The organism is Geobacillus thermocatenulatus (genome assembly GCF_002217655.1).
Taxonomy (GTDB): Bacteria; Bacillota; Bacilli; order Bacillales; family Anoxybacillaceae; genus Geobacillus; species Geobacillus thermocatenulatus.
In genome coordinates, this window is sequence record NZ_NEWK01000001.1 from 814,928 (window position 1) to 930,270 (window position 115,343).

Consider the following 115,343-nt stretch of genomic DNA (forward strand, 5'->3'; position numbering starts at 1 on the left):
CGGTGAGAGGTCCGATTTGACGCTGCCGTCAGCGGCGAACGGGGTGTAGACGAACGGGTTTTGCGGCAGCCCGGCCAAAAACGCCGCTTGAGCGAGATTCAACTCTTTGGCGTTGACGCCAAAGACGCCTTGGGCCGCGGCTTGGATGCCGGCGATGTTGCGCCCTGAAGAATTGCGGCCGAACGGAACGACGTTTAAATACGCCTCTAAAATGTCTTCTTTGGAAAAAAATTTCTCCAGACGAAGCGAAAGCAGCATTTCTTTCGCCTTTCGCTCAAACGACACCTCGTTCGTCAACATCTGGTTTTTGACAAGCTGTTGCGTAAGCGTGCTCCCGCCGCTTTTGACCGGCGAGTTGGTCAGCTCTTGAAACATGGCGCGGATGACGGCCTTCGGAACGACGCCGTGATGTTCATAAAAATGTTCGTCTTCCGTCGCGATGATGGCTTGCACGACGTGCGGAGACACGTCGGACAGGCGCACCGCCTCGCGGTCGAGGTCAGACCGGAACCGGCCTAAATACACCCCGTTGGCAAAGTACATATGGCTCGTTTCGCCGTAATGGTAAATCTCCTTTTTCATCTCGTCGGGCGAGGGAACGGGCATATCTTTGACCAAAAAGGCAAAATAGCCGGCGCCGGCGCCGATGGAAAAGCAAATGAGGCAGAGCGCGGCGATGAGCAAAATGAAGATGACGTTCCAAACCACATCGTATGTAAGGGAAAAATAATGCCACGCTTTTTCAAGAGAAATGGAAAATTGGTTTCGCTTCATGCCAGCCCCCCTATGCGGCAAGTCATTATGTATAAGTATACCATAGGAAGGGGAGGCATTGTGGAATTTTGCCGATTTTTCGCCGTTTATGCGAAAAACGTTAAGGTTGACAGCGAGTGCATCGCTATGGTAATAAGAATGTATATATTTCATATGAGAAAGCGATGATGGGAACAAGTAGCGGCTGTCTCCCTGGTGCAGAGAGCTGGCGGACGGTGCGAGCCAGTCCACAGGCAGGCGCGAATTACCTCCCTGAGCAGCGATGGCGAACGGTTTTCCTAGTAGCCATCAGCCGGCTGACGCCGTTACCGAAATGAGCGGGAAAGCGCGAAGCTTTCCAAGTAGGGTGGTACCGCGACGAACACTCGCCCCTTCATCACGGGCGGGTGTTTTCTTTTTCATGACATTCATAGAGAGGTGAGGAACATGGATTTGCTTGCGGAATTGCAATGGCGCGGGCTCGTCAACCAAACGACGGATGAAGACGGGTTGCGCAAGCTGTTGAATGAGGAGCGGGTGACGCTCTACTGCGGGTTTGACCCGACGGCGGACAGTTTGCATATCGGCAACTTGGCCGCCATTTTGACGCTGCGCCGCTTCCAGCAGGCCGGGCACCGGCCGATCGCCTTAGTCGGCGGAGCGACGGGGTTGATCGGCGACCCGAGCGGAAAAAAAAGCGAGCGCACGCTCAATGCCAAAGAAACCGTCGAGGCATGGAGCGCCCGCATTAAAGAACAGCTCGGCCGCTTTTTAGATTTTGAAGCGGATGAAAACGCGGCTAAAATCAAAAACAACTACGACTGGATCGGACCGCTCGATGTCATTGCGTTTTTGCGCGACGTCGGCAAGCATTTCAGCGTCAACTACATGCTGGCGAAAGAATCGGTGCAGTCGCGCATCGAAACGGGCATTTCGTTCACCGAGTTCAGCTACATGATGTTGCAGGCGTACGACTTTCTTCACCTGTACGAGACGGAAGGATGCCGCCTGCAAATCGGCGGGAGCGACCAATGGGGCAACATCACGGCAGGGCTTGAGCTTATTCGCAAAACGAAAGGCGAGGCGCGGGCGTTTGGCTTGACGATCCCGCTTGTGACGAAAGCGGACGGCACGAAATTCGGGAAAACGGAAAGCGGCACGATTTGGCTCGATAAAGAGAAAACATCGCCGTACGAGTTTTACCAGTTTTGGATCAACACCGATGACCGCGATGTCATCCGCTACTTGAAGTACTTTACGTTCCTGTCGAAAGAGGAAATCGAAGCGCTTGAACAAGAGCTTCGTGAGGCCCCAGAGAAGCGGGCGGCCCAAAAGGCGCTTGCTGAGGAAGTGACCAAACTCGTGCACGGCGAGGAGGCGCTCAAGCAGGCGATCCGTATCTCGGAAGCGCTCTTTAGCGGCGACATTGCCAATTTGACCGCGGCGGAAATTGAGCAAGGATTCAAAGACGTGCCGTCATTCATTCATGAAGGAGGCGACGTTCCGCTTGTCGAGCTGCTCGTTTCTGCCGGCATTTCGCCATCGAAGCGCCAAGCGCGCGAAGACATCCAAAACGGCGCCATTTACGTCAACGGCGAGCGCCTTCAAGACGCCGGAGCCATATTAACGGCTGAACACCGCCTTGAGGGGCGGTTTACGGTCATCCGCCGCGGGAAGAAAAAGTATTATTTGATTCGCTACGCCTAAGAAAAAAGATCCGAAATGCCGATGCATTTCGGATCTTTTTTGCGCCTTAACGCGAGTAGAACTCGACGATGAGCGCTTCGTTGATTTCCGCCGGCAGTTCGGAACGCTCCGGCAAGCGGGTGTACGTCCCTTCCATTTTTTCCGGATTGAACGTCAAGTAATCTGGAATGTAGTTGTTCGCTTCGATCGCTTCTTTAATCACTTGCAAGTTGCGCGATTTTTCGCGAACAGCGATCGTTTGTCCCGGTTTGACGCGGTACGACGGGATGTTGACGCGGCTGCCGTCGACCAAAATGTGGCCGTGCGTCACGAGCTGGCGGGCTTGACGGCGCGTGCGGGCCAACCCTAAGCGATAGACGAGGTTGTCTAGGCGCGATTCCAACAAAATCATGAAGTTTTCGCCGTGTTTGCCCGGCATTTTGCCTGCTTCTTCAAACGTTTTGCGGAATTGGCGTTCGTTCACGCCGTACATATGGCGCAGCTTTTGTTTTTCTTGCAGCTGCAAGCCATATTCCGACAATTTCCGCCGTTGCCCCGGACCGTGTTGGCCAGGCGGATACGGACGTTTTTGCAGTTCTTTCCCCGTGCCGCTCAACGAGATGCCGAGGCGGCGGGAAATTTTCCACATTGGGCCAGTATAACGAGCCATTCGTTGCTCCTCCTTACGCTTTTATTCCCGTAAAATAAAAGCAGATGTGCGCCAACAATTACGGCCATTTTGTTTTCATGCATCCTCGCTCTCGCAGCTAAGAGTTACACGATGCACCTCGGCGGGCCGAGGAACAAAATGGACCATAAAGGTGGGCACAAAGGCTGCTATATTTTACACAAAGGCTATTATATGATTTTTAGAGGATAAAGTCAACATTTTGTTTCCCTTCGAGTCAGTCAAGACTTTGTGGAGAACATTTTTTCGGTTCACTACGGGTGTTGTCAATCACTAGTTAGCGAACCATTTTCAGGAATTGATATCGTAAGCGCTTTCGGACTCTCATCCCTCATCTTGAGTTGCATGACATTTGCTTTTTTCTACCGCGCTTCGCTTGGTGGCCCCGACGAGTGTCGCGAACAAAAGTTCGCAACCCTCGTCGGGGATCATTTCGGAATGTCACCCACAAATATTTTACTCACACTTTCCCTTCTTCTCGATTTGTATGATATAATAAAAGATGCAATTTTTAGAAAAAATTTGTCATCCCATTCTCTCGTTTGGAATGATGATGCCGGTTTGGGTGGAAAAGGCGATGAACAAGGAAGAAATGAAACGGTATGAATCATTTAAACAAAAATTTTTCCACTGGTTTTTAGCGTTTCAGGACGATGGATCGTTTTCGGCGGCGGCGGGCGAGCTGCTCGCGCTGCTGAAAGAAGAGCTGGCGCTCGAGCAAGCCGTTTTTTATTTGTACGACCCGGTGCGGGCTGCCTTTTATCCGGAAGCGGCCGCGGTTGAAGCGTCGAGTGCTTTGCCGATCGCGGCTGATGGAAGGCGGAAAGTGGCTGTTGTCGATGCCGGTGGGCCGCATATGGCGGCCCGGCTCTTTTTCATGCTTTCCGATGAGGCGCCGGCGATGGTCGAGCTCGTGTATCGAAAAGATGGCGGTTTTGACGAGCAGTTGTTGTGGGAGATCCGAACGGATTTGGCGCGATTGTTCCGGAAGCTTAGCGCGGTGCTGCAAGGAGCGGGCGAAGAGAAACGGTATGGACAGCTGCATCGCTTCGCCGCCAAAATTCATTCCTCCATGCATATCGATGTTGTGCTTGAAGAAATTATCTGCACGTTGCAAAACGTCTATCCATCGTTCACCTACCACCTTCTGTTGTCACATGACAACCATCTGCGCGGAAATTTGCCGATTAAAACGCTTGTGTTGGATGAAAGGGAACAACAGACAGCGGCGTTGCGGGCGTTTTTGACTGGACAAGTGCAATGCGAGGAGATGGAGGCGCCGCCGCGCTCGGTGCTGTACGCCCCGATTAAAGGAGTGCAGGCGGTGTATGGGGTGATTGAAATTATCGCCCCATACGCTGCACCATTTCCAAAACGAGAGATTCATTTTATTTCGCTGCTGGCGAGCACGGCTGGAAGCGCGCTGGAGAACGCCAAGTTGTATGAACAGTCGCGCCGGCTTGTCGCCGATTTGCAGCTGATCAATGACACAATGCGCCAATTGAACGCCCGGCCGCGGCTTCATGAAGCCATTGAGTACATGGTATCGCAAATCCAACAATCGTTCGGCGCGGATGAAGTCGGTTTTTTCCTGTTTGCCGACGGCAAGCGGGAGCTTTTGCCAGGCAGCACGCCGTTTTTTTTCGACCATCGGTCCGAGCCCTATATCGAATGGGTGGAAAAGCGGCGCCAAAGCGGAAATGACATTTTATTTGCCGGCGATGTATGCGCCCCCGCTTTCGGTCCATTTCGCTCCATCATGGCGGCGCCGATGCAGCAAAACAAAGAAACGAAGGGACTGTGCATTGCGCTCGCCAACGAGCCGTACCGCTTTACGTTTGAGATGTTCAAGCTCTTGGAATCGCTCATTCAGCATTCGACGCTGGCGTTTATGAACGCGATGCTGCGCGAAGAGCTCGAGAAGATGGTGGTCACCGATTATTTGACAAAGCTGCATACGCGCCGCTACTTGGATGAGCGGATCCAACAGTCGATGGGAACCGATGCGTCAGGAGCGTTCATGTTGCTTGACATTGATAACTTTAAGCAAATCAACGATGTGTATGGCCATCAAACAGGCGATGAAGTGCTCGTTCAAGTGGCAGAGACGATGCGCGCCAACATTCGCGACAGCGACGTGGCGGCGCGTTGGGGAGGGGAAGAGCTGGCGGTGTATTTGCCGAACGTGCCGCTGTCCGATGCTGTTGCCGTCGCCCGTCGCATCATGGAAAAAGTCAGGGAGCAAACGATCCCGGCGGTGACCGTGTCATGTGGCATATCATGGTGGGGGCATGCCGGCTTTCAAGATGCAGAGCAGCTGTTCAAACGGGCTGACGCCGCGCTTTATATGGCGAAAGAAAAGGGAAAAAACTGCATTTTTGTGCACGATGACGGTCATGTGTATAAGGTGTGAAAAAGAGGAATCCGGAAAAGCGGATTCCTTCTTCGCGCTTAGTGTGCTTTTTTCGTCAGGCGGACATGAGCACGCTGGCAAACTGCTCCAAAAAGCGGCGGTCGATGTCATCAAAGCGGTTTTTCACCGGGCTGTCGATGTCCAGAACGCCGATGACGCGTCCGTCTTTGATGAGCGGCACGACGATTTCCGATTGAGACGCCGCATCGCAGGCGATATGGCCCGGGAATTGGTGAACGTCCGGAACGACCACCGTCCGCCGCTCGGCGGCTGCCGTGCCGCACACCCCCTTGCCGAACGGAATGCGCACGCATGCCGGCAAGCCTTGGAACGGGCCAAGCACAAGCTCCTCGCCGTCTGCGAGATAAAACCCAACCCAATTGATGTCGGTGAAAAACTGGTTGAGCAAGGCGGCTGCGTTCGCCAAGTTGGCGATGAAGTTGGGTTCCCCGGAAATGAGCGATTTCAGCTGTTCGATAACGAGCGCGTAATTTTCTTCGCGTGTTCCGCTGTAAGCGGTCCGATGGAACATGAAACCATCCCCCTTTTTCATGTTTTTTGAATAAGCGCCGATCCCGTATCCTGAAAAAGCTGGTGATGCAGCGAAAGCCAATTCAAAATGCGTTGTTCTCAAGTTGAGAAACCCATCGAAATCCAGTTGCTCTTCTCGCGGTGAACAACAACAGCAGGAGAAAATAGCTATTTTTCACCAGCTTTCTAGACAGGAAACGAATGGAAGTAGGCGATTGGCAGCCTGCGGCTGTCAATCCGAAAGCGCCTCGCGGTCCATTCTGTCCCGTCCTTGGTGCAAATCGGCGGCGCGATGGGCGTCGGATCCGTAGACAATCGGAATGCCCCGCCGCCGCGCCTCGACGATCACGCCGCCCGGCGGATACGGCTCGAGGCAGAGCGGTTTGGCGGCGCCGGCGCCGTTGTAGTCCAATTCATAGTCGAACTGCTTGATGTCATCAAGAATGGCAACAATCCACTCATCCATTGGCTCCGAGCATGGGAAGCGGCGTTGGAATTTGCGCACAAGCGTCATATGGCCGATGCGTTTCGGCTTGTAGCGGCCAAGCTCCGCGTGGATCGATTGCCGCACCGTTTCGTAGTAGGCGCGGTGGACGCGTTCGACCGCTCCGAACAAGCGGACGATGTCGGCAAACATATCTTCACTGTAATCAAGGCATACATATTGCCCTTTGTGGACTAAAAAGTGAACCGATAAAATGCTGTCGTCAAGCAGCGGGCCGACTTCGTCGAGCAGGCGGGTTGTTTCTTCCTCAAAGCCAGGAATAAAATCGACTTCGAGCCCGACGCGGATGGCGATGTCGTTTCGGTAGCGGGCTTTCACCTCAGCGACGGCGTGCAAATAGCGTTCAAGCTGGCCAAGCTTCATCGAACAGTCCTGGTTGGGCGTTGGATCAATAAACCGCTCAGGAAGCGGGGCATGCTCCGTGAAGGAAATGTCGGTATAACCCAGCTCGATCGCGCGCTCTACATAGGCTTCAAGCGGATCTTGGCTTCCGTGCGGACAAAACGGCGTATGAATGTGGCCGTCGCGCATGATGGATTTTTCCCCCTTTCTCCTTACCATGTATCATAGCAAAAATGGGCTATTCACCAAAAGTGATACTTGATTTTTATTTTTGTGAGGGAAAATCAGTGAATTCGTGATGTTTGCCTATCCTTGTGCAGGAACCGATGTTGCTTGTCAAGCACATGTTGTGGTGAAGAGCCCAAAAATCCTGTAAAAAAAATAAAAATTTTGGTCAAAAAATGCCGTTAACATGGTATCATAAAAACATTGAAAAACATATATTTTTTGCCTTCTCCGCTATTTTCGTTTGTTCGATAGAAGTAGCTTGAATGCAAGGAGGGCATCATGCGGATGGGAATGGCATGGATCGTTCTGCTCCTCGGTGCGGGGGCAATCATATATAATCATGTGTACCGGAAGCGGATGTACCGGGAAATTGATCGGCTTGAGGAATGGAAAATCAACGTGATGAACCGGCCGGTGCCGGATGAGCTGGCGAAAGTGAAACAGTTGAATATGACAGGGGAGACGGAGCAGCTGTTTGAACGATGGCGCCAGCAATGGGACGACATTGTGGCCGTGAAGCTGCCGAATGTGGAAGAACAGCTGTTTGACGCGGAGCGGCTGCTCGACCAATACCGCTACCGGCAGGCACGCCGGCTGCTTGAGCAAATCGCCGACGGATTGCGCCGTCTTGAGGAAGAAGTGCATGAAATCATCCATGAAGTGAATGAGTTGATCGGCAGCGAGGAACAAAGCAGGGCGGAGATCGAAAAGCTGCGTGCGGTTCACCGAGAAGCGAAAAAGACGCTGCTTGCTTACCGTTATACGTTCGGTTCGGCTGCTGACTTGCTTGACGTCCGTTTAACGGAAGCGGAAAAGCAATTTCAGCGGTTTGCCGAATTGACGGAAGCCGGCAATTATTTGGCGGCGCGCGATGTGGTTCTGACGCTGAAGGAAGAGCTCAGCCGGCTCACGACGATGATGGAGGAAATTCCGAAACTGCTTGGCGAATGCCAAACGTCGCTCCCTGCCCAGCTCGCCGAGCTGGCCGATGGCTATCGAGAGATGGAAGAGCGCGGATACGTCCTTGACCATTTGCACATGGAGCACACGCTTCAGGAAAAACGGGAAAAAATCGAGCAATGTCTGGCCATGATCCATGAGCTGCGCATCGAAGAAGCGAAGCAAACCGCCGCTGAGCTGAAGGAAGAGATCGACGCGCTCTACGATTTGCTCGAAAACGAAGTGCTCGCCCATCAATATGTGCAAACGGAAATGCCGCGCATCGGCGGCATGCTTCAAGAATTTGCCGCTGAAGCGAAGGAGACCGAGGCGGAGGCGTTGTTCGTCCAGCAAAGCTACCATTTGCCGCCAAGCGATCTTGAAAAATATCGAAGCATCGAAAAGCAGCTGCACCAGTTGCAAAAGCGGTTTTTTCTCATTCAAGACCGCGTCGCTGAGGCAAAAACAGCGTATTCGCTCCTGAAAGAGGAGCTTGAGCAGCTTGTGTCCCAAATCGACCTTATGAAGGAAGAGCATGAACAGTTTCGAACGATGCTGCAGACGCTGCGCAAAGACGAACTGATCGCCCGCGAAAAGCTTGATGCGATGCGAAAAACATTGGCCGAGGCGCTCCGCCTTGTGCAAAAGAGCCGGCTGCCGGGGCTGCCTGAACCGTATTCGCTCGAACTGGCAGAAGCGAGACGCAGCTTGCAGGCCGTCGCCGAGCGCCTTGAAGAAAAGCCGCTTGACATGCCGGCGGTCGACCAAGCGTTGGAGGAGGCGAAAACGGCTGTGGAACGGTTGTATGAGCGGACGGTGGAAATGATCGAACAGGCGACGCTGGCGGAGCGGACGATTCAATACGGCAACCGCTACCGCCGCCGCTATCCAGCGGTCCGCAAAGGGCTGGAAGAAGCCGAATTTTTATTTCGCCATTATGATTATGAAGAGGCGCTCCGGCAGGCGGTGGCGGCCGTTGAAGAAGTCGAGCCGGGCGCGTTTGACCGTGTGCAGAAATTATGGCAGGAGGATAACAGCCGGGAACAGTGATCAACCACCTGATCACGAGTATTGATTATCCATTATTTTACTAAAAAAACACAGCACAAGCTTTTCTGCCTCTTCTCTCGAACAGGAACGAAGCCCGGAATATTTTGAATGAGGGGCTTCGTTTGCTGTCTTCGTAAGGCAGCCAAACCGTGGGGCGCACGGGGATGGCTTGGCTGACAGCCTGCCGTAGAGCGGGTGACCCCAACAATCTCCCACCTCTAAGCGCAGGTGGGAGATTGTTCAATGGGTTTTTGGTGAATAATGTAAATGACTGTGTGTTTTCGTTGCCGATTGTCGTCTGTTTTGGGTAAGATGGACGATGGAAAGCGATATTTTGCCGACAATGAGCGGAGGATGGAAGCGATGATTTATCTCGACAACAGTGCGACGACCAAACCATTTCCCGAGGTGGTCGATTCGTTCGTCGCCGTCGCAACGAACTATTTTGCCAATCCGTCGTCGCTCCATGGGCTGGGCATGAAATCGGAGCGGCTTTTGGCGCAGGCGCGTGAACAAATCGCCGCCATGCTGCGCGTGAAGCCGAACGAAATCGTTTTTACCTCCGGCGGAACGGAGGCGAACAATTTCGCCATCAAAGGGGTCGCCTGGCAATACGAGCGGCGCGGCCGGCATATCATTACGACGAAAATCGAGCATCCGTCTGTCGCTGAACCGTGCCGCCAGCTTGAGAAGCTTGGGTTTGAGGTGACGTACTTGCCGGTCGACCGCGAAGGAAGGGTATCGGTTGAGCAAGTGGAACGCGCGCTGCGCGACGATACGATTCTCGTGTCGGTCATGCACGTCAATAACGAAGTTGGCACGGTGCAGCCGATCGAAGAAATCGGTGCGCTTTTAGCCCGCTATCCGAAAACATTGTTTCACGTCGATCGGGTGCAAGGGATCAGCAAAGTGCCGCTCGACTTGAAGCAAGCCGGTGTCGATTTATGCACGATATCGGCGCATAAATTTCACGGATTGCGCGGCGCCGGCTTGCTTTACGTCCGTGAAGGCGTCCGCTTGGCGCCGTTGATTGCCGGCGGCGGGCAGGAGTGGCAGCTTCGGTCCGGAACGGAAAATGTCGCCGCCATCGTCGCGATGGCGAAGGCGCTTCGCTTGGCCATGGAGCGCTACGAGCGGGACATCGGCCGGCTTCAAGCATTGAAAGACGAGTGGCTTGAAGCGCTCTCTGCGATTCCAGACATCGAGATCAACACGCCGCGCGATGGCGCCGCTCCTCATATCATCAACTTTTCGTTAAAGCGCGGCGTGAAGCCGGAAGTGTTTGTTCACGAACTGGAGAAAAGCGGAATCTACGTTTCGACGACGTCGGCCTGTTCATCGAAAAAAAGGGCGCCGAGCAAGACGCTTTTGGCTATGGGGCTTGGTGAAGACCGAGCCGAGCGCGGCATTCGCATCAGCTTGTCGTTTGACAACAGCCGGGAAGAAATCGCGCCGGCGGTGGCAGCGATCAAGCAGGCGATCAAAACATTAAGCGAGGTAACGGAATAAGATGATGAACTATGACCGCATTTTGATTCGCTACGGAGAAATGACGACGAAAGGAAAAAACAGGAACATCTTCGTCCGGCGCCTGAAAAACAACATTGCCCGCAAACTGCAGGCGTTCGAGCGGATTCAGATTGAATATATGCGCGACCGAATGTACATTTTATTAAACGGCGAGCCGCATGAACCGATCATCGAAAAGCTGAAAACCGTTTTTGGCATTCATTCATTCAGCCTGGCGATGAAGTGCGAAAACGATCTGGACGCCATTAAGGAAACGGCGCTCGCCGCCGTCCGCCAGCTTCCATACAAAGGAAAAACGTTTAAAGTGAGCGCCCGCCGCGTCGACAAGCAGTTTCCGTATCGAAGCGACGAGCTGAACTACGAGGTGGGGGCGCACATTTTGCGGCAGACGGACGGGCTTAGGGTCAACGTGCGCGAGCCGGATATTGACGTACGTATTGAAGTGCGCCAAGATGGGACGTATATCACGTGCCGCGACATTTTCGGCGCCGGCGGCCTGCCGGTCGGGACGAGCGGCAAGGCGATGCTCATGCTCTCCGGCGGCATTGACAGCCCGGTTGCGGGTTATTTGGCGATGAAGCGCGGGTTGGAAATTGAAGCCATTCACTTTTTCAGTCCGCCGTTTACAAGCGAACGGGCGAAGCAAAAAGTGATTGACCTCGTGCGCAAGTTGACGACATACGGCGGGAGAATCAAGCTTCACATCGTGCCGTTTACGGAAGTGCAACAAGCCATTTATCAAGGAGTTCCAAACGAGTACTCGCTCATTTCCACTCGGCGGGCGATGCTTCGGATCACCGACGCGCTGCGCCGCCGCCAGCGGGCGTTGGCGATTGTCACAGGCGAAAGCCTCGGCCAAGTCGCGAGCCAGACGCTAGAGAGCATGTACGTGATCAATGAGGTGACCAATACCCCGATTTTGCGCCCGCTTGTTTCGATGGATAAACTTGAAATTATCGAGCTGGCGAAACAAATCGGCACACATGATATTTCCATTCTTCCGTATGAAGACTGTTGCACCATTTTTACGCCAAGAGCGCCGAAAACGAAGCCAAAAAAAGAAAAAGTGTTCCATTATGAGAGCCAGCTCGACCTCGCTCCGCTTCTGGAAAAGGCAGTCAATGACACAGAAACGCTCGTCATTGATGAAGAAACAGGGCAGGGCGATGAGTTTGCCGAGTTGTTTTGAATCTCAAAATTTACCAAAAAGCATCGCTGCATATCGTCATCTGTTTTCACACATTCTATAGGTACAAGGAGGTGAAAACAGATGGCACGCAACAACACGAATCAATTGCTCGTTCCAGGTGCGCAACAAGCGCTGGAGCAAATGAAATATGAGATCGCTCAAGAATTTGGCGTGAACTTAGGCGCTGACACGACTTCGCGCGCCAACGGTTCGGTCGGCGGCGAGATCACGAAACGTCTCGTAGCCATGGCGCAGCAACAATTGGGCGGCGCACGCCAATTCTAATTTCATCATGATGGCTTACGCGGCGGGGGGCATTCCCCGCCGCTTTTAACATCTTTTCGAAAGAAGTCTCCCACCTCAAGGAACGCGAAGGGTGTAACCCAGTGAGTAGGTGGGAGATGAATGTCGGTTGGCGTTAGCCAACGAATAGGATAGAATATGGTTAGAACGGACACCTTCGGAACGAAGGGAAGCGTAAAGGGTTCTTGTGTGTGGCTTACCGTTCGGCAAACGCACACAAGTCGCTTGAAGCCCCACCTCTCAGCGAAGCGTAGGTGGTGGGTAGTTCACGATGGGAAAAACGGTATTCAAAATAGAACGACTATTTTGTATAATAGAGATGCCGACCGCGGCGAAACAAGACAGAGGGGGAGAGGAACGATGAGACGGGAAGACTTGATTGCTCCCGAGCGCTACAATTTGACATCGGAAATAGAGCGGCATGCGGCCGCCGACCTGGATCGGATCGCGTTGAAATGGGAGAGCGAGCAAGGCGAAACGAAAGAGATTACATACGGCCGTTTGATGGCGCGCGCCAACCAAATTGGAAACGCTTTCTTGTCACGTGGGCTCGAAAAAGGCGATAAAGTGCTCGTCATGATGCCGCGCCTCATGGAAACATACGAAGTGTATATAGGAGCGCTCAAAGCTGGGCTTGTCGTCATCCCAAGCTCGGAGATGCTGCGGACAAAGGATTTGCAATATCGGCTCGCCCATAGCGAAGCGAAAGCGGTTGTCGCGTATGCGCCGTATACGGACGAATTTGCGCCGATTGACGGCATCGAACGTTTGATGAAGTTCGTCATCGGAGAACCCCGGGACGGATGGATTCCGCTTGAAGATGCTATGGCGAACGAAAGCGAAACGCTTGAGGCGGCGGACACCTCGCGCGATGATATGGCGTTTTTGTCGTACACATCCGGCACGACCGGCAATCCGAAAGGGGTTGTGCATTGCCATGGTTGGGCGTACGCCCACTTGCGCACGGCGGCAAAAAACTGGCTGTGCATTGAAGAAGGCGACCTCGTTTGGGCGACGGCCGGGCCGGGGTGGCAAAAATGGATTTGGAGCCCGTTTTTATCGGTGCTCGGCTCGGGGGCGACCGGTTTCGTCTACTACGGCCGCTTTGAGCCGGAAAAATATTTGCAGCTGCTCGAAAAATATCAAATCAATGTGCTTTGCTGCACGCCGACCGAGTATCGTTTGATGGCGAAAGTGCCGGACATCGGCCGTTATCATCTATCTCATTTGCACAGCGCCGTGTCCGCCGGCGAGCCGCTCAACCGCGAAGTGATCGACACGTTTGCCAAGCATTTCGGCGTCGACGTGCGCGACGGCTACGGCCAGACAGAAAACACGCTGCTTGTCGGCGTCATGAAAGGAATGCCCATCAAGCCGGGTTCGATGGGGAAACCGACGCCGGGCAACCGCGTCGAAATTATCGATGAAAACGGCGAGCCATGCCCGCCCGGACAAGTCGGCGACATCGCCGTCCATATCGAGACGCCGGCGCTGTTTAAGTATTATTACAAAGATCCGGAGCGGACAGCGATGCAGTTCCGCGGCGACTACTACATTACGGGAGACAAAGCGCGCAAAGACGAAGACGGCTATTTCTGGTTTGAAGGCCGCGGGGATGACATCATCATCAGCGCCGGCTATACGATCGGCCCGTTTGAAGTCGAAGACGCGCTTGTTAAGCACCCAGCCGTAAAAGAGTGCGCCGTCGTCGCCAGTCCGGATGAAGTGCGCGGCCATGTTGTCAAAGCGTTTGTCGTGTTGCGCGACGGGGTCGACAAAGACGATCCGTCACTGATTCCGGCTCTGCAAGAACATGTGAAACAGTTGACGGCGCCGTACAAATACCCGCGCAAAATCGAGTTTGTCGACGATTTGCCGAAAACGGCGTCCGGAAAAATCCGCCGCGTCGAGCTGCGCGAGCGGGAAGCCCGCCTTGCCGGCCGGTCGTTGTAAGCAGAAAGGGCCGGTTGAGCTGGCCGTTGCCAGAAGCGAGCGATGTCCGCGCGGCGACCAAACAAGAGGGTGTCTCGTTGCGAGACACCCTCTTGCCGCATGCGCGCTGCACGGATTCGCCCTTTTCGATCCGGTGTTTTGCTCGAAAACAGACGTGCGCTTCACAAAAAGACGCGTTTCACTTTATCCCAGAACGAATTGTCTTTTAGGCGCACCGTTTTGACCACCCGGTCGCTTAAACGAATGTCAATCCGCTCAATATGCTGGATGCTGAGCGCTTCATTGTCGAGGCCGATGATCGGAAAATGGCTCGTTTCCTCTGACATTTTCAGCGTCAACGTCCGCGAGCCGCTCAAAATGAACGGCGAGCCGAGCGTCCGGTAGCGGTTGCTGTTGAGCGAGGCGAGTTCGCTCACTTGAAAGCACGGCAAGAGCGGATCGACGACCGCTCCGTGCACCGATTTATTGTAGCCGGTGCTGCCGGTCGGCGTCGAAACGATGATGCCGTCGCCGCGGAACGTCTCGAAATGCAAGTCGTCGATGAAAACGTCGATCGCCATCGTTTTAATGATTTGGGAGCGTATCGAACATTCGTTTAAGCAGAAAAACGAAGCCGCGCCGTCGATCGTCACTTCGATGATGGGGTAGCGCCGCACTTCGAGTTTCCAATTTTTCGCCGCTTCCACCATATGATCGATGTCGTCAATATGGAAATCGCAGTAAAACCCGCGCGCCGGCAAGACGGACACGCCGACGTACAAACGGTCAGGAAGAAATCCCGTCTGCCGCACCGCCTGCAAAAACGCGCCGTCATCCCCGATGCTGACGATGATGTTTGCTTCCCGATAGTCGTCGACGACCACAAACGGACCGCGCTCTGCCAGCTCCATGAGCGGCTTCACCCGTTCGATGAGCTTGTCGTCGAGCTTATAAAAAAAATAAAGACGGTTGCGTTCCATATCCATGTTTTGCCCTCCTGCTGGCATCATTCCGTGTTTCTGTGTACAATAAACATTGTACCACATTTTCCATCCATTCTAAAAATATGGGAACGGATTCAGGGGGAGAACGATGAATCGAAAACGATGGACAGCGTTGGCCATCGCCGCGGCCTTGTTTGTCATTTCGGTGCTTGTTCATGCGGTTGGCGTTCTTTTGTCCGACAAGGCCGGCGGCTGGTCGGAAAGCTGGCTGGCGCTCATGGAGTCGCCATTTAGCGAAGAAGTCATCGCCGAGGGCGACCCGTTGAAAAAAATCGCGGTGTTGGAAGTGAACGGAGTTATTCAAGATGCGGGGGAAGCGGAGTCGCTTCTTTCCTCATCGACGTACAACCACCAAACGTTTTTGCAAATGATCAAACAGGCGAAGGAAGATCGAGACGTCAAAGCGATCATTTTGTGCATCAATTCGCCGGGCGGCGGTGTCGCGGAAAGCGCGGAAATTTACGATCAGCTGATGAAGCTGAAAAAGAAGACGAACAAGCCGATTTACGTATCGATGGGGGCCATGGCCGCCTCGGGCGGTTACTATATCGCTGCGGCCGGCGATAAAATTTTCGCCAGCCCGGAGACGATCACCGGCTCCATCGGTGTCATCATGCAAAGCGTCAACTATGAAGGGCTGGCAAAGAAGTACGGCGTGGAGCTTGTCACGATCAAAAGCGGGCCGTACAAAGACATCATGAATCCGGCGCGCAAAATGACCGAGGCGGAACGGGAGATTTTGCAGCAGCTGATCAATGATTCGTATGATGCGTTTGTGGATGTGGTGGCCAAAGGGAGAAAGCTGCCGGAAGACACGGTGCGCAAGCTGGCGGATGGCCGCATTTATGACGGGCGACAGGCGAAGGCGCTCCGCCTTGTCGACGAGTTCGGCTACTTGGATGACGCGATCGCTGCGCTCAAAAAAGAGCATCATTTAACCGGCGCTCAAGTCGTAAAATACGTGAACGATGCGCCGTGGAGCTCTCTTTTTGAGATGGTGTCGAACCGGATGAAGCCGGACAGCGAGGCGGCCGGGCTCATCCGCCTGTTGTCGCGCCCATCCTCGCCGCGGCTGATGTATTTATACGCCGAATAAAGGAGTGGAAACATGACGGACATGCAAATAACGGCGCCGCTTTCGGATCATCATCTCCCGCCGGCAGAGCGCCCTCTCTGCTACGGCGGCTTTTGGCTCCGCTTTTGGGCGTATTGCCTTGATGTCATTGTTGTCTCGAGCCTCAACCGGCTTGTCGTCTGGCCGCTTTTCCGCCTGTTCGATTGGCCGCTTGAGCGGGACGGTTTGTTTGCGCCGGCAGCGATCGCGTCAGCGGTCGTCTTTTACGCCTATTTCGTGTTGATGACGAAACGGTTTGGGCAGACGCTTGGCAAAATGGTGTTCGGCTTAAAAGTGGTCGATGAGCGCGGTGAGCCGCTCACCTGGCTGACCGTGTTGTTTCGCGAAGTCGTCGGCAAGTTCATTTCCAAGACGCTGTTGTTTATCGGCTTTTTGTTCGTAGCGTTTTCCGAAAAGAAAAAAGGGATGCATGACCAGTTCGCGGATACGATCGTCGTCCGCGAGTAACCCATCCGCCCTCATCAAGAACGGACCGTCAACCAATGTCCGCCTGCCGAAACGGCAGGTTTATTTTTTTTCCAGATGGCGACAATGGATGATGAAAGGGAGGGCGGACATTGAAAGCAATCATCGCGGTCATCGCAACAGTTGTTCTTTTGCTTCTTCTCGTCGCCTGGATGAAAGTATCGGTGACGCTCGTGTTTCGCCATATGAAAGACGATGATGAATGCAAAATTGTGGTGCGCACGTTGTTTGGCCTCATCCGCTACACCGTCCGCATTCCGCTCATCAAAGTGGACATGGATTCGGATGCGCCGGGGGTGGCGTTTCTCCATAAAAAAGGAATGGGGGGGACGCACGGAAAAGAGGAAAAGAGAGGAAAAGTGACGCCACAAAACATCGCCGACCTGTTTCGGCAGTTGAAACGGTTTCTCCAGCAGGTCGTCGACTTGCATGAAATTATGAAACAATTTTACCGCCACGTGACGATTACGAAATGGGAGTGGAAAACGAGAATCGGCACCGGCGACGCCGCGTCAACTGGCTTGCTCGTGGGGCTTGGCTGGTCATTGAAATACATGATCATCAGCACGGCGAGCCGCTATATGAACATGAAAACCACTCCGGTTGTCGCCATCGTTCCGGCCTATGATCGGGCCGCTTCGGAAACCATGTTTTTATGTATGATTCAGTTTCGAATCGGGCATGCTATGGTAGCAGGATTGCGAGTGGTCAAACATTGGCGCGGACAGCGGCCGCCAAAGCGGGACCCATTGGCGGCCAAGCAGGCAAATGAAGGCTACTAGGAGGAATGACGATGACGAACCATCCGATTCAAGGGCTGATGACAACAGCGATGGAAAACTTAAAACAAATGATCGACGTCAATACCATTATCGGCGACCCGGTCGAGACGCCTGACGGGAGTGTCATTTTGACCGTCTCGAAAGTTGGGTTTGGCTTTGCCGCCGGGGGCAGCGAGTTTATGCTTGACGGCCAACAAAACGGCCACCAAGGGGTGCAAGCCGGCGGGAACGGGCAGGCTCAAGGGAACGGACATCCGTTTGGCGGCGGCAGCGGCGGCGGTGTGTCGATTACGCCGATTGCGTTTCTCGTCGTCAACGCGTCCGGGGTGAAGCTGCTCCATTTGGATGAAAGCACGCACTTATACGAAAAAATTCTCGATGTCGCGCCGCAGGCGTTTGAGAAGATTCAGGCGATGCTGAGGAAAAACAAGAAAGACGGTGTCGCACACGAAAAAGCGAACGACTTTGACATTTAGCCGGACCGCTGGCGTCCGGCGTTTTTCCGTTTGGCGGCGCCGCCGGACAAAATCGTTGAAAAATTCTGCTTTGCGTTTTAGTATGGAAGTAGTACATATTTTTTCTAAAGGGGGAGAGAACCCATGGCCTATGTGACGTTTAAAGGGCAGCCGGTGACGCTTGTCGGCAACGAAGTGAAAGTCGGCGACAAAGCGCCGGATTTCACCGTGCTTGATCAAAACTTGCAGGAAGTGACGCTCGCGGATACGAAAGGACATGTTCGCCTCATCAGCGTTGTTCCGTCGCTCGACACCGGGGTTTGCGACGCGCAAACGCGCCGGTTTAACGAGGAAGCGGCAAAGCTCGACAATGTGAAAGTGTTGACGATCAGCGTCGATTTGCCGTTTGCGCAAAAGCGATGGTGCGGCGCCGCCGGCATTGAGAACGTGCAAGTGTTGTCCGACCATCGCGATGTTTCGTTTGGACAAGCATACGGCGTCTTGATCAAAGAACTGCGCCTGCTTGCCCGCGCCGTGTTTGTCATCGACAGCCATGACACAGTGACGTATGTCGAATACGTGCCGGAAGTAACGAACCATCCGAACTACGAAGCGGCGATTGAAGCGGCGAAAGCGGCGAAATAATGAAAAGGCCCCGACCCGTTCGGGGCCTTTTCGTTCCTATCGGTGCGTTTCTTGCGGCGCGAGGCGGACGGTCGTACAATATACAGAAGGGACGTTGGCAGAAAGGTGGGGACGTACAGATGATGACGCCAGTCGAACGGTTGTTCATGGTATTCGATGAAACGGCTCAACTTTTGCAAGAAGAATTGCAATGCACGTATTTAGAAGCCGTCGCGGAGACGGGGGAGAATTTGTTCCATGGTGACGTGCTGCAAGATGAGGTGAGCGAGCTGAACGCGAAACGGCTGAAAAAGCAGTATCACGAACTGACGCTGGAACAGTTTCAAAACGAAGAAATCCGCAAGGCGTTTCAGCTTGCGGTGTTAAAAGGGATGCGCCAGCATGTCCAGCCGCACCACCAAATGACTCCGGATGCGGTCAGTTTGTTTTTGGCGTATTTGGTCCGCGAGTTTACGCGCTCGCATTTGGCGCTGAAGATCCTCGATCCGGCCGTCGGCACGGCGAATTTATTGACGGCCGTGTTAAACGGCCTTCGGGGCAAACAGGCGGCGAGCTACGGCAGCGATGTCGATGATCTGCTTGTCAAATTGGCGTATATCAACGCAAACTTGCAACAGCACCCGGTGCAGCTGTTCAATCAGGACAGCCTGAAGCCGTTGTTCGTTGAGCCGGTTGACGTCGTCGTCTGCGATCTGCCGGTCGGCTATTACCCGGATGACGACAATGCCGTCCGCTTTGCCTTAAAAGCGAAAGAAGGAAAGTCGTATGCCCATCATTTGTTCATCGAGCAAAGCTTGCGCTATACGAAAGAGGGGGGGTACTTGTTTTTCCTGATCCCGAATACGTTGTTCTCGAGCCCGCAGGCGGGGCAGCTGAACGAGTTTTTAAGAGAGGCGGCCATTGTCCAAGGAGTCTTGCAGCTGCCGCTGTCGATGTTTAAACACGATCAGGCGGCGAAAAGCGTGTTCATTTTGCAAAAAAAAGGGCCGAACGTCAAAAAGCCAAAACACGTGCTGCTTGTCGAGCTGCCGCGGTTTTCCAACAAATCGGCAATGCAGGCGATGATGGCGAAAATCGACGCCTGGATCACCGAGGAAAAAGGACAGTGACAAGAGGGTGCCCCAATTGCAGGGGACACCCTTTTGGATCGCTGGCCCGCCAAGTTCCTTCACAAAACGAGAGGTTGCCTCTTCCCCCCTTGCGCTCACGCGTGGAAGTGAGGGCTTCTCGATGATCAAGGCTGCTCTTTCACCGCCCTTTTTGATCAGCGTCGTTTTCATTTTTCACAACATAAAAACTTTTTCTTGCAACCGGTTGCGAAACAAAGCCGCGCTTGAAACGTGAAAATGGGAGGCATACAATGAAAAAGGCATAGTGAAACGGCGCCCAATCGCGCACACTAACGATAAGCGCGAGCGGATTTTGGCAAAAAAGGAGCTGTGTTTTCGATGGCGAAAGTGCTAGCCATTAATGCGGGAAGTTCCTCGTTGAAATTCCAGCTGTTTGAGATGCCGGCAGAAACGGTGTTGACCAAAGGGGTCGTCGAACGGATCGGCTTTGACGATGCGATGTTCACCATTGTTGTAAACGGTGAAAAACATCAAGAAGTGACGGCGATTCCGGATCATGCTGCGGCGGTGAAAATGCTGCTCGACAAACTCATTCGTTACGGCATTATTCGTTCGTTTGACGAAATTGACGGCATCGGGCACCGCGTCGTCCACGGCGGGGAGAAGTTCAGTGACTCGGTGCTCATCACCGAGGACGTTATTAAGCAAATTGAAGAAGTGTCCGAGCTCGCTCCCCTTCATAACCCGGCCAACCTTGTCGGCATTCGGGCGTTTCAGGAAGTGCTGCCAAACGTGCCAGCGGTGGCAGTGTTTGATACGGCGTTTCACCAAACGATGCCGGAACAGTCGTTTTTATACAGCTTGCCGTATGAGTATTACACGAAATTCGGCATTCGCAAATACGGCTTCCACGGCACGTCGCACAAATACGTCACCCAGCGGGCGGCGGAGCTTCTCGGCCGGCCGATCGAACAGCTGCGCCTCATCTCGTGCCATTTAGGCAACGGGGCGAGCATCGCGGCGGTTGAAGGCGGCAAGTCGATCGACACGTCGATGGGCTTTACGCCATTAGCCGGCGTGGCAATGGGAACGCGCTCCGGCAACATCGACCCGGCGCTCATCCCGTACATTATGGAAAAAACGGGAATGACTGCGGATGAAGTGATTGACGTGCTGAACAAAAAGAGCGGCATGCTCGGCATATCCGGCATCTCGAGCGATTTGCGCGATTTGGAAAAAGCGGCCGCCGAAGGAAATGAGCGCGCGGAACTGGCGCTGGAAGTGTTTGCGAACCGCATTCATAAATACATCGGCTCGTATGCGGCGCGCATGTGCGGGATCGATGCCATCATCTTCACCGCCGGCATCGGCGAGAACAGCGAAGTCGTGCGGGCGAAAGTGCTGCGCGGCCTCGAGTTTATGGGAGTTTATTGGGATCCTATTCTAAACAAAGTGCGCGGCAAGGAAGCGTTCATCAGCTATCCGCATTCGCCGGTTAAAGTGCTCGTCATTCCCACCAATGAAGAGTTGATGATCGCTCGCGATGTGATGCGGTTGGCGGATTTGTAAGCGCGGAATAGCCCAAAACCAAAACGTTGCATAACGGCTGCCCGAACCAAAAGGGGCGGCCGTTTTTTTTTTTTTTTTTGGGGCCAGCTGCACTGATGAGTTTGGGCGAGGGGGCGTGATGTCCCGCGTGTTTTTTGCGTTCCCCCGGCAATTGTCGGAATTGCCGCCGGCGCTGTTTCGCGCCAAAATGGGGATAACGAACGGCAAAGGGGGGAGGATCCGTGGGGGTGTTCCACGATGACAACCATGTATACCGGGTGATCGGCGAATTTATGCAAATCCCAGCACGGCTGCGGACGGCAGAGGAGCTGCGGCAACGGTGGGGGCGGCATCCAGCGTATAAAGAATACGGCGATGAGGTGGAGCAAATCAACCGGATCGGCGAGCAAATCCGCCGTTCCCGAGCCGCGTTCGTCTTTTATTTGACTGACCCGGAGGCGATCATCAGCATTGATGCGAGGCGGCCGGAACCCGGTGAAAACTACTCGATTTATTTCGGGCAGGCACTCGATGCGCCCGATGCCGCCATTCAGACGACCGGCGATATCGCCCACCAATTTTGGGGCGGCAACATCAATGTTCCATTGGCGTTCATGACTGGGAAAATGAAAGCGAAGGGATCAAAGAAGAAAGCGTTGCAGCTTCTGCCGCGCATCGCGCCGGCGTTTCCGCTGTATCGGCGCTATTTGGAGCTGCTGGGTGAAGATGATCTTCTTTACGCCTTGCGAACACGGGGCTGAACGGCCGACGACGCCCCGTGCATCATTGAAATATTGCACGCTTTTATGACGGACAAATGTCGGGGAAAGCACAAAAAACGAACTGGAAAAATCCGAGCATCATCGGGATAGATGAAGGATTGAAAGCGGTTTATAGTAAAAGTGGGGCTGAAAATTTCTGATAGTTCAAAATATTAAGGAGGTACTGACATGCCCAGTGTGAAAGAAGTGTTTCAGATGATTGATCAACAATTGAAAGAAGACGTTTCACGAGCGGAAGGAATTGTCGCCGTGTATCAGTTCAATTTAAGCGGCGATGAAGCCGGCGTCTACCAAGTCGTGCTTCGGCCGGATGCAGGATTTGTCGTCGAAGGGGAACAAGAGCCGTCCGATTGCACGCTAAGCATGGATAGTGAAGACTTTAAAAAAATGGCGGAAGGGGAATTGAACGGAACGGAGGCGTTTATGAGCGGGAGGCTTCGCATCGACGGAGATATGGGGCTGGCGCTTCGCCTTCAAGAAGTGCTCGCCGCCTACAACAGTGCCAAGCAAGCTTAGTGGAGGAAAAGGGGGTGGCCGACAAATCGGCTGTCCTCTGACAAACGGATAGGGGAGAAGCGGACGATGCGTTTGACGGACATTTGGAAACGAAACATAGAGGAATATGGACCATATCCGCTGCTGGTATTTCAAGGAAAAGAGTATACGAACATCGAATGCGACGCCCGTTCGTCCGAATTGGCTCATGCGCTGGTAGAGCTTGGGGTCAAGCGGGGCGACCGCGTCGTCGTCACGATGCCGAACAGCCCGGAAGTGATCATCGCCTTCAGCGCCGTTCTGAAGGCTGGGGCCATCATCGTGCCGGTGCTGCCGCTGTTGCAGACGCAGGAGCTCCACTACATTTTTCAAGATTGCAAGCCGAAAGTGGTGCTCACAGTGGAAATGCTGTGGACGAAAGTGAAAGAGGCCGCCAATGGCTTGCCGGCGCCTCCGATGATCGTTACGCTGGACGATCCGGATTCGCTTCGCTCTTTGCGAACGAGAATGGAGCAAGCCCCCGCCAGCCTGCCGACTTCGGAAGTCGCCGAAAATGATCCTGCCGCCTTGCTTTACACGTCGGGAACAACCGGCCGGCCGAAAGGGGTCGTATTGACGCACCGCAATTTATCCATGAATGCGGAAGCAGCCGCTGAAATGGCGAAGCGGCTGCCGACCGAATTTGAACGCGTCGGCCTCGGGGTATTGCCGATCTCCCATGCGTTCGGTTTTACGATGATGAACGTGGCGCTCCTTTTGGGGGATAAAGTCGTCCTTCTGCCGTATTTTGAGCCGAAAAAAGCGCTCGAAGCGATTGAGCGGCATCGGGTGACGCATACGGCGATGGTGCCGGCGATGTTTCATGCTTTATGCCATTATGCCGAGGCCGATCGGTATGACACTTCCAGCTTGGTGGCTTGCATATCCGGTTCTGCGGCGCTGCCGCCCGAACTGGCTGAGCAGTTTCAACGCAAGTTCAACTGTCTCATTTTGGAGGGATATGGGCTGTCGGAAGCCGCTCCGATCGTGACGGCGACCGACCCGACGAAACCGATCAAGCTCGGGTCGGTCGGCTTGCCGCTTCCCGGGGTGCGGGTGGCGGTCGTCGATGAACACGGCAATCCCTTGCCGCCAAACGAAGTCGGAGAACTGATTGTGTCCGGTCCGAACATTTTTCAAGGCTACTATGGAAAAGACGAGGAGACCCGTCAGGCGCTGCGCGACGGCTGGCTGTATACCGGCGACATGGCGCGCATCGATGAAGACGGGTATGTGTTTATCGTTGACCGGAAAAAAGACGTCATCATCCGTGGCGGATTCAACATTTACCCGCGCGATATCGAGGAGCTGCTGATGTCCCATCCGGACGTGCTGGAAGCCGGCGTCGTCGGCGTCCCTTCGCCGAAAATGGGGGAAGAAATCGCCGCGTATGTCGTCGTCCGGCGCGGAGCGCAAGTGACGGAAGTGGAACTGATCGAGTTTTGCCAAAAGCGGTTGGCGAAATACAAAACCCCGCGCTTTTTGAAGAAGGTCGGCTACTTGCCGAAAAATATGATCGGCAAAATCGACAAAAAGAAGCTGCGTGAATGGGCGAGCGAGTTCATTCCCGCTGTCCAATCGTAATGGAAAAGGAGAGGGACAAAGTGATTTCGTTTCAACCGACTGAAGAAGAACAGGCATTTTTTCAAGTCGCCCGCAGCCTTGCCGTCGAGAAAATCCGCCCAGCCGCGAGAGAGTGTGAGAAACGCCGAACCGTTTCGGCTGATTTGAGCGACCGGGTGGATGAGCTTGGTTTATCGGCACTCGAGCTGCCAGAATCGTGGGGAGGCTTGGAACTGCCGCTTCTGTCGCAAGCGATCATTTGGCAAGCGCTCAGCTATGGCGATTTAGGCGTCATTCAAGGGCTTCCGGGAGCGGGGGAGGCGGCTTCCCTCTTTCGTCTGTCTCCCGAGCACCGCGTGTGGCACCGGTACCGGGAGATGGCAAAAGGCGGATGGCCGACTGTCGCCTGGATTGACGAAGCGGAACAAAAAGAACCGCTGAAGGAAGCGATTCGCGTGCGCCGGCGCGGCAGCGGATATATTGTGGACGGGGTGTCGTCTCCAGTCCGCTTGGCGTCGAAAGCCGACTGGGCGGTCATCGCCGCTAGGGATGAAGAAGAGGAAACGGTGTTGCTCGCTTTGGATGAGCGAGTATGGGAGATCGAAGAAGGAGACATCAGGCTTGGGCTGCTGGCTGCCGGCATCGCCCGCCTTCGGTTTGCGGAAGTGTACGCCGGTCCGGAACAGCTCGTTGCCTGTGGATCGGAAGCGGATGCATTGCTCAGCCGCGTGCGCGCCCGAAACCAAGTCATCGAAGCGGCGAAGGAAGTCGGCTTGATGGAGGCGGCGCTTGATTACACCATTGAATACACCGCCGGAAGAAAGGCGTTCGGACAAGAGATCGCCAAGTTCCAAGGGGTGTCCTTTACGATCGCTGAGATGGCGTTTGAATGCCGCGGGGCGAAATGGCTTGCATGGCAAGCGGCCGCTGCGGTCGACAGCGGAGAGGAACAGGCCGATGGATTGGCATTGCGGGCGCTGGCGCGCGCGCATCGTTCGCTGCGCTATGTCACCGATCAAGCGGTGCAAATGCTCGGTGGGCACGGGTACGTGCAAGAATACCCGGCTGAAAAATGGATGCGCGACGCCGAGGCACAAGTGATGCTGTACGGCCGGGAAACGGATTGGCTCATCCGCCGCGGCGAGCAGCTGCTGGGTGGACAGAAAGAGAGGGTGGCGCGATGATTTCGTTTGCTTTATCACCGCAGCAAAAACAAATCAAAGAACTCGTCCATTGGTTCGCCAAACATGAAGTGAGGCCAATCGCGCTGGAGGCCGACCGGCTCGGGCGCGTGCCGGATGAGTGGCTTAAGAAAGTAAACAAAATGGGCATTCAGCTCAACACGTCCTCGTTTGGCGGCGGGCGGTCTTCATCGTCAATCGATCAGAAAAAGGAAAAGAAAGAGCGCGAAGGCAACCGTGTGGCCGTCATCGCCGCCGAGGAGCTAGCGTGGGGCTGCCCCGCCATCGCCCTGTCTCTTCCCGGACCAGGCTTGGGCGGTCCGCCGATTCAGTCAAGCGGCACGCTTGAGCAAAAGCAGCGGTTTTTGTCCATTTTCACAAAAGACGAGCCGCGCTGGGGAGCTTACGCCTTGACGGAACCAGAAGCCGGTTCGGACGCGTCCGGCATCCGCACGACGGCCCGAAAAGTCGACGGCGGTTATCTGTTAAACGGGCAAAAAATTTTCATCACGAACGGTGCCCGCGCTTCATGGGTCGTGGTGTTCGCCACCGTGGATCCATCGCTTGGCCGCGCTGGGCATCGGGCGTTTGTCGTCGAAAAAGGGACGCCGGGCTTTGTCGCGACTCGCACCGTCCATAAAATGGGGCTGCGCGCCAACGAAACGGCGGAGCTGGTGTTCGAAGACTGTTTCGTCCCGGATAACAACTTGCTTGGGGGCGAAGAGTTGTACAGCGCAAACGCCAATCGACCGTCCGGTTTCCAAGTGGCGATGAAAACGTTTGACAGCACCCGCCCCATCGTCGCTGCCATGGCGGTCGGCATCGCCCGCGCGGCGTACGAATATACGCTTGACATCGTCCGGAGCGACTATCCGAAACAAGGGCGGCTGTATTACGAAGCGGCTGCGTTGCTCGCCGAAGCGGAGCAAGAGATCGAGGCGGCGCGCCTGCTTACGTGGGAGGCGGCGTGGAAAGCGGATATCGGCGAACCGAATGCGCTGGAAGCAGCCATCTGCAAGGCGGTGGCGGGGAAAATGGCCCTTCGTGTATGCGCCGCGTGCCTGGAACTGCTCGGTCCAGTCGGCCTTGACGGGCACTTAGTCGAAAAGCTGTACCGCGATGTCAAAGTGTTCGATATTTTCGAAGGCACGCAGCAAATCCAGCGGCTTGTCACAGCGAGGCGGCTGTATGCGCCATACGGCGTGCACGTCTAGAGAACCGTCATTCCCAAACGCCCTTTTTGCAAGTGGAACACCAGCTTTTTTCTCACCATAGAAGGCGTCAACTGCGCAAACACCGTGGTTGTTCACCGACTTTCCAGACGGACGGTGAACCGGAACGAATGAAAGGGGGAATTCCGATGGCTTACGAAACGCTTCGCCTTGAACGGCGGACGAAAGGAGTCGCGTGGATTGTCATCGACCATCCGCCGGCCAATGCCATTAGCGAGAGGCTGATGGAAGAATTGGAACAGGCATCTAACGAACTAGAAGCCGACCGCGGGGTGCGCGTCATCGTCATTGCATCGGCCCATCCGAAAACGTTTCTCGCTGGCGCCGATTTGAAGGATATGATTCAGCGGGGAAGCCAGTTTGCCGGCAATGAAGCGGGCATCGCCGAACAAAGCGCCCGCATGCAACGCTGTTTCGACCGGTTTGCGACGATGCCGAAACCGGTCATTGCCGCCATCAACGGCTACGCGCTTGGCGGCGGCTGCGAGCTTGCCTTGGCGTGCGATTTCCGCATCATGGGCGGAGGGAAAATCGGCTTGACGGAAGTCTCGCTCGGCCTCATTCCCGGTGCGGGCGGCACGCAGCGGCTGACGCGCCTCATCGGCCGGGCGAAGGCGACGGAGCTCATCTTTCTCGCCAGACAGCTTACCCCGCAAGAAGCGCTCCAATTCGGCCTTATTCATCGCGTCACAGCTCCGGAGCGGTTGGAAGAAGAGGCGGCGGCGTTTGCTGAGCAGCTGTCCGAAGGAGCCGTGCGGGCGATGGGGCTCGCCAAGCGGGCCATCTATGCGGCTGAGGGGCTTCCAGAGGATGGATTTGGCATCGAAGCGGCGTCATTTGCGGCCACGTTTAAGACAGGAGAGCCGGCGATTGGGCTGGCAGCATTTTTCCAAAAGAAACAACCGCAATTTTTGCGATAAACGGAGGGATCTTGATGTCGTCATGGGCGGAGTTGTTGAAAGGGAAAGTGGCGGTCGTCACCGGCGCCTCGCGGGGGCTTGGGCGCGCGGATGCCTTGGCGCTTGCCGAAGCGGGGGCGGATGTCGTCATCACTGATATTTTGCTTGAATCGGATGACGAAAGCAAACAGACGGCGCAAAAGTATGGGCCGCTTTCGCAAGTCATGCAAAGCACGAAAGTCATCTATGCCGAAAAAACGGCGGACGAAATTCGCGCCATGGGGCGGCGGGCGATGGCCATTAAAATGGATGTCACCGATCGCGAGCAGGTGAAGGAGGTGTTCGCCCGCGTCAAAGAAGAGTTCGGCTCGATCGACATTTTGGTCAACAACGCCGGCACGCTTGACCACGTGTCGCAAATCGAAAAGCAAAACGACGAGTTTTGGGAGCGCGATTTGCGGGTGAACTTGACGGGCACGTACAACTGCACGAAAGCGGTGTGGCCGTACATGAAAGAGCAAGGGTGGGGGCGGATCATCAACATGTCGTCCGTCGCCGGGACGCTCGGCGGCTTTGGGCAGGCGAGCTATTCGGCGACGAAAGGGGCGGTGTTGAGCTTTACGAAAAGCATGGCGCTCGAAGGGGCGCGCTACGGCATTACGGTGAACGCCATCGTGCCGGGCATCATCAACACGGAAGCGTTTCGCATGGGCAACCCGAAAATGAATGAACGCATGATCCAGCGCACCGCGTTCCGCCGTCCGGGCGAGCCGGAAGATGTGGCCAACGCCATTGTGTTTCTTTGCTCGGATAAGGCGAAATACATTACAGGCATCGGGTTGAATGTGTCCGGCGGCATCGAACTGTTTACGTTTTAAAGAAGCTGTCCGTCTGCCGTGCCTTGCTTCAGAGACGGGCGAGAAAGCCGCATTCCATTATGATGCAGAACAGGAGGGGGCCGCATGAGGGAAGTGGTGATCGTCGACGCCGTGCGCACGGCGATCGGCAAGAAAAAAGGCGCGCTCGCCAACGTCCATCCGGTCGATTTGCTTGTTCCGGTGCTGCGGGCGCTTGTCGACCGGAACGGGATCGATGCCAATCTAGTTGAAGATGTTGTTGTGGGCTGTGTGACGATGACCGGAGAGCAAGGCGGCAACATCGCCCGCCAGGCGGTGCTCGCCGCCGGATTTCCGGTCAGCGTGCCGGCGTTTTCCTTAAACCGGATGTGCGGTTCGAGCCAGCAGGCGATCCATAACGCCGCGCAGGCGATTTTGGCCGGCGACATCGACATTGCCATCGCCGCCGGGGTTGAAAGCATGACGCGCGTGCCGATGGGAAGCGACATGGGGCGGTTCAGCCGTCAGCTGACGAGCCGGTACAACATCGTGCCGCAAGGAATTTCCGCGGAGATGATCGCGAAAAAATGGGGATTGTCACGCGAGGAGCTTGACATGTTTTCCTTGCAAAGCCATGAAAAAGCGGCCGCGGCGACCGACAGGGGGCTGTTTGAGCGCGAGATCGCCCCGATCGAGGCGCCGGGAGAGAATGGGCCGGTTGTCTTTGCCCGCGACGAGGGGATTCGGCGCGACACGTCGCTTGAGAAGCTGGCGGCGCTCACGCCGTCGTTCCAACCGAAAGATGGCGTCATCACGGCCGGCAACTCCAGTCAAGTGAGCGACGGCGCGGCCGGCGTGCTGCTCATGTCGGCGGAAAAAGCCCGACAGCTCGGTTTGCGGCCTCGAGCCCGCATCGTCGCCCGCACGGTCGTCGGCGAAGATCCGATTTTGATGTTGACCGGCGTCATTCCCGCGACGCGCCGCGTGCTCGACAAAGCCGGGCTGCGTTTGGATGACATCGATGTGATCGAAATCAATGAAGCGTTCGCTTCCGTCGTCAAAGCGTGGGAGCGGGAACTCGAACCGAACATGGCGAAAGTAAACCCGCGCGGCGGGGCCATCGCCCTCGGCCATCCGCTCGGTGCGAGCGGAGCCCGGCTGATGACAACGCTGCTTCATGAGCTTGAGGACATGGACGGGAAATACGGATTGCAAGTGATGTGCATCGGCTTTGGCATGGCGACCGCCACCATCATCGAGCGGTTGTAAGCGGAAAGGGGGGAGCGGGGTGCACGCATCGTTGGAAGCGGCCCAAGCAAAGCCGAAACCCGATTTCGCGGCGATTGGCGCGGCCATTGAAGAGGAACTGGCCGCCATTACATCGGGAAAACGGCGGCGGAAAATCATGGCGGTGCTTGTCAAAAACGGACTCGGCATGATGCTTGGCGACGCTGTCGCCCATAAGCTGTGGGGAAAGAGGGGGAACAACGATTATTGGCGCCATGTCGGCCGCCGGCTGCGCCTGGCGTTTGAGGAGCTCGGCCCGACGTTCATCAAGCTCGGGCAAGTGCTCGTCACTAGGCAAGATTTATTGCCGGAGCCGGTGACACTCGAGCTTGAGAAGCTGCTCGACCGCGTGCCGCCGATCGAGTTTGCCAAAATTCAATACATTCTCGAGCACGAGCTGTCCGACGGCCTTGAGACGTTTGAGTGGATCGACGAAACGCCGCTCGGTTCAGCGTCTCTCGCACAAGTATACAAAGCGAAACTGAGAGACGGGCCTGTTGTAGCGGTCAAAGTTGTGCGCCCGACGGTCGAAAAGCTGTTTCAAACCGATATCGCCATTATCAAAAAAATGGCCGCCCGCCTGCAGAAGCGGCTGCCGTCCGAGCTGCAGGCCGCCCTCGATCTCGGGGGACTCGTGCAAGATTATTACAGCAGCGCCATGGATGAACTCGACATGACGGAAGAAGCAAGAAAAATGCGAGAAATGAAGCAAAAGTATGAGAGGAGGGCTGAACATGTCACGGTTCCGCACGTGTACGACGCGACGAAAAGCGTCTTGATCATGGAGTACATCGACGGCTGGCTCATCAAAGATTTCCCTGTTGACTTTCTCACCTTCGAAGAGCGGGTCAACATCATGATCGATCTTGTCCATCATTACGTGCAGACAATGCTTGACGGTCATTACCACGCCGATGCCCACGGCTCGAACATTATGATCGACAAACGGACGAAAAAGGCGGTCATCATCGACTGGGGGATGACCGGGCGGATGGACAGCGTGATGGCGCAAATTTTAATGCGCGTCATTTTGCACATCCAGCTCAATCAGGCGGAAGACGCCGCCGAGGTGTTCATGGAGCTCATGTCGCCGACTATTTACACCGATATCGTCAAGTTGAAAGACGAGCTGCGGACGCTGACGCTCAATTACGTCAACGCCCACCAAGGAAGCAGCCGCTACAACTACGGCCGCCTCGTTCTCGAAGCGACAGCGATCGGGCTTCGCAACTACTGCAAAGTGCCAAACGGCTTGGCGCTTTGGGCGAAAGGATTTTCCGCCACCGAAGGAACGGCGCGCTGGATTTGCCCGGAAATTTCGTACGGCGAAGTCGTCGAGGCGTACGAAATCCCGATTTTGAAGAGCATTCTTGGAAAGCGCTTTAATTTCCGCGCCAATGCGAGCCTTGTCGCGGAAACAGCGGAGATGATCGCCACCTTCCCGCGCCGGTTCAACAAGGTGCTCGAGACCATGGCCGAAAACAAATGGCGCATGACCGTGCAAGTACAGACCGACCCAGTGACGCGCAACACGCTCAATCAAATCGCCAACCGGCTGGCGCTTTCCCTCATCGCGTTTGCCGTTATTATGGCCACCGGGTTGATTGTCGCCAGCATTCCGGGCGGAACGTTTCTCGGCATGGAGAAAACGACGATCGCCAACATCGGGTTGGGTGTCTCGTTCGTTTTGATTTTGTTCCTTTGCTGGCGGCTGTTCCGCACCCGGAAGCAGCGGTCGTGGTTTTAACGGGAAAGGCTTCCGTCGAGCGCTGACGGCGGCATTCGATTCGATGCGCCCTCATGCCGCTCGTGCTGCATTCATGCGTTTCCGCTATGTCATCCCCCGCTGCAGGATACTCCGAGAACCGGGTGCGGCCTTTCCCAGCCAAGGAGAGCAAGGATAAACAAGAAGCGGAGGGGAGCCGATGCACGACGAACAAGAGCAACTGACGATGTCCAAACGCATTGAAGCGTTTTACCGGCAAAGCGGCGGACCGGGGAGCCCGACGATTCGAAGGCTTCTCGAACGACATTTGCTGTATGGGAAAGACCATGGGCTGCCGGGGAAAAAGGAAGAATTTGAGGATGTCATCCGCGATGTGTTTTTGCAAGATCATTCGACGCGCCCGCTGGTGATGGGGTTTTTCAAGCTGAAAACAGCGCTTAGAAAGGAATGGGATGCCTATTTGAAGGCGCTTGGCGCCCGCCCGGCTTCCGCCGAGGAACCGGACATTGCACGCAAAAGGGTGTAAACCGGGCAGATACATTTCGCATGAAAAGCTCCGCACCAACGGGGCGCTTAGGCATAGGCGGCCCTTGCCTATGTGAGATCCGCCTTGGACAACGGGCGCAAAAAAAGGGGGGAACGAACATGGCAAAAGCCGCAGTATTGCACCGCTACGGGGGGCCGCTTTCCATCGAGGAAGTGGACGTGGCGGCCCCGAAGCGCGGGGAAGTGAAAGTGAAATTGAAAGCGGCCGGCCTGTGCCATAGCGATTGGCACGTCATCGACGGAACGCTCCCGCTGCCGTTGCCGATCGTGCTTGGCCATGAAGGGGCGGGCATCGTCGAAGAAGTGGGGGAAGGCGTGACGAGCGTAAAACGCGGCGACCACGTCGTCTTGAATTGGGTGCCGGCCTGCTCCCGTTGCCGTTATTGCCGCATCGGGCGGCCGGATTTGTGCGAGCAGGCAGCCAGGCTCACGTCATCAGGGACCATGCCCGACGGGACGACGCGCTTTTCTTGGCAAGGGAAGCCGGTGCACCAATTTTTAACCGCCGGCGCATTCAGTGAATACACCGTCGTTCCGGAGCAGGCGGCCATCCCGATTCGCCGCGACGTGCCGTTTGAACTTGCCGCCTTGATCGGCTGCAGCGTCATCACCGGCGTTGGCGCCGCCATTCACACCGCCCAGGTGCGCCCCGGCAGCACGGTCGCCGTCATCGGCGCCGGCGGTGTCGGATTCAACATCATTCAAGGCGCTGCCTTGGCTGGGGCAAAACAAATCATTGCCGTCGATATGATCGAGGAAAAGCTGGCGATGACGAAAACGTTCGGGGCGACGCACACCGTCAACGTCGAAAAGGACGATGCCGTGGATGCCGTGCTCGATTTGACCGATGGGCTTGGCGTCGACTACGCGTTTGAGGCGATCGGCCGGCCAGAGACGATGGCTGATGCGTACAACATGACGAGAAAAGGAGGAATGACGGTCATCGTCGGCATTGCCGCCCCGCATGAGACGGTGGAGATCAACGCGTTTTCCTTGCCGTCGCAATCGAAAATGTTGACCGGCTCCTGGCTCGGTCAAGGCAATCCGCCGGTTGATTACCCGAAGCTGCTCGATTTGTATGCGGCGGGCAAGCTGAAGCTTGAGCCGCTCATCAGCGCCGTCTATTCGCTCGAGCAAATCAACGACGGATTCGCTGCCCTAAAAAGCGGGCAAACCATCCGTGGCATCATCCGGTTTGACGATTGATCAGAACAAAGAAAAAGGGGGATTGCCATGCCTGTCTTTCAAAACGAACAAGAATTATACGACGTGCTCGGCCGCTTTTTTGAACGGGTGGCTGAAACGGAAGAATCGAAAGAACTGATCGCCTCGACGGAGCTCGGGCCTGGTTATGACGCGTTTGTTCAATATATTTTTCATAAGCCGGAAGCGAAAATTACGTGGACGGCGGAAAACGGGGCGTTGAAAATCGTCTGCGGCGAAACGGACTTGCGGCCGGAGCTCGTGTTTGAGCAGACGGCCGATGTCGGGCATAAGTTTTGGCTCGGGAAGCTCGATTTGCAGCAGGCGCTCGCCCGCCAGCAAATCAAAGTGCAAGGGCCGCTTGTGAACGCCTTGAAAGTGCTGCCGCAGCTTGACGCCATTTACCCGGCGTACCGCGACTATTTGCAGGAAATCGGCCGCGATGATTTGCTGCGGTAGCGCCGGGCGGGGGAAGCCGTTCGAAGTCCGGCGGCTGAAAAACGCCGCTTTCCCGCGATGGGAAAGGGGAACAGTCAGAAAGGAGAGAGGAAGATGATTTCTTCCACCACCACCGAAGCGATGTTATGGATCGGCGGCGAATGGCAGCCGGCGGCAGACGGCGCCGTGTTTGACGTCATCGATCCAGCGACCGGAAACGTGACGGCCTGCGTCGCGAACGCCGGGGAAGCGGATGTCGACAAAGCGGTCGCTATCGCCCAAGAAGCGTTTAACGATCAACGATGGTTGTCCGTTCCGCCGCTTGAGCGCGGGCGCATCTTGCGGCGCATCGCCGAACTGATCCGCCAGCACCACTATGAACTGGCGCAGCTCATGACGCGGGAAAACGGCATGCCGCTCAACCAAGCGCTGTTTATCGAAATTCCGCTCGCCGCCGACTGCTTCGACTTTTTCGCGTCGCTCGTTGTCAAGCCGCACGGGGATGTGCTGCCGTTTGCCGTCGCCGGAGGGGCGCCGGATTACATGGCCTGGACGGTGAAAGAGCCGATCGGGGTGGCGGGGCTCATCACCCCGTGGAATTTTCCGCTTTTGATGCCGTCATGGAAAATCGCCCCGGCGCTTGCCGCCGGCTGCACGATGGTGGTAAAACCGGCGCCCGAAACGCCGCTGACCGCGCTGAAGCTCGCCGAGCTTTGCCATGAGGCCGGCGTGCCGGAAGGGGTCGTCAACGTCCTGCCTGGGCTCGACGAAGCGGGAAAAGCGCTCGTCCGTCATCCGGGCGTGCCGAAAATTGCGTTTACCGGCGAGACGGCAACCGGCCGCCACATTTTGCAAGCGGCCGCGCCGCACATCAAACGGGTGACGCTCGAGCTCGGCGGGAAGTCGCCGAACGTCATCTTCGCCGACGCCGATCTGGAACAGGCGGCGAAAAGCGCCTTGTTTGGCGTGTTCTACAACTCCGGGCAAGTGTGTCAAGCGGGAAGCCGCATTTTAGTGGAGCGCACGGTGTACGAACCGTTTGTCGAGCGGTTGGCTGAGCGGGCGAAAAAGCTGAAAGTCGGCCCCGGGACGAACGCGCGCAGCGACCTCGGCCCCGTCATCAGCCAGGAGCAATACGAGAAAGTGTTGCGCTACATTGAGATCGGCAAGCAGGAAGGAGCGCGGCTTGCGGCGGGAGGAAGAGCTTTGGATGGGCTTGGGGGCGGCTATTTCATCGAACCGACTGTGTTTGCCGATGTATCGCCATCAATGCGCATCGCCTGTGAAGAAATTTTCGGCCCGGTGGCGGCGGTCATTCCGTTTGACGATGAGGAAGAAGCGGTCCGCATCGCCAACGGGACGATGTACGGTTTGGCGGCCGCGGTGTGGACGAACGACATTAAGCGGGCGCTCCGTCTCGCCCAGCGGGTGAAAAGCGGAACGGTGTGGATCAACACATACCAAGTGCTGTCGCCGACTGCGCCGTTTGGCGGGTACAAGCAAAGCGGCCTCGGGAGAGAGCTTGGCATGCAGGCGCTCGACGCCTATCTGGAGACGAAAACAGTCATTTGCGACCTCAATGACCGGCCGATGACGTTGTTTTAACAGCTGGGGAAGGCGCTTTTTTGTGGAGGGAACACGTTCTTGCTTTCGAAGGGCATTCGGTGAAAGACAGACCGATTCCATCAAAGCTGAACGATAGAAGGAGGGGGATATGATGGTTCATCATGACAGTTTTCAAACGGTGAAAGCCACGATCGATTGGGAACATCCGATGTATAAGTTGTATGAAAAAGCGAAGCGAAACGGGAAATGGAACCCGGCCGACATTGACTTCAGCCAAGATCAGAAAGATTTTGCCAGCCTGACGAGCGAAGAAAAAATTTCCGCGCTGCCGCTTGTCGCCGGCTTCTCGGCCGGGGAAGAAGCGGTGACGCTTGACATTTTGCCGATGGCCCACGCCCTCGCGCGCCAAGGGCGGCTGGAGGATGTCTTGTTTTTGACGACGTTTATGCACGATGAAGCGAAACATGTCGAAATGTTTTCCCGCTGGCAGCAAGCCGTCGGCATCGGGCAGATGGATTTGTCCGTCTTTCACAACGACCATTACAAACGCATCTTTTACGAAGCGCTGCCGGAAGCGATGAACCGGCTGTATGCCGACGACTCCCCGGAAGCGGTCATCCGCGCCGCCACCGTCTACAACATGATCGTCGAAGGAACGCTCGCCGAATCGGGCTATTACACGTTCCGGCAAATTTACAAAAAAGCCGGGCTGTTTCCGGGTCTGTTGCAAGGAATCGATTACTTGAACATGGACGAAGGGCGGCACATCCAGTTCGGCATCTACACGATCCAGCGGATCGTCAACGAAGATGAACGGTATTACGAACTGTTTATCCGATACATGGATGAATTATGGCCGCACGTCATCGGCTACGTCGACTACTTGACCGAGCTCGGCAAGCGCCAGCAGCAGCTCGCCCGCACGTATGCGCTTGAGATCGACTATGATTTGTTGAATCGCTATGTGGTGAAACAATTCAACCTCCGCAAAAAGCAAATCAGCCGCACGAAGCGCGTTGACGTCGTTGAGGAACTTGAAAAAACGGCTGCTGAGTCATGAACGAACGGGCGGGCTCTGCCCGCCTGCATCTAAAAAGTATTTTCGCAAACATTCTGCTGGCTGAACGTGAAAGGAGGTGCAAGGGGTACGGCGATGCGTGCAGCATGACGGCAAGATCCGCTGCTGCCTTCAAGGGAAGCAAGGTATTTATTTTGGGGGGAATAGGGATGAATCAAAGCTTGTCGGATGAAGGAACACAAAGGGGGCATGAAAAAATGGGGAGCTTGTTTGCGGTCAATCCAAAACGATTTGCGATTGCGGGGGGAGCTGGGTTCCTCGCCGTCATCGCCTTGGTTGCCATGCTTCTTCTGTCGGGGACGGCGTTTGCGGCGTTTCCGCTTTCAGGAGTCGGGGGATTTACGATCAGCGCTGATAAAATTACCGGAACCGGGTTTAAACTGTATCCCGCCATCGGTGAAACTGAACAAAGAGGGGCTTGGGGACAGGCCGCCGTCGATTTGGCGTCGGCGAACATCACCAATTTGGTGCTGACGAAAAACATCAACACCGAATCGGCGCTTGGCGCTTACGGCATTAAAAGCATTGACGTCGTCGTCACTGGCGGCAATGTAAGCGGACAAAATCTCAAGCTGCGCGTCACCGGCATTCAAGCGGACAGCACGTCATTTGCCGGCTTGGAGACGCAAGAGCATAAAACCGACAATCCGCTCAATGTCATCGACTTGAGCGCGCCGAGCTTGACTCTTGACAAACCGAGCTTGAACACGCATTACATGTCGGCTGGGTCGATCACGATTCCAAACATGAAGCTCAAAGTGATCGCCAATATGAAAGACGGAAGCCGCGTCGGTGATTTTTAATCCGGTCTGATCATCATTTAGATGGGAGAGGTTCATCTCCTATTCCTCCCAAAATGAATCAGATGATCTGTCCATCTTGTTTCCTTGTCTAGGAGGCTGGTGAAAAACGACTGATTTTGCCGAACCCATTGTTTTCGGCCGACAGAGAAACGTTGATTTTGCAAAACTTCTCTATTTGAGAAAAAAGTCCATTTTCCGAGATTTTTCACTAAATCACCGGCCTTCTAGGGTTGCATCAGCCGTTGAGTCAAGGGGGACGAAAAGAGGGATGGCAGAGTGTTCAGCTTGCTCACCGCCGTCACTCGCCAAGTGGGAAGATGAAAACGGACAAAGGGAGGCAAGGCCATGAGAAAGACGTTCGAGATGGTGCAAGTCGCAGTCATTGGTGCGCTGACGGGGGCGTTTATCGGCGGAATCGTGCTCCAAGGGGGAATGGACGGAGCGCTGTGGGGGGGATCGGCGTTGGCGGCTGTTCTCGCGGCGGTCGTTTGGCCGCTTCTCGAACGCCCAACTGCTTTGATGCGAATGAAATATGGAGCAGCGGCTTTTTTGCCCGGCATGCTTGTGGGTGGGAGTCAATGGCTGTCGATGGGGGGGATCGGCGCAGCGGTGGGAGGGGTGGCGAGCAGCGCGCTGGCTGCTTTTTGTGTCTCGCGTCTCATCGGGAGCCACGAAGAGCGGGGTCGTTATATTCGCACGCGTTTTCATTATGTTTGGCTGTTTTTGGGCGGATCTCTCGCGACGTTCTTCTCTTTAAACGCCCTGTTTGCCGTTGAGAGAGCGGCGTCGTGGCAAACATGGGCGCGATCGATTCCCATGGCCGTCCAGTCCTCCATCGTTCTTGCCTTCGTGTTGCTTGGATATATGATTTGCATCGGCTGGAAAAAGAGAAAGACCGAGACATGGCGGCAAGCGCGGGCGTCTGCCCGCCGGGCGGGGGGAGCGCTGCTTATTGGGGGGATGTTGCTCATTGCTGCCGCTTCGATGTTCCATTACGGCCTTTGGTATGTTCACGATGCAGCCCGCTTTGTGGGGCCGCTGTTGTCGTATGCCTTAGGTTGGATGCTGCCGTGTACCGTCGGGTTTTTGCTTGCCGCCAACCGCCATCGTCCTGTATTAGGATCGGTGCTCGTGATGATTGGCGCGATATTCGTCTTGATCGTCGGCATCAGTGTGTTTCCGATGTTGCTGCTTCCCGGAAGCGGACTGATGTGGGCTGGGCTGGTGACAGGGCTGGTGATGATCGTTTTGGCCATTTTAAGCATCATTAAACCGCAAAGCCATGTCACCATCGGAAGCTTTCTCATTCTCGCTTCCATTCTGTCTTTCGTCGGTGCGGCAGGAGGCCTGATCATCGGAGGAATCATCGGGCTTTTAGGAGGAGCTCTTGTAGTCGGATGGAGCGGGAAGCAGACAGAAAAACAAGACGGCCATTCTTCACACCCCGCCTCGCCGCTCCCACCGCATTCGCCAACGATGACAGGATAAAGGAGGAACCCAATGAAATCCTTCAAATGGCTGAAACCGTCGCTTCTTGCATCGATGCTTCTCCTCTGCCTGCCGCTTGGCGGTTCGCGTTCGCTCGCCGCAGGGGAGGAACAAGGATTTGTCATTCATGCTGATAAAGTCGTCGGCATCTTCGATTTGGGGGGCATCATCCTTGGATCGCCGAAAGTGATCGTCGGCAAGCTTCCGATTGCTTTCATTCAAGCGGATATCAGCGGATTGTCAATGGAACGAGCCATCGACACGCCGCAAGGAACAATCGTGCTGTCGATTCGATCGGAAGGAACGGCGAGCGCCACTTGGATGAAGCTCGATGTGACGAAATTGAAGTTCGGGGGCCTTTGCTTGGATGGATTTCCGCTTAAGCAGTGTTTGAGGGACGTCACATTGGTGGCGACGAAGATGACGGCCTCCCGTCTCTCCATCCCTGGCATGTCGCTGTCGGCCTCATCTTCTGGCGCCGCTTTGGCACAAGCGGAACAAAGCGCGCTCGAACAAACCGATCTCGCGGAAGAAGCCGAACGGCTCATCTGGCAGCTGGATGAGCAAAAGCAAGGTGACAACAGCGCTGCCCGCATGGTCGAGACGCTGCAAGCAGACGTTCCAGCGTTGGAAAAGCGCGTCAAGGCTAGAATGGATGAATGGGGGGCGGTTGCCCAAAGGCTGGACGCTGCGTCGGCTTCCCTCCAACAGCTTGAACGAGCTATGGCGGGCGGACAAACAGCTGGAGGAGACGAGAGAGCGCAATATGAAGAAATGACGGTTCGATTGCAGGAGTGGAACGAAATGATCGGCCAACAAACGGCCGCCCTCCGTGAAGACATCAAGAAATGGAAGGAACTAGATGCTCTATGGAAGAACGCAGTCTCTTATGCAACAGAAACGCTGAAGCTTGGAGAACAATCAAAAGCGATGAATCTTCTTTCGGCTTTGCGCTCGTCGCTTGATACCGTCAACCAACAGCTTGATAAACTAGAAACGGATGGAACAGTTTGGCACAAAACGGCGAACGAGCTTGAACAGCGGCTAAACGCAGTGGCTGAATGGTTGAAGTCCAAACCGGCTGCCGAAGCGAACAGAACGGACGGACGTTCTCAGCCCCCGCTTCCTTCGCCGGGAGCAGATGAGGAAGGAAAACGATAAAGACATAGAAGGTTGGTAATGATAGAAAAGAAATGCTCTTCTTGAACTGCAAAACTCTACAACGCTTTTTTCACTTGAAAGCGACAAGTTCGCGCAATGGTGGTTTTTTCACCAACCTTATAGAAAACGAGAGGGCAAGGAGAGTTGGCATCCTTGCCCTGTTGGTGTGGACCGATTTCAGCAAGAAACGAGCATGCCGCCGCTGTGTTAAATGATTCCGTCGCGAATCGCTTTGACGATGGCTTCTGTCCTGTTTTTGGCGTTCATTTTTTGCAAAATGGCGGACACGTAATCACGCACCGTGTATTCACTCAAATGCAGCCGCCTCGCCGCCTCGTACGTCGACGCTCCTTCGGCGACGAGCTTCAGCACCTCGATTTCCCGCGGCGATAAATGCGGCGTCGGCTGAACGAGATCAGAACGCCCTCCGCTGCATTTGGCTAAAATCTCCCCTGCGCTTTGTCCGAACTTCATCACCGCCATGTAGAGGTCATTGGACAATTGAAAGAACGTCTTCGGACCGCAATCCAAAATGGCGGCCCCGATAAGCCGATTTTCCGATGGCGCGTAAATGGGGGCGATGACGATCGATTCCAGTTGAAACTGTTTGACGTATTTCATCGGCAATCCTTGCGCGGCATGGCGGACATAAATGGGCGGCACGTTCGTCATCTGGCGTCCGAGCAGCTGCAGTCGCTGGATGTATTGCTTAATGAACGGAAGGCTGTCGATGTGTTCGTGAATGCTTTTGATGTCATGATTGTCCAGCTGATAGCCGTACAGACCGAATCCGCTTTCATGAGTGCTTGAATAGGCGAACAGGGCACATCGTTCAAACGGCAAGTAAGCGACAAATCCGGTTGAAATGTACTCGATCGCTTGGTTCAGCGATTTAGCCCGCATAATCCATTGGTCAAACAACAAGACAGCGTCTTTCCAAAGATGCTGCTCTTTTGTGCGGATGGCAGCCTTCTGGGCGGCATGAAACTGTTCGAGGGCGTGAAGAAGAAACGGAGTGACGAGCCGATCTTCCCCTTCCGTGCAAACGAGCAGCAGATCGCCCCCCCATGGGAGCGGAATCAATCGCGTTCCGCTCGCATCGATGCAGGAAAGAATCCGTTCGCATAAAGCGAAAATCGTTTCTCCATACATCGGCTCTTCTGTGAGCGCATCGGCTGCGCTTCCATGCCATTTGGCGACGATGAATCCGCCGTCCGCTGTCCTTGCCAGCTGGGCGATCCATGCGATTGGCAGCTGCTTGGATGAAACGATTTGCGAAAGAAACCGCTCCAAATCGAATTCCGTGCTGACAGAAGCATTGACGAACTCATGAAGCTTGGAAAAAACGTACTGAACGGCTTGATGAGCGCGAAATTCCACAACACCGTCCGATTGGATGGCTTCGTGAACTGCGTTTTCCATCATCGATAAAATGGCGGTGGACTGGTTGGGTGACAGCTCTCCGTTTCGCTTTTCCCACTCGCGGTGAAATGACGCCAGCCATTGATCGATATCATTCACGGGATCAAGCCATTGCGAAGAGAACGACTCAACGGCAAGCCGCAAAGGATGAGCGGCAGCGTGCTGTTTGTCCTCCAGTTCACGGCATTTGTCCAGCCAAGCGGATAAAATGTCGTCGCGATGTTTCCGAATCATCTCCCATCCTTCTTTCAAAATGGCGTCCAATCGGATTGACAAGTGCAAGTCCATTCGTTTTCCCTCCTTAAGTTTTTTTGCCTTGTTTTTTGTCCAAACGATATCATCGCTTCCGTTTCGTGTATCGATCGTTCCATACAATTGGGCGTCATGGGCGTCGGATGTTGATTGATGTCTGGAGAGAAAAACAAGTGCAACGATTTCGAAAACAAGAGAAACGGGATGTGGAAAGTCCTGTGATCATCGTGGCAATCTATATTAATAATATTATAACAATTCTGTCTATTATGGCACAAATGGTTTGCCAACTGTATTTCCGTTGTGTACGATAGAGATAAAGAAACGAAAGGGGATCATAAACGGATGAGCACGACCGAACATAAACAAGAAGCCCCCAAAACCGTCCGCTGCAAAATCATCACGATCAGCGACACACGGACGGAAGAAACCGACCGAAGCGGCCGGCTGATGATCGAGCTGCTCACCGAAGCCGGACATGAGGTCGTCGGCTATGAGATCGTCAAAGACGATGCGGACGCCATTCGCGCGGCGGTGCTTGACGGCTGCCGCCGCCCTGACGTCGATGCGGTGCTTACAAACGGCGGCACCGGCATTGCCAAGCGCGATGTGACGGTCGAAACGGTCGGTGCGCTGCTCGAGAAAGAGCTCGTCGGCTTTGGCGAGCTGTTCCGCTTCTTAAGCTATACGGCAGACATCGGCCCAGCCGCCATGCTGTCGCGCGCTGTCGCCGGCGTGGCGATGGACACCGCCGTCTTTTGCACCCCCGGCTCCACCGGCGCCGTGCGCCTCGCGATGACGAAGCTTATTTTGCCGGAGCTTGGGCATGTGGTGCGGGAGATTCGGAAGGATAGGGCGCCTCGTTGACGAAAAGAGAACATAAGCGAAAAAGGGGCTGACCCAAAACGCATTCGCGTTTTCGGATCAGCCCCCTTTCATTCATCAAGCCCTGATGCATTTTTCCCTTTCTTGATTGCGCAAGATGAAGCGCTGGATTTTGCCGCTCGGCGTTTTCGGCAGTTCGGCGACAAATTCGACTTCTTGTTCTTATACATCCTACGATTTAGCTTCTTTACAAAGACAGCAAATATTCATCTGATTACCATTTGTTCCCACGTGTGGGGTTTGGAGATTTTCTCAAAATCCCACGGTGTTTTATCAATTTATGTTTTCTTCCACAATTAAAGAGTGAATATGATTCGTTTACAGTTTAGTAAACACATGATTCATCATCACAACATGTATTTGATAAGCAAGATTTTGTATTGTATCGCCATGTATTCCAAAGATCAATTTGCTGATTTTTCCTTAACTAAACGGAAAGGTATGTTTTGAAAGGATCAGGTAACACCTTTTGGTGAAGAGTCGAACACATCTTTTTATTCTTAATGTTGACAAAAAAATGGATTAATAGTAATATTAATTACGTAATTACGTAATTACGTAATTACGTAATTATAGGGGGGTTCGATGATTGACTTGAGAAGTGATACATTGACTTTGCCTACAGAGGAAATGAGGAATGTTATTGCTAATGCATCGGTAGGTGATGATTGTTATGGAGAGGACAGCAGTGTTATTGAATTGGAAGAATATTGCAAACAATTGTTTCATGTGGAGGATGCTCTGTTTGTTCCGACAGGTACAATGGCTAATCAATTGGCTATAAAGTCACAAGTAATGGAAGGGAATGAAGTGATTACAGAAACAAACTATCATATAAACTTTTACGAAAGCGCTTCGATTGCCATGTTAAGTAGAGCCGTTTTGCATACATGCAGAACAGCCGATGGGATCCTAAGGGTGGAACATGTTGAGGAGTTAATTCATTCTAAACCTAGAGGTCCTTTTTACGCTCACCCTCAATTAGTTTCCATTGAGAACACCATTAATTATTATCAAGGGAAAATATTCCCTCTGAAAGTAATTGAGCAACTATATGGGTTTACGAGAGAGAAGAATATATCTTTCCATATGGATGGAGCAAGGTTGTTTAATGCACACGTAGCAACAAACATTCCATTAAGGGACTATGCAAAATTTGTGGATTCACTTAGTGTATGTTTTGCAAAAGGACTTGGTGCTCCATTTGGGTCGATGCTTATGGGAAGAAAAGAAGTGATCAGCAAAGCTAGGATTTACAGAAAACAATTTGGAGCCGGATTTCATCAAATAGGCATGTATGCAGCTGCGGCACTGTATGCTTTAAAACATCATATATCCCGTTTGCGTACAGACCATCTGCTTACTAAAAAATTAGCAATGATGTTATCGAAAATCGATGGGCTGTATGTTGATCCTCATGCTGTTGAAACAAATATGATCTTTTTTCATGTGAATAACTTTCATATAAGCTCATTTGAGTTTGTCGATAGGTGCAAGAAAAAAGGCTTGCTTTTATTTCCTTGGTTACCTGATGAAGTAAGGATTGTGGTTAGTAGAAATGTTAATGAAAAAGATATAGATGAAGCAGCTACTATTATTGAAGCAGTATGCAAAGAGTTGAGGAGAGGGGTCATGTATGTTTCCTAAGGTGAATGAGGGAATTTTGACGTTTGGCATCAGGGTTTTCAATTCCGTTGGTTTTTTTTTGTATGTTCCGTTGCTTTCTTTATGGCTAGTGAAAATGAAAGATCTGGATATTACGGAAACCAGTTTGGCAGTGGCGGCATTTACGTTTATATCGAAGGCGGGGAATGTGCTGGTTGGGGGAGTTGTCAACAAGTTTGGGATCAAAAACAGTCTTATTGTTGGTCTATGGGGATCCGCTTTGTTGCTAACAATGTTAACGATCATTCACTCTTATACATTGATATTCGTGATCGTGTTGCTATTGGGGATATCGATCTCGCTTTACAATGTAAGCTTGAAAACACATATTTCCTTATTAGAGGAAAATGAGAGGCTGCAGGCTTTTGCGTTATTAAACGTTGCTGTCAATGTCGGTGCTTCCATTGGTCCTTTCCTAGGTGGATGGTTGCTGGACTGGAATTCTCTTGGGATCGTCATTGCGGCCATTGTTTGTTATGTTTTGGCCGGGGGGGTTTCGTTGCTATTGCCTCGGATCACCATTGAGGATGCAGAAAAGGGAATCAATATCGTACAATTTGTGAAAAACAGCAGATCGGACCTGCATTTCTTTATATTTATAAGATTTATTGCTTTTTCAGGGTTATTTTGGTTTTTGTACACACAACTATTTACCACTTTTCCTGTTGTTGCTTCTCAACATTTTTCAGGAAAAACGATTGGGTTGTTTTTTACGGTGAATGCGGTGACGATTATCGCACTTCAAGGTTTCTATCCAAAAATACAGCCGAAATGGAAAATGGAGTATTGGTACGCGCTGGCTTTGGTGCTTATCACTGCATCTTATTTCTTGCTATGGATTTCACATCATTTTTGGATCATCTTTGTTAGCGTGATCCTATTCAGTATCGCAGAAATCATTTGGGTTCCTACAATTGATCATCAGATTGTAGAAAAAAAGGGGGTGTTAAGTTCTTCATGGGCCTTCGGAATATCAGGGGTGCTTTGGGGAATGTGGGAGTCTATCGGTGGATTCGTCGGTTTGAATTTATATCAGTATGTTGGACATCAAACCTTTTTCTACTTGACCATGATAGGCATTGTGATTTTTATTGGCTATATGTTTCAGCTGCCATATAGAAAAATGTCTTTCTTCACGAATAAAAATCAAGTAGAGAGAAAGGACTGTCGATGATGCACTTGCTATTTGTCGAGACGAATACAACAGGTACCGGTACGAAGGCGATGAAAATCGCTAAACAACTAGGTTATAAAATCCATTTTTGGACGATGGACTTAGAACAATATAACGCCATGACAGATAACCATCCGCTGAACTTCGCTGATCAAGTCGTCATCATCAATACGTATGATACGAATCGAATGAAAGAAGAACTGGCACGCTCTGAGGTGAAATTTGCCGGAATCCTCGCTTTTGATGATTATCACTTGATTCCAGTTGCTGAATTAGCGAGTTATTTGGGAGTGAGGGGTCACGATATCGAAGCATTGAAAAGGGCTCGTTATAAACATATAATGAGAACTTATCTAAAAAGTCAACATTTTAGAGAGTTTTTGCAACCTGCTTTCCATATCATCCATCATCCTGACGAAATCATAAATTTGGAGATCTCGTTTCCTTGTGTCATCAAACCTGTAGATGATAGTGGAAGTAATGGGGTGACGATTTGTCAAAATCGTCGTAATTTAGAACTGTCCCTGCGCCACGAATGGCAAAGACAGCGTAATGAACGTGGATATGAACTGGCCAGGAAATGGCTGATTGAAGAATGGATTGAAGGACAAGAATTTTCAGCCGAGATGTTATACACAGTCGATGGCTGGAAATTAATATCCGTTACGAAAAAAGAAACGTACGGTCCTCATGCCGTTGAATGTGGACATGTAACGGGTCCGAAACTAAATCCTTTTTCCGATTTAGAAGAAAGATGCAAAAAACTGCTGGACTTATTGGGATTAAACTATGGAGCGGCTCATATAGAATTTTTTGTTCGCGGAAACAACTTATATTTGGTTGAAGTCAATCCTAGACTGGCTGGTGACTGCATCCCCGAATTAGTAGAATTCGCTACAGGGGTGGATATGGTTAGACATGTTGTTTTACAATCAATCGGGACAAATGAAGAGGTAACGATCACTAGACAACGCTATGCCGCCATTAAGTTTGTCCTGCCTGTTGAACAGGGGATATATCAAACGGTTATGGGAATGGAGGAAGCGCAAAAAGTAGCAGGAGTAAAAAGGATCAGTATAGGGAAGTTGCCGTTTAAGGCGAATGGAATTAAAAGCAGCTACCAAAGGTTAGGGTTTGTCATGGCAGAAGGCGATAGTATGGAAAATGCGATCTCCTCGACACAAGAGGCGATGGATCGATTGGAATGGAGGATTGTACATGAATAAATACATCATCATTTTAGGGGCAAGCCGTTATGGAGCGAAAGCAGCATTTCAATGTGGCCTCAAACCCATTATTGTCGCGGATCGGTACTCAAGCATTGATAAGGAAATAGCGCAGTTGGCCGAAGTTGTATTTTATGTTCGTGACATTGCAGAGAAAACAGAGGTGTTTTGTACTGTTGAGAAAATCATGAGTTTATATCAAACAGTGGAGCTCGTCATAAGCTTTACAGAATTAGGGCTAGAGACGGCTGCTTATATTAGTGAAAGGTTGCGATTACCGACGAATTCGTTCGAAACGGTCGTGAATACGAGGAATAAAGGATTGATGCGCCAGATTTTGCAGAAGGATCCGGAATTACGATTAGACGTTGTGAGTGGCAAGGTATCTGTTCTTCCTAAACAGTTTCCATATTCAAGTCCGGCCATCATCAAACCGGTTGACGGATTTGGAAGCAAAGAGGTTGATTATATTTCCAATCAACAGGAGTGGGAAAAATGGTTAAAGAGAAATCAAGATCATCCTCACGATTGGATCTTGGAGCCGTATATTAAAGGTCCGGAATATAGTGTGGAGACGGTATCTTGGAGAGGAACCCATTTCATTTTAGGAATAACCGAAAAACAAACAACCGGAAAACCTCATTTTATAGAGACTGGACATATTGTGCCGGCGAGACTGGAACAACAGAAAGTCAAACGAATCGAACAAGTAGTGATGAAAGCGTTGCATTTGTTGAATGTCCAATATGGACCAGGGCATATTGAGATCAAATGGGATGTGGAAGAAGATAAACCAGTGGTGATTGAAATGCATACGAGACCAGGGGGAGATTTTATCCCTTATTTACATCAATTAGCATCTGGTTTCAACCAGTATGAGTTAGGAATTTTATCTTATATGAACCAAATGCCGCCTGATGTAAAACCGATTTATAAAAAGGCAAGCCTTGTCAAATTCTTTATGTTTCCAGAGGGTATGTTGCGACAAATCTCTCTTAACACAGAAGTCAATCGAGAATATATCCGGGATTGGGACATCTACTATCAAATAGGGGATCATATAAAGAAAACGGTGGACTCTTATACGCGCTCCGGTCATGTGATTGCTTGTTCGTCGACAGTTGAAGAATGCCAGCGGTTATGCGACAATTTTGTTGATCAGTTGAAGTATCAAATTGTCCAAGAATAAAAACAGAAAGTATGGGATGTCGAATGGCTGTATATACGATGGAAGAAGTGAATCATCATTGCAAAGTTGAATTTTCGATCTCCTCTTTATTTGAAATGATGGCGTGTTTAAGGAAGTGTTATATTTCATCAGGAAAAATGGGGGGCAATCTTCGTTTTCCAATTGCTCGTTTTCAACAGTTTTTCCGGGAACATGAACTGTTGATGAAAAAATTTTACAGCCAGTATGAGTATGGGGCGCAGCTTGCAGAATTTTTGGTTGATTTGCCTGTCCCTCATACCTTTTCTCAACTCATGGCATATATCGACCAGGTGTCCCCGTATGAGTTTTTGTATTATTTATTTGGTCGTTACTTGTCTGAAAAGGAGATCGAGATTTGTCTAACGCAAACTGCTTCTCCGTTCGATGAAATTCGCTCGAAAATCACATCATTGGGTGGATTTGTGAATGCCGAACAGCTTGAATTTGCGCAGAACTATGAGCAATATTTGCAGGAACTGACCTATCTCTGGGAACATTTTTATCAGCAATGCTATGCCCATATTGAACCAATCTTGTCCCCTCTTTGGAATCAAGCGAATGAGCGATTGAGAGCAGAACTCAACCAGTCGGGGATTGAGAAAATCGTTCGAAAACTATTGTACGATTACCCAATCCCAGAACAGTTTCCGACGAAGGAGACGAAGTTGATCAAATTGTACCCCTCGTATTTTGTGTCACCGAAATTTATTTTGATTTGGGGGCTCGGTGAACTCCATATCGTGTATGATATAAGGCATTATATAAAAGACGACGAGCTTTCTTGGAATGGAAATGGGATGAAGCTGCGATATGATGAAGGGCAACTTCAGTATGTTGCCGATATTGCCAAATCATTGTCTGAAATTGTTCGAGTAAAAATATTGTCATTTATTGCAAATGAAGAAAACATAAAGTTGCAGGAGATGGCGGATCAGTTAAATATTACAGTTGCCACCGTTTCGCGCCATTTAAATCTCTTGAAGCAATCCAATTTGATCAAGGAGCGGAAAGAAAACGGTTATCACCTGTATGAGATCAATGAAAAGGAAGTGAAGAACTACTGCTCTATTTTACAGAAGATCTTCAGCATTGGAAACGATAAGACATGATAAGACATAACAGCCAAGAGGATGCCCACTACGGCATCCTCTTTTATTCATCAATCCCTGATGCATTTTTCCCTTTCTTGATTGCGCAAGATGAAGCGCTGGATTTTGCCGCTCGGCGTTTTCGGCAGTTCGGCGACAAATTCGACTTCGCGCGGGTATTCATGTTTGGATAAGCGCGTTTTAACGAACAAGGACAGCTCTTCGGCCAGCTCGTCCGACGGCGCAAAGCCTTCTCTGAGCACGACGAACGCTTTGACGATTTCCCCTTTGACGGGATCCGGCCTCCCGACGGCGGCTGCTTCGACGACAGCCGGATGCTCAAGGAGGCAGCTTTCAATTTCGAAAGGCCCGATGCGGTAGCCAGCGCTCGAGATGATGTCGTCCGCCCGTCCTTGGAACCAGAAATACCCGTCTTCGTCTTTTGTCGCCAAATCGCCGGTCAAAAACCAAGGGCCGACAAGCCGTTCGGCGGTTTTTTCAGGGTCTTTCCAATACCCCTTAAAGACGTTGGGAATCGAGTCGGTGTTAAAGGCAATTTGTCCGACCTCGCCGTCGGCGACTGGGGTTCCATTCTCATCGAGCAGCGCGACGTCAAAGCCCGGCAGCGGCCATCCCATCGAGCCTGGCCGGATTTCCATCTCGGCGGCGTTGAAGTTTCCGATCAGCATCAACGTTTCCGACAAGCCGTAATGGTCGTGGATCGTGACGCCCAAATGCTCTTGGAAAAAGCGGATGACTTCCGGATTGAGCGGCTCGCCCGCCGAGCTCATGGCGCGCACGTTCAGTTGATAGCGGCGAATGACGTCCACGCCGGCCGCCGCCATCGCCCGATACGCGGTCGGGGCGTAAGCAAAGTTGGTGACGCCGTACTTTTCCATCAAGGAATAGCACGTTTCTGGTTGAAACGGCTCTTCGTAAAAGACGATCGGCACGCCAAAGGCCATCGGCGCAAAGGTGCAAAAGACGAGCCCGTACGCCCAGCCCGGATCCGCCCCGCCGAAAAAGACATCGTCATCGCGCAGGCCAATCGCATAGCGCATATACGGATAAATGTTGATAAGCACGTTGTGCGGCCACATGGAAATCGTTTAAGAAAGGGGATAGAATGAGAAGAGGAGCCCGTCGACTTGGGAGCTCCTCTTGTTCTCTCATGAATTGCCGAGGAAAAATGTTTTGAATTCCTTCAGCAAATATTCCATTGTAATCGGATCGCTGTAAGTGATCGCGTTTGTATTCAATTCAAGAACGCGGCCGTTTTTGACGGCGGGCAAGTTTTTCCAGATTTGAGTATTCATAAATGAAAGATCGCCTTGGCTGTATTTGCTTAAAATGATGTAATCGCCGGCGAATTCAGGAAGCACTTCGACAGACAAGGCATAGTAGCCGGGTCCGAGCGCTTTTTCTTTCACTTTTTCCGGCATGTTCAATTTCATCGTTTGGTATAGAAGCTCCGTGCCGCGAGCCCAATTGTTTCCGAAAACGTACAGCTCTTTTTGCCCTGTTTCGATGACGGATACGGTCGCGTTCGGGCCGATTTTTTCTTTAATGGCGTTTCCAGCTTCTTCAGCTTGTTTTTTGAAATGGTCCACCCATTCGCGCGCTTCTTTTTCTTTGTTGAGCAGTTTGCCGATTTCGATTTGCTGTGACAAATAATCGAGTTTTCCCCATGTATAGACAACGGTTGGAGCGATTTTTTTCAATTTGTCGAGATTTTTCGTCGTCGGCGAGGCGATGATTAAGTCCGGTTTCAATTGGACAATCGGTTCAATGTTGTCCTCGGACACGACTTTGATCCCTTTCACTTTTTCTTGAAAAAGAGGATTCATGGCCGTCCATTGGTCGATGCCGACGATGTTTCCTCCTAGGGCAATGACGTTCGGACCGTTTGTCAACGTGACAATTCGCTTTGGATGGGCTGGAACTTCAACAGGACCGGTTTCGGATTGGTACGTGACCATTTTGGGCTGCTCAGGCTGCTGCTTCGCTTCTTTCTTGCCGGATGTCTCTTGGTGTCCGCAGGCGCCAAGAAGAAGGAATAAACAAAGCATGAATGCGGAAGTCAGTGCTTTTTTCAACCAAATGCCCCTTTTTTGTTTCTTTGCTGTCTGCCCAAAAGGGACGGGAATCCACCCTCTTGGACAACTCATCAGCATTTTATCAATATTGATAACCATTGTCAATGAAAATGATAATAAATATCAATAAGAGAGCAATCGTCTTTTCGATGGCTTGTGAAGAAGGGGGTACATCCATATGGCGAAGGAAAGCGCCGCCATGCTCGAAATAGGCGCAGCTGCCCATTTTAACGCGGATACCTTATGGGCGGCGTACGGGAGTGGAGGTTTTGGCAGGCGCTGAAACGGAAGGAATCGTTCGATACCAAATCCATAAATCATTCACGATCGAAGCGAGCTCGGCGATGTCAGCATTGAGCCGGCAGGAGCGTTCAAAATCATGCTCTTCGCCGAGTTCGTCTTGTTTTTGGTTGATTTCCCGCTCCAAAACAGCGATGCGGTCGGGGATCATGCCGCGGATCGCCTCCCACTCAAGCAAAATCGCCTCCTGCTCCTCGGCGCTGTAGTCTTCCCAATGTTTGTCCAACTGCGGCACGCGGATGCCGAGCCGCTTGTCATCGATGAAGATGCCGTTCATTCTCTCCGCCTCCTTTTCTCCTAAATTATACGGAACCTTTCCGCATATCGGCGAGGAATTTTTATTCTTTTTGTTGAATAAGTATTGAAAAATCACAGGAAAGCTGATAAAGTGATAATGTGTTCGATTTGAATATTTATTTATAATTAAGTATATTTATGTGACAGGAGAGGAGAACGACCATGGCAAATCCAAAATTGGTGTTGGCCTACTCGGGCGGTTTAGATACATCGGTGGCGATCAAATGGCTCCAGGAGCGCGGATATGATGTGATCGCGTGCTGCTTGGACCTTGGGGAAGGAAAAGACCTTGATTTCGTGAAAGAAAAAGCGCTCAAAGTCGGCGCGATCAAATCGTACGTCATCGACGTCAAAGACGAGTTTGCGAACGACTATGCGCTCATCGCTCTGCAAGCAAATGCGCTGTATGAAGGAAAGTATCCGCTCGTCTCGGCGCTGTCGCGTCCGCTCATTGCGAAAAAACTCGTTGAAATCGCCGAGCTCGAAGGCGCGGTGGCGGTCGCCCACGGTTGCACGGGGAAAGGGAACGACCAAGTGCGCTTTGAAGTGTCGATCAACGCGCTCAATCCGGATTTGGACGTTATCGCCCCGGTGCGCGAGTGGAGCTGGTCGCGCGAGGAAGAAATCGAATACGCGAAACAGCACGGCATTCCGATTCCGGTCGACCTGGACAGCCCGTTTTCGATCGATCAAAACTTATGGGGCCGCAGCAACGAGTGCGGCATTTTGGAAGACCCGTGGGCGGCGCCGCCGGAAGAGGCGTATGAGCTGACGGCTTCGCTTGAGAACGCGCCGGATGTGCCGGATGTCATCGAGATCGGCTTTGAACAAGGCGTGCCGGTGACGTTAAACGGCAAGGCGTATCCGCTCGCGCAATTGATTTTGGAGCTGAACGCGTTGGCCGGCAAGCACGGCGTCGGCCGCATCGACCACGTCGAAAACCGCCTTGTCGGCATTAAGTCGCGCGAAGTGTACGAATGCCCGGGGGCGATCACGCTCATCAAAGCGCATAAAGAGCTCGAAGACTTGACATTGGTGCGGGAAGTTGCGCACTTCAAACCGATCATCGAGCAAAAAATCGCCGAAGTCATTTACAACGGCCTGTGGTTTTCGCCGCTCAAAGACGCGCTTGTCGCGTTTTTGAAAGAAACGCAGAAAAACGTCACCGGCGTCGTGCGCGTGAAGCTGTTTAAAGGCCATGCGATCGTCGAAGGGCGCAAATCGCCGTTCTCGCTTTATGATGAAAAATTGGCGACATATACGTCAGAAGACGAGTTTGACCATCAAGCGGCGGTCGGGTTCATCTCGCTGTACGGCCTGCCGACGAAAGTCAACAGCATCGTGAACAAGCAACACAAAGCATCGGTATCGGCCGGCCAATAAACTAGGAACAGGAAGGAGGAAGTCGCATTCCTCTGCGGCGAGATTCGTGAAAAAACTTTGGGGCGGACGATTTACGAAAACAGCGGAAGAATGGGTCGACGAGTTTGGCGCGTCGATCCCGTTCGACCAGGAGCTGGTGGAAGAAGACATCGAGGGCAGCCTTGCCCATGTGACGATGCTCGGCGAGTGCGGCATTTTGCCGGCGGAAGACGTCGAGAAGATCAAAGGCGGACTCCTGCGGCTGCTGGAAAAAGCGAAGCGGGGGGAACTCGAGTTTTCCGTCGCGTATGAAGACATTCATTTAAACATTGAAAAAATGTTGATCGACGACATCGGCCCGGTCGGCGGCAAGCTGCACACTGGACGAAGCCGGAACGACCAAGTGGCGACTGACATGCATTTATACTTGCGCAAGCGCGTCGAAGAGATTCTCGGCCTCATCCGCGCGCTGCAGCGGGCGCTTGTCGCTCAAGCCGACAAGCATGTCGACACGATCATGCCCGGGTATACGCATTTGCAGCGGGCGCAGCCGATTTCGTTTGCCCATCATTTGCTTGCGTATTTTTGGATGCTCGAGCGGGACTATGAACGCTTTTCTGAGTCGCTGAAACGGATTAACCGCTCGCCGCTCGGCGCCGGGGCGCTCGCCGGGACGACGTTTCCGATCGACCGGCAGCGGACGGCGGAGTTGTTGGGCTTTGCCGATCTTTACGAAAACAGCCTCGATGCGGTGAGCGACCGCGATTTCATCATCGAGTTTTTAAGCAACAGCTCGATGCTCATGATGCACCTGTCGCGGCTCGCTGAAGAGCTCATCCTTTGGTCGAGCCAAGAGTTTCAGTTCATTGAGCTCGATGATGCGTTTGCGACCGGCAGCAGCATCATGCCGCAAAAGAAAAACCCGGACATGGCCGAGCTCATCCGCGGCAAAACCGGCCGCGTGTACGGCCATTTGATGGCGCTTCTCACGGTGATGAAAGGGCTGCCGCTCGCCTACAACAAGGACATGCAAGAAGATAAAGAAGGCATGTTTGATACAGTAAAGACGGTCGTCGGGTCGCTGAAAATTTTCACCGGCATGATTGAAACGATGAACGTGCGCACAGACGTCATGGAGCGGGCGACGAAGCAGGACTTTTCGAACGCGACCGAGCTTGCCGATTACTTGGCCGCGAAAGGCGTCCCGTTCCGCGAGGCGCATGAGGTCGTCGGCAAGCTCGTGCTGCTTTGCATTGAGAAAGGCGTCTTTTTGGCCGACTTGCCGCTTGAGGTGTATAAAGAGGCGTCGCCGCTCTTTGACGAAGACATTTATGACGCCTTGAACCCGCGCACGGCCGTCAACCGCCGCAACAGCGCCGGCGGCACCGGTTTTGCCGAAGTGCGCGCGGCGCTGGCGAAGGCGAAACAGTTGCTTAGCACCCCGTAACGGCGGGGGATTTTTTTTGGCATTCACCGGCGGCACAGAGAATGGATGCATTCGTTGGGCGCGGAAGGCTATTCTTTCGGCGTCCTGACCACAAGCACATCGCATTTCGCATGGCGGACGATGTTTTCGGAAACGCTGCCGATCAAGAGCCGCTCGACCGCGTTCAACCCGGTCGCCCCGCAAACGATGAGATCGGCTTTGTATTTCGGAGCGACGTCTTTAGCGATTTTCACTTTCGGCGAACCGAATTCGACCGCGATGTCCACATCGCCGAGCCCGGCGGCGATGGCTTCATTTTTATACCGTTCCAGAAGTTCGTTCGCATATTGCTCCGACCGTTCGGCGAGGGCGTAGTCGTGCGCTTCCACGGTTGTGAGCCCGCGCAAATCGATGATGTGAGACAAAATGAGTTTCGCTCCGTTTCGCTTGGCGATTTGAACCGCTTTTTTGAACGCCCATTCCGCTTCTTTCGAGCCATCGACGGCGACGACGATCGTTTGGTAGGTCATCGTCATGTTCTCCACTCCCTTTGGATAAAAATGTTATCTCTATATATAGTATACCCTCGCTGAACTGGCGGGAAACTAGACCATATATTGAGATTTTGTGAAAGAAGGAGGAAGGGCGATGGAAAAGCGGTATGACGGCTGGCAGTACGAGGAGGAAGAAGTGAGGACGATCACCGAACAAATTACCGAATCGTACGAGAGCGGCATCATTGACGATGACGAATCGTATTACGACCCGCGCCGCGAAGTCGGCGAATAACCATGGCGCCCATGCGCTATGGTTATTTTTTTGTATTCCCCCTTGTTTGTAGTAAAGTAAAAATGAGACCGCAAATCGCGACGAGGAGGGAGAAGGGTGCGGCACGCCTTGATTACGGCCGGAGCGAAAGGATTGGGGAGAAAAGTGACCGAGTTGCTGCTTGAGAAAGGCTACTCGGTGACGGTGAACTACCGGAGCGATGAGCAGGCGGTGCGCTCGCTTGCCGAGAAGCACCGCGGCGCCGCTGACCGCCTCCAGTTTGTGCAGGGAGATGTGACGGACAAAAACGATTTAGCGGCGCTTGTGGACGCCGCCATGGAGCGGTTCGGCCGCATTGACTGCCTCATCAACAATGCAGGGCCGTACATTTTTGAGCGGAAAAAGCTGGCCGATTATACAGAAGACGAATGGTACGAAATGATTGAAGGCAATTTGAGCTCGGTCTTCCATTTAGTGAGGCGGACGATCCCGATTATGCGAAAACAGCGGTTTGGCCGCATCATTACGTACGGATTTCAAGGAGCGGCGGACGCCCCGGGCTGGGTGCACCGCTCGGCGTTCGGCGCGGCGAAAGTCGGGCTCGTGTCGCTGACGAAAACGATTGCCTTGGAGGAAGCGGAATACGGCATCACCGCCAATATGGTGTGCCCAGGCAACATTGTCGGCGATATGAAAGAGGCTGGGATCGCCGACGCCCGTGCGAGAAGGGATGCGGAAACGCCGGTCGGGCGCCCGGGAACGGGGGAGGATATCGCCCGCGTCATCGCCTTTCTATGCGAGGATGACTCGGATTTCATCACTGGCGCCGTCATTGACGTCACCGGCGGAGCGAACGTCATTTACCGCCACCTTTTCCGTTGAGAACAGCGCCTCCTCCTTTTTCGTTTGCATTTGCCCGAAACGGGGCACAATAAAAGACGAAGCGGGAAGGAAAAAGGAGGAAAACGTGATGAAGATCGGCATTCCAAAGGAGATCAAAAACAACGAAAACCGCGTCGCCATCACCCCGGCCGGCGTGATGACGCTCGTCAAAGCGGGGCATGACGTGTATGTGGAGACGGAAGCCGGCGCTGGGTCGGGTTTTTCCGATTCCGAGTATGAAAAAGCCGGGGCAGTGATCGTGCCGAACGCGGAAGATGCCTGGACGGCGGAGATGGTATTGAAAGTGAAGGAACCGCTGCCTGAGGAGTTCCGCTATTTTCGCCCCGGATTGATTTTATTTACGTATTTGCATTTAGCCGCGGCCGAAGCGCTCACGAAAGCGCTCGTCGAGCAAAAAGTGGTCGGCATCGCTTACGAGACGGTGCAGCTGGCGAACGGCTCGCTGCCGCTGTTGACGCCGATGAGTGAAGTCGCCGGCCGCATGTCGGTGCAAGTCGGCGCCCAGTTTCTCGAGAAGCCGCATGGCGGGAAAGGCATTTTGCTTGGCGGCGTGCCCGGGGTGCGGCGCGGCAAAGTGACGATCATCGGCGGCGGCACAGCGGGGACGAACGCGGCGAAAATCGCGGTCGGCCTCGGGGCGGACGTGACGATTTTGGACATTAACGCCGAGCGGCTTCGCGAGTTGGATGACTTGTTCGGCGACCAAGTGACGACGTTGATGTCCAACTCGTATCATATCGGCGAATGCGTGCGGGAATCGGATTTGGTCGTCGGCGCCGTCTTGATCCCGGGGGCGAAAGCGCCGAAGCTTGTGACGGAAGAGATGGTGCGCTCGATGATGCCAGGCTCGGTGTTGGTCGATGTCGCCATTGACCAAGGCGGCATTTTCGAAACGACCGACCGCGTCACGACGCATGACGATCCGATATACGTCAAGCACGGCGTCGTCCATTACGCCGTCGCGAACATGCCGGGCGCTGTGCCGCGTACGTCAACATATGCCCTTACGAACGTTACGATCCCATACGCCTTGCAAATCGCCAACAAAGGCTACCGTGCCGCGTGCTTGGATAACCCAGCGCTGTTAAAAGGGATCAACACGCTCGACGGGCATATCGTGTACGAAGCGGTCGCGGCCGCGCACAACATGCCGTATACGGATGTTCATTCGTTGCTGCAGGGATAAAACCATGAAGATGGAGCCGCCTTGATGGCGATGAGAAAACAAAGCTGTCCGAATCGGCTTGGGGATCCAGCCGGTGGACAGCTTTTTTGATGCGCTCATTCGCGGCGGCTTTTGCCAATGGCCTCTCTCGGTGAACTACCCACCACCTACACTTCGCTTAGGAGGGCTTCAAGCGACTTGTGTATGTTCGCCGAACGGTAAGCCACACACAAGAACCCTTTACGCTTCCCTTCGTTCCGAAGGTGTCCGTTCTAACCAGATTGTATCGTATTTATTGGCTAAAGCCAACCGACATTCATTTCCCACTTTCACTTTGCTTAGAAGTGGGAGACTTCTTTCGGAAAGATGTTAAACAATGATCAACTCCTTCGAAAACGACGTCAACACCTCAACCCCATGATCCGTGACCGCGACGTCGTCTTCAATGCGCACGCCGCCGATGGATGGGACGTAAATGCCCGGTTCGATTGTAAACACCATGCCGGGGGCGAGCGGTTCGTTGTTGGCGCCATGAAGCGATGGGTATTCGTGGATCTCGATCCCTAAGCCGTGCCCGACGCGGTGGGTGAAATAGTCTCCGTAGCCGGCTTGTTCGATGACGTTTCGAGCGGAGCGATCGATCTCCTTCATCGCCGTTTGCGGGCGGCAGGCGTCGATCGCCGCCTGCTGGGCGCGCCGAACGGTATCGTACATGAGCCGCTGTTCGTCGCTTGCCGTCTGACAGACGACGGTGCGGGTAATGTCGGAGCAATACCCATCGACGATGACACCCAAATCGAACAGCACGAAATCGCCTGGTGCGACCGCCGCCGTTCCCGGCACGCCGTGCGGATCCGCTGATTTGGCGCCCGCAAGCACGGTCGTGGGAAACGACATCCCTTCAACGCCGAGTTTTTTCAGCTCATATTCAATCACGGCGACAAGTTCGAGCTCCGTCACGCCCGGGCGGAGGGCCGAGACGCCGATTTCGATCGCTTTGTCGGCCAGTTCCGCCGCTTGGCGCAACACCTTCATTTCCTGCTCATCCTTGATCAGGCGAAGCTGGCGCAGCCTTTCTTCGGCGTCGTGCCACTTGGCGTTTGGAAACAATGCCGAGAGACGCTCGAAACGGGCGAACGACAAATGGTTTTTCTCGATGGCAATCAAGCCAGGTTTTGCGCCGCGCGCTTCGAGATGGCGCCCGATCTCTTCCCATGGGTCGGCGCTGTCGTCGTAGCCGATGACCGTATCCCCAAAGCCGCTCCGGCGGGCGCGCGGGACTTCCATTTGCGGACAGACGAGCGCGGGCTCGCCGTCAGGGAAGACCAAAAGCGCCAGCAGCCGTTCGTGCGGGTCGCACCGAAATCCGCTCAAATAAAACACGTTCGCGCTTGACGTGATGAAGGCGAATGAACTATGTTGTTGTTGAAGCCAAGAGGAAAATGCTTGCAGCCGTCGGTTCATCGTTCCCTTCCTTCCTTTTTTCGTGATCGTCCATTTTGAGCGTATCAAGAAACGGGCCGTTTGTAAATGGACAGGAGGGAAAAGAAGGAAATGGATGGGTGGCGGCGAATCATGTGTAGTGGAAAGGAGAGATGTGACGATGAAAATCAGCTACCATGGCCATTCGGTCGTCCGCATTGAGACGAACGGAAAAACGATTTTGATCGACCCGTTCATCACCGGCAATACGACGACTGATTTGAACGCGGCGGATGTGAAAGCGGATGTCATTTTGTTGACGCACGGGCACGGGGATCATGTCGGCGATACGGTTGAAATCGCCAAGCGGAACAACGCCCTTGTCGTGGCCACATTTGAGCTGGCGACGTATTTAAGCTGGCAAGGCGTCGAGACGTTTGGCATGAACATCGGCGGGGCGCGTGAATTTGACTTTGGCACGGTCAAGTTCACGCAGGCGTTCCACAGCTCCGGGTTTGTGACGGACGACAAGCAAATCATTTATTTAGGCATGCCGACCGGCATTTTGTTCACGGCCGAAGGCAAAACGATCTATCATGCCGGCGACACCGGGCTGTTTTCCGATATGAAGCTGATCGGCGAGCGCCATAACATCGATGTCGCCTTTTTGCCGATTGGGGACAGCTTCACGATGGGGCCGGAAGACGCGGCGGTCGCCGCCGAGTGGCTCGGGGCGAAACTCGTCGTGCCGATCCATTACAACACGTTCCCGCCGATCGTCCAAGACCCCGAACGGTTCGTCTCGCTCCTTCCGCCGGGCGTCGGCCGCGCGTTGAAACCGGGGGAAAGCATCGAGCTGTAACAGAGGCGCCCTTCCCGCTTTGGGAAGGGCGCTTTCTGATGGCCGGCGCGACCGTTGAATCCCCGACGCCAGGCCCGTTATAATGAAAGTAACAAATGCGTAAAGGGTGAAGAACCGTTGGCGACAAAACACGAGCAAATTTTGGAATACATCCACCGGCTGCCGATCGGCGAGAAAATTTCTGTCCGGCAGATCGCCAAGGAAATGGGCGTAAGCGAAGGGACGGCGTACCGGGCGATCAAGGATGCCGAGAACAAAGGGTATGTGAGCACGATTGAGCGCGTCGGCACGATCCGGATTGAGAAGAAACGGAAGGAAAACATTGAGAAGCTTACGTATGCCGAGGTTGTCAACATTGTGGACGGCCAAGTGCTTGGTGGACGTGAAGGGCTGCATAAGACGCTCAACCGCTTTGTCATCGGCGCCATGCAGCTGGAGGCGATGATGCGCTATACGGGCGCAGGGGATTTGCTTATCGTCGGCAACCGGACAAAGGCGCACGAGCTGGCGCTTCAGGCAGGGGCGGCCGTGCTCATCACCGGCGGGTTTGACACAGCCGACCACGTGAAAAAGCTCGCCGATGAGCGACAGCTCCCGATCATTTCGACGAGCTATGACACGTTTACGGTCGCGACGATGATCAACCGGGCGATTTACGACCAGCTCATCAAAAAAGAAATTGTGTTGGTCGAGGATATTCTCATTCCGCTTGACAAAACAGCGTACTTGCGTGTCCATGATCCGATTGAGCGGTGGTATGCGTTGAACAAAGAGACGCGCCATAGCCGGTTCCCGGTCGTCGATGATGAGCTGAAAGTACAAGGGGTTGTGACGGCAAAAGACGTGCTCGATGTCGACCGGCAGCTGCCGATCGAAAAGGTGATGACGAAGCAGCCGATTACGGTGAACGGAAAAACGTCAGTGGCGTTTGCTTCTCACATTATGGTATGGGAAGGAATTGAGCTTCTTCCGGTGGTGGATGACTATAACCGGCTGCAAGGGATCATCAGCCGCCAAGACGTGTTAAAAGCGCTGCAAATGGCGCAGCGCCAGCCGCAAGTCGGCGAGACGATCGATGATCTCATCACCGCCCAGTTTCGTGAGTCAGGCGACAAAGAAACGCTGTTTCGCTGCACGATCACGCCGCAGATGACGAACTATTTAGGGACGCTCTCGTACGGCGTGTTTACGACGATCGTCACTGAAGCGGCGGCGCGCATGCTTCGCGCGTATAAACGCGGTGATTTGGTGATGGAAAATATAACCATTTACTTCATCAAGCCGGTGCAAATCGACAGCACGGTCGACGTGCGGGCAAAGCTTTTAGAGCTCGGACGCAAGTTCGGGAAAGTGGATGTCGAAGTGTATAACGAAGGCGATCTTGTCGGCAAAGCGATGATGATGTGCCAGCTGATCGACCGATAAACGGTAAAGGAAAAAAGGATATCCACTTCCTTAGGAACATCCTTTTCCTTTATCGTTGGTCGGCGCATACGCCAAACGGCATTACCCTTGTTTTGCCGCTTCCTTTGCCTCTTCGACCGCCTGCGGCAGATAGCAGCGGTAGGCGCGGTAGCCGGCCCAAACGCTCCCGAAGCCTAAGGCGATAAAAATGGCGCAGATGATATAGGTCACGGTTGTCTGATACAAAAACAATTGGTTGATCCCGAACAAGGCAACGAACAGTCCAAGCGCCATGCTCGATTTCGCTGAGAGAAAGCGGCGTTCCATCGGACGCTGGGAGCGGACGTAGCGGATTTTATAATAGACGTAAAACGAAAAGGAAAATATAATGAAAATAACCAAGGCTGGCATGGTTGGGTCCCTCCGTTGTTCATTTCTTTTTTCATTGTACATAGAAGCAGGGAAAAATGCCAGCGGTTGAATATGACAGGTGACTAAAGGGGAAGAACGAATGAAACCGGTTCATCAACAAATTCTTGATGCCATTCGTGAATTTGACACGATCATCATCCACCGCCATGTTCGCCCGGACCCGGACGCGTACGGGTCGCAAGGCGGGTTGGCAGCGTTGCTTCGGGCGTCGTTTCCGGAAAAACGAGTGTATGCGGTGGGGACCGATGACCCATCGTTATCATTTTTACGACAAATGGATGTCATTGACGATGGCGTTTATGAACAGGCGCTCGTGATCGTCTGCGATACAGCTAATGAGGAGCGGATTTGCGACAGCCGCTATCGGCTCGGGCGAAAGCTCATTAAAATTGACCATCACCCGAACGACACGCCGTATGGCGACATGATGTGGGTCGATACCGCCGCTAGTTCGACAAGCGAAATGATTTATGAGTTTTATCTGGCGGGAAAAGAGGAAGGGCTGACGATGACCGCTGAGGCGGCGCGTCTCATTTACGCCGGCATTGTCGGCGATACGGGCCGCTTTTTGTTTCCGCGCACAAGTGAAAAAACGTTCCGCTACGCTGGGGAGCTCATTTCGTACGGCTTTTCGCTGACGGAATTGTACGACGGATTGTATCGGACGAGCTTGCCGCTCGCCCGCTTAAGCGGTTATGTGCTGTCGAACTTTATGATCGAGGAAGGGGTGGCGGCTGTGAAAATGCCGCGGGCGCTGCTTGAGGAATACGGCGTCACCCCGCTTGAGGCGTCGCAGCTCGTCAGTTTGCTCGGCAATATTGACGGCATTGTCGCTTGGGTGTTTTTCATTGAGGAAGAACGGGAAATCCGCGTCCGCTTCCGTTCCAAAGGGCCGGTCATCAATGTGGTCGCCAAACGCTACGGCGGCGGCGGCCATCCGCTCGCGGCCGGTGCGTCCATTGCTTCTTGGGAGGAAGCGGATCGCGTGATTGAAGACGTAAAAGCGGTCTGCCGGGCTGAGCGGTGACGGAAACGGGTGGTGTTCAAAAGTTGTTGTTTCAAATGAAGCGTCAGTTGATAGGAGAAGGCGTCCCGAAGGCTTTCGGGACACCCTCTTTTCCCGCAAGACGCGCTTGTTTGGCACTCCACCGCGGCGGAATGGGGCGGCAAGGCGCGCTCTACGGAAGCGGCGTCAGTTTGACTTCGACGGCCAACAAGGTAAAGATCGTGAGTGTGTGAAGTTCAAGCCGGTATGTCTTCTCGTGGATCGTATACGTTTTGTTTTCAATGGCGCGCTCAATCAGTTCGCGGCTGTTGTACACCGTTTCGATATCTTTCGTAATCAAATGGGACAAGTCTTCTTTGACGCTGTCTTCAATGCGAAATGTCGTGTAGGAATCAAGTTTATATTGCTCGGCGTTGGCGAGATGGACGGAAACGTCCTGCACGGTCAGCTTTTTTTTCATTTCCTTATTGTAATGAATATAGTCTTCCTGCCAAATGCGAATTTCGTTTTGCAAATCGGCGATTTGTTCGTTGAGCTCATTGACGTGCCGCACTTGTTTTTCCTGCAAGACGCCGAACATATACAAAAAGATACACCAACTGATGAGCGCTCCGATCGCCGCGCCGGCGAAAAAGCGCTGCCATGACGGGTATTGGTAATACGGAGGAATTCTCATGGCGAAATGTGCTCCTGCGTCAGCCACGTGATGATCGCCACTCCGGTCTGTGCTCCGCCCATGGCGGACAAAATGAGCAAAAATTGCCGCACGATGTCTTTCGTTTCCCCTAAAAACAGCCCTCGCTCGACGACGTAAAATGTGTCAAACGTCCCGCCGATGGCGGCGACGACCGCCCAAATGCGCAAATCGCCGGCAAATCGGTACATGGCCGTCAGCGGTTGGCCGCCGCTCAAAAACGCGCCGAGCGCGCCGATGATGGCGCCGCCAAGCAGCACGCCGACGGCGATAAAATAGCTTTGAATAAACGCCGGCAAGAAGGCCGCTTTTTCGTTCATGCGTTTCCCCGCCCTTTCTTTCTCTCTTATCTATGTATATCAATAAGGTGGACGGAGTATGTAGCCGAAAGAAAAGTTTTCGCCCGTCAAGCGCACGGATGAGGGAGGGATGGTCATGATGTTCGTCCACTTGCATGTGTTGAGCGGATACAGTTTGTTTCAAAGTGCGGCGGCGGTGGAGGCGCTTGCAGCGAGGGCGAAACAGCTCGGCTATCAAGCGCTCGCGCTCACGGACCGGAATGTGTTGTATGGCGCTATTCCGTTTTACCGGGAATGCAAGCAGAACGGCATTCGCCCGATTATCGGCATGACGGCTGATGTCGCTCTTTCTGGGGAAGAAGCGTTCCCGCTCGTGCTGTTGGCCGCCAATGAAGAGGGGTATCGCCATTTGCTTGAAATCAGCACCATGATGCAAATGGGGGAAACAAAGCATATGGAGGAAGACGCTCTTGTGCGCTTAAGCGGCGGCATCATCGCCATCACTCCCGGAAGCGAGGGACGGGTCGAATCGCTTGTGGCTGCCGGCGAATGGGAGCGGGCGAAAGAGGCGCTTGGCCGCTATCATCAGCTGTTTCCGGGACGGCTGTATGTCGCCGTTCAGCGCGGCGAGCAAACGCGAGCCCCATATGAAGCCGGGTTGTTGCAGCTGGCGGAGGAAACCGGCGTCCCGATCGTGGCGACGAACGACGTCCGTTACGTGGAGCGCAGCGATGCCGTGGCGTGGCGTTGCTTGCAGGCCATCGGCCGCGGCGCGCTGCTTGCGGACATTGAGGACGATAACGGCCGCTATTTGGCAGGGCCAGAGGAGATGGCGCGCCGGTTTGCGGACTTGCCGGAGGCGCTCGAGAACAGCCTGGCGATCGCCCATCAATGCGAGCTGCAGATCGAGTTTGGCGGCTGGCGGCTGCCGGCGTATCCTGTTCCGGACGGAGAGACGGCCGACCGTTATTTGCGCCGCTTATCGGAACAAGGGCTCGTCCGACGCGTGCCGTCGGCCGATGAGCGCTACTGGCGTCGGCTTGCGCATGAGCTGGATGTGATTCAGTCGCTTCATTTCAGCGACTATTTTTTGATCGTCGCCGATGTGCTCGCCTACGCCCGCCGGCGCAGCATCTTAACCGGCCCGGGCCGCGGTTCGGCGGCCGGGTCGCTTGTCGCCTACGCATTGTCGATCACCGATGTCGATCCGATCAAGTATGGGCTTTTGTTTGAACGGTTTTTAAATCCGGAGCGGGCGTCGGTGCCGGATATTGACTTGGATTTTCCTGATGACCGGCGCGAAGAAGTGATTCGCTATGTGGCGGATAAATACGGGCGCGACCGCGTTGCGCAAATCATTACGTTCGGCACGTTCGGCGCCAAAGCGGCGCTGCGCGAGACGGCCAAAGCGCTTGGCGTCCCTGGGCGGGAGGCGGAACAGGTCGTGGTGCTCTTGCCGAGCAAACAAAGTGTGACGCTCCGCCAATGGCATGCCGAGTCCGCCGCTTTTCGGCGCGCGGTGGCAGCGGTTCCGCAAGGGAGAGAGTGGCTGGATGTTGCCCAAAAACTGGAAGGGCTGCCGCGCCATACGTCGATCCACGCTGCTGGTGTCATCATCAGCCCGGAGCCGCTCGTTCGCTTCGTGCCGCTGCAGCCCAGCCATGGCGAATGGCCGCTGACGCAATACGCGATGGGGGCGCTTGAAGCGCTTGGATTGCTGAAAATGGATTTTCTCGGTTTGCGCACGCTCACGTTGATCGAGCAGATCGTGCGCTTGATCGAGCGGCAGACAGGAAAGCCGTTTGACGTCCGCATGCTGCCGCTTGATGATGAAAAAACGTACGCGCTGCTTGGCGCTGGAGATACAAACGGCATTTTTCAGCTGGAATCAAGCGGGATGAAGCGCGTGCTCGCCGAGCTGCGGCCGACCGAGTTTGAAGATGTCGTCGCCGTCAATGCGTTATATCGGCCGGGTCCGATGCAAATGATCCCCGTTTACATCCGGCGCAAGCGCGGCGAGGAGCCGATTGAATACATCCATCCTGACCTTGCGCCGATTTTAGCGCCGACATACGGGGTATTGATCTATCAAGAGCAAATTATGCAAATCGCCGCCCGGCTTGCCGGATTTTCGCTCGGACAAGCGGACGTGCTTCGCCGGGCGGTGGCGAAAAAAGAAAAAGCGCTGCTTGCCAAGCAGCGTCAGACGTTTGTCGCCGGCTGCGTGGCGAACGGCTATCCGAAAGCAGTCGCCGAGGAACTGTACCGACACATCGTCCGCTTTGCCGATTACGGCTTCAACCGCAGCCACGCGGTCAGCTATGCGCTGTTGTCGTATGCGATGGCGTATATGAAAGCTCATTACCCGCTTTGTTTTTATGCGGTCATGCTCACCAATGCCTCCGGCGACCGAGAAAAAGCGGCGGTGTACTATTGGGAGGCGGCGCGAAAAGGGATCAACGTCCTTTTGCCGTCGGTGAACAAAAGCGGTTTTCGCTCTTTTGTGGAGGGGAGCGCCATTCGCCTTGGGCTCGCGATGGTGAAGCAAGTCGGCTCGGCGGCGAAGCTGATTGTCGAGGAGCGGAAAGCGAACGGACCGTTTGCCGACTTCTTTGATTTCGCTGCTCGCTTGCTGCCAAAAGGGCTCGGGCGCCCGGCGCTCGAGGCGCTCATTTCCGTTGGGGCGTTTGACGAGTTCGGTGCAGATCGGGCTTCGCTTCTTGCCAGCATTGACATTGCGATCGAACATGCGCAATGGGTTCAGGCGCTGCAAGCCGGAGGGCTGTCGTTAAAACCGAAATATGCTGCCGCACATTCGTGGCCTTTGTCCGAACGGCGGCGGCGGGAAGCGGAGTTTCTTGGCTTCGCCGTCACCCCGCATCCGGCGGCGGTGTGCCGCCCGTTGCTGCAAGCGGCGGGGGCGGTGTATGCTGCTGATGTACATGGATCGTCAACTGTGGTCGGGGGAGCGGTCGTCCGCATACGGAAAACGAGGACAAAGCAGGGAGAAGAAATGGCGTTTTTCACCGTCGGCGATGAGAGCGGGGAATTGGAGGCGGTGGCGTTTCCAAACGTTTACCGCCGCGCGGCGGGCGTATTGAAGGAAGGGCAGTTTGTATTGCTTGCCGGAACGATTGAGATGCGCGGCGGACGGCGCCAGCTCATCATACGCCGAGCCGAACGATTGGGGGCGTCGGCGCTGTATATCGACGCCAGCCGCCAAGACAAGGCGCGTCTTGCCGCGCTGAAGCCGCTGTTGGAACGACACCAAGGCCATACTCCGGTGTATTTGTACGATGAAGCGAATCGGAAGCTTCTCCGTCTTCCCGAGCGGTATGCGGCCGATCTCACCGCGCCGCTTATCGATGAATTGCTTTCCTTGTTCGGCTCTGGTCGCGTAGCCGTCAAGTAAGTCAAGTCGCACTTTACTATTTTCTTATTTTGTTATATCGTATAACCATTAGGTGGTCAGACCAGTGAAGGAAGCGAAGGAGAGGGGTCATGGCATCAAAGAGGAGAACGTGTATGCCGAGACGTTGAAACATATCCACCGCATGATGGCGGAAGACAACCTAGCCCCTGGCGACAAGCTGCCGTCGGAGCGCGAGCTGGCCGAACGGCTCGGCGTCGGGCGTTCATCGGTGCGCGAGGCGTTGCGGGCGCTTGAATTTCTCGGCTTGATTGAAACGCGGCGCGGCGAGGGGAGGTATAGGCGTGAGGTCGGCAGCCACCAGCTGATCGACCTGTTGGCGATGTTTTTGTTGGAAAATGAACGGGCGAAGGCCGATTTGGCGGAAACAAAGCGGCTCATCGAACGTTTGTTGCTTGAACTGGCGTGCCGGCGCCGGAGCGCAGAGGACGTAAACGAGCTGAAAAAAATCGTTCGCCAAAAACCGATCGATTTCGCGCGGTTTTTCGAGACGGTGGTGGAAGCGGCTGGAAATGTTTTGCTCGCCCGCATTTGGCGGGTGCTGTCGGGGTTTGCCGCTTCGTTTGCGCCCGAGCCGCCCCTTGCCGACGCCGGCTATGAACAGCTGCTCGCCGCGTTGGAAAGGCAAGATCCGGCAGAGGCTGCCGCCGTCTGGGAGGCGAACGGCCTTCGCCGTTGTCGAAACGGGCCGGACATCGTTTGACAAACAATGATGTCCATTTTCGATAAAGTAGTAGAGAGGCGAAAACGCAAAGGAGGGGCTCCCTCGTGTGGAAAGACTTGTTTGTGAAAAAGAAAAAGTATGCACCGCTGCCCTCAGAACAAGCGAGGCATGAAGTGCCGGAAGGCGTGATGACGAAATGTCCGCAATGCAAGAAAATTATGTATACAAAAGAGTTGATCAAAAACTTGCGTGTTTGCCTAAGTTGCGGCTACCATCATCCGATGCCGGCGCGTGAACGGATTGCAAGCCTTCTTGATGACGGCAGCTTCCGCGAGTATGACGCCGATATGATCTCGGTCAATCCGCTCGGCTTTCCGGGCTACATCGAAAAACTGGAAGAAGACCGGCGCAAGTCAGGGTTGAACGAGGCGGTCGTCACCGGGGAAGGGGCGCTTTATGGCCATCCGCTCGTCATTGCTGTCATGGATTCATCGTTTCGCATGGGCAGCATGGGCTCGGTCGTTGGCGAAAAAATCACCCGCGCCGTCGAACGGGCGCGCGAACAGCAGATGCCGTTTCTCATTTTCACCGCTTCCGGCGGCGCCCGCATGCAGGAAGGGGTGTTGAGCCTCATGCAAATGGCGAAAACAAGCGCGGCGCTCAAACGGTTCAGCAACGACGGCGGCTTGTTCATCTCCGTCATGACCCACCCGACGACCGGCGGTGTATCGGCGAGTTTCGCCTCGCTTGGGGATTATAACTTTGCCGAGCCGGGGGCGCTCATTGGTTTTGCCGGCCGCCGCGTCATCGAGCAGACGGTGCGGGAAGAGCTGCCGGACGATTTCCAGACGGCGGAGTTTTTGTTGAAGCACGGGCAGCTTGATGCCGTCATTCACCGCCACGAGCTGAAAGAAACGCTTGCGGTCGTCTTGGATCTTCATCAAAAAGGAGGGGAAGAGGGATGGTGGCGGAATTAGAATTCGAAAAGCCGCTTGTTGAGCTGCGCCGCAAAATTCAAGAGTTGAAAGAGTTCATGAAAACGGCGGACGTCGATTTATCGGCGGAAATCGAAAAGCTTGAGGCGCGCCTCGCCAAGCTGGAAAACGAGATTTATGCGAATTTGACGCCGTGGGACCGCGTGCAAATCGCCCGCCACCCGCAGCGGCCGACGACGCTCGATTACATCGAGCGGTTGTTTACGAACTTTCTTGAGTGCCACGGCGACCGCTGCTTTGGCGATGATGAGGCGATCGTCGGCGGCATCGCCAAATACGACGGGCTCCCCGTGACGGTCATCGGCCACCAACGCGGCAAAGATACGAAAGAAAACTTGCGCCGCAACTTTGGCATGCCGCATCCGGAAGGATACCGGAAGGCGCTGCGGCTCATGAAGCAGGCAGAAAAGTTTTCGCGGCCGATCATCTGCTTTATCGACACGAAAGGTGCCTACCCGGGCAAAGCGGCCGAAGAGCGCGGGCAAAGCGAGGCGATCGCCCGCAACTTGTTTGAAATGGCTGGGATCACGGTGCCTATCGTCTGCATCGTCATCGGAGAGGGCGGAAGCGGCGGGGCGCTTGCCCTTGGCGTCGGCAATCATATCCATATGCTTGAAAACTCGACGTACTCGGTCATCTCGCCGGAAGGGGCGGCGGCGATTTTGTGGAAAGACGCCTCATTGGCGCAGCGGGCGGCGGAAACGATGAAAATCACCGCTCATGACTTAAAGGCGCTCGGCGTCATCGATGAAATCATTCCAGAAGTCAAAGGCGGCGCTCACCGCAACGCCGACGAGCAGGCAAAAGAAATTGACCGCGTGCTGCGCCGTTCGCTCAAACAGCTGTTGGCGCTTGACGGCGAAGAGCTCGTCCGGCAGCGCTATGAAAAATTTAAACAAATGGGCCAAGTGTCGTTTTTGCCGGAAACGATTCGGGCAAGATAAGGAAAAAGCTGTCTCCTTCGCGGGACAGCTTTGTTCTATTGTGAAAAAATCCACTTTTGTAAGCCGTTTCAGCGATCGCTTCTATATTGTGTTCCGCTGTTGTTCATGGTACATTAGGGATGTTCAAGAAGACGTATGAGGTCGGACGTGTGCAATTCGATGCAAACGAGGTGGAAATGATGAAACGAATTGGTGTGTTGACAAGCGGCGGCGACTCGCCGGGCATGAATGCGGCCATTCGCGCTGTCGTCCGCAAAGCGATTTACCATGGGGTGGAAGTGTACGGAATCTACCACGGGTATGCCGGGTTGATCGCCGGCAATATCAAAAAGCTGGAAGTCGGGGACGTCGGGGACATCATCCATCGCGGCGGCACCATCCTTTATACCGCGCGCTGCCCGGAGTTTAAGACGGAAGAAGGACAGAAAAAGGGGATCGAGCAACTGAAAAAGCACGGCATTGAAGGGCTGGTCGTCATCGGCGGCGACGGGTCGTATCAAGGGGCGAAAAAATTGACGGAGCACGGCTTCCCGTGCGTCGGCGTGCCCGGGACGATCGACAACGACATTCCAGGCACCGATTTTACGATCGGTTTTGACACCGCGCTCAATACGGTCATTGACGCCATTGACAAAATCCGCGACACGGCGACGTCGCATGAGCGGACGTACGTCGTCGAAGTGATGGGCCGCCATGCCGGCGACATCGCGCTATGGTCGGGGCTTGCCGGAGGGGCGGAGACCATTTTGATTCCGGAAGCGGACTACGACATGGACGACATCATCGCCCGCTTGAAGCGCGGCCATGAACGCGGCAAAAAACACAGCATCATCATCGTCGCCGAGGGAGTCGGCAGCGGCGTCGACTTCGGCCGGCAAATTCAAGAGGCGACCGGCTTTGAGACGCGCGTGACGGTGCTTGGCCATGTGCAGCGCGGCGGATCGCCGACGGCGTTTGACCGCGTGTTAGCGAGCCGCCTCGGCGCCCGTGCGGTCGAGCTGCTCCTTGAAGGCAAAGGCGGCCGCTGCGTTGGCATTCAAAACAACCAAATCGTGGACCATGACATTGCCGAAGCGTTGGCGAAAACCCATACGGTCGATCAGCGGATGTATACCTTGTCGAAAGAGCTGTCGATTTAATTCCCGAGGGGAAAGGAAGAAGAAGTGATGAAGCGGAAAACGAAAATCGTCTGTACGATCGGGCCGGCAAGCGAGAGCGTAGACAAGCTCGTGCAATTGATCGAAGCGGGGATGAACGTGGCGCGTCTCAACTTTTCGCACGGAGATCATGAGGAACACGGGCGGCGCATCGCCAACATTCGCGAGGCGGCGAGGCGGACGGGCCAAACGATCGCCATTTTGCTCGATACGAAAGGTCCGGAAATCCGCACGCACAATATGGAGAACGGCGCCATCGAACTGAAGGAAGGGGCAAAGCTCATCATTTCGATGAGCGAAGTGCTCGGCACGCCGGAAAAAATTTCTGTCACCTATCCGGGGCTGATCGATGATGTGTCCGTTGGTTCGAAAATTTTGCTGGACGATGGGTTGATCGGCCTTGAAGTCAACGCGGTCGACAAGCAAGCTGGAGAAATTGTCACGACCGTCTTAAACAGCGGTGTGCTCAAAAACAAAAAAGGGGTCAATGTCCCCGGCGTGCGTGTCAATTTGCCGGGCATCACCGAGAAGGACCGAGCCGATATTTTATTTGGCATCCGCCAAGGCATCGACTTCATCGCCGCCTCGTTTGTGCGTCGGGCGTCTGATGTGCTCGAAATCCGCGAGTTGCTCGAGGCGAATGACGCCTTACATATCCAAATTATCGCGAAAATTGAAAATGAAGAAGGCGTCGCCAACATCGATGAAATTTTGGAAGCCGCCGATGGCCTCATGGTGGCGCGCGGCGACCTTGGCGTTGAGATTCCGGCTGAGGAAGTGCCTCTCATTCAAAAAATGCTCATTAAAAAGTGCAACATGCTTGGCAAGCCGGTCATCACGGCGACGCAAATGCTCGACTCGATGCAGCGCAATCCGCGGCCAACGCGGGCTGAGGCGAGCGATGTCGCCAACGCCATTTTTGACGGCACCGACGCCGTCATGCTTTCCGGAGAAACCGCAGCCGGCCAGTATCCGGTCGAAGCGGTAAGGACGATGCACCAAATCGCGCTCCGCACCGAGCAGGCGTTGGAGCATCGCGACATTTTGTCCCAGCGCACGAAAGAGAGCCGAACGACGATCACCGATGCCATCGGCCAATCGGTCGCCCACACAGCGCTCAATTTGGATGTCGCGGCGATCGTGACGCCGACGGTGAGCGGAAAAACGCCGCAGATGGTGGCGAAATACCGCCCGAAAGCCCCGATCATCGCGGTGACATCAAACGAAGCGGTCTCGCGGCGGCTGGCGCTCATTTGGGGCGTGTATACGAAAGAAGCACCGCATGTCAATACAACCGATGAAATGCTCGATGTGGCGGTCGACGCGGCGGTGCGCTCCGGCTTGGTGAAGCACGGCGACTTGGTCGTCATCACGGCCGGCGTGCCGGTCGGCGAAACGGGATCGACGAACTTAATGAAAGTGCACGTCATCAGCGATCTTCTCGCCAAAGGGCAAGGCATCGGCCGAAAGTCGGCATTCGGCAAGGCGGTCGTCGCCAAAACGGCGGAAGAGGCACGGAAAAAAATGGTTGAGGGTGGCATTTTAGTCACCATCAGCACGGATGCCGATATGATGCCGGCGATCGAAAAAGCGGCGGCGATCATCACCGAGGAAGGCGGGTTGACGAGCCATGCGGCGGTCGTCGGCTTAAGCCTTGGCATTCCGGTCGTCGTCGGGGTGGAAAATGCCACAAGCTTGTTTAAAGATGGGCAAGAGATCACGGTCGATGGCGGCTTTGGCGCCGTCTACCGCGGTCATGCGAGCGTGTTGTAACGGACGTTGCAGCAAAACAGGGTGTCCCAAACGCAGCGGGACACCCTTTCGCATCGTCCTATAGACCCATGAAACATCTTTGTGAAACGAAAGATTGTATTCCTATTATAGAAAACCGAGCTTGTGAGACAGCTCCCTTCGATTACGTGGTCGGCTTGCCGATAATAAAGCGCCAAAGATCACGAAACACATTGGCGCTATGGAGCGTGCGGATGATGACAAGCGCGACGGGGCCGGCAATCAAGCCGAGAAACCCGAGCAGCTTGAAGCCGACGAACAAGGCGATGAGCGTCGCGAGCGGATCGAGGCCGATTGTTGAAGAAAGCACCTTCGGCTCCATGATTTGCCGTTGGACGAGGACGACGACATACAGCACACCCAATCCGATGGCAAACGGAATGTCGCCGCTCACGGCGGTGTAAATGATCCAAGGGACAAAGACAATTCCTGTTCCCAAATATGGCAAAAGATCGACGAATCCGATGATCAAGGCGATCGTAATGGCGTAATCGACGCGCAAAATAAGCAAGCCGATCAACACGATGACCGTCGTAATCGAAATGAGCGTCGCCTGCGCTTTGATAAAGCCAAACAGCGCCCGCTTTAAATCAAGAAACACCGTTTTTCCGCTTGTGCGGGCTTTCGTCGGCAGCCATTGCTGCGCCATGCGCACGAGACGCCGCCAGTCTTTGCTGATGAAAAACGTCGCCAACAGTGAAAAAATAAACACGGTCGCGGCATTCGGCAGCCAGGCGAGAAGTTGCGGAATGTTTTGCAGGATGCTCTGGACAAATTCACCAACCGTCGTCCCCATTTTTTTTCCGACGGCTTGAATGTTTTGCATAATCGTATCCTGTTGGGTGGCGCTTAAACTTTTAAACATCCCGGCCAAATCTTTGTAAATCGGGATGATTTGGTCGGCGACGAACGTCTCCATGTACGTGATCAATGCTTGAAATTTTTCCGGCACGACGCGGGCTAAATATTGCGTTCCCGAAACGATTTCGGCAACAAGAAGCGTGACCAAGCCGGCGACCGCGGCAAACAACATGATGAGCGTGACGCTGACCGCGAGCCAGCGCGGCATTTTCGCTTTCCGCTCCAAAGCATCGACGAGCGGGTTGATGATCATCGCGATGAAAAAGGCGATGATGAACGGATACGTCACCGTCGCGATGTAGTACGCAGCGATGGCGCCGAGCGCGACAGCGGCGATGACAAGAAAAAAGCGCAAAAAGCGATCAACATAAACTCGGGACAATGTTTCACCTCCAACGACGTTCTATATTGATATATTACACGTTTTTTTACGGGGAAGCAAAAAGACAAGTTTCATAGGAAAGGACGGACGACCGTGAACGAACCGGTGTTGTTTTTATTGTTGTTGCTTGGGCTCGGCTTTTTGGCGAAAAACAAGTCGCTGATTGTTGCCGTCGTTGTGCTGTTGGCCATCAAACTTGTCGGCTTGGATCAAAAAGTGCTGCCGATCATTCAGTCCAAAGGGATCAACTGGGGAGTGACGGTCATTACGATCGCCGTGCTCGCTCCCATCGCCTCTGGGGAGATCGGCTTTCGGCAGCTTGTCGGCTCTCTGCAGTCGTTGTCGGCTTGGGTGGCGCTTGCATCTGGCATTTTTGTCGCCTTGATCGCCAAAAATGGAGTAACGCTCCTTGCCCATGACCCGCATATGACAGCGGCGCTTGTGCTCGGAACCATCCTCGCGGTTTCGCTGTTTCATGGGGTGGCGGTTGGTCCATTGATCGGCGCTGGCATTGCCTATACGGTCATCAAAATGGTAGAATATTTTTGATCATCAGGCGGTGTGTGGGATCCTCCGTTTTGAGATGAATTAATTTCCATTTTATTCCTTATCATCATTTCTTTTGACGTGTGACAGCTGACAAAAGTCTGATAATTGTTTATAATAATAAACGTGAGTGAGTTTTCGGCCAAGCATTGTACAGCTGTTGCGACGGGGCGGTTGTCGCCGGCGTGATGTAAGCACTTTCGCGCGCATTTGTTTTTGCCTCCATTTCGAGCAAGCGCTCATCGGCCATCGGTCGTGATGGCCGGAACTTATGAAGAGAAGGGGAGATTGAACATGACAGCAACCCGTGGGTTAGAGGGAGTTGTGGCCACAACGTCAAGCATCAGTTCGATCATCGATGACACGTTGACGTATGTCGGTTATGACATTGACGATTTAGCCGAAAACGCTTCCTTCGAAGAAGTGGTTTATTTGCTTTGGCATCGTGAACTGCCGACGAAAGAGCAGCTTGAGGAATTAAAGAAACAGTTGGCGGAAAACGCTGAAATTCCAAATGAAATCATTGAACACTTCAAGCTGTATCCGATTGACAAGGTGCATCCGATGGCGGCTTTGCGCACCGCGGTATCGCTTCTCGGCTTGTATGACGAAGAGGCGGATGTGATGACGAAAGAGGCGAATGATCGGAAAGCCATTCGCCTGCAGGCGAAAATCCCGACGATTGTCACCGCCTTCGCCCGCGTGCGCAAAGGGTTGGAACCGGTTGCGCCGCGCAAAGATTTGAGCTTTGCCGCCAATTTCTTGTACATGCTGACCGGCAAAGAACCAGACGACATCGCCACGGAAGCGTTCAACAAGGCGCTCGTGCTGCATGCCGACCACGAGTTGAACGCGTCGACGTTCACGGCGCGCGTCTGCGTAGCCACGCTGTCCGATATGTATTCCGGCATCACGGCGGCGATCGGAGCCTTGAAAGGGCCGCTTCACGGCGGGGCGAACGAAGCGGTGATGAAAATGTTGATGGAAATCGGCACGGTCGACAACGTCGAGCCATACATCCGCAGAAAGCTCGCCAACAAAGAAAAAATTATGGGCTTTGGCCATCGCGTTTACCGAAAAGGCGACCCGCGCGCCAAACATTTGAAAAAAATGTCGGAAAAACTGACGAAGCTCGTCGGCGAACCGCATTGGTATGAAATGTCGACGAAGATTGAAGAAATCGTCACATCGGAAAAAGCGCTGCCGCCGAACGTTGACTTTTATTCCGCCTCGGTTTACCATTGTTTAGGAATCGATCATGATTTGTTTACGCCGATTTTTGCCGTCAGCCGCACCTCGGGATGGTTGGCTCACATCTTGGAACAATACGACAACAACCGTCTCATCCGTCCGCGCGCTGAGTACACCGGCCCAGGCAAGCGGGCGTACGTGCCGATCGACGAGCGCGGCTGAAACAAGTGGACAAGGCGGTGAAGGCGTGCCTTCACGCCTTTTTATAAAAAAATGGCATTGGGGGTTTTGCTCGTGACGCAAGGAGAAAAAATTACAGTTCAAAATGGTGTGCTCAACGTTCCAAACAACCCGATCATTCCGTTCATCGAGGGGGATGGAACCGGCCCGGACATTTGGGCGGCCGCTTCGCGCGTGCTCGAAGCAGCGGTGGAAAAAGCGTACAAAGGCGAGAAAAAAATCATCTGGAAGGAAGTGCTCGCTGGTGAAAAAGCGTACAAGCTGACGGGCAGCTGGCTTCCGGATGAAACGCTTGAGACGATCCGCGAATACATAATCGCCATTAAAGGGCCGTTGACGACGCCGGTTGGCGGCGGCATCCGCTCGCTGAACGTCGCGCTCCGCCAAGAGCTCGACCTGTTTGTCTGCTTGCGCCCGGTTCGCTACTTCCCAGGCGTTCCGTCGCCGGTGAAACGCCCGGAAGACACCGATATGGTCATTTTCCGGGAAAACACGGAAGACATCTACGCTGGCATTGAATATGCCAAAGGCACGCCGGAAGTGAAAAAAGTCATCGACTTTTTGCAAAACGAAATGGGCGTGCGCAAAATCCGCTTCCCGGAAACGTCCGGCATCGGCATTAAACCGATTTCCGAACAAGGGACGAAACGGCTTGTGCGCGCGGCGATCAACTACGCGATTGAACACGGCCGCAAGTCGGTGACGCTCGTTCATAAAGGAAACATTATGAAATTCACCGAAGGCGCGTTTAAAAACTGGGGTTATGAATTGGCGGAGGAAGAATTCGCCGACAAAGTGTTCACGTGGGCGCAATACGACCGAATCGTTGAAACGGAAGGAAAGGAAGCGGCGAACAAAGCGCTTGCTGATGCGGAAGCGTCCGGCAAAATCATTATCAAAGATGTCATCGCCGACATCTTCCTGCAACAAATTTTGACGCGTCCGCGCGAATTTGACGTCATCGCGACGATGAACTTAAACGGCGACTACATTTCCGACGCGCTGGCCGCTCAAGTCGGCGGCATCGGCATCGCGCCGGGGGCAAACATCAACTACGAAACCGGCCACGCGATTTTCGAAGCGACGCACGGCACGGCGCCGAAATACGCAGGGCTTGACAAAGTCAACCCGTCGTCCGTCATTCTCTCGGGCGTCATGATGTTTGAGCATCTTGGTTGGAACGAAGCAGCGAAATTGATCATCAAAGCGATGGAGAAAACGATCGCCGCGAAAATCGTCACGTATGACTTCGCCCGCCTGATGGAAGGGGCGACGGAAGTGAAATGCTCCGAATTTGCTGATGCGCTCATCCGCAATATGGACTAACCTTTGAAGGAAAGGGATGGAAAACGATGGCGATGAAACGGAAAAAAATCTCGGTGATCGGCGCCGGATTCACGGGGGCGACGACGGCGTTCCTTTTGGCGCAAAAAGAGCTCGGCGACGTCGTGTTGGTCGATATTCCGCAGCTTGAGAACCCAACGAAAGGGAAGGCGCTCGATATGCTCGAGGCAAGCCCGGTGCTCGGCTTTGACGCGAATATCATCGGCACATCGGATTACGCTGACACAGCCGATTCCGACATCGTCGTCATCACAGCAGGCATCGCCCGCAAGCCGGGCATGAGCCGGGACGATTTGGTGACGACGAACCAAAAAATTATGAAGCAAGTGACGAAGGAAGTCGTCAAATACTCGCCGAACTGCTACATCATCGTCTTGACGAACCCGGTCGATGCCATGACATACACGGTGTTTCAAGAGTCCGGGTTTCCGAAAAACCGCGTCATCGGCCAGTCGGGCGTCTTGGATACGGCGCGCTTCCGCACGTTCGTCGCCGAGGAGCTGAACATTTCGGTAAAAGATGTCACGGGGTTTGTTTTAGGCGGCCATGGCGATGACATGGTGCCGCTCGTCCGCTACTCGTACGCCGGCGGCATTCCGCTCGAAAAACTCATTCCGAAAGATCGTTTGGACGCCATCGTTGAGCGGACGCGCAAAGGCGGCGGTGAAATCGTCAACCTGCTCGGCAACGGCAGCGCCTACTACGCACCGGCCGCCTCGCTTGTCGAAATGGTCGAAGCGATTTTGAAAGACCAGCGCCGCATTTTGCCGGCGATCGCCTACCTTGAAGGCGAATACGGCTATGAAGGCATTTATTTGGGCGTGCCGACGATCCTCGGCGGCAACGGCATCGAGAAAGTGATCGAGCTCGAGCTGACCGAAGAGGAAAAAGCGGCGCTCGCCAAATCCGTCGAATCCGTTAAAAATGTCATGCGCATGCTGGAATAGCGGCGAGGCAAAAATTCGGGCATTGCCCCGGATTTTTGCCCACAGTCAATGAAAGCGCTTTCTAGACAACAAAGGGGTGGGAACATGTTGAAAAAACGAAAGCTCGGGAGACGGATCGGGGAAATTCAAGCGGGGGAAAAGCTCGTGTTCCAAGCCGCCATCGAAGACAAAGACTTGCTTCTTTATCTTGGGCTGACGGATGATGCCAATCCGCTCTATATCCAGCATGATTATGCTTCACAGACGCCGTTTGGAAAACCGGTCGTGCCGCCGGTCATGTTGACGGGGATGATCACGTCCGCGGTCTCCAAATATTTGCCGGGTCCGGGCAGCTACATTACGCGGCAGGATCTTCGCTTTCTCCGCCCCGTTTATCATTATGAAACGCTCGAATTTTTGCTCGAAGTCGCCGATGTCGATGAGGCGGGCCATTGCGTGACGTTGTCCGTCATGGCGACGCGCGGTGCGGAAACGGTGCTTGACGGAACGCTGTCTGTCTGCCCGCCGCATACGTTGCCGCGCCTAGACGGGCGGGTGCTCGAGAACTTTTGACCTCATGTTGAAAGCAGTCCCCCACTTCGAAACAAAGGGGGAGTTTCATCCTATTTCGCGCAGGAGACTCCCGCTTCAACGACCAAAGGGAGTAAGTGGGAGAGGAATGCGTGTTCCCCCTTTCTTTTGTGTATGATATAATAAAGACGTGGAGAAAACCGTTCAATAAAGGCACTCCAATAACGGCTGCTCGATGGATGGAGTGGGTTGCAGGAAACGTTGCAACCGTCAAACATCGAGCGTAGGTCTGTCTGTTGTGTGTGGAAGCCAAGTACTGCCAACAGACACACCGAGAGAATCGGCAACGATGCAGGCATGACCTGCGTCGTTGGGCAGCGGTCAACCTGCCCCTGATGCAACCCCAAGTCAAGGAAGGAGGACGAAGTCCGCTCGCACTTCTGGGGAGTGGCAAGCCCCCACTTCAAGCGTTAGCGAAGTGGGGGTAGTTGACGCCGCTTTCCGTCAAAGGAAGCCAACCAAACGCGAGAGGCAGTTTTCCGCGGGCAACCTGTCCGCAGGAAAACGCCTTTTTTCTTTTTTTGTCCGAATCATGGCGTTAATTGTGGTATCATAAAGGGAGAAATCATTGGACGGGATGGAGGAGCGGCATGGGACGAAAAATTTTAGTTGTCGATGACGAACAGCCGATTGTGACTCTGTTGTCGTACAATTTGGAGAAAGCCGGATTTCACGTCGTGACCGCTCACGATGGCGAAGAGGCGCTCGTGAAAGTAGCGTCCGAGCAGCCGGCGCTCATTATTTTGGACTTGATGCTGCCGAAGCTTGACGGCGTTGATGTGTGCAAGCGGCTTCGCCAGCAGCAAATCATGACGCCGATTTTAATGTTGACGGCTCGCGATGATGAATTTGACAAAGTGCTTGGTCTTGAGCTTGGCGCCGACGACTATATGACAAAGCCGTTCAGCCCGCGCGAAGTCATTGCCCGCGTCAAGGCGATTTTGCGCCGCACGGAGATCATTCAGCCGGCGGCTGAATCGAGCGAGCGGCTTGTTGTTGGCGAGCTGGAAATTTTTCGGGAACGCTATGAAGCAACGATCGGCGGCAAGCCGCTTGAGCTGACGCCGAAAGAGTTTGAGTTGCTCCTTTATTTGGCTCGCCATAAAGGGCGGGTGTTGACGCGCGACCAGCTGCTCAGCGCCGTGTGGAACTACGAGTTTGCCGGCGATACACGCATTGTCGACGTCCATATCAGCCACTTGCGCGAGAAGATCGAAACCGATACGAAAAAACCGATGTACATTAAAACGGTGCGCGGCCTTGGCTACAAATTGGAGGAACCGAAGCGGCATGAATAGCTTCCGCACCCGCCTTTTGTTTTGGCTCGTGACGCTCATCGCCACGGTGTTGATCGCCCTCGGGCTTTTGCTCGGGCAATTGCTGAAAGATTTTTACGCCGAGACGATGAACAAACGGATGGAAAAAGAGGCCCAAGCGCTTGCGATTTTGCTTGAAAATGAACCGCTCGAGCAAATCCGCGCCGATTTGCAGGAAATGGGGAATGAGCTGTCGTCCCGCATCACCGTGCTCGATAAAGAAGAACGGGTGCAGTTTGACAGCGGCCGCGTCGCAGCGATCAGCGACAAAGACCATGAGCGCATCGTCCGCGCGATTTTGCGCAAAAAGCAGTTTCCCCGTTTTTCCGTGATTGAAAAAACAAACGACGTCTATTACTACATCGTCCCGTACGAGCGCGGTGAGCGGAGCGGGTACGTCGTTTTAAGCACACCGACGAGCTCACTCCAAAAAGTAAACGAGCAAATTTGGGGCGTGCTCACGAGCAGCCTCGGGATGGCGCTCGTTGTCATCATCGCCCTCGTCTGGAAAATCGCCAATCAATATATGAAGCCAATTGAAGAAGCGACGAAAGTGGCGTTTGAGCTGGAAAAAGGCAATTACGCCGCCCGTGTGCCCGATGGTGAATATAACGAGGCCGGGATGCTTGTGCGCTCGATCAACCGGCTGGCCCGCCATTTGCAGGAGATGAGCAGGGCGCGGGAAATTCAGACCGATCGGCTTCACACGCTCATTGAAAACGTCGGCAGCGGCTTGTTGTTTATTGACCACCGCGGACATATTTCGCTCATCAATCGGGCGTTCCAGACTCAGTTTCATCTCGATCCGTCGGATTGTTTGCACCGTCCGTACGCCGATGTGCTGCCGCATGGCGACATCGTCCGGTTTATCGATGATATTTTCATCACCGAAACGACGATGCGCCGGCATATGCGGCTGACGATTGGCATCGAGCGGAAACATTTCGATGTATACGGGGCTCCCATCATTGGCACGAACGCCGAATGGAAAGGGATTGTCGTCGTGTTTCACGACATTACGGAGCTGAAGCGTCTTGAGCAAATCCGCAAAGACTTTGTCGCCAACGTTTCGCACGAATTGAAAACGCCGGTGACGTCCATCAAAGGATTCGCCGAAACGCTATTGGATGGCGCCATGAAGGATGAAGCGGCGCTCGAACATTTTTTGACCATCATCTTAAAAGAAAGCGAACGGCTGCAAACGCTCGTTGAGGAACTGTTGGACTTGTCGAAAATCGAGCAGCACGGATTTCAGCTGCAACTCGAAGACGTGGATATCGCTCAAGTCATCGCCGAAGCGGCTGCTGTGTTTCGCCAAAAAGCGGCGGAAAAACAAATTGATTTGCATATCGAATCGCCATCCGGGCTTGTCATCCGCGGTGACAGAAATCGGATGAAGCAAATTTTGCTGAACTTGCTCGCCAACGCCATCACGTATACGCCGGAGCACGGACGGGTCGCTGTCGAGGCGGAAGAGACGGAGAAAGAAGTGCTGATCCATGTGAAAGACACCGGAATCGGCATTGAGGAAAAGGAAATCCCGCGCATTTTTGAGCGTTTTTACCGCGTCGACAAGGCGCGCAGCCGCGATTCCGGCGGAACGGGGTTGGGACTTTCGATTGTGAAACATTTGGTTGAGGCTCACCATGGATCTATTACCGTAGCGAGCAAAGTGGGGCGCGGCACCGTGTTCACGATCCATTTTCCAAAGCCGGGGCGGTAGCCGGCTTCTTTTGATCATCTCCAACTGAGAAGCCTCCCATTTTTCAGCGTGAGCGTAAGCAGGGGATGAATCGGCGCCTCCCATCATGGTGGGAGAGCGTTCAAGGCAAGCCGCAGGCATGGTACAATAGGACAAGGAAGCATCCGAGGAGGGATGAGATTGAAAAAAAAGCTTGTTTTAATCGACGGCAGCAGCGTGGCGTACCGCGCCTTTTTTGCCTTGCCGCTTTTGCATAACGACAAAGGCATCCATACGAACGCCGTCTACGGGTTTACGATGATGTTGAATAAAATTTTGGCGGAAGAAGAGCCAACTCATATGCTTGTCGCGTTTGACGCCGGGAAAACGACGTTCCGGCATGAAGCGTTTCAAGAGTATAAAGGTGGGCGCCAGCAGACGCCACCGGAGCTGTCGGAGCAGTTTCCGCTGTTGCGCGAGCTGCTGAGGGCGTATCGCATCCCCGCCTATGAACTCGAGAACTACGAAGCGGACGATATTATCGGAACGCTTGCCGCCCGCGCTGAGCAGGAAGGGTTTGAGGTGAAAGTCATTTCCGGCGACCGCGATCTGACCCAGCTCGCCTCCCCCCATGTGACGGTGGACATTACGAAAAAAGGGATTACCGATATCGAACCATACACGCCGGAGACGGTCCGCGAAAAATACGGCTTAACTCCGGAACAAATCGTTGATTTGAAAGGATTGATGGGCGACAAATCGGACAACATCCCCGGAGTGCCGGGCATCGGGGAAAAGACGGCGGTCAGGCTGCTCAGGCAATTCGGCACGGTCGAAAATGTGCTTGCCTCCATTGACGAGATCAAAGGCGAAAAGTTGAAAGAAACGCTGCGCCAACACCGGGAGATGGCGCTGTTAAGCAAAAAGCTCGCCGCCATTCGCCGCGACGCCCCGGTCGAGCTCTCGCTTGATGACATCGCCTATCAAGGGGAAGACCGGGAGAAAGTGGTCGCTTTATTTAAAGAGCTTGGGTTTCAATCGTTTTTAGAGAAAATGGAATCGCCGTCATCAGAAAGGGAAAAACCGCTTGCCAAGATGGCATTTACGCTTGCTGACCGCGTGACGGAAGAGATGCTTGCCGACAAGGCGGCGCTTGTTGTTGAAGTGGTCGAGGAAAATTATCATGATGCGCCGATCGTCGGTATCGCTGTGGTCAACGAACATGGACGGTTTTTCCTGCGCCCGGAGACGGCGCTTGCCGATCCGCAGTTTGTCGCCTGGCTTGGTGATGAAACGAAGAAAAAAAGCATGTTTGACTCAAAGCGCGCGGCAGTCGCCTTGAAATGGAAAGGAATTGAGCTATGCGGCGTTTCCTTTGATTTATTGCTGGCTGCCTATTTGCTTGATCCGGCGCAAGGTGTTGATGATGTGGCTGCCGCAGCCAAAATGAAGCGATACGAAGAGGTGCGCCCGGATGAAGCGGTGTATGGCAAAGGGGCGAAGCGGGCCGTGCCGGATGAGCCAGTGCTCGCCGAGCATCTCGTCCGCAAGGCGGCGGCGATTTGGGCGCTCGAACGGCCGTTTTTGGATGAGCTTAGCCGCAACGAACAAGATCGGTTGCTCGTCGAGCTCGAGCAGCCGTTGTCTTCGATTTTGGCGGAAATGGAATTTGCCGGAGTGAAAGTGGATACGAAGCGGCTCGAACAGATGGGCGAAGAGCTCGCCGAGCAGCTGCGCACGGTCGAGCAGCGCATTTATGAGCTCGCCGGCCAAGAATTCAACATCAATTCGCCGAAACAGCTCGGCGTCATTTTATTTGAAAAACTGCAGCTGCCCGTCTTGAAAAAAACGAAAACCGGCTACTCCACTTCGGCGGATGTGCTTGAAAAACTTGCGCCTTATCACGAGATCGTGGAAAACATTTTGCATTACCGCCAGCTTGGCAAGTTGCAGTCGACGTATATTGAAGGATTGCTGAAAGTCGTGCGACCCGATACAAAGAAGGTGCATACGATTTTCAATCAGGCGTTGACGCAAACCGGACGGCTCAGCTCGACGGAGCCGAACTTGCAAAACATTCCGATTCGGCTTGAGGAAGGACGGAAAATCCGCCAAGCGTTCGTGCCGTCGGAGTCTGATTGGCTCATTTTCGCCGCCGACTACTCACAAATTGAGTTGCGCGTCCTCGCCCATATTGCGGAAGATGACAATTTAATGGAAGCGTTCCGCCGCGATTTGGATATCCATACGAAAACAGCGATGGACATTTTCCAAGTGAGCGAGGACGAAGTGACGCCCAACATGCGCCGTCAGGCGAAGGCGGTCAACTTTGGGATCGTTTACGGGATCAGTGATTACGGCTTGGCGCAAAACTTAAATATTTCGCGCAAAGAGGCGGCTGAATTCATCGAGCGCTACTTCGAAAGCTTCCCTGGCGTGAAGCGGTATATGGAAAACATTGTGCAAGAAGCAAAACAGAAAGGGTATGTGACGACGTTGCTGCATCGGCGCCGCTATTTGCCGGATATCACGAGCCGCAACTTCAACGTCCGCAGTTTTGCTGAACGGATGGCGATGAACACGCCGATTCAAGGGAGCGCCGCTGACATTATTAAAAAGGCGATGATCGATCTGAACGCCAGACTGAAGGAAGAGCGGCTGCAAGCGCGCCTTTTGCTGCAGGTGCATGACGAGCTCATTTTGGAGGCGCCGAAAGAAGAGATGGAGCGGCTGTGCCGGCTCGTTCCGGAAGTGATGGAGCAAGCGGTCACACTTCGCGTGCCGCTCAAAGTCGATTACCATTATGGCTCGACGTGGTATGACGCGAAATAAAGAGAAGTCTTGGTGTGGAGCGCCGGCATCCCTAAGAAGGCCTGTGATGGAATGAAAAAGCAGTTTCACAACGACTCTTCTCCAGTCGGGAAGCCTTGAACATCGAGCCGTCCTTCTCCACCAACATGACCGATTTTGTGAAAATCAGTGTTTCTCACCGGCCTTTTAGGCAGAATCTTTCGGTGCGACGATTCTCGGATGCGGGTCGATGAATGGGAGCGAAACAGCTGCCGCCCCCATGGAGAATCTTTCTCTCGACGGATGAACCGGCGTCAATGTGAAAGTGTCGGCGGGAACGATGCAGGAAAACGGAGGAAAGGGGGGATCGCCATGCCGGAATTGCCGGAGGTGGAAACGATCCGTCGTACGCTTTTGCCGCTTATTGTCGGAAAAACGATTGAGGATGTGCGCATCTTTTGGCCGAACATCATCCGCCATCCGCGAGACCCCGAGGCGTTTGCGGCAAGAATGATCGGACAGACGGTGCGTGGTTTGGAACGGAGAGGGAAATTTTTGAAATTCCTGCTCGACCGCGATGCGCTCATTTCCCATTTGCGCATGGAAGGGCGCTACGCCGTTGCTTCTGCCCTCGAGCCGCTCGAACCGCATACCCACGTCGTGTTTTGCTTCACGGACGGCAGCGAACTCCGTTACCGCGACGTGCGCAAGTTCGGAACGATGCACGTTTATGCCAAAGAAGAAGCTGACCGCCGGCCGCCGCTTGCTGAGCTTGGGCCGGAGCCGCTTTCCCCGACGTTTTCCCCAGCTGTATTGGCGGAGCGGGCGGTGAAAACGAAACGGTCGGTCAAAGCGTTGCTCCTTGATCAGACGGTCGTGGCTGGGTTTGGCAATATTTATGTCGACGAATCGCTGTTTCGCGCCGGCATTCTTCCCGGCCGGCCGGCCGCCTCGCTCTCCAGCAAAGAGATCAAGCGCCTGCATGAGGAAATGGTGGCGACGATCGGCGAGGCGGTCATGAAAGGGGGAAGCACGGTGCGCACGTACGTGAACACGCAAGGGGAAGCGGGTACGTTTCAGCATAGCTTATTCGTCTACGGACGCAAAGGAGAGCCATGCAAACGATGCGGCACGCCGATTGAAAAAACGGTTGTCGCCGGCCGCGGCACGCATTATTGCCCGCGCTGCCAGCGCTAGGCGGCGCGTAAAAAGGAGAGGGGTTCCATGACGTTGACGATCGGATTGACCGGCGGGATCGCCAGCGGCAAAAGCACGGTGAGCGCGATGATGCGCGAGCTCGGCCTTCCGGTCATTGATGCTGACGAAGCGGCGCGCGCCGTCGTCCGACCGGGGGAAGACGCCTACCGTCAGATTATCGCCGCCTTCGGTCCGGGCATTTTGCAGACAAATGGAGAGATCGATCGGGCGAAACTCGGGGCGATCGTGTTCAACGACGAAGAAGAACGGAAAAAGCTAAACGCCATCGTTCACCCGGCGGTGCGTCAGAAAATGCTCGCGGAGAAAGAAGCGCTCGTCCGTTCCGGGGCGAAAACGGTCGTATTGGACATTCCGCTTTTATTTGAAAGCGGATTGACATCCTGGGTCGATAAAGTACTTGTCGTGTATGTTGACGATGACATCCAGCTTCGCCGGCTGATGGAGCGGAACGGGTTCACTGAGGAAGAAGCGCGCGCCCGCATCCGCGCCCAATGGCCGCTGGTGGAAAAAAGGAAGCGGGCCGACGCGGTCATCAACAATAACGGAACGAGGGAAGAGACACGCCGTCAGCTGTTGGCTATTTTGAAACAATGGGACGCCTTGGAAAAATAGGCGTCTTTTTTGTTCGCTTTCAGTCATTTTGTTCTCCACATTTCCTAAAAATATGATATACTATTTATACAAATATAAGAAAATAGTATAACATATATGAGAGGAGAACAAAGCGAATGAAGGCGAAAGTGGCGATTAACGGTTTCGGACGAATCGGACGGATGGTGTTCCGGCGCGCCATCAATTCCCCTGATCTCGACATTGTGGCGGTGAACGCCAGCTATCCGCCGGAAACGTTAGCCCATTTAGTGAAATATGACTCAAACCACGGCAAATTTGACGGTGAGGTCATCGCCTTGGAAGACGGCCTGCTCGTCAACGGCAAAAAAGTGAGGCTGTTAAACTCGCGCGACCCGAAACAGCTGCCGTGGAAAGAGCTTGATATCGATATGGTGATTGAAGCGACCGGAAAATTCAACGATCGTGAAAAGGCGAGCCTTCACCTTGAGGCAGGGGCGAAGCGCGTCATTTTAACCGCCCCGGGCAAAAATGAAGATGTGACGATCGTTGTTGGCGTCAACGAGCATATGCTTGACATCGACCGCCATTTCATCATTTCGAACGCCTCGTGTACGACAAACTGTTTGGCTCCGGTCGTCAAAGTGCTCGATGAAGCGTTTGGGATTGAAAACGGCCTGATGACGACGGTTCACGCGTATACGAACGACCAAAAAAACATCGACAACCCGCATAAAGATTTGCGCCGCGCCCGCTCATGCGCGCAGTCGATCATCCCGACGACAACGGGAGCGGCGAAGGCGCTCGGGTTGGTGCTGCCGCATTTAAAAGGGAAGCTTCATGGCATGGCGCTCCGCGTCCCGACGCCGAACGTCTCGCTTGTCGACTTGGTCGTCGACTTGAAGCGCGATGTGACGGTTGATGAGGTGAACGAGGCGCTTATCCGCGCTGCCAACGGCCCATTGAAAGGCATCTTGGATTTCACGATGGAGCCGCTTGTCTCGATCGATTTCAATACGAATCCGCATTCTGCGATTATCGACGGCCTGTCGACGATGGTGATGGAAGGGCGAAAAGTGAAAGTGCTTGCTTGGTATGACAATGAATGGGGCTATTCGTGCCGCGTCGTTGATTTAGCCCATCTTGTCGCGGCCAAAATGATTGAGCGTCTCAGCGTCAATGCGTAACAGCGGTTCGATGTGAAGCGCGCCGCCTGCGCTATGGCTTTTGCGATCCGCACAAACGGATCGGGCCACGGTGCGGGCGTGGCGCTTTTTCTCTTTTTTATGCAAAAAAATTAAAAAGTCTGTTGCAAAAACCCCCTAAACAAAGTATACTATGTCTCGTGAACTTCTTAACGGCAAGGGTAATGTGACTACTTAAAGGGTTAGGACCTCTTAGGACTAACTTTCCCCCGTGGTAGTTATACATGCCATTTTGCAACTCACCTTCTGTTTTTTTATTTGTTTGAGAAAATTGGTTAAAGGGGGATTCTTTTCATGGACACGATGGGTCGTCACGTTATCTCGGAACTTTGGGGATGCGACTTTGACAAACTGAATGATATTGATTTTATTGAAAAAACGTTCGTTGACGCCGCGTTAAAGTCGGGAGCGGAGATTCGCGAAGTGGCGTTCCATAAATTCGCTCCGCAAGGCGTAAGCGGGGTCGTCATTATTTCGGAATCGCATTTGACGATTCACACGTTTCCCGAACACGGCTATGCGAGCATTGATGTGTATACATGCGGCCATTTAGACCCGACGATTGCGGCCGATTACATTGCCGAAATGCTGGGCGCGCAAACGAGGGAAACGATTGAACTTCCGCGCGGCATGCGCCCAATCGAAGTGAAAAAGGCGCAGGCACTGTAAATGGGATCATGATAAACCGAAAGGAGCGTAAGCGAAACGCTCCTTTTTTTGCGTCCTCGGCGGTGCAACAGCGGCGAAAATCATGGTATGATGGAAGAAAAAGAATGACTAGGGAGACGTGTCCATGAGCATGTGGAAAACACTCAAATACGCCTTCACAAACCATTGTGAAACGCGGGAAAATCATGAAGATGAAGAGCTAAGAAGCCATTATTACAAAGCGACAAACCGCGCCGTCATCGATGCGGTCAAGGAGCTGCTCTCGTCGCTGCCTGGCGCCGAGCTCGTTTCTGTTTCCGAAGAGCGCGGTGAAATTTGTGCGCAAACAAGGCGCGGCAAAAAGTTGTTCATCGTCGCTACCGTCATTTCCGTGCGGCCGTTTGAAACGGCGGTCGACTTTTCCGCGACGACGGAGACGAAGCTATTGCCGTTTGATTTTGGGTATAGCCGGGCGGTCATTCTTGATTTGTATCGGAAGCTCGACGCCCGTCTGCCCTATATCGGTTCCGGACTGAACAGCTAACTATATCTTGTCTCCTTTCGTCCATTCCGGTATGATAGAAAATAAGAAGATCAACGGAGTGGATGTTATGCGATGTCCTTCATGCCATCATCAAGGCACGCGCGTGCTTGACTCGCGCCCGGTTGAAGAGGGTCGTTCGATCCGCCGCCGGCGGGAGTGCGAACAGTGCCATTATCGGTTTACGACGTTTGAGCGGATCGAGGAGCCGCCGCTGATTGTTGTGAAAAAAGAGGGAACGCGCGAAGAATTCAGCCGGGAGAAAATTTTGCGCGGCTTGATCAAAGCGTGCGAGAAGCGGCCAGTGGCGCTCGAGGAGCTTGAAAAAGTGACGCAGGACATTGAGCGCGAACTGCGCAATCAAGGCGTCTCGGAAGTGAAAAGCGAAACGATCGGCGAAATGGTGATGGAGCGCCTGTCACACATCGATGAGGTCGCCTATGTCCGCTTCGCTTCCGTCTATCGGCAGTTTAAAGATATTAATGTGTTTATTGAAGAACTGAAAGAGCTGATCAAAAAAGGGCAACGGTAAAAAGGGCTTTGGCGTTAGGCGGCAAGCCCTTTTTTCAACGTCTTTTCGGCAGGAAAGGGGAGAGCCGGTTTGAAACGAATACGGCGGAATGGAAGGTCGGAGCGATGCAACACCATTGGAAAGAGCTGATTGCTGTCGACCGTTATACCGTGCAAAGCCGTGGGGTGTTGCAAGAGGTGGACCGTAAAGTGCTGACGCTGCTTTACCAGCCGCTCATCGGTTGCCGGGCGTTGGCGCTTTATATCACGCTTTGGGGGGAGCTTGAGCTGCTTGATGGCCAGGAAGCGACCCATCATCGGCTTATGGCGCTCATGCAGTGCGGACTGCCGGACATTTACAGCGAACGGTTGAAACTCGAAGGAATCGGGCTGCTCAACACATACGTCCACGCTAAAGAGGCGGATGAACCGAAGCTGTTTCTTTATGAGCTGCGTCCGCCGCTGGCGCCAGACCAGTTTTTCCGCGATGAAATGTTGAGCGTCTTTTTGCGCCGGCAAGTCGGCCGCCATTTGTTTATTCAGCTGAGCAACTTTTTTGCCCGTCCGTCCATTGATGAAACGAAATTCACCCAGGTGACGCGGTCGTTTTCCGACGTGTTTTCGGCCGTGCCCGCTGAACAAATTGTCGCCGGCCTCAGCGAAGAAGCCGGGCCCGAGCTGCTTGAAGGGAAGAATCACATCAGGCGGGATGAGGCGTCGTATGTGCTCGATGATGATGTATTCGACTTTGAGCTGTTTTTTGCCGGCCTGTCCAAGCAGCTTGTGCCGCGCCGGGCGGTGACAGCGAAAGTGAAGGAAGCGATTAAAAAGCTGGCGTTTTTATACGGCATTCCGCCGCTTGAGATGCAAAAACTGGTCCTTGGTGTCATCGATCCGGCCTATCATATCGATATTGACGCGTTGCGCCGGGCGGCGCGCGAATGGTATGAGCTCGAACATGGCGGTGTCGAGCCGCGCCTCGTCGAACGAGTGCAGCCGCTCGCCTACCGGATGATGGAAAACATCGAACCGCGCACAAAAGAGGAGCAACTAATGAAACAGCTGGAAACGATTTCCCCACGCCAACTGCTCAAGGAAATCTCAGGCGGCGCTGAGCCGTCGCTGGCTGATTTGCAGCTGATCGAAGATGTGATGTTTAAGCAGCAGCTGCTCCCCGGAGTTGTCAACGTGCTCATTTATTATGTCATGCTTCGAACGAATATGAAGCTGTCGAAAAAATACGTAGAAAAAATCGCCAGCCATTGGGCGCGCAAAAAGGTGAAAACCGTGAAGGAAGCAATGGAACTGGCGAAAGAAGAGGCGAAAACATACCAAAACTGGGCGAACGAAAAGGAAAAAGGGACGCGGACGGTGCGCAAAGTCGTGCGCACGGAAATCGTCCCGGACTGGCTGAACATGGATTACAGCCAGCCGGATGATGATGATTTTGACGTCGAACAGGCGCGCAAAGAGCTTGAGGAACGGCTGAAAAAATACCGTGATGAATCATAGAGGGAAAAGCCATGGAACGAGTAAACCACCTGTTGCAGCGGTTGCTTGGCAATCAACGGTTTAAACAACGCTACGAACAAATGAAACGCTACATTTTGGAGCATCCGGACGTGCAGCTGTTTTTGCGGGCGCACGAACGGCAATTGTCGGCCGATGCGGTGGACCGCAGCTTGATGAAGCTGTATGAATTCATCGAGCAGCACGGCAATTGCCGCCAATGTCCGGGCCTTGAACGATGCAACAACATGCTGCCGGGGTACCATCCAAATTTGGTGGTCAACGGTGGAAGGATCGACGTTGAGTACGACCGCTGCCCAAAAAAAGTGCAGCATGACGAGCGAAAACGACAAGAGTCGCTCATTCAAAGCATGTTCATGCCGCGCGAAATCTTGCGTGCTTCGCTCTCTGACGTCGATCTCAACGACAATGGGCGGATCAAAGCCATCCAGTTTGCCGAGCGGTTTGTGGCGGAATACGAGCCAGGGAAAAAAATGAAAGGCTTGTATTTGCACGGATCGTTTGGGGTGGGCAAAACGTATTTGCTCGCCGCGATCGCCAACGAGCTGGCGAAGCGAAACGTCCCGTCGCTGATCGTCTACGTGCCCGAGCTGTTTCGTGAGATGAAACATTCGCTTCAAGACCAGACGATGAACGAAAAGCTTGATTATATCAAAAAAGTGCCGGTGCTGATGCTCGATGACCTTGGGGCGGAGGCGATGTCAAGCTGGGTGCGCGATGATGTGTTTGGCCCGATCTTGCAATACCGGATGTTTGAAAACTTGCCGACGTTTTTCACCTCGAATTTTGACATGCAGCAGCTCGCCCATCATTTGACGTATTCGCAGCGCGGCGAAGAAGAGAAGGTGAAGGCGGCGCGCATTATGGAGCGAATCCGCTATTTGGCTTATCCGATTGAAATCACCGGACCGAACCGCCGCGAGCAAAATATATAAAGGCGATTTGAAACGTTGCCGTTTGCACAGGCATGTTGATTAACCCATAAAAACTAGTTGAGCAGGTTCTGTTTCTAGCTTTTCTGCCGTAGTCGGCAAGCGGTTCGTTTGCCGACTGGGGCTGACCCAAAAGGGTAATTTTCCTTAAACAAAATACAACATCATTGTTTTTGTTTTATGCCTGTATACGATAATAAGAAAAGGTGTCCCGATCCTTTTGGGGCACCCTCTCCTCAAACAATGAACGCCGCTAAGCTTTGTGGTTTTTTAGTCTAAACAGCCCGTTGTCCCCATATATATAAACCAAGCATTCCTTTCGGGTTAAGGGGGGGACAGCGGGTGATCGAAATCCATTTTGACGAGGCAAGCGAGGCGGAAAAATTGGCTGGGCTGCTAGATCACCGGCAACCGGATGACGGTCCGCTGTTTCATGCCGCTTATGACGGGAACAAAACCGTGGCGGTTTACATACAGGGCGAGGAAAAGCGTGTGCTTGAGGAGCATATCATCCCAGCGATGACGGCGTTTATGCAGGAGGTGATGGAAGACCGGCTGCTGCTATCCATCATTGCCAATGTTTTTTATTTCCGCGACGTCGAAGAACAGCAGCAAATTTTGGCCCTCGCTCATTCGTTTTTGGACGGCGAGCGGCGCGATTACCGGAAGAGCGCGGCGTTTGCCGCCTCGCGCACCGTGATGTTGCGCGACGCTTTTGCCTCCTTTTTGCGCGACGGCTTATCATTTTCGTTTTCTTCCTTTGTTATGTTCCGGTTAAAGCCGTATATGGAGCGCCTCCACCATTATGTCGAGCTGGCGATTGATGAATACAAGCTGGAGCAAGAGTACCAAAATTTTGTACAAATGCTGCGCGACTGCCTGGCTGGCCGGACGCCGCAATGGCCGCGCCTGTATTTGGTGCACGATCCGCCGCACTTCGTATTTTACGACAGCGAGCGGCGGGAGCTGTCGGCGGCGGAAGTGAGACAGTTGATCGACCGCCATCTCGTCTTCAGCCAGCCGATGTATATTGATGCATCGGTGCTCGCTCCGCTTGTCTCGCTTGCTCCGGCGGAAATTGAGCTGTACACCGATCATCCGGATGACGGCATGGTGCAGACACTGCAAAACGTGTTTCAAGAACGGCTGACCGTCTGCCGCCGCGCCGATTTTTCCCGCTTGTTTGCCGCCAACGCTGGAAATGGGGGAGAAGCTTGATTTTTCCTGCTGTTTTCGCTATAATGTCGTCATGAATATGGATGAATACAAGCGATGACGAGGACATGGGCGCATTTTTACGGTTTCCAGAGAGGGAAGGCAGCGGCTGGAACCTTCCTAACACGAAAAATGTGCTTACCCCCTCAGAGCTGCGGCAGCGAACGCAACGCCCAGTAGTTGCCGCCGGTCGACGGCCGTTATTCTTGTTGAGCCATGGCATGGCGAGGCGCTGCCATGGGAAGAAGGGTGGAACCACGACGAAAACTCGTCCCTTTAGGAGGGAGGAGTTTTTTTATTTTTCCATTCTCATCATCATGACAAAGGAGTGATTTGCCGATGCCAGACGTCATTCGCATCACGTTCCCAGATGGGGCGGAAAAGGAGTTTCCGAAAGGGACGACGACGGAAGACATCGCGGCCTCGATCAGCCCAGGGCTGAAGAAAAAAGCGATCGCCGGAAAATGGAACGGCCGGTTCGTTGATTTGCGCACGCCGCTTTACGAAGATGGCGAGCTTGTCATCATCACCCAAGACATGCCGGAGGCGCTTGACATTTTGCGCCATAGCACCGCCCATTTAATGGCGCAGGCGATCAAACGGCTGTATGGGTATGGCAACGTCAAGCTCGGCGTCGGTCCGGTCATTGAAAACGGCTTTTACTATGATATCGACATGGAGCATAAGCTGACGCCAGACGATCTCCCGAAAATCGAAGCGGAAATGCGCAAGATTGTCAAAGAAAATTTGGACATCGTCCGCAAAGAAGTGAGCCGGGAAGAAGCGGTTCGGCTGTATGAAGAAATCGGCGATGAGTTGAAGCTCGAGTTGATCGCCGATATTCCAGAAGGCGAGCCGATTTCGATTTATGAGCAAGGGGAGTTTTTCGACCTTTGCCGCGGTGTGCACGTGCCGTCGACTGGAAAAATCAAAGAGTTCAAGCTGCTCAGCATCTCGGGGGCCTACTGGCGCGGCGACAGCAGCAACAAAATGCTGCAACGCATTTACGGGACGGCGTTTTTCAAGAAGGAAGATTTGGAGCGCTATCTGCATCTTCTCGAAGAGGCAAAGGAGCGCGACCACCGGAAGCTCGGCAAAGAGCTTGAGCTGTTTACGACGTCACAAAAAGTCGGGCAAGGCTTGCCGCTTTGGCTGCCGAAAGGAGCGACGATCCGCCGCATCATTGAACGGTACATCGTCGACAAAGAAGTGGCGCTCGGGTACGATCATGTCTACACGCCGGTGCTCGGCAGCGTCGAGCTGTACAAAACATCGGGCCATTGGGATCATTACAAAGAAAACATGTTTCCGCCGATGGAAATGGACAATGAACAGCTTGTGCTGCGTCCGATGAACTGCCCGCACCATATGATGATTTACAAAAGCAAGCTGCACAGCTACCGCGAGCTGCCGATCCGCATCGCGGAACTTGGCACGATGCACCGCTATGAAATGTCGGGCGCGCTCACCGGCTTGCAGCGCGTCCGCGGCATGACGCTCAACGACGCCCATATTTTCGTGCGTCCGGATCAAATCAAAGACGAGTTCAAACGCGTCGTGAACTTGATTTTGGAAGTTTATAAGGACTTCGGCATTGAGGAATACTCGTTCCGCTTGTCATACCGCGATCCGCATGACAAAGAAAAATATTACGACGATGATGAAATGTGGGAAAAAGCGCAGCGCATGCTTCGCGAAGCGATGGACGAGCTCGGCCTCGACTACTACGAAGCGGAAGGGGAAGCGGCGTTTTACGGGCCGAAGCTCGATGTGCAAGTGCGCACGGCGCTTGGCAAAGACGAAACGCTCTCAACGGTGCAGCTTGACTTCCTGTTGCCCGAGCGCTTTGACCTCACGTACATCGGCGAAGACGGAAAGCCGCATCGCCCGGTCGTCATCCACCGCGGCGTCGTCTCGACGATGGAGCGGTTTGTCGCGTTCTTGATCGAAGAATACAAAGGCGCGTTCCCGACATGGCTCGCCCCGGTGCAGGTGAAAGTGATCCCGGTGTCGCCGGAGGCGCACCTCGATTACGCGTATGACGTGCAGCGGACGTTAAAAGAAAACGGCTTCCGCGTCGAAGTCGACGAGCGCGACGAAAAAATCGGCTACAAAATCCGCGAAGCGCAAATGCAAAAAATCCCGTACATGCTCGTTGTCGGCGATAAAGAAGTGTCTGAGCGAGCGGTCAACGTCCGCCGCTATGGCGAAAAAGAAAGCCGGACGATGGGGCTTGACGAATTTGCCGTCTTGTTGGCGGGAGACGTGCGGGAAAAACGAGCGAAATAAGGAACGGCCTATGGCGGTCCGATGCGTTTCGGACCGCTTTTTTCGCGCCTAGGCGGGGGCTGGGGCGCGTTGTTGTGAACAAGCGGAAATTTTCTCTTGCCAACGAATTGAGGATCCATTATAATAAAGAACGTTGTGTTTATCAAGAGCCGCTCCTTGACATGCCATCGCCAAGGTGGTATAGTGTATAAAGTGGAATGATGGCTTGTTTGTAACAAAAGCAGAAGCGCCCGCTTCTCACCTGACCGACGCCAAGACGGCTGTTGGCAGGTTGTTACGGTTCGTCAATGCGAGTGTAAGGACGTACTGCGCGGGTGCTTTGTGCATCTGCGCTTTTTCGTTGAGAGCGGGCTCTGCCGGCAAACAAGCCAGTCGGAAAAAACCTTGGAGGTGGCTCAATATTAGCAAAGATTTTATTATCAATGAACAAATTCGTGCCCGTGAAGTGCGCTTGATCGACCAAAACGGCGAACAGCTTGGCATCAAGTCGAAGCAGGAAGCGCTTGAGATTGCGGCAAGACGCAACTTGGATCTTGTGCTTGTCGCGCCGAACGCCAAACCGCCCGTTTGCCGCATCATGGACTACGGCAAATTCCGCTTCGAGCAGCAGAAGAAAGAAAAAGAAGCGCGCAAAAAGCAAAAGGTCATCAATGTGAAAGAAGTGCGCCTCAGCCCAACGATCGAGGAGCATGACTTCAACACGAAACTGCGCAACGCGCGCAAGTTTTTGGAAAAAGGCGATAAAGTGAAAGCGACGATCCGCTTCAAAGGACGGGCGATCACCCATAAAGAAATCGGGCAGCGCGTCCTTGACCGCTTCTCGGAAGCGTGCGCCGACATCGCGGTCGTCGAAACGGCGCCGAAAATGGACGGGCGCAACATGTTTCTCGTGCTCGCACCGAAAAACGACAACAAGTAAGGAGGAAACTGTGATGCCAAAAATGAAAACTCACCGCGGCTCGGCGAAACGGTTCAAAAAGACGGCGAGCGGCAAATTGAAACGCGGCCATGCCTATACGAGCCACTTGTTTGCCAATAAAACGAAAAAACAAAAACGCCAGTTGCGCAAAGCGACGCTCGTTTCGCCTGGCGATTTCAAACGCATTCGCCAAATGCTCGACAACTTGAAATAACGACCAACTATAGGAGGGAACGATTATGCCACGCGTAAAAGGTGGACCAGTGACGCGCAGACGTCGCAAAAAAGTATTGAAGCTTGCGAAAGGCTATTTCGGCGCGAAACACGCGTTATATAGAGTTGCGAACCAGCAAGTGATGAAATCGCTCATGTATGCGTATCGCGACCGCCGTCAACGGAAGCGCGATTTCCGCAAACTGTGGATCGCCCGCATCAATGCGGCGGCCCGCCAAAACGGCCTGTCGTACAGCCGTTTGATGCACGGCTTGAAATTGGCCGGCGTCGAAGTCAACCGGAAAATGCTCGCCGACTTGGCGGTCAACGACCAAGCGGCGTTTGCCCAACTCGCCGATTTGGCGAAAGCGAACTTGAATAAGTAACCATGACGGCCATCCTGGCAAAGGGTGGCCGTTTTTTTTTCGGCAACGAAATGGGGGGCTTGAAAGACGATCAGCGCTGCTGTTTTTCTCTCAAGGAAAGGGATGGATATGGTACAATACGGAATAGCGATCAATCTTCTTGCCTTTTTCATCCTATTTCGCGCAGGAGCCTTCCCCACTTCAACGACCAAAGGGAGGAAGTGGGAGAGGAATGCGCGTTTCCCCTTTCTTTTGTGTATGATAGAATAAAGGCGTGGAGAAAACCGTTCAATCAAGGCACTCCAATAACGGCTGCTCGATGGATGGAGTTGGTTGCAGGAAACGTTGTAACCGTCAAACATCGAGCGTAGGTCCGTCTGTTGTGTGTGGAAGCCAAGTACTGCCAACAGACACACCGAGAGAATCGGTAACGATGCAGGCATGACCTGCGTCGTTGGGCAGCTGTCAACCTGCCCCTGATGCAACCCCAAGTCAAGGAAGGAGGACGAAGTCCGCTCGCACTTCTGGGGAGTTGCAAGCCCTCACTTCAAGCGTGAGCGAAGTGGGGGTAGTTGACGATGGGGCTTGACAAACACAAAGCGAAACGCCGACGCTTTCGCATTGCCGAGCGGACGCTTTGGCTGCTGGCGCTGGCAGGCGGGGCCATCGGCGGTGCAGCTGGGATGTACACGTTTCGCCATAAAACGCGCCATCGGGCTTTTCGCTATGGTTTGCCGCTGTTGGCAGCGGTGGAGCTGTTTCTCTATTGGCGATGGATGAGGTAGAAAGGGGAGGAGAGAATGAATTGGCCTTTGCTTTACGATATGCAGCGCATGTTGGATGAGCGGATTGAAACAGAGCATGGCCTTATGCATGAGGACTTGTTCGATCGGAAAATGCTTGCGTTTCTCGTCGAACTCGGGGAGCTGGCCAATGAGACGCGCTGTTTTAAATTTTGGAGCATCAAACCGCCCGCGCCGGCGGAACGGGTGCTGGAGGAATACGTCGACGGCTTGCACTTTTTGCTTTCGCTCGGGCTGGAGTGCGGATTTTTCTATGAACAGGGAGAGGTTCCGCCCGTTGAGCGGCTGCCTGTTGAACAGTTTCTTGCCGTCTTTCGCACCGCCGAACGGTTCGGGGAGACGAGAGCGCGAGGGGAATATGATGCGCTGTTTACGGAATATTTGCGCCTTGGCTCGGTGCTTGGTTTTTCTCCACAGGAGATCACCGCGGCGTATCGGCGGAAAAACGAAGTGAACCACAAGCGGCAAAACGAACGGTATTAATTTTTTTCGGGAATCGAATGATTGAATTTTGCCAACCGCCAGTCTTTTCAAGTATAATAAAAAATGGACAAAAACAGAAAGGGGTGCCAAGATGGCGAAGTTGGACGAAACGTTGACGATGCTGAAAGCGCTGACCGATGCGAAAGGCGTCCCGGGCAATGAACGGGAAGCGCGCGACGTGATGAAGACATACATAGCCCCATATGCGGACGAAGTGACAACCGACGGCCTCGGCAGCTTGATCGCCAAAAAAGAAGGGAAATCGGGCGGGCCGAAAGTGATGATCGCCGGTCATTTGGATGAAGTCGGTTTTATGGTGACGCAAATCGACGATAAAGGATTCATCCGCTTCCAAACGCTCGGCGGCTGGTGGAGCCAAGTGATGCTCGCCCAGCGCGTGACGATCGTGACGAAAAAAGGCGACATCACCGGCGTCATCGGTTCGAAGCCGCCGCACATTCTGCCGCCGGAGGCGCGCAAAAAACCGGTCGACATCAAAGACATGTTCATCGACATCGGCGCGACAAGCCGCGAGGAAGCGATGGAGTGGGGCGTACGCCCGGGCGATATGATCGTCCCGTATTTTGAATTTACGGTATTGAACAATGAAAAAATGCTGCTCGCGAAAGCATGGGACAACCGGATCGGCTGCGCGGTCGCCATCGATGTGCTCAAGCAGTTAAAAGGCGTCGACCACCCGAACACCGTATACGGCGTCGGCACGGTGCAAGAGGAAGTCGGCTTGCGCGGTGCGCGCACGGCCGCCCAATTCATTCAGCCGGACATCGCCTTTGCGGTGGATGTCGGCATTGCCGGCGACACGCCGGGCGTATCGGAAAAAGAAGCGATGGGCAAACTCGGAGCCGGCCCGCACATCGTCTTGTACGACGCGACGATGGTGTCGCACCGCGGATTGCGCGAATTTGTCATCGAAGTGGCGGAAGAGCTGAACATTCCGTACCATTTTGATGCCATGCCGGGCGGCGGCACGGATGCGGGAGCGATTCATTTAACGGGCAGCGGTGTTCCGTCGCTGACAATCGCCATCCCGACGCGCTACATCCACTCGCACGCCGCCATTTTGCATCGCGACGATTATGAAAACACGGTCAAGCTGCTTGTCGAAGTGATCAAACGGCTTGACGCCGACAAAGTGAAACAACTGACGTTTGACGAATAAAAAGTGGCTGACTCAAAAGGGTCATTTTCCTTAACAAAACACAACATATTGTTTCTTAATGATTGTTTTATGCCTATAACGGTGATAAGAAAGGGTGTCCCGATCCTTTTGGGACACCCTCTTTGTTACTGTTTAACTGCCTGCTCGAGCGTGGTGAGCATCATGTCTTTTTGCTGTTCATTGGCGTGCGTCCAAATGGCTTCAAAGAGGACGCCGAGGCCGGGCAAATATTTTTCCTCGCCACGCTGGATCGCGTCCTCGATTGTATTTTCGAGCTGTTCTTTCGAGTTGTTGGCGACGTTGTGCATAATGGCTTTCCGCAAGTTCAAATCCATTTGTCTCACCTCGTTGGCCGTATTGTACACCGTTATCGTTTGCCAATGGCGGCGGATTTATACATGGAGCGGCTCTCGTATATGGTATAATAGAGGAAAAACTAGACCGAAATGAGTGATGGCGACGATGGACGAGAAACCGCTCTATGGATTGGAACGAACGGTATTTCGCCAACTGCTCCATCTATTTTCCCGTTATGCTGATGTCATTGAAAAAGTCATTTTGTTCGGCTCAAGAGCACGAGGCGATTACAAGGAAGGATCGGATATCGATTTGGCGATCAAATTTCGAAAACTGGGAGGCCCGCTGCACCTCTTGCAATCGGACTTGGATGAACTTCCGATCATTTATCCGATCGATGTTGTTGATTACAATCAAATTCACAACGAACAGCTAAAAATGAATATTGACCAAGAAGGAAAGACGATTTTTCAAACGAACGAGCACGGGAAGGTGATGGTCACCATGAGCCGGCTGATGGATCGATTTTATGATTTCGAACGGGCGCTCTCCAAACTCCGGCAAAGCGCCGCAAGAGACGCCAAAACGGATGACCTTGTTGTCGATGCGACCATTCAACGTTTTGAATTCACGTATGAACTAGCATGGAAATGGATGAAGCTTTACTTGGAGCATCAGGGATACGCCGAAGTGACGAGTCCGAGGAAAACGATTCGCGAGGCGTTTCGGGAAGGGGTGATTCAAGACGGAGAGACATGGCTTCGCATGCTCGAAGACCGCAACCGGACGTCCCATACGTATGACGAAGAAACGGCGATGGACATTTACGAACGCATCCGTACACACTATATCCCGCTGTTTGACCGTTTGCTTGACGAAATGAAACAACGGCTTGACTCAGTAACATGAGCGGCCGGCGTGCGGAACGGAATGAGCCTGGCTTTGTGAAGGAACTTGGCTTTGGTCGTGAAAGATGACAACGGCACACATTTTGCTATAATCATATAATCAAAGGAAGAAACTTGACGCATGAGGTGACGACACAATGGAAAAAGCGACATTCGCCGGCGGCTGCTTTTGGTGCATGGTGACGCCGTTTGAGGAACTTGACGGCATTTACGGCATCGTCTCCGGCTATACGGGCGGGCATGTCGAAAACCCGACATACGAGCAAGTGAAAACCGGCACGACCGGCCATTACGAAGCGGTGCAAATCACGTTTGACCCGGACGTCTTTCCGTATGAGCGGCTGTTGGAGCTGTATTGGTGCCAAATCGATCCGACCGATGACGGCGGCCAGTTTCACGACCGCGGGCCGCAATACCGGACGGCGATTTTTTACCATAACGAAAGACAGCGCCAGCTCGCCGAACAGTCAAAGCGGGCGCTCGAGGAAAGCGGGCGCTTCTCCAAGCCGATTGTGACGAAAATTTTGCCGGCGACGACGTTTTACCCGGCGGAAGAGTATCATCAAAACTACCATAAGAAAAATCCGGAGCATTACAAGCAAGACCGCGCCGCGTCCGGACGCGACGAGTTTATCGCCAAACATTGGGGGACGAAACGGTGAAACGGATCGAATCGCCGAAAAATGCGCGCGTCAAACAATGGAAAAAGCTGCTGACCAAAAAAGGGCGCGATGAGACCGGATTGTTTTTGCTTGAAGGATTCCATCTCGTCGAAGAGGCGATAAAAAGCAACGCGCCGCTTGTTGAGTTAATTGTGGACGAGCGGACAGCCATCCCGCCCGGCTGGGACGCCAGCGTCCCGGTTGTGATCGTGACCGAAGCGGTGATGAAGACGATCAGCAGCACGGAGACGCCGCAAGGCATCGCCGCGGTGTGCCGAAAGCTGCCGGCCGAATTGGAAGGGGTGAAGACCGCTTTGCTCATTGACGCGGTGCAAGACCCGGGCAATCTTGGAACGATGATTCGCACCGCCGATGCGGCTGGGATCGATGCTGTCATCCTTGGCGAAGGATGCGCCGATTTGTACAATCCGAAGGTCGTGCGGGCGACGCAAGGGTCGCTGTTTCATCTTCCGGTTGTCAATGGCGATTTGGCGCAATGGATCGCGCGTTTCAAGGAGCAGGGCATTCCGGTGTACGGCACCGCCTTGGAGAAAGCCGTCGATTACCGCACCGTTCCGCTATCGTCTTCGTTCGCTTTGCTCGTCGGCAATGAAGGAAGCGGCATCCGTCCCGAACTGCTGGGTCTCACGACCGAGAACGTGTACATCCCGATTTATGGCCAAGCCGAGTCGCTGAACGTCGCCGTTGCGGCCGGAATTTTGCTTTATTCCTTGCAGGCGGTGCGGTAAATAGAAAAGAAAATGAATCGGACAAGGGGGACGGAGACGGATGGATGACGAACTGCGGGCATTGTTGAACGCGGTGCTTGAGCCTCTTGATGCTCGAGGAGCCTACATTGAACAAATGCGCATGGACATCGCCAAGCTGCAAGAAAGTGTGAAACAACTCGAAGACAAAGTGGACCGCATCCAAAACGATGTCGATACGATGAAACGGGATATGGACGCGATGAAAAAAGATATGGTTGCCATGAAAAAGGACATGTTTGGAGTAAAAAAAGATGTTGCGGCGCTCAAGGAAGGGCAAGTGCGGCAGGAAAAGATTATGGAGCGCCTTGTCATCCGTTCGATTGAGCAGGAAGCGGAAATCGATGAGCTGCGCAAAGAAATTTCCACCTGCCCTTGCCTTTGCCTGCCTATTTGCGTATAATGGATAGCGAAATTTCCCATACGGACAACAACGATGACGGAGAAAAGTAGCTTGCTTGTCGCCATCCAGGGAGAAAACGCCGTAGACTGGGAGCGTTTTTATGGCCGACGCAAGTGAAGTTCACCTCCCGAGTTGGCACCGGGACCATCCCAAAAGGGGATGTAAAGGTGTTCCGGCTTTCGGCCGTTATCGCAATGAAGCGAACAGCACATTTGTGCTGTTAACAAGGGTGGTACCGCGAGCAACAACTCGTCCCTTACCGGGGGCGGGTTTTTTATTTTGGATAGAGGAGGGACTCAAGTGAAAGAACGGCTGTACGAGCTGAAACAAGAAGCGCTTCGCCGAATCGATGAGGCGAAAGACGTCAAAGCACTGAATGACGTGCGCGTCGCCTACTTGGGCAAAAAAGGGCCGATCACCGAAGTGCTGCGCGGCATGGGGGCGCTGCCGCCGGAAGAGCGCCCGAAACTCGGCGCGCTGGCCAATGAAGTGAGAGAGGCGATCCAGCAGGCGCTCGAGGCGAAACAAACGAAACTGGAACAAGAGGAAGTCGAGCGGAAGCTGGCCGCCGAAGCGATCGATGTGACGCTGCCGGGACGTCCGGTGAAACTCGGCAATCCCCATCCGCTGACGCGCGTCATCGAGGAAATTGAAGATTTGTTTATCGGCATGGGCTATACGGTCGCCGAAGGGCCGGAAGTCGAGACCGACTATTACAACTTTGAGGCGCTCAACTTGCCGAAAGGCCATCCGGCCCGCGATATGCAAGATTCGTTTTACATCACGGAGGAGATTTTGCTTCGCACCCATACGTCGCCGATGCAGGCGCGGACGATGGAGAAACACCGCGGGCGCGGCCCGGTGAAAATCATTTGCCCGGGCAAAGTGTACCGCCGCGACACGGACGATGCGACGCATTCGCACCAATTTACGCAAATTGAAGGACTGGTCGTGGACCGGAACATCCGGATGAGCGATTTGAAGGGGACGCTGCGCGAATTCGCCCGCAAGCTGTTCGGGGAAGGGCGCGACATCCGCTTCCGTCCGAGCTTTTTCCCGTTCACCGAGCCGTCGGTCGAAGTCGATGTTTCCTGCTTCCGCTGTGAAGGGCGGGGCTGTGGCGTCTGCAAAGGCACCGGCTGGATCGAAATTTTAGGCGCCGGCATGGTGCATCCGAACGTGCTCGAGATGGCCGGCTTTGACTCGAAAACGTACACCGGCTTTGCGTTCGGCATGGGGCCGGAGCGGATCGCGATGCTGAAATACGGCATCGATGACATCCGTCATTTCTATCAAAACGATCTACGTTTCTTGCGGCAATTTTTGCGTGTGTAACAGAAAAAGGAGGGGTTTTCCATGCTCGTGTCTTACCGTTGGCTGAGCGAGTACGTCGATTTGACAGGCGTCACCGCTGCGGAACTCGCTGACCGCATCACGAAAAGCGGCATTGAAGTCGAGCGGGTTGAGGCGCTCGACTGCGGGATGAAGGGCGTCGTCATCGGTCATGTGCTCGAATGCGAGCCGCATCCGAACGCCGATAAACTGCGGAAATGCGTCGTTGACATTGGCGAAGGCGAGCCGGTGCAAATCATTTGCGGCGCGCCGAACGTCGCCAAAGGGCAAAAAGTCGCTGTGGCGAAAGTCGGGGCGGTGCTGCCGGGCCATTTCAAAATCAAACGGGCAAAATTGCGCGGCGAAGAATCGAACGGCATGATTTGTTCGCTCCAAGAGCTTGGCGTCGAGGCGAAAGTTGTGCCGAAAGAATATGCGGACGGCATTTTCGTCTTCCCGAGCGATGCGCCGATCGGCGCTGATGCGTTGGAATGGCTCGGCTTGCACGATGAAGTGCTCGAGCTCTCGCTAACGCCCAACCGTGCCGACTGTTTAAGCATGATCGGCGTCGCCTATGAAGTCGCCGCCATTCTCGGCCGCGATGTCAAACTGCCGGAAGCGGCGGTCAAAGAAACGAACGAAAACGTTCACGACTATATTTCGGTGCGCGTTGAGGCGCCGGAAGACAACCCGCTGTACGCCGGGCGGATCGTGAAAAACGTCCGGATCGGCCCGTCGCCGCTTTGGATGCAAGCGCGCTTGATGGCGGCCGGCATTCGCCCGCACAACAACGTCGTCGACATTACGAACTACATTTTGCTTGAGTATGGCCAGCCGCTGCACGCGTTTGACTACGACCGCCTCGGTTCGAAGGAGATTGTCGTCCGCCGTGCAAAAGCGGGCGAAACGATCATCACCCTTGATGATGTCGAGCGGAAGCTGACGGAAGACCACCTAGTCATCACGAATGGCCGCGAGCCGGTCGCCTTAGCCGGCGTGATGGGCGGGGCGAATTCAGAAGTGCGCGATGATACAAAAACCGTGTTCATTGAAGCGGCGTACTTTACAAGCCCGGTCATCCGCCAAGCAGTGAAAGACCACGGGCTGCGCAGCGAGGCGAGCACCCGGTTTGAAAAAGGGATCGATCCAGCGCGGACGAAAGAAGCGCTCGATCGCGCCGCGGCGCTGATGGCGGAATACGCCGGCGGCGAGGTCGTCGGCGGCGTCGTGGAAGCGAGCGTGTGGCGTGAGGAGCCGGTGGCGGTGGCGGTCACGCTCGAACGCATCAACAGCGTGCTCGGCACGGCGATCACGAAAGAGGAAGCGGCCGCGATTTTGTCAAACTTGCAATTTCCGTTTGCGGAAAACAATGGAATGTTCACGATCCGCGTCCCGTCGCGCCGACGTGACATTGCGATTGAAGAAGACATCATCGAGGAAGTGGCGCGCCTGTATGGCTACGATCGCCTGCCGGCGACGCTGCCGGTGGCGGAGGCGAAACCGGGCGGCCTCACGCCGCAGCAGGCGAAGCGCCGCCGCGTCCGCCGCTATTTGGAAGGGGCCGGCTTGTTCCAGGCCATCACGTATTCGCTCACGAGCCCGGACAAAGCGGCGCGCTTTGCGCTCGAGACGGCCGAATTGGTCCGCTTGGCGCTGCCGATGAGCGAAGAGCGGAGCGTTTTGCGGCAAAGCTTGATTCCGCATCTGCTTGAAGCGGCGAGCTACAACCGCGCCCGTCAAGTCGAAAACATCGCCTTGTACGAAATCGGCTCTGTCTACTTGTCCAAAGGAGAAGGCGTCCAACCGGCGGAAAAAGAGCGTCTCGCTGGCGTTCTCACCGGCTTATGGCACGCCCATTTATGGCAAGGAGAGAAAAAGGCCGTTGATTTTTACGTTGCCAAAGGGATTTTGGATGGCCTGTTTGACTTGCTTGGACTTGCCGCCCGCATCCAATACAAGCCGGCCAAGCGCGCCGATTTGCATCCCGGACGGACGGCGGATATCGCGCTTGACGGCAAGGTGATTGGCTTTGTCGGCCAGCTCCATCCGGCCGTGCAAAAAGAGTACGATTTAAAAGAAACATACGTGTTTGAGCTCGCTTTAACTGATCTGTTGAACGCCGAAAGCGAAGCGATCCGCTATGAGCCGATTCCGCGCTTCCCGTCCGTCGTGCGCGACATCGCCTTGGTCGTCGACGAAAACGTCGAAGCCGGCGCCCTCAAGCAAGCGATCGAAGAAGCCGGGAAACCGCTTGTCAAAGACGTCTCCCTCTTTGACGTCTACAAAGGCGACCGCCTGCCGGACGGGAAAAAATCGCTCGCCTTCTCGCTCCGCTACTACGATCCGGAGCGGACGCTCACGGATGAAGAAGTCGCCGCCGTCCACGAGCGGGTGCTCGCCGCAGTCGAGAAACAATTTGGCGCGGTGCTGCGCGGGTAAAACGAAAAGCTGTTCCGAAAGCGATTCGCTTTTGGAACAGCTTTTTTCGTGAGAGGCCGTCTTAAAACGGATTCAGAAAACGAAGGATGCCAACAGAGGCGGGTGTCCTGTCAGCCGCGCTCAGCCATAATGCGCCCGGTTTGCGACACATCGTACCCGCCGAGCGCCTCGAGTTCGGCGCGGAACGAGTCGGAGCGGAGCACGTCCAGCACGGAAGCGATGAGCGATTCATTCTCCGGCGTCTGCAGCATGACGACATCATACTGTTCGTTCATCAGCGGAATGAACTCGACGCCGGCCATTCGCGCCACTTTTTCCGTGCCGATGCCGACATCAGCGAGACCGGCCGCCACCGCGGAGGCGACGCTCAAATGGCTTGTCTCCTCGCGCTCATAGCCGCGAATAGCGGACGGTGACAGTCCATGCAGGCGCAGCTGTTCATCCAAGAGCACACGCGCCCCCGCTCCTTTTTCCCGGTTGACGATCACGACGTCGCTCCTTCCTAAGTCGCTCCACGTTTGGATGCCGCGCGGATTGCCTTTTGGCACGTAAAATCCGATTGGCCTGCGCATCAAGTTCACCATGATGTACGCATGGCCTGTCAACAGCTTTTCAACATAGGGACGGTTGTACTCACCCGTTTGCCCGTCAAACAAATGCACGCTGACGATGTCACATTGCCCTTTGTATAGAGCGATCAATCCGTTGAGGCTGCTCGTATAGGTGCGAAGCGATTGATAAGGACCGCCTTTCTCGAGATGGACGCCAAGCAAATCGAGCGCCATATCTTGACCGCTGATGATGATGGGGCGAAAGGCGGTTTCGGTCGGCCGTGAAACGGTGGAAAAAACGGTGCTTGCCTCCCCTTTTTGCCCGTCGATGTACCGACGAAGATCATCCGCGGTGATCCGCATTTGCCGCCCGACGCGAAAGACGGACAGCTTCCCTTTTTTCACTAAATCGTACACCGTCAGTTTGGACACTTTTAATAAGGAAGCGATTTCTTCAATCGTGTATGACCGCGGCTCCGTCATCATGCCATCCTCCTTTCTTTCATTGTAGCGCAAAGAGAGCGATGTGAAAAAATTTTTCTTTTCTAACTAATTATCATTATTTATAATTAGATATCATTACATATAAAACTCTGAATGAGGATAAGGGGGATGTAGATGCGAAAAATGGCATGGCTTGTCGCGGTGGTCTTGTTGTTCGGCTTGTATGGCTGCGACAGCGGTTCGAAAGAGGGGGCTGGGCAAACGAAATCGGCGGACAAAGTGGAGCTCACCATCTCCGCCGCCGCCAGCCTGCAGGAAGCGTTGGCAGAAGCGAAAACAGCGTTTGAACGAAAGCACCCGAACATCCGCATCCAATATAATTTTGGCGCGTCGGGCGCCTTGCAAAAACAAATTTCCGAAGGGGCGCCGGTCGATCTCTTTTTCTCCGCGGCTGCCGAGCCATTTGAGGAACTGAAAAAGGAAGGGCTGATCGATTCCAAACACGAAAACACCGTGCTCGCCAACGAGCTGGTGCTCATCGTTCCGAAACAAGGAGAAGGGGCGATTCAGTCGCTCGATGGCCTCACCCGCGCCAAACGAGTGGCGATCGGCATCCCCGAGTCGGTGCCGGCTGGCATGTACGCCAAACAAACGCTCGAAAAGGCGGGACTGTGGGAGCAGGTGAAAGCGAAGCTTGTTTACGCGAAAGACGTTCGTCAAGTGCTGACGTACGTGGAAACCGGCAACGTCGACGCCGGGTTTGTGTACCGGACGGACGCGCTCGTGTCGGACAACGTCAAGATCGCCGCCGCCGTGCCAAGCGGCATGCACGACCCCATCGTCTATCCGCTTGGTGTTGTCAAGACGAGCAAACATCTCAAGGAGGCGCGGGAGTTGTATGATTATTTGACGAGCGAACAGGCGCTCCAACTATTCGAACAACACGGGTTCCGACCAAGCCGTTGAATCTGCTTCCCATCGGGAGGGGATATATGGTAAAATAAAGGCGATGCCAATCGAATAGGCGATGGAGTTCGCCATAACCGCCGGCTTCCGGCTGATGACTCCTGCTGCAGATGGATGCGGCAGGAGTCTGTTCATTTTTGGAAGGAGGGGTTCTGATTGATCTATCTCGCTGTCGGCGCAGCCGGCATGATCGGCGCGCTTGTCCGCTATGTCGTTGGTCTTGTCGTGCCCGTTGTCTGGTTGGGAGGGGTTCCGCTCGGAACGCTTTTGGTGAACTGGACAGGCTCGTTTTTGCTCAGCTGGATTACAGTGGTGTTCAACCGCCGCCCGTCTTGGCCGACGTGGCTGAAAACGGCGGCGACGACCGGGTTCATCGGTTCGTATACGACGTTTTCGACGCTCAGCGTCGAATGTGTGGAATGGATGGAACAAGGGCGCTTTGGCATGGCGGCCGTGTATATCGCTGCCAGTCTGTTTGGCGGTCTAGCCGCCGCATGGGCGGGATATGCCGCCGCCCATCCAAGACGAAAGGAGGAAATGGCAAGATGATCGCACCGCTATTGGTGATGATGGGCGGTTTTTTCGGCGCCATCTGCCGTTATGCCGTCAGCCGCTGGGCGGCTCGGGGTTCGCCGTGTTTTCCCATAGGAACGCTCATTGTCAACTTGCTGGGGTCCTTTTGGCTCGGCTGGCTCGCCGGAAGCGGCGCCGTCGATGCCGCAAAGCTGCTTGCCGGCACCGGCTTTATGGGGGCGTTCACGACGTTTTCGACGTTAAAATGGGAAAGCGTGCAAATGATGCAGCAGCGCCAATGGGCGAAGGTGATCGTTTATTTGGCGGCTACGTATTTGTGTGGCGTGTGGCTGGCGTGGCTTGGCTATCGCGTGGGGCGGTGATGAGCGGCAATGAAAAATGGACTTGATTTCTTATTTTACTTGTCTTTGGGCAGTCCGCGTGGGTCAATGGATCAAAACCGTTTCCCCGCAAACGATTTGTTCGCGGGGAAACGGAGATCGATGAAGGACAACGCCCGAAACACGGATGGCCTTATCTTTTGCTTTTTCCAAACAATAATTCTTCAAGAATATCATGAATGCGTGTATTCTCGTACACGCCGGTGAATCGCTCCGCCCCCGGGCCCATGGCCGTCAACGGCACATCGGCGGCGGTGTGGCCCGTTGTCGTCCAGTCGAGGGCGAACGTTTGCGAAGAACCAGCGATGGCAAACGGGCCGTCTTCGCCGGAGATCGTTTTGCCGTCTCCCGACTCATCCGTGCCGCCCGGCGTTTCGATCGTCAAGCCGCCGCATTCATGGTCGGCGAGCACGAGGACGAGCGTGTCCGGATGGCGCTTGGCGTACTGCTTCGCTGCGGCGACCGCTTCGTCAAGCTGCTGGCCGGCTTTAAGCATGAGCGATCCGTTGTTTTCATGGCTCATTTCATCAATGGCTTCTTCTTCGACCACGAGGAAAAAGCCGTTTTTATTTTGCGACAGCACGTCCAGCGCTTTTTTCGTCATATCAGGCAGCGACACGACGGGATTGTACACATCCCCTTCCCCTTCCGGGCGCTGCTGGAACATTTCTTCGTTGGCAAACAGTCCAAGCAGCTTGCGGCCGGACGCTTGTTTCAGCTCATCGGCGGTGCGGACGTACGTGTAGCCGAGCTGCTTGGCGCGTTCAACCAAATTTCCTTGCGTGCCTTTGCTTGCTTCTTCCGGATCTTCGGTTGGATGGTCGGGGTAATAGCCAGGATTTCCATCAGGATACCAGTAATCTTCCCCGCCGCCCAAAATGACATCCACTTTCGTTTGTTCAATGTATTGCTTGGCGATGTCGCTTTGGGCAGAGCGATTGGCGGCGTGAGCGGCAAACGCGGCCGGTGTGGCGTCCGTCACTTGGGCGGTCGTGACAAGCCCTGTTGCCTTGCCGGCTTTTTTCGCCTGTTCCAAAATCGTTTCCACCGGTTTTCCTTGCCGATCAACAGAGATGGCGCCGTTGTATGTTTTCACGCCTGAGGCGATCGCGGTCGCCGCCGCAGCGGAGTCGGTGATGAATGACTTCGAGTCGGCGGAGTTCGTATGGACAAGCCCGCTGTATGGCATATCGTCCATCTCCAATTCTCCAGCGATCCCTTTTGTGGCAAGGCGAATGGCGTTGCGATGCGCTGTGCCCATGCCGTCGCCGACAAAAAGGATGACATTTTTCACTTCAGGCGGCTTCGATTGTTTCGCTGGGGCGGCCCATGCAGTTTGACCGGCATGGTAAAGCGCCAGTCCGGCGCTCAGCCCGGCGATGAGCAAAGCGGTGCGGCGTTTCGATCGGAACATCGTTCTCCTCTCCCTTTTCAGATGATTTGGTCATTTTTATCGTACAAGCCAGATGTTAAGCGTTCGTGAATGCAATGTAATGGCTTTGAAAAAATTCCCTCTTTATTCAGATTGGACGATAGAATGGTTTCTCCTTTGGCAACATTCCTTGTTGACTTTCTCTTTTTTCCTTGGTATCGTTACTAATAGTTCAACAGTTGAATAAAATGGATGACAGTTCTCCATCTACTGTTGAATTGGGTTGATTGTTCAATGATTGAACCATCGGAGGTGAATCAATGCCGGGACGAAACATCGATGAATGGATTGACCGCTATTTGTCCGTGTCGTTTCTCGTAATGAAACGCGGAGCGGCGCTTGTCAAAGGCAGTCTTTGCGAAGAGATGACGCACGATCAGTATTATTTGCTTCGCTACATCCGCCGGCGGGGGGCGTGTACGTCAACAGAGCTCGCGGCGATGTTTGGGGTGAACAAAAGCGCGGTGACGGCGATGACGAACCGCCTCGTCGACAAAGGCTGGCTGCGCCGCGACCGTGACAAGAACGACCGGCGCGTCATCGTCTTATCGCTGACGGAGCAGGGGGAAGCATGGATTGCGGAAATGGACCGGAGCGTCTATCGGCTCGTCGAAGAAGTGATCGCCCGCTTTCCAGAGGAGGAGATCGAAACATTCATCCGCACGTATGAACGGTTGGCCCGCGTGCTGCAGGAGGTGGAAGAAGCGAAATGAGGGCGATGATCAAAGGAAGATGGTTTGTGCTTGCGGCATGGATCATCATCGCAGCCGTGTTCATGGCGACGGCGCCGAACATGGGCGAGCTTGTCCGCGAGAAAGGGCAGCTGAGCGTGCCGGACGGCTACTCGTCGTCATTGGCGGCAAAGCTGATCAAAGAGGCGAACAGCCAGGAAAACAAACAAAATGAACGCTCCGCGGTGCTTGTCTTTTACCAAAAAGGCGGGCTGACGGCAGACGATAAAAAAGAGATTGAACGGGCGGTAAACGCGCTCGAAAAGAAAAAAGAGGAACTTCATATCACGAACATCGTCTCGCCGTTTGCCAACCGGGAGCTGGAAAAAGAACTCATCTCCAAAGATGGAACGACGATGCTCATTTCGGTAAGCATCGACCCGGCCGGGCGGACGGCGAAGCAATTGACCGACGCCCTGTATAAAGCGGTCGATGGCGTCAAGGTCGAGCATTATTTCACCGGCGGTTGGATGATCGATGAAGATGTCGTGACGAGCTCGCAGGAAGGCGTGAAGAAAACGGAGGGGATCACGGTCGTCTTTATTTTAATTGTGTTGCTCGCCGTGTTCCGCTCGCCGGTGGCGCCGCTCATTCCGCTGCTCGCGGTCGGGGCGACGTATGTCGTCTCGCAGTCGGTTGTTGCGTTTTTAGTAGATAAAGTGAATTTCCCCCTGTCGACGTTCACGCAAACGTTTTTAGTCGCGGTGTTGTTTGGCGTTGGGACCGACTATTGCATTTTGTTGCTGAGCCGGTTTAAAGAAGAACTGGCGAAACGCGGCGATCGGGTGGAAGCGATCGTCGCCACGTACCGGACGGCTGGGAAAACGGTGGCGGCAAGCGGCATTGCCGTCATGATCGGCTTTGCGGCGATCGGGTTGTCGACGTTTAAGCTGTATCAATCGGCGGCGGCCGTCGCCGTTGGGGTCGCGGTGCTGCTTTTGGCGCTCGTGACGCTTGTGCCGTTTTTCATGGCCGTGCTTGGCGAGAAGCTGTTTTGGCCGGTGCGGGGGAAGCTCGAGCACGGGCAAAGCCGGCTTTGGCTTGCGGCTGGCCGATTTGCGTTCGCCCGTCCGCTTTTGGCGCTGGCGATTGTCGCCGTCGTGACCGTGCCGGTGTTGGCGACGTATGATGGCAAACTGTCGTTTGATTCCATGGAGGAGATCGGCGATCATTATCGTTCGGTCAAAGCGTTTGACATCATTGCCGATCATTTCAATCCGGGAGATGCCATGCCGACGCAGGTGGTAGTAAAAAGCAAAGAGCCGCTCGATTCGGAAGAAGGGCTGGCGTTGATAGAGAAAATGAGCCGCGAGATCGAAAAAGTTGACGGCGTGGCGAGCGTCCGCTCGGCGACGCGTCCGACGGGAGAGCCGATTCAGGAGCTGTATGTCACCGAACAGGCGAAACAGCTCAAAGACGGCCTTGGCGCCGGCAAAGAGGGGATTGAGAAAATCGGCGCCGGACTTGAGACGGCAAGCGAAAAATTGTCTTCGTCCGCGCCGCAGCTTAAGCAGGCGTCATCCGGCATCGGCCAGCTCGTCTCCGGAACGGAGCGGCTTGAAGACGGCCTGCGCCAGCTGCAAACCGGCCTCAGCCAAATTGAACAAGGCGTGCGCCGGGGGGCGGTGGGCGCCGGTGAGTTGAAAAACGGCTTAGTGACGCTTCGCGACAATGCGAAAAAGCTCCAGGAAGGCGCCGCGCAGCTGCTTGACGGCTACAAGCAGACAGAACAAGGGCTGTCGGCGCTAAGCGGCCAGTACCGGCAAATCGAAGCGGGAATAAAAGCTGTCGCCGCTCAGCTCGCCGCCGTGCAAACGATGCTTGCGCAAGTCGAGCAGTCGCACCCGGAACTCGCGCAAGACGCGCAATATCAACGGGCGAAAATGACGGTCGCCGCCTTGTCCGAAAAGACGAACCAAATGGCGGACGGCCTCGCGCAATTGAACGGGGCGCTTGAGCAGGCGCGCGCCGGCTTGGTGAAAGCGAACGACTCGTTCGCCCAGCTCGCGGCCGGCCAGGCGGCGGTCAACGGCGGCTTGGACCGGATCATCGCCGGGCTTTCGGAGCTCGAAGCCGGGTTGACGAAAGCGGCCGACGGCCAAAAACAGGCGGTCGACCAACTGCCGCAATTCTCCCAAGGGCTTGAGCAAGTGAACGGCGGCCAGCGCCAATTGCTTGAGCACTTCTCCGCGCTTGGCGGCCAGCTCGGCCAGCTCGTCGACGGCCTGGACCAAAGCGCGTCAGGGTTGCATCAAGTGGCGGACGGCCTCGGAACGGCGGAAACGTATTTGGCCGATTTGTCATCGGCCAAGGAGAAAGACATGGCCGGCTGGCACATGCCGAAAGAGGCGCGCGAAAGCCAAGAATTCGCCAAAGCGAAAGAGGCGTATATGTCAAAAGACCGCCGCATCGTGACGCTCGATGTCATTTTGAACGAAAACCCGTATTCGACATCGGCGCTCGGCCGCATTGATGACATTCGCGCCGCCGCCGAACGGGCAGTGAAAGGAACGAAGTGGGAAGACGCGACCATCGCTGTCGGCGGCGTGACGAGCACGTACGCCGATTTGCAGGCGATCTCAAACGCGGACTATAAACGGACGGCCGTGCTGATGTTGATCGGCATCGCCATCGTGCTCGCAGTGCTCCTTCGTTCGCTTATCATGCCGCTCTATTTGATCTTGTCGCTCGTCCTGACGTATTACACATCGATGGCCGTCACCGAGCTCATTTTCGTCAACGGCCTCGGCTATGCCGGCTTGAACTGGGCGGTGTCGTTCTTCGCCTTTGTGTTGCTGTTGGCGCTCGGCATCGACTACAGCATCTTCCTCATGGATCGGTTCAACGAATACCGCGGTCGGCCGGTGAAGGAAGCGATGCTGTCGGCGATGGGGCATATGGGGACGGTCATCATCTCGGCCGCCGTCATTTTAGGCGGAACGTTCGCCGCGATGTATCCGTCCGGCGTCTTGTCGCTTTTGCAAATTGCGACGATTGTGCTGACAGGCCTTCTGCTTTACGCCCTCGTCGTTCTGCCGCTTTTCGTGCCGGTCATGGTCCGCACGTTCGGCCGTGCGAACTGGTGGCCGTTTCGGCAGCCGGTGAGCGAAGCGGATAGGCTGGAACAACAAAAAATCAGTTAAGAAGGCGAGTCAACAAGGGTGTCCTAAGAGACCGGGACACCCTTTCTTATTCCTGTATGAAGCAGCAAAATGGTCGATAAAAAACAGTATGTTGTGTTTGGTTTAAGGGGTATTACGTGTTGGAGATCCGTTTTTCTTTGCCCTTGCGAACAACCAAGTGGTGCTAAAGACGAAAGAAAAGGATTTGCTGGAGATTTATAAACCTGAAGAGGTAAAGGCGTTCAAAGCGAAAGTGAAAGCAGCAGTGGAGGAATGACGTTTTCGTTTCCTCGACTGATTTTGACCAAGAGCGATTCGATTTCACAAGCATATTTTTTCCGCTTTTGCCCAACGTAAAGTATGATGAGTAGTAGAGAACATTCCAGAACCAAAAGGAGGGCTGCCGCATGACGAAACGAGTGCTCATGGTGGTGACGAACCATACGACGATCACCGACGACCATAAAACCGGGCTTTGGCTGGAAGAGTTTGCTGTGCCATACTTGGTGTTTCAAGAAAAAGGGTATGACGTGAAAGTGGCGAGCATCCAAGGAGGCGAGGTGCCGCTTGACCCGCGCAGCATCAATGAAAAAGACCCGTCTTGGGCGGAGGCGGAAGCAGTGCTGAGGAACACAACACGTTTAAGCAAGGACGATGCACACGGGTTTGACGCCATTTTCCTTCCCGGTGGACACGGGACGATGTTCGATTTTCCCGACAATGAAACGCTGCAATACGTCTTGCAGCAGTTTGCCGAAGACGGCCGCATCATCGCCGCTGTCTGCCACGGTCCATCGGGATTGGTGAACGCGACGTACAAAGACGGCACACCGATTGTGAAAGGAAAAACGGTCACGTCATTTACGGATGAAGAAGAGCGCGAAGTCGGGCTTGATGTGCATATGCCATTTTTGCTCGAATCGACGTTGCGCCTGCGCGGTGCGAATTTCGTCCGCGGCGAGAAATGGACCGATTTCTCGGTGCGCGACGGCAACTTGATCACCGGGCAAAATCCACAATCAAGCCGAAGCACGGCGGAAAAAGTCGTCGCCGCGCTGGAAGAGCGGGCGTGAGCGATAAAGGCTGAATGTGTGGCAAGACGCTCCCTGTTGGGCGCGTCTTTTTTTGGCACGATTTTCTGGCCGTTGTCTGGAAATGAATCCCGGTCAGTCAAGAGTTTATGGAGAACTCTTCTCGGTTCACCACGTATGTTGTCGACCACCAGTTAGCAAACCATTTTTTGATATTGTAAGCGTTTTTGGACTTTCATCTGTCATGGTAAGGTAGTGAAGCTGCAATCAAATTCCGAAGAACTGACAATTCTTAATGGGTCGGCGTCCCGGATGACTGATGAAGATAAGGGATATTTTGACGTACCGTACTGGGATTACAATTCATTCACGTGCTGCTGGAATGGATTCCTTTTGTACGAGCAACGGAAAAAATCGAAGGCCATCGATGGCGCGGCAGAATAGGCTGTCTAATGATCCCGGCTCACCGGACTGGATGGGGACAGCCTTTTGGTTGTTTATGGATTAAAATCCATTTTCTTTATACGTAAAAAGAAACATATGGAAAGGATGGGAAACGGTGTCGTTCAGTTACTACGGGTCGACCTGTGCAACGGAGCCAACGCTGCCGTTTCCCATGGGTGTGATGGAAACAATTACCGGCGCTTGGCGATGGCCAGCGCCTTTTTCGTATTGGCGAAATGAAGCTTGGCGCACGTCTCAAGCATCTCTTCCCCTCGCTCGCGAATGATCCGGGCGGCGGCTTCATCGGCCATGGCGCCGGCGCCTTTTGGAAGCGAGAGGCCGATGGCGCGGGATAATCGCTCCATTTCGTCTAAAAACACATAGCGGGCGATGATCGAGGCGGAGGCGACTGATACGTGGGCACTTTCTGCCTTTGGAAGGCAGTGCACCCGCTCGCGGACGATGTGATCTTCATCGGAAAGGTAACGGAAATACGAATCCCGTTTTAAAAATTCGTCGATGATGATTGCTTCTGGTTCGATCGGCGCGATGGCGT

104 protein-coding genes, 2 pseudogenes, 1 riboswitch and 3 other annotated features (2 of these 110 running past the window's edge) are annotated in these 115,343 nt (G+C 54.0%); of the genes and pseudogenes, 87 read left to right on the top strand and 19 right to left on the bottom strand.

Features of this window, described 5'->3' with window-relative positions; all coding sequences use genetic code 11:
* Nucleotides 1-774 carry the 5' portion of a transglycosylase domain-containing protein gene (locus B9L19_RS04170; RefSeq protein ID WP_089113863.1) on the bottom strand. 1,977 nt of this gene lie to the left of the window's left edge, so 774 of the gene's 2,751 nt are visible here — the first part of the coding sequence; the start codon lies at nt 772-774; its stop codon lies beyond the left edge, outside the window.
* 155 nt (nt 775-929) lie between these two features.
* Nucleotides 930-1,150: a binding site (T-box leader), on the top strand.
* Between the two features lie 50 nt (nt 1,151-1,200).
* Here B9L19_RS04170 and tyrS point away from each other — a divergent pair.
* Nucleotides 1,201-2,460 (top strand): tyrosine--tRNA ligase, encoded by a 1,260-nt coding sequence (gene tyrS / locus B9L19_RS04180; RefSeq protein WP_025949528.1) that lies wholly within the window; start codon nt 1,201-1,203, stop codon nt 2,458-2,460.
* Between the two features lie 46 nt (nt 2,461-2,506).
* Here the strand turns inward: tyrS and rpsD are convergent, their stop codons facing one another.
* The gene (gene rpsD, locus B9L19_RS04185) at nt 2,507-3,109 is read right to left on the bottom strand and encodes a 30S ribosomal protein S4 (protein WP_025949527.1); all 603 of its coding nucleotides are present in this window, start codon (nt 3,107-3,109) and stop codon (nt 2,507-2,509) included.
* 571 nt (nt 3,110-3,680) lie between these two features.
* Between rpsD and B9L19_RS04190 the strand changes: the two genes are divergently transcribed.
* On the top strand, nt 3,681-5,540 hold the full coding sequence (locus tag B9L19_RS04190; RefSeq protein WP_081804126.1) for a sensor domain-containing diguanylate cyclase: 1,860 nt from the start codon (nt 3,681-3,683) through the stop codon (nt 5,538-5,540).
* A gap of 55 nt (nt 5,541-5,595) precedes the next feature.
* On the opposite strand, the gene B9L19_RS04195 is transcribed toward B9L19_RS04190, so the two are convergent.
* Nucleotides 5,596-6,072 carry a GAF domain-containing protein gene (locus tag B9L19_RS04195; RefSeq protein ID WP_025949525.1) on the bottom strand — a complete coding sequence of 159 codons (477 nt, stop codon included), beginning with the start codon at nt 6,070-6,072 and terminating at the stop codon, nt 5,596-5,598.
* Nucleotides 6,073-6,303: 231 nt separating this feature from the next.
* The gene (gene hisJ / locus B9L19_RS04200) at nt 6,304-7,107 is read right to left on the bottom strand and encodes a histidinol-phosphatase HisJ (RefSeq protein WP_047752648.1); all 804 of its coding nucleotides are present in this window, start codon (nt 7,105-7,107) and stop codon (nt 6,304-6,306) included.
* A 324-nt stretch (nt 7,108-7,431) separates the two neighbouring features.
* Between hisJ and ezrA the strand changes: the two genes are divergently transcribed.
* From ezrA to mbcS, 5 genes are all read left to right on the top strand, one after another.
* Nucleotides 7,432-9,135, top strand: a complete 1,704-nt coding sequence (gene ezrA, locus B9L19_RS04205) for a septation ring formation regulator EzrA (RefSeq protein ID WP_025949523.1) — start codon at nt 7,432-7,434, stop codon at nt 9,133-9,135.
* Between the two features lie 363 nt (nt 9,136-9,498).
* A complete protein-coding gene (locus B9L19_RS04210; protein WP_025949522.1) occupies nt 9,499-10,644 on the top strand; it encodes a cysteine desulfurase family protein in 1,146 nt (381 codons plus the stop codon).
* A 4-nt stretch (nt 10,645-10,648) separates the two neighbouring features.
* Complete coding sequence (gene thiI, locus B9L19_RS04215; RefSeq protein ID WP_047752650.1) at nt 10,649-11,854, top strand: tRNA uracil 4-sulfurtransferase ThiI; 1,206 nt, start codon at nt 10,649-10,651, stop codon at nt 11,852-11,854.
* Nucleotides 11,855-11,935: 81 nt separating this feature from the next.
* Nucleotides 11,936-12,139, top strand: a complete 204-nt coding sequence (locus B9L19_RS04220; RefSeq protein ID WP_025949520.1) for an alpha/beta-type small acid-soluble spore protein — start codon at nt 11,936-11,938, stop codon at nt 12,137-12,139.
* Between the two features lie 378 nt (nt 12,140-12,517).
* Entirely contained in the window at nt 12,518-14,110 is a 1,593-nt protein-coding gene (mbcS, locus tag B9L19_RS04225) for an acyl-CoA synthetase MbcS (protein ID WP_025949519.1), read from the top strand.
* Between the two features lie 161 nt (nt 14,111-14,271).
* Here the strand turns inward: mbcS and B9L19_RS04230 are convergent, their stop codons facing one another.
* Entirely contained in the window at nt 14,272-15,075 is an 804-nt protein-coding gene (locus B9L19_RS04230; protein ID WP_025949518.1) for an NAD kinase, read from the bottom strand.
* A gap of 106 nt (nt 15,076-15,181) precedes the next feature.
* Between B9L19_RS04230 and sppA the strand changes: the two genes are divergently transcribed.
* From sppA to B9L19_RS04350, 24 genes are all read left to right on the top strand, one after another.
* Complete coding sequence (gene sppA / locus B9L19_RS04235; RefSeq protein WP_025949517.1) at nt 15,182-16,189, top strand: signal peptide peptidase SppA; 1,008 nt, start codon at nt 15,182-15,184, stop codon at nt 16,187-16,189.
* A gap of 12 nt (nt 16,190-16,201) precedes the next feature.
* Nucleotides 16,202-16,675, top strand: a complete 474-nt coding sequence (locus tag B9L19_RS04240) for an RDD family protein (RefSeq protein ID WP_025949516.1) — start codon at nt 16,202-16,204, stop codon at nt 16,673-16,675.
* Nucleotides 16,676-16,785: 110 nt separating this feature from the next.
* A complete protein-coding gene (locus B9L19_RS04245) occupies nt 16,786-17,475 on the top strand; it encodes a DUF2953 domain-containing protein (protein WP_025949515.1) in 690 nt (229 codons plus the stop codon).
* Nucleotides 17,476-17,486: 11 nt separating this feature from the next.
* Nucleotides 17,487-17,951: a GerW family sporulation protein gene (gene ytfJ, locus B9L19_RS04250; protein ID WP_025949514.1), complete on the top strand. Its 465-nt coding sequence runs from the start codon at nt 17,487-17,489 to the stop codon at nt 17,949-17,951.
* Between the two features lie 123 nt (nt 17,952-18,074).
* Nucleotides 18,075-18,575: a thiol peroxidase gene (gene tpx, locus B9L19_RS04255; RefSeq protein WP_015375628.1), complete on the top strand. Its 501-nt coding sequence runs from the start codon at nt 18,075-18,077 to the stop codon at nt 18,573-18,575.
* 119 nt (nt 18,576-18,694) lie between these two features.
* The gene (locus B9L19_RS04260; protein WP_047752649.1) at nt 18,695-19,684 is read left to right on the top strand and encodes a class I SAM-dependent methyltransferase; all 990 of its coding nucleotides are present in this window, start codon (nt 18,695-18,697) and stop codon (nt 19,682-19,684) included.
* Nucleotides 19,685-20,023: 339 nt separating this feature from the next.
* A complete protein-coding gene (locus B9L19_RS04265; protein ID WP_025949512.1) occupies nt 20,024-21,214 on the top strand; it encodes an acetate kinase in 1,191 nt (396 codons plus the stop codon).
* A gap of 221 nt (nt 21,215-21,435) precedes the next feature.
* Nucleotides 21,436-21,954, top strand: coding sequence for an RNA-binding protein (locus B9L19_RS04270; RefSeq protein ID WP_025949511.1), 519 nt, complete (start codon nt 21,436-21,438; stop codon nt 21,952-21,954).
* A gap of 189 nt (nt 21,955-22,143) precedes the next feature.
* Nucleotides 22,144-22,491, top strand: coding sequence for an SCP2 sterol-binding domain-containing protein (locus tag B9L19_RS04275; protein ID WP_025949510.1), 348 nt, complete (start codon nt 22,144-22,146; stop codon nt 22,489-22,491).
* 66 nt (nt 22,492-22,557) lie between these two features.
* Nucleotides 22,558-24,093, top strand: a complete 1,536-nt coding sequence (locus B9L19_RS04280; protein WP_025949509.1) for a long-chain-fatty-acid--CoA ligase — start codon at nt 22,558-22,560, stop codon at nt 24,091-24,093.
* 20 nt (nt 24,094-24,113) lie between these two features.
* Nucleotides 24,114-25,256: an acyl-CoA dehydrogenase family protein gene (locus B9L19_RS04285; RefSeq protein WP_025949508.1), complete on the top strand. Its 1,143-nt coding sequence runs from the start codon at nt 24,114-24,116 to the stop codon at nt 25,254-25,256.
* Entirely contained in the window at nt 25,253-26,467 is a 1,215-nt protein-coding gene (locus B9L19_RS04290; RefSeq protein ID WP_025949507.1) for an acyl-CoA dehydrogenase family protein, read from the top strand. The genes B9L19_RS04285 and B9L19_RS04290 overlap by 4 nt, the downstream gene beginning before the upstream one ends.
* A 146-nt stretch (nt 26,468-26,613) precedes the next feature.
* Complete coding sequence (locus tag B9L19_RS04295) at nt 26,614-27,405, top strand: enoyl-CoA hydratase/isomerase family protein (RefSeq protein ID WP_047752651.1); 792 nt, start codon at nt 26,614-26,616, stop codon at nt 27,403-27,405.
* Nucleotides 27,406-27,419: 14 nt separating this feature from the next.
* A complete protein-coding gene (locus tag B9L19_RS04300; protein WP_025949505.1) occupies nt 27,420-28,262 on the top strand; it encodes an SDR family NAD(P)-dependent oxidoreductase in 843 nt (280 codons plus the stop codon).
* Between the two features lie 84 nt (nt 28,263-28,346).
* Nucleotides 28,347-29,489, top strand: coding sequence for a thiolase family protein (locus B9L19_RS04305; protein ID WP_047752652.1), 1,143 nt, complete (start codon nt 28,347-28,349; stop codon nt 29,487-29,489).
* A 19-nt stretch (nt 29,490-29,508) separates the two neighbouring features.
* Entirely contained in the window at nt 29,509-31,254 is a 1,746-nt protein-coding gene (locus tag B9L19_RS04310; protein ID WP_047752653.1) for an ABC1 kinase family protein, read from the top strand.
* A gap of 178 nt (nt 31,255-31,432) precedes the next feature.
* Entirely contained in the window at nt 31,433-31,759 is a 327-nt protein-coding gene (locus B9L19_RS04315) for a hypothetical protein (protein ID WP_025949502.1), read from the top strand.
* Nucleotides 31,760-31,878: 119 nt separating this feature from the next.
* The gene (locus tag B9L19_RS04320) at nt 31,879-32,985 is read left to right on the top strand and encodes a Zn-dependent alcohol dehydrogenase (protein ID WP_025949501.1); all 1,107 of its coding nucleotides are present in this window, start codon (nt 31,879-31,881) and stop codon (nt 32,983-32,985) included.
* A gap of 27 nt (nt 32,986-33,012) precedes the next feature.
* A complete protein-coding gene (locus B9L19_RS04325) occupies nt 33,013-33,441 on the top strand; it encodes a hypothetical protein (RefSeq protein WP_025949500.1) in 429 nt (142 codons plus the stop codon).
* A gap of 93 nt (nt 33,442-33,534) precedes the next feature.
* A complete protein-coding gene (locus B9L19_RS04330; RefSeq protein WP_025949499.1) occupies nt 33,535-35,025 on the top strand; it encodes an aldehyde dehydrogenase family protein in 1,491 nt (496 codons plus the stop codon).
* Nucleotides 35,026-35,137: 112 nt separating this feature from the next.
* Nucleotides 35,138-36,046, top strand: a complete 909-nt coding sequence (locus B9L19_RS04335; protein WP_025949498.1) for a R2-like ligand-binding oxidase — start codon at nt 35,138-35,140, stop codon at nt 36,044-36,046.
* Between the two features lie 215 nt (nt 36,047-36,261).
* Complete coding sequence (locus tag B9L19_RS04340) at nt 36,262-36,867, top strand: DUF6230 family protein (RefSeq protein ID WP_025949497.1); 606 nt, start codon at nt 36,262-36,264, stop codon at nt 36,865-36,867.
* 345 nt (nt 36,868-37,212) lie between these two features.
* On the top strand, nt 37,213-38,355 hold the full coding sequence (locus B9L19_RS04345) for a DUF6114 domain-containing protein (RefSeq protein WP_025949496.1): 1,143 nt from the start codon (nt 37,213-37,215) through the stop codon (nt 38,353-38,355).
* Nucleotides 38,356-38,367: 12 nt separating this feature from the next.
* A complete protein-coding gene (locus B9L19_RS04350; protein WP_047752654.1) occupies nt 38,368-39,516 on the top strand; it encodes a hypothetical protein in 1,149 nt (382 codons plus the stop codon).
* A gap of 207 nt (nt 39,517-39,723) precedes the next feature.
* On the opposite strand, the gene B9L19_RS04355 is transcribed toward B9L19_RS04350, so the two are convergent.
* A complete protein-coding gene (locus B9L19_RS04355) occupies nt 39,724-41,226 on the bottom strand; it encodes a response regulator transcription factor (RefSeq protein WP_025949494.1) in 1,503 nt (500 codons plus the stop codon).
* A gap of 309 nt (nt 41,227-41,535) precedes the next feature.
* On the opposite strand from B9L19_RS04355, the gene B9L19_RS04360 reads away from it, so the two are divergent.
* The 6 genes from B9L19_RS04360 to B9L19_RS04385 all read left to right on the top strand — a co-directional run bounded on the left by B9L19_RS04360 (nt 41,536) and on the right by B9L19_RS04385 (nt 48,459).
* The gene (locus B9L19_RS04360; RefSeq protein ID WP_025949493.1) at nt 41,536-42,057 is read left to right on the top strand and encodes a MogA/MoaB family molybdenum cofactor biosynthesis protein; all 522 of its coding nucleotides are present in this window, start codon (nt 41,536-41,538) and stop codon (nt 42,055-42,057) included.
* A 603-nt stretch (nt 42,058-42,660) separates the two neighbouring features.
* Nucleotides 42,661-43,722, top strand: coding sequence for a threonine aldolase family protein (locus B9L19_RS04365; protein WP_047752655.1), 1,062 nt, complete (start codon nt 42,661-42,663; stop codon nt 43,720-43,722).
* Nucleotides 43,712-44,914, top strand: coding sequence for an MFS transporter (locus tag B9L19_RS04370; RefSeq protein WP_047752656.1), 1,203 nt, complete (start codon nt 43,712-43,714; stop codon nt 44,912-44,914). The genes B9L19_RS04365 and B9L19_RS04370 overlap by 11 nt, the downstream gene beginning before the upstream one ends.
* Nucleotides 44,911-46,140, top strand: coding sequence for an ATP-grasp domain-containing protein (locus B9L19_RS04375; protein WP_047752657.1), 1,230 nt, complete (start codon nt 44,911-44,913; stop codon nt 46,138-46,140). The genes B9L19_RS04370 and B9L19_RS04375 overlap by 4 nt, the downstream gene beginning before the upstream one ends.
* Nucleotides 46,133-47,329, top strand: coding sequence for an ATP-grasp domain-containing protein (locus B9L19_RS04380; RefSeq protein WP_047752658.1), 1,197 nt, complete (start codon nt 46,133-46,135; stop codon nt 47,327-47,329). Before B9L19_RS04375 ends, B9L19_RS04380 begins: the two co-directional genes overlap by 8 nt.
* A gap of 23 nt (nt 47,330-47,352) precedes the next feature.
* Entirely contained in the window at nt 47,353-48,459 is a 1,107-nt protein-coding gene (locus B9L19_RS04385; RefSeq protein ID WP_047752659.1) for an ArsR/SmtB family transcription factor, read from the top strand.
* A gap of 50 nt (nt 48,460-48,509) precedes the next feature.
* On the opposite strand, the pseudogene B9L19_RS04390 reads toward B9L19_RS04385, so the two are convergent.
* The 3 genes and pseudogenes from B9L19_RS04390 to B9L19_RS04400 all read right to left on the bottom strand — a co-directional run.
* A pseudogene (locus B9L19_RS04390) lies at nt 48,510-49,541 on the bottom strand (acetate--CoA ligase); the annotation flags it as partial.
* 66 nt (nt 49,542-49,607) lie between these two features.
* Nucleotides 49,608-50,534, bottom strand: coding sequence for an iron-hydroxamate ABC transporter substrate-binding protein (locus tag B9L19_RS04395; RefSeq protein ID WP_025949491.1), 927 nt, complete (start codon nt 50,532-50,534; stop codon nt 49,608-49,610).
* Between the two features lie 241 nt (nt 50,535-50,775).
* Complete coding sequence (locus tag B9L19_RS04400) at nt 50,776-51,111, bottom strand: hypothetical protein (RefSeq protein WP_025949490.1); 336 nt, start codon at nt 51,109-51,111, stop codon at nt 50,776-50,778.
* Between the two features lie 182 nt (nt 51,112-51,293).
* Here B9L19_RS04400 and B9L19_RS04405 point away from each other — a divergent pair, with 182 nt between their 5' ends.
* Together B9L19_RS04405 and argH are read left to right on the top strand one after the other, a co-directional pair.
* A complete protein-coding gene (locus tag B9L19_RS04405) occupies nt 51,294-52,514 on the top strand; it encodes an argininosuccinate synthase (protein WP_047752660.1) in 1,221 nt (406 codons plus the stop codon).
* A gap of 46 nt (nt 52,515-52,560) precedes the next feature.
* Nucleotides 52,561-53,940: an argininosuccinate lyase gene (argH, locus tag B9L19_RS04410; protein ID WP_047752661.1), complete on the top strand. Its 1,380-nt coding sequence runs from the start codon at nt 52,561-52,563 to the stop codon at nt 53,938-53,940.
* Between the two features lie 68 nt (nt 53,941-54,008).
* Here argH and B9L19_RS04415 read toward each other — a convergent pair whose 3' ends face one another.
* Nucleotides 54,009-54,455 (bottom strand): universal stress protein, encoded by a 447-nt coding sequence (locus tag B9L19_RS04415; protein WP_025949487.1) that lies wholly within the window; start codon nt 54,453-54,455, stop codon nt 54,009-54,011.
* Between the two features lie 112 nt (nt 54,456-54,567).
* Here B9L19_RS04415 and B9L19_RS18955 point away from each other — a divergent pair, with 112 nt between their 5' ends.
* The 3 genes from B9L19_RS18955 to ald all read left to right on the top strand — a co-directional run bounded on the left by B9L19_RS18955 (nt 54,568) and on the right by ald (nt 56,776).
* The gene (locus tag B9L19_RS18955; RefSeq protein WP_167372767.1) at nt 54,568-54,708 is read left to right on the top strand and encodes a hypothetical protein; all 141 of its coding nucleotides are present in this window, start codon (nt 54,568-54,570) and stop codon (nt 54,706-54,708) included.
* A 96-nt stretch (nt 54,709-54,804) separates the two neighbouring features.
* Nucleotides 54,805-55,569 carry an SDR family oxidoreductase gene (locus tag B9L19_RS04420; RefSeq protein WP_025949486.1) on the top strand — a complete coding sequence of 255 codons (765 nt, stop codon included), beginning with the start codon at nt 54,805-54,807 and terminating at the stop codon, nt 55,567-55,569.
* 88 nt (nt 55,570-55,657) lie between these two features.
* Nucleotides 55,658-56,776 (top strand): alanine dehydrogenase, encoded by a 1,119-nt coding sequence (gene ald / locus B9L19_RS04425; RefSeq protein WP_047752664.1) that lies wholly within the window; start codon nt 55,658-55,660, stop codon nt 56,774-56,776.
* A 348-nt stretch (nt 56,777-57,124) separates the two neighbouring features.
* Here the strand turns inward: ald and B9L19_RS04430 are convergent, their stop codons facing one another.
* A complete protein-coding gene (locus B9L19_RS04430) occupies nt 57,125-58,219 on the bottom strand; it encodes a M24 family metallopeptidase (protein WP_047752665.1) in 1,095 nt (364 codons plus the stop codon).
* A 139-nt stretch (nt 58,220-58,358) separates the two neighbouring features.
* On the opposite strand from B9L19_RS04430, the gene B9L19_RS04435 reads away from it, so the two are divergent.
* The gene (locus tag B9L19_RS04435) at nt 58,359-59,039 is read left to right on the top strand and encodes a metal-dependent hydrolase (RefSeq protein ID WP_047752666.1); all 681 of its coding nucleotides are present in this window, start codon (nt 58,359-58,361) and stop codon (nt 59,037-59,039) included.
* 117 nt (nt 59,040-59,156) lie between these two features.
* Nucleotides 59,157-60,464: a CBS domain-containing protein gene (locus tag B9L19_RS04440; protein WP_011232223.1), complete on the top strand. Its 1,308-nt coding sequence runs from the start codon at nt 59,157-59,159 to the stop codon at nt 60,462-60,464.
* Between the two features lie 81 nt (nt 60,465-60,545).
* On the opposite strand, the gene B9L19_RS04445 is transcribed toward B9L19_RS04440, so the two are convergent.
* The gene (locus B9L19_RS04445; RefSeq protein ID WP_011232222.1) at nt 60,546-60,854 is read right to left on the bottom strand and encodes a YtpI family protein; all 309 of its coding nucleotides are present in this window, start codon (nt 60,852-60,854) and stop codon (nt 60,546-60,548) included.
* A gap of 100 nt (nt 60,855-60,954) precedes the next feature.
* Between B9L19_RS04445 and B9L19_RS04450 the strand changes: the two genes are divergently transcribed.
* Nucleotides 60,955-61,902, top strand: a complete 948-nt coding sequence (locus B9L19_RS04450) for a DHH family phosphoesterase (RefSeq protein WP_025949482.1) — start codon at nt 60,955-60,957, stop codon at nt 61,900-61,902.
* Between the two features lie 151 nt (nt 61,903-62,053).
* On the opposite strand, the gene ytrI is transcribed toward B9L19_RS04450, so the two are convergent.
* Complete coding sequence (gene ytrI, locus B9L19_RS04455; RefSeq protein ID WP_025949481.1) at nt 62,054-62,557, bottom strand: sporulation membrane protein YtrI; 504 nt, start codon at nt 62,555-62,557, stop codon at nt 62,054-62,056.
* The gene (gene ytrH / locus B9L19_RS04460) at nt 62,554-62,895 is read right to left on the bottom strand and encodes a sporulation membrane protein YtrH (protein WP_011232219.1); all 342 of its coding nucleotides are present in this window, start codon (nt 62,893-62,895) and stop codon (nt 62,554-62,556) included. Before ytrH ends, ytrI begins: the two co-directional genes overlap by 4 nt.
* A 115-nt stretch (nt 62,896-63,010) precedes the next feature.
* Here ytrH and dnaE point away from each other — a divergent pair, with 115 nt between their 5' ends.
* From dnaE to pyk, 6 genes and pseudogenes are all read left to right on the top strand, one after another.
* Nucleotides 63,011-66,286: a DNA polymerase III subunit alpha gene (dnaE, locus tag B9L19_RS04465; protein WP_167372768.1), complete on the top strand. Its 3,276-nt coding sequence runs from the start codon at nt 63,011-63,013 to the stop codon at nt 66,284-66,286.
* A 64-nt stretch (nt 66,287-66,350) separates the two neighbouring features.
* A pseudogene (locus tag B9L19_RS04470) lies at nt 66,351-67,033 on the top strand (FadR/GntR family transcriptional regulator).
* 39 nt (nt 67,034-67,072) lie between these two features.
* Nucleotides 67,073-67,945 (top strand): acetyl-CoA carboxylase, carboxyltransferase subunit beta, encoded by an 873-nt coding sequence (accD, locus tag B9L19_RS04475; protein ID WP_025949478.1) that lies wholly within the window; start codon nt 67,073-67,075, stop codon nt 67,943-67,945.
* Nucleotides 67,930-68,907, top strand: coding sequence for an acetyl-CoA carboxylase carboxyl transferase subunit alpha (gene accA, locus B9L19_RS04480; protein ID WP_025949477.1), 978 nt, complete (start codon nt 67,930-67,932; stop codon nt 68,905-68,907). Before accD ends, accA begins: the two co-directional genes overlap by 16 nt.
* Nucleotides 68,908-69,086: 179 nt before the next feature.
* On the top strand, nt 69,087-70,046 hold the full coding sequence (gene pfkA, locus B9L19_RS04485) for a 6-phosphofructokinase (RefSeq protein WP_011232214.1): 960 nt from the start codon (nt 69,087-69,089) through the stop codon (nt 70,044-70,046).
* Nucleotides 70,047-70,073: 27 nt separating this feature from the next.
* The gene (gene pyk / locus B9L19_RS04490) at nt 70,074-71,837 is read left to right on the top strand and encodes a pyruvate kinase (protein ID WP_025949476.1); all 1,764 of its coding nucleotides are present in this window, start codon (nt 70,074-70,076) and stop codon (nt 71,835-71,837) included.
* 142 nt (nt 71,838-71,979) lie between these two features.
* Here pyk and ytvI read toward each other — a convergent pair whose 3' ends face one another.
* Nucleotides 71,980-73,098 (bottom strand): sporulation integral membrane protein YtvI, encoded by a 1,119-nt coding sequence (gene ytvI / locus B9L19_RS04495; RefSeq protein WP_025949475.1) that lies wholly within the window; start codon nt 73,096-73,098, stop codon nt 71,980-71,982.
* Between the two features lie 93 nt (nt 73,099-73,191).
* Between ytvI and B9L19_RS04500 the strand changes: the two genes are divergently transcribed.
* From B9L19_RS04500 to B9L19_RS04630, 24 genes are all read left to right on the top strand, one after another.
* Nucleotides 73,192-73,647, top strand: a complete 456-nt coding sequence (locus B9L19_RS04500) for a DUF441 domain-containing protein (RefSeq protein ID WP_025949474.1) — start codon at nt 73,192-73,194, stop codon at nt 73,645-73,647.
* Between the two features lie 291 nt (nt 73,648-73,938).
* Nucleotides 73,939-75,057 (top strand): citrate synthase, encoded by a 1,119-nt coding sequence (citZ, locus tag B9L19_RS04505; protein WP_025949473.1) that lies wholly within the window; start codon nt 73,939-73,941, stop codon nt 75,055-75,057.
* 72 nt (nt 75,058-75,129) lie between these two features.
* Complete coding sequence (gene icd, locus B9L19_RS04510; protein ID WP_025949472.1) at nt 75,130-76,401, top strand: NADP-dependent isocitrate dehydrogenase; 1,272 nt, start codon at nt 75,130-75,132, stop codon at nt 76,399-76,401.
* Nucleotides 76,402-76,427: 26 nt separating this feature from the next.
* Entirely contained in the window at nt 76,428-77,366 is a 939-nt protein-coding gene (gene mdh, locus B9L19_RS04515) for a malate dehydrogenase (protein ID WP_011232208.1), read from the top strand.
* Nucleotides 77,367-77,450: 84 nt separating this feature from the next.
* Nucleotides 77,451-77,918, top strand: a complete 468-nt coding sequence (locus B9L19_RS04520; protein ID WP_011232207.1) for a MaoC/PaaZ C-terminal domain-containing protein — start codon at nt 77,451-77,453, stop codon at nt 77,916-77,918.
* A 608-nt stretch (nt 77,919-78,526) separates the two neighbouring features.
* Nucleotides 78,527-79,234: a response regulator transcription factor gene (locus tag B9L19_RS04530; RefSeq protein ID WP_047752668.1), complete on the top strand. Its 708-nt coding sequence runs from the start codon at nt 78,527-78,529 to the stop codon at nt 79,232-79,234.
* Nucleotides 79,227-80,975 carry a two-component system histidine kinase PnpS gene (gene pnpS / locus B9L19_RS04535; RefSeq protein ID WP_047752669.1) on the top strand — a complete coding sequence of 583 codons (1,749 nt, stop codon included), beginning with the start codon at nt 79,227-79,229 and terminating at the stop codon, nt 80,973-80,975. The genes B9L19_RS04530 and pnpS overlap by 8 nt, the downstream gene beginning before the upstream one ends.
* Nucleotides 80,976-81,128: 153 nt before the next feature.
* On the top strand, nt 81,129-83,765 hold the full coding sequence (gene polA / locus B9L19_RS04540) for a DNA polymerase I (protein ID WP_047752670.1): 2,637 nt from the start codon (nt 81,129-81,131) through the stop codon (nt 83,763-83,765).
* Between the two features lie 330 nt (nt 83,766-84,095).
* On the top strand, nt 84,096-84,920 hold the full coding sequence (gene mutM, locus B9L19_RS04550) for a DNA-formamidopyrimidine glycosylase (RefSeq protein ID WP_047752671.1): 825 nt from the start codon (nt 84,096-84,098) through the stop codon (nt 84,918-84,920).
* 27 nt (nt 84,921-84,947) lie between these two features.
* The gene (gene coaE / locus B9L19_RS04555) at nt 84,948-85,553 is read left to right on the top strand and encodes a dephospho-CoA kinase (protein WP_047752672.1); all 606 of its coding nucleotides are present in this window, start codon (nt 84,948-84,950) and stop codon (nt 85,551-85,553) included.
* 116 nt (nt 85,554-85,669) lie between these two features.
* Nucleotides 85,670-86,698, top strand: coding sequence for a glyceraldehyde-3-phosphate dehydrogenase (locus B9L19_RS04560; protein ID WP_025949465.1), 1,029 nt, complete (start codon nt 85,670-85,672; stop codon nt 86,696-86,698).
* A 312-nt stretch (nt 86,699-87,010) separates the two neighbouring features.
* Nucleotides 87,011-87,385: an adenosylmethionine decarboxylase gene (gene speD / locus B9L19_RS04565; protein ID WP_011232199.1), complete on the top strand. Its 375-nt coding sequence runs from the start codon at nt 87,011-87,013 to the stop codon at nt 87,383-87,385.
* A 124-nt stretch (nt 87,386-87,509) separates the two neighbouring features.
* Nucleotides 87,510-87,908 carry an aminotransferase class IV gene (locus B9L19_RS04570; protein WP_025949464.1) on the top strand — a complete coding sequence of 133 codons (399 nt, stop codon included), beginning with the start codon at nt 87,510-87,512 and terminating at the stop codon, nt 87,906-87,908.
* Nucleotides 87,909-87,975: 67 nt separating this feature from the next.
* Nucleotides 87,976-88,437, top strand: coding sequence for a transcriptional regulator NrdR (gene nrdR, locus B9L19_RS04575; protein WP_025949463.1), 462 nt, complete (start codon nt 87,976-87,978; stop codon nt 88,435-88,437).
* 104 nt (nt 88,438-88,541) lie between these two features.
* The gene (locus B9L19_RS04580; protein ID WP_047752676.1) at nt 88,542-89,927 is read left to right on the top strand and encodes a replication initiation and membrane attachment family protein; all 1,386 of its coding nucleotides are present in this window, start codon (nt 88,542-88,544) and stop codon (nt 89,925-89,927) included.
* 11 nt (nt 89,928-89,938) lie between these two features.
* A complete protein-coding gene (gene dnaI / locus B9L19_RS04585) occupies nt 89,939-90,880 on the top strand; it encodes a primosomal protein DnaI (RefSeq protein WP_047752673.1) in 942 nt (313 codons plus the stop codon).
* A 339-nt stretch (nt 90,881-91,219) separates the two neighbouring features.
* Complete coding sequence (gene ytxC / locus B9L19_RS04590; protein ID WP_025949460.1) at nt 91,220-92,095, top strand: putative sporulation protein YtxC; 876 nt, start codon at nt 91,220-91,222, stop codon at nt 92,093-92,095.
* A gap of 336 nt (nt 92,096-92,431) precedes the next feature.
* Nucleotides 92,432-94,381, top strand: a complete 1,950-nt coding sequence (thrS, locus tag B9L19_RS04595; RefSeq protein ID WP_025949459.1) for a threonine--tRNA ligase — start codon at nt 92,432-92,434, stop codon at nt 94,379-94,381.
* Nucleotides 94,382-94,593: 212 nt separating this feature from the next.
* Nucleotides 94,594-94,726, top strand: a sequence feature (ribosomal protein L20 leader region).
* Nucleotides 94,722-95,300: a translation initiation factor IF-3 gene (gene infC, locus B9L19_RS04600; protein ID WP_082131171.1), complete on the top strand. Its 579-nt coding sequence runs from the start codon at nt 94,722-94,724 to the stop codon at nt 95,298-95,300. Its footprint overlaps the feature before it by 5 nt.
* A gap of 13 nt (nt 95,301-95,313) precedes the next feature.
* Nucleotides 95,314-95,514 (top strand): 50S ribosomal protein L35, encoded by a 201-nt coding sequence (gene rpmI / locus B9L19_RS04605; protein ID WP_025949458.1) that lies wholly within the window; start codon nt 95,314-95,316, stop codon nt 95,512-95,514.
* Nucleotides 95,515-95,539: 25 nt separating this feature from the next.
* A complete protein-coding gene (gene rplT, locus B9L19_RS04610; protein ID WP_011887944.1) occupies nt 95,540-95,899 on the top strand; it encodes a 50S ribosomal protein L20 in 360 nt (119 codons plus the stop codon).
* Between the two features lie 557 nt (nt 95,900-96,456).
* Complete coding sequence (locus B9L19_RS04620) at nt 96,457-96,663, top strand: DUF1294 domain-containing protein (RefSeq protein WP_025949457.1); 207 nt, start codon at nt 96,457-96,459, stop codon at nt 96,661-96,663.
* A gap of 15 nt (nt 96,664-96,678) precedes the next feature.
* Entirely contained in the window at nt 96,679-97,164 is a 486-nt protein-coding gene (locus B9L19_RS04625) for a dUTP diphosphatase (protein WP_025949456.1), read from the top strand.
* 91 nt (nt 97,165-97,255) lie between these two features.
* Entirely contained in the window at nt 97,256-98,344 is a 1,089-nt protein-coding gene (locus tag B9L19_RS04630; protein ID WP_025949455.1) for a M42 family metallopeptidase, read from the top strand.
* Between the two features lie 125 nt (nt 98,345-98,469).
* Here the strand turns inward: B9L19_RS04630 and sspI are convergent, their stop codons facing one another.
* Nucleotides 98,470-98,679 carry a small acid-soluble spore protein SspI gene (sspI, locus tag B9L19_RS04635; RefSeq protein WP_015375579.1) on the bottom strand — a complete coding sequence of 70 codons (210 nt, stop codon included), beginning with the start codon at nt 98,677-98,679 and terminating at the stop codon, nt 98,470-98,472.
* 127 nt (nt 98,680-98,806) lie between these two features.
* Between sspI and B9L19_RS04640 the strand changes: the two genes are divergently transcribed.
* The 6 genes from B9L19_RS04640 to pheT all read left to right on the top strand — a co-directional run bounded on the left by B9L19_RS04640 (nt 98,807) and on the right by pheT (nt 105,152).
* On the top strand, nt 98,807-99,550 hold the full coding sequence (locus tag B9L19_RS04640) for an HI0074 family nucleotidyltransferase substrate-binding subunit (RefSeq protein WP_047752689.1): 744 nt from the start codon (nt 98,807-98,809) through the stop codon (nt 99,548-99,550).
* 136 nt (nt 99,551-99,686) lie between these two features.
* On the top strand, nt 99,687-100,211 hold the full coding sequence (gene msrA, locus B9L19_RS04650; RefSeq protein WP_025949453.1) for a peptide-methionine (S)-S-oxide reductase MsrA: 525 nt from the start codon (nt 99,687-99,689) through the stop codon (nt 100,209-100,211).
* Nucleotides 100,208-100,960, top strand: a complete 753-nt coding sequence (locus tag B9L19_RS04655; RefSeq protein ID WP_025949452.1) for a TrmH family RNA methyltransferase — start codon at nt 100,208-100,210, stop codon at nt 100,958-100,960. Before msrA ends, B9L19_RS04655 begins: the two co-directional genes overlap by 4 nt.
* A gap of 40 nt (nt 100,961-101,000) precedes the next feature.
* A complete protein-coding gene (locus B9L19_RS04660; protein WP_047752678.1) occupies nt 101,001-101,381 on the top strand; it encodes a hypothetical protein in 381 nt (126 codons plus the stop codon).
* A 24-nt stretch (nt 101,382-101,405) separates the two neighbouring features.
* Nucleotides 101,406-101,641 (top strand) — a binding site (T-box leader).
* A 40-nt stretch (nt 101,642-101,681) separates the two neighbouring features.
* Nucleotides 101,682-102,716, top strand: coding sequence for a phenylalanine--tRNA ligase subunit alpha (pheS, locus tag B9L19_RS04665; RefSeq protein WP_047752679.1), 1,035 nt, complete (start codon nt 101,682-101,684; stop codon nt 102,714-102,716).
* Nucleotides 102,717-102,737: 21 nt separating this feature from the next.
* On the top strand, nt 102,738-105,152 hold the full coding sequence (gene pheT, locus B9L19_RS04670; RefSeq protein ID WP_047752680.1) for a phenylalanine--tRNA ligase subunit beta: 2,415 nt from the start codon (nt 102,738-102,740) through the stop codon (nt 105,150-105,152).
* A gap of 110 nt (nt 105,153-105,262) precedes the next feature.
* On the opposite strand, the gene B9L19_RS04675 is transcribed toward pheT, so the two are convergent.
* Nucleotides 105,263-106,186: a substrate-binding domain-containing protein gene (locus B9L19_RS04675; protein WP_089113865.1), complete on the bottom strand. Its 924-nt coding sequence runs from the start codon at nt 106,184-106,186 to the stop codon at nt 105,263-105,265.
* Between the two features lie 135 nt (nt 106,187-106,321).
* Between B9L19_RS04675 and modA the strand changes: the two genes are divergently transcribed.
* The 3 genes from modA (at nt 106,322) to crcB (ending at nt 108,009) form a co-directional block, all read left to right on the top strand.
* A complete protein-coding gene (modA, locus tag B9L19_RS04680; protein WP_025949447.1) occupies nt 106,322-107,113 on the top strand; it encodes a molybdate ABC transporter substrate-binding protein in 792 nt (263 codons plus the stop codon).
* 48 nt (nt 107,114-107,161) lie between these two features.
* A riboswitch (Fluoride riboswitch) is annotated at nt 107,162-107,224 on the top strand.
* 45 nt (nt 107,225-107,269) lie between these two features.
* Nucleotides 107,270-107,662: a fluoride efflux transporter FluC gene (locus B9L19_RS04685; protein WP_025949446.1), complete on the top strand. Its 393-nt coding sequence runs from the start codon at nt 107,270-107,272 to the stop codon at nt 107,660-107,662.
* Complete coding sequence (crcB, locus tag B9L19_RS04690) at nt 107,659-108,009, top strand: fluoride efflux transporter CrcB (RefSeq protein ID WP_047752682.1); 351 nt, start codon at nt 107,659-107,661, stop codon at nt 108,007-108,009. Before B9L19_RS04685 ends, crcB begins: the two co-directional genes overlap by 4 nt.
* Nucleotides 108,010-108,160: 151 nt before the next feature.
* Here crcB and B9L19_RS04695 read toward each other — a convergent pair whose 3' ends face one another.
* Nucleotides 108,161-109,441 (bottom strand): alkaline phosphatase, encoded by a 1,281-nt coding sequence (locus B9L19_RS04695; protein WP_047752683.1) that lies wholly within the window; start codon nt 109,439-109,441, stop codon nt 108,161-108,163.
* A gap of 278 nt (nt 109,442-109,719) precedes the next feature.
* Here B9L19_RS04695 and B9L19_RS04700 point away from each other — a divergent pair, with 278 nt between their 5' ends.
* From B9L19_RS04700 to B9L19_RS04710, 3 genes are all read left to right on the top strand, one after another.
* Entirely contained in the window at nt 109,720-110,172 is a 453-nt protein-coding gene (locus B9L19_RS04700; RefSeq protein WP_047752684.1) for a MarR family winged helix-turn-helix transcriptional regulator, read from the top strand.
* On the top strand, nt 110,169-113,333 hold the full coding sequence (locus B9L19_RS04705; RefSeq protein ID WP_047752685.1) for an MMPL family transporter: 3,165 nt from the start codon (nt 110,169-110,171) through the stop codon (nt 113,331-113,333). The genes B9L19_RS04700 and B9L19_RS04705 overlap by 4 nt, the downstream gene beginning before the upstream one ends.
* A 386-nt stretch (nt 113,334-113,719) precedes the next feature.
* Entirely contained in the window at nt 113,720-114,385 is a 666-nt protein-coding gene (locus B9L19_RS04710; protein ID WP_025949441.1) for a type 1 glutamine amidotransferase domain-containing protein, read from the top strand.
* A 593-nt stretch (nt 114,386-114,978) separates the two neighbouring features.
* Here the strand turns inward: B9L19_RS04710 and rnhC are convergent.
* Nucleotides 114,979-115,343, bottom strand: the 3' portion of a protein-coding gene (gene rnhC, locus B9L19_RS04715) for a ribonuclease HIII (RefSeq protein WP_047752686.1). It continues 571 nt past the right edge of the window; only the last 365 of its 936 coding nucleotides appear in the window; the start codon falls outside the window, past its right edge; it ends in the stop codon at nt 114,979-114,981.

Excerpts from the sequence above, each read along its gene's own strand:
- mdh (WP_011232208.1), top strand. The coding sequence starts at position 76,428 with ATGGCGATGAAACGGAAAAAAATCTCGGTGATCGGCGCCGGATTCACG.
- B9L19_RS04380 (WP_047752658.1), top strand. The coding sequence starts at position 46,133 with ATGAATAAATACATCATCATTTTAGGGGCAAGCCGTTATGGAGCGAAA.
- B9L19_RS18955 (WP_167372767.1), top strand. The coding sequence starts at position 54,568 with ATGGAAAAGCGGTATGACGGCTGGCAGTACGAGGAGGAAGAAGTGAGG.
- B9L19_RS04385 (WP_047752659.1), top strand. The coding sequence starts at position 47,353 with ATGGCTGTATATACGATGGAAGAAGTGAATCATCATTGCAAAGTTGAA.
- B9L19_RS04375 (WP_047752657.1), top strand. The coding sequence starts at position 44,911 with ATGATGCACTTGCTATTTGTCGAGACGAATACAACAGGTACCGGTACG.
- mbcS (WP_025949519.1), top strand. The coding sequence starts at position 12,518 with ATGAGACGGGAAGACTTGATTGCTCCCGAGCGCTACAATTTGACATCG.
- pfkA (WP_011232214.1), top strand. The coding sequence starts at position 69,087 with ATGAAACGAATTGGTGTGTTGACAAGCGGCGGCGACTCGCCGGGCATG.
- pheT (WP_047752680.1), top strand. The coding sequence starts at position 102,738 with ATGCTCGTGTCTTACCGTTGGCTGAGCGAGTACGTCGATTTGACAGGC.
- B9L19_RS04350 (WP_047752654.1), top strand. The coding sequence starts at position 38,368 with ATGAAATCCTTCAAATGGCTGAAACCGTCGCTTCTTGCATCGATGCTT.
- ytfJ (WP_025949514.1), top strand. The coding sequence starts at position 17,487 with ATGACGAACCATCCGATTCAAGGGCTGATGACAACAGCGATGGAAAAC.
- B9L19_RS04305 (WP_047752652.1), top strand. The coding sequence starts at position 28,347 with ATGAGGGAAGTGGTGATCGTCGACGCCGTGCGCACGGCGATCGGCAAG.
- B9L19_RS04580 (WP_047752676.1), top strand. The coding sequence starts at position 88,542 with ATGCAACACCATTGGAAAGAGCTGATTGCTGTCGACCGTTATACCGTG.
- B9L19_RS04320 (WP_025949501.1), top strand. The coding sequence starts at position 31,879 with ATGGCAAAAGCCGCAGTATTGCACCGCTACGGGGGGCCGCTTTCCATC.
- B9L19_RS04415 (WP_025949487.1), bottom strand. The coding sequence starts at position 54,455 with ATGACGATGACCTACCAAACGATCGTCGTCGCCGTCGATGGCTCGAAA.
- thiI (WP_047752650.1), top strand. The coding sequence starts at position 10,649 with ATGAACTATGACCGCATTTTGATTCGCTACGGAGAAATGACGACGAAA.
- citZ (WP_025949473.1), top strand. The coding sequence starts at position 73,939 with ATGACAGCAACCCGTGGGTTAGAGGGAGTTGTGGCCACAACGTCAAGC.
- B9L19_RS04400 (WP_025949490.1), bottom strand. The coding sequence starts at position 51,111 with ATGAACGGCATCTTCATCGATGACAAGCGGCTCGGCATCCGCGTGCCG.
- B9L19_RS04315 (WP_025949502.1), top strand. The coding sequence starts at position 31,433 with ATGCACGACGAACAAGAGCAACTGACGATGTCCAAACGCATTGAAGCG.
- modA (WP_025949447.1), top strand. The coding sequence starts at position 106,322 with ATGCGAAAAATGGCATGGCTTGTCGCGGTGGTCTTGTTGTTCGGCTTG.
- B9L19_RS04300 (WP_025949505.1), top strand. The coding sequence starts at position 27,420 with ATGTCGTCATGGGCGGAGTTGTTGAAAGGGAAAGTGGCGGTCGTCACC.
- B9L19_RS04340 (WP_025949497.1), top strand. The coding sequence starts at position 36,262 with ATGGGGAGCTTGTTTGCGGTCAATCCAAAACGATTTGCGATTGCGGGG.
- B9L19_RS04710 (WP_025949441.1), top strand. The coding sequence starts at position 113,720 with ATGACGAAACGAGTGCTCATGGTGGTGACGAACCATACGACGATCACC.
- B9L19_RS04695 (WP_047752683.1), bottom strand. The coding sequence starts at position 109,441 with ATGTTCCGATCGAAACGCCGCACCGCTTTGCTCATCGCCGGGCTGAGC.
- B9L19_RS04430 (WP_047752665.1), bottom strand. The coding sequence starts at position 58,219 with ATGAACCGACGGCTGCAAGCATTTTCCTCTTGGCTTCAACAACAACAT.
- B9L19_RS04355 (WP_025949494.1), bottom strand. The coding sequence starts at position 41,226 with ATGGACTTGCACTTGTCAATCCGATTGGACGCCATTTTGAAAGAAGGA.
- B9L19_RS04570 (WP_025949464.1), top strand. The coding sequence starts at position 87,510 with ATGAGCATGTGGAAAACACTCAAATACGCCTTCACAAACCATTGTGAA.
- rpsD (WP_025949527.1), bottom strand. The coding sequence starts at position 3,109 with ATGGCTCGTTATACTGGCCCAATGTGGAAAATTTCCCGCCGCCTCGGC.
- dnaE (WP_167372768.1), top strand. The coding sequence starts at position 63,011 with ATGATGTTCGTCCACTTGCATGTGTTGAGCGGATACAGTTTGTTTCAA.
- sppA (WP_025949517.1), top strand. The coding sequence starts at position 15,182 with ATGAATCGAAAACGATGGACAGCGTTGGCCATCGCCGCGGCCTTGTTT.
- B9L19_RS04265 (WP_025949512.1), top strand. The coding sequence starts at position 20,024 with ATGGCGAAAGTGCTAGCCATTAATGCGGGAAGTTCCTCGTTGAAATTC.
- B9L19_RS04260 (WP_047752649.1), top strand. The coding sequence starts at position 18,695 with ATGATGACGCCAGTCGAACGGTTGTTCATGGTATTCGATGAAACGGCT.
- tpx (WP_015375628.1), top strand. The coding sequence starts at position 18,075 with ATGGCCTATGTGACGTTTAAAGGGCAGCCGGTGACGCTTGTCGGCAAC.
- pnpS (WP_047752669.1), top strand. The coding sequence starts at position 79,227 with ATGAATAGCTTCCGCACCCGCCTTTTGTTTTGGCTCGTGACGCTCATC.
- B9L19_RS04290 (WP_025949507.1), top strand. The coding sequence starts at position 25,253 with ATGATTTCGTTTGCTTTATCACCGCAGCAAAAACAAATCAAAGAACTC.
- B9L19_RS04435 (WP_047752666.1), top strand. The coding sequence starts at position 58,359 with ATGAAAATCAGCTACCATGGCCATTCGGTCGTCCGCATTGAGACGAAC.
- B9L19_RS04195 (WP_025949525.1), bottom strand. The coding sequence starts at position 6,072 with ATGTTCCATCGGACCGCTTACAGCGGAACACGCGAAGAAAATTACGCG.
- B9L19_RS04520 (WP_011232207.1), top strand. The coding sequence starts at position 77,451 with ATGTTGAAAAAACGAAAGCTCGGGAGACGGATCGGGGAAATTCAAGCG.
- B9L19_RS04360 (WP_025949493.1), top strand. The coding sequence starts at position 41,536 with ATGAGCACGACCGAACATAAACAAGAAGCCCCCAAAACCGTCCGCTGC.
- B9L19_RS04530 (WP_047752668.1), top strand. The coding sequence starts at position 78,527 with ATGGGACGAAAAATTTTAGTTGTCGATGACGAACAGCCGATTGTGACT.
- coaE (WP_047752672.1), top strand. The coding sequence starts at position 84,948 with ATGACGTTGACGATCGGATTGACCGGCGGGATCGCCAGCGGCAAAAGC.
- ytrI (WP_025949481.1), bottom strand. The coding sequence starts at position 62,557 with ATGAGAATTCCTCCGTATTACCAATACCCGTCATGGCAGCGCTTTTTC.
- speD (WP_011232199.1), top strand. The coding sequence starts at position 87,011 with ATGGACACGATGGGTCGTCACGTTATCTCGGAACTTTGGGGATGCGAC.
- B9L19_RS04560 (WP_025949465.1), top strand. The coding sequence starts at position 85,670 with ATGAAGGCGAAAGTGGCGATTAACGGTTTCGGACGAATCGGACGGATG.
- hisJ (WP_047752648.1), bottom strand. The coding sequence starts at position 7,107 with ATGCGCGACGGCCACATTCATACGCCGTTTTGTCCGCACGGAAGCCAA.
- ezrA (WP_025949523.1), top strand. The coding sequence starts at position 7,432 with ATGGGAATGGCATGGATCGTTCTGCTCCTCGGTGCGGGGGCAATCATA.
- B9L19_RS04280 (WP_025949509.1), top strand. The coding sequence starts at position 22,558 with ATGCGTTTGACGGACATTTGGAAACGAAACATAGAGGAATATGGACCA.
- B9L19_RS04625 (WP_025949456.1), top strand. The coding sequence starts at position 96,679 with ATGAATTGGCCTTTGCTTTACGATATGCAGCGCATGTTGGATGAGCGG.
- B9L19_RS04220 (WP_025949520.1), top strand. The coding sequence starts at position 11,936 with ATGGCACGCAACAACACGAATCAATTGCTCGTTCCAGGTGCGCAACAA.
- msrA (WP_025949453.1), top strand. The coding sequence starts at position 99,687 with ATGGAAAAAGCGACATTCGCCGGCGGCTGCTTTTGGTGCATGGTGACG.
- B9L19_RS04700 (WP_047752684.1), top strand. The coding sequence starts at position 109,720 with ATGCCGGGACGAAACATCGATGAATGGATTGACCGCTATTTGTCCGTG.
- B9L19_RS04405 (WP_047752660.1), top strand. The coding sequence starts at position 51,294 with ATGGCAAATCCAAAATTGGTGTTGGCCTACTCGGGCGGTTTAGATACA.
- B9L19_RS04660 (WP_047752678.1), top strand. The coding sequence starts at position 101,001 with ATGGATGACGAACTGCGGGCATTGTTGAACGCGGTGCTTGAGCCTCTT.
- B9L19_RS04325 (WP_025949500.1), top strand. The coding sequence starts at position 33,013 with ATGCCTGTCTTTCAAAACGAACAAGAATTATACGACGTGCTCGGCCGC.
- B9L19_RS04210 (WP_025949522.1), top strand. The coding sequence starts at position 9,499 with ATGATTTATCTCGACAACAGTGCGACGACCAAACCATTTCCCGAGGTG.
- accA (WP_025949477.1), top strand. The coding sequence starts at position 67,930 with ATGGTGGCGGAATTAGAATTCGAAAAGCCGCTTGTTGAGCTGCGCCGC.
- crcB (WP_047752682.1), top strand. The coding sequence starts at position 107,659 with ATGATCGCACCGCTATTGGTGATGATGGGCGGTTTTTTCGGCGCCATC.
- dnaI (WP_047752673.1), top strand. The coding sequence starts at position 89,939 with ATGGAACGAGTAAACCACCTGTTGCAGCGGTTGCTTGGCAATCAACGG.
- ytrH (WP_011232219.1), bottom strand. The coding sequence starts at position 62,895 with ATGAACGAAAAAGCGGCCTTCTTGCCGGCGTTTATTCAAAGCTATTTT.
- B9L19_RS04345 (WP_025949496.1), top strand. The coding sequence starts at position 37,213 with ATGAGAAAGACGTTCGAGATGGTGCAAGTCGCAGTCATTGGTGCGCTG.
- B9L19_RS04190 (WP_081804126.1), top strand. The coding sequence starts at position 3,681 with ATGCCGGTTTGGGTGGAAAAGGCGATGAACAAGGAAGAAATGAAACGG.
- B9L19_RS04445 (WP_011232222.1), bottom strand. The coding sequence starts at position 60,854 with ATGCCAGCCTTGGTTATTTTCATTATATTTTCCTTTTCGTTTTACGTC.
- B9L19_RS04295 (WP_047752651.1), top strand. The coding sequence starts at position 26,614 with ATGGCTTACGAAACGCTTCGCCTTGAACGGCGGACGAAAGGAGTCGCG.
- rpmI (WP_025949458.1), top strand. The coding sequence starts at position 95,314 with ATGCCAAAAATGAAAACTCACCGCGGCTCGGCGAAACGGTTCAAAAAG.
- B9L19_RS04640 (WP_047752689.1), top strand. The coding sequence starts at position 98,807 with ATGGACGAGAAACCGCTCTATGGATTGGAACGAACGGTATTTCGCCAA.
- B9L19_RS04630 (WP_025949455.1), top strand. The coding sequence starts at position 97,256 with ATGGCGAAGTTGGACGAAACGTTGACGATGCTGAAAGCGCTGACCGAT.
- sspI (WP_015375579.1), bottom strand. The coding sequence starts at position 98,679 with ATGGATTTGAACTTGCGGAAAGCCATTATGCACAACGTCGCCAACAAC.
- thrS (WP_025949459.1), top strand. The coding sequence starts at position 92,432 with ATGCCAGACGTCATTCGCATCACGTTCCCAGATGGGGCGGAAAAGGAG.
- nrdR (WP_025949463.1), top strand. The coding sequence starts at position 87,976 with ATGCGATGTCCTTCATGCCATCATCAAGGCACGCGCGTGCTTGACTCG.
- B9L19_RS04370 (WP_047752656.1), top strand. The coding sequence starts at position 43,712 with ATGTTTCCTAAGGTGAATGAGGGAATTTTGACGTTTGGCATCAGGGTT.
- B9L19_RS04230 (WP_025949518.1), bottom strand. The coding sequence starts at position 15,075 with ATGGATATGGAACGCAACCGTCTTTATTTTTTTTATAAGCTCGACGAC.
- rplT (WP_011887944.1), top strand. The coding sequence starts at position 95,540 with ATGCCACGCGTAAAAGGTGGACCAGTGACGCGCAGACGTCGCAAAAAA.
- B9L19_RS04335 (WP_025949498.1), top strand. The coding sequence starts at position 35,138 with ATGGTTCATCATGACAGTTTTCAAACGGTGAAAGCCACGATCGATTGG.
- pyk (WP_025949476.1), top strand. The coding sequence starts at position 70,074 with ATGAAGCGGAAAACGAAAATCGTCTGTACGATCGGGCCGGCAAGCGAG.
- polA (WP_047752670.1), top strand. The coding sequence starts at position 81,129 with ATGAGATTGAAAAAAAAGCTTGTTTTAATCGACGGCAGCAGCGTGGCG.
- B9L19_RS04330 (WP_025949499.1), top strand. The coding sequence starts at position 33,535 with ATGATTTCTTCCACCACCACCGAAGCGATGTTATGGATCGGCGGCGAA.
- mutM (WP_047752671.1), top strand. The coding sequence starts at position 84,096 with ATGCCGGAATTGCCGGAGGTGGAAACGATCCGTCGTACGCTTTTGCCG.
- B9L19_RS04275 (WP_025949510.1), top strand. The coding sequence starts at position 22,144 with ATGCCCAGTGTGAAAGAAGTGTTTCAGATGATTGATCAACAATTGAAA.
- B9L19_RS04705 (WP_047752685.1), top strand. The coding sequence starts at position 110,169 with ATGAGGGCGATGATCAAAGGAAGATGGTTTGTGCTTGCGGCATGGATC.
- B9L19_RS04365 (WP_047752655.1), top strand. The coding sequence starts at position 42,661 with ATGATTGACTTGAGAAGTGATACATTGACTTTGCCTACAGAGGAAATG.
- B9L19_RS04620 (WP_025949457.1), top strand. The coding sequence starts at position 96,457 with ATGGGGCTTGACAAACACAAAGCGAAACGCCGACGCTTTCGCATTGCC.
- ald (WP_047752664.1), top strand. The coding sequence starts at position 55,658 with ATGAAGATCGGCATTCCAAAGGAGATCAAAAACAACGAAAACCGCGTC.
- tyrS (WP_025949528.1), top strand. The coding sequence starts at position 1,201 with ATGGATTTGCTTGCGGAATTGCAATGGCGCGGGCTCGTCAACCAAACG.
- B9L19_RS04240 (WP_025949516.1), top strand. The coding sequence starts at position 16,202 with ATGACGGACATGCAAATAACGGCGCCGCTTTCGGATCATCATCTCCCG.
- B9L19_RS04450 (WP_025949482.1), top strand. The coding sequence starts at position 60,955 with ATGAAACCGGTTCATCAACAAATTCTTGATGCCATTCGTGAATTTGAC.
- B9L19_RS04675 (WP_089113865.1), bottom strand. The coding sequence starts at position 106,186 with ATGACGGAGCCGCGGTCATACACGATTGAAGAAATCGCTTCCTTATTA.